The following is a 112962-nucleotide window of genomic DNA, read 5'->3' on the forward strand; positions in this document are numbered from 1 at the left end:
CCGATTACCCGGAGCTGGTCCTGAACGCGCAGGAGCTGCGCCAGTGGGTCCTCGACGGCGGCATCGATCGTCTCGCGAGCAAGCGCGTGGCGCGCTTCTTCATCAACCGGCAGCGCCTGCAGATGCCGGCCTACCGGCCGGTCCTGTCGCCGGAGGACGCCGATGCGGTCGGCGACTATATCCGCTACTTGAGACGGGAGCGTTGAGCATCACGCGTCTCCACACGCCGCGGTAGACCGCGCACAATCAAGTTGCACCCGTGCCTCGCGCGTGGTAAATGGAAAGGACAGTCCGTCGTCGCCCAAGGGAGGAACCAACCATGCGTCAAGGCTTCAAGGTGGCGGCCGGCACGGCCGCTATCCTGATCGTTCTCAGTGTCGTCCCGATCGTGACCTCGACCCTGCAGAAAGGACGCTCGCCCTACCTGTCAGCGCTCTCCGATCTCGCCGCGGGGTCCGCTCTCGCGACGCCGACCTGCAATGACAAGACGTGCGCCAAGGAGCCCGGCCGCGGGCCCGCCTGCGTGAAGGCCGGTCCCGGGGTCACCTGTCTTGTCAAAAGCGGCTGCTTCTCTTCGACCTGCTAGGAGGAGGATCGAATGACACGTTCGCTTCGGTTCGCGTTGCATTTGACACTCGTCGTGGCCGTCGTCGCGGCGCTGCAGATCGTCGCCGGCACGCCGCCCGGCGGCGGCTCGCCGTACCTTTCGTCCCTGTCGACCCTCGGCCCGAGCACGGCCCTCGCCGCCCCCGGCTGCAACTCCAAGTACTGTGCCAAGGAGCCCGGTCGCAAGTCCCCGACCTGTCACCAGGCCCCCGTGAACTACAACTGCTCCGCCAGCGGGAACGTCTGCACGATCACCGCCTGCTGATCCTGTCATTCGGGCGGGCTGGGTTCGATCGCCGGAAGAACGGCGTTGCGCGGGTGCGCCGCTCGTGGTACATGGAGTCCGCCCGACCCTTTCCTGGCGCGCTCTCAACGTGGAGGAGATGATGACTCAACGAACTCGTCGCATCACGGCCCGCATCCTGTTCATCGTGGCGGTCCTGGCCACGGCCCAGATCGTCAGCGGCGTCTCGTCGCCGATCCGTTCACCATACCTGTCGGCGCTTTCCGGCATGGCGGTTCAATCGGCGCTCGCCGCTCCGGGATGCAACAACAAGACGTGCGAAAAGGATCCCCGCAAGGGCCCCACCTGCTTCAAGGCGACCGGATCCAACTGCTCGGTCAGCGGCGGCTGCACCTCTTCGGCCTGCTAGGTCTTCGTGGCGGGGCCGGGCGGTCTTCCGGCCCCGCCTCTTCTCCTCCACGCCCCCTTCCCGGCTCTTCCGATCCCTCCCCTGGCTCCTCCGGCGTTTTTTGGTAACGTACGACCCGGCGTGCCGAAGTGGCGGAATTGGCAGTCGCGCTAGATTCAGGGTAGCGCCACTCCCCCGCAACCCGTTGACAGTCAGAGATTCCAGCGAAGCTGGTATCACCAACCGCGAGGATGGGGATGTCCCGCTCTCCGTTGAAAGTCGACGGTGATCCTGGTTCACGTTTTACGCCACGCTGACTTTCTTGTCGAGAGCCTCGACGCCGACGGTGGCGTCCAGAGCCGCGAGCAGTTGCGGCATGTCCCGATAGCCCTTCACCCGACGGAACTTCTTCTCCGCTTCCATCAGGGCCGTCGCGACCCAGCGCAGCACCATCGACCCGTCCCGCCAGCGCTTCACGTTGCGGGTGACGCGCCGGATGGTTCCCTGCATGTTCTCGATCGGGTTGGTCGAGCGCAGAGTCTGATGCAGCGACCCGACGACTCCGAGAGCGATGACCGTGAGCGTCTCGTCGAGCCCTTCCTCGATGGAAGCCGAAGCGCCCGGATGATCCGCACGCAACTGCGTGGCCAGGGTCCGGAGCTGCTCCCGGGCTCGGCCCACCGTTGGCGCCGACCAGGCGCGGCGAATCCCGGCGCGCACCCATGCCTTCTGCCGCTCAGGCAGGTGTTCGAGCACGTTGCGCATCTTGTGGACCTGGCAGCGCTGGATCAGGGCCCAAGTTCCGAAGATGCTGCGGATCGCCTTGCGCACCCCCTTGCCACCATCGATCACGAACAGCCGGGCGCGTTCGACGACCAGACCGCGCCCGATGAGGTTCTGGAGCAGACTCTTGCCCACCTCCTCACTCTCGCTGCTGCCTTCAGCGACTCCCAGCACCTGCTTGCGCCCCGTCGCATCAATTCCCTGAGCGGTCAGCACCAGGTGCTTGTCGAGAACGACACCGTCGAGCTGCAGCACCGGGAAGTCGACACCTCCAAGAGACCGGCTGAGGAACGCTTCCACCGCCCGCGCCGTGCGGGCCACGAACCGTCGCGACACGCTGGAGCGGCGCGTGCCCCTCTCGGGCAGCTCGATCGGCAGCGCCTCCAGGCTGTCGGCGTAGCCTCGCGTGCTTACCCCGAGCAGGATCTGCCGCTGCGCCCTCTCATCCAGCGGGTCCTCCTGGCCGAAGTGGCGCCAGTGCGGCAGCTCCAGTTCGCATCCGTCGACACTGCGTGCTCGCGGCTTCGCGATGCGTACCTTGCGGCCCCCGAGCACGAGCTCGCCCACATCGTGGCCGTGCCGGTAAGCCCGCCGGTCGGTCTGGACCTTCCCCTTGGGGCCGCAGAGCAGCGTGCGGTCCGCCTCGAAAGCTTTCCGCAACTCCTGCAGCCCAGCGGCGAGCAGGAAGTCGCGCAAGGCAAGCCGTGTGTCCAGGACGGACCTCCGAAGCAGCAGTTGGCTGCTCGAGGCCGGGGTCAAAGAGGGAAAGATGGGATCCGCGACAGGTGCTTTCGTGCGATGCTTCTCCATGACGGTGGTTCCTCCTTTTGGCAACCCAATGATGTCATTGGGCTGAGGACCACCGTCAACTTTCAACGCTCAGAGGGACAACCCCGCGAGGATCGCGCTATCCGTAGATGTCTCCACCTGTTACCACTGAAACCCCACCTAACCCCGGAGCAATCCGTGGAGACTTGGTTGAGACCAATTGCGAGGGAAAGTCTTATTCCCGGGCCCGCCGCTCGACCACTTCAGCCAGCAGCGTCTCTATGGCGGTGCGCACGGCTGCGGAGCAGCCCTTGAACCGGAGCAGCGGCAGAATCTGCATGTCGGCGGTTGCGATCAGGGCCCCCAACAATTCGTCGGTGAAAGAGTCGGTCACGGACTCGATGCCAGAGAAATCGAGGATGATCGGCTGATCACCCGCCTGCACGGCGCGCAGAATCTCGTCGCGGTAGTGCTTCGCGGTGTATCTACTGCCGAGGTACTTGGTCCCGCTGGTGCTGAACCGCAACGTGGCCATCATCAGTCCTCGAACTGGGCGAGCCCCTCGGGGACAGGGCCCCGGAGGCTGCGCCTGATCTCTGAGATCACATCGCCAGCATTATCGAGCACGTTCGCAGACAGCCGGACCGTGAGAATGGTGCCGTTCCAGCGAGGCAGATTCTCGACCGTCTCGCCGCCCCGCTCGACGCGCAGGAGAGTGTCTCCGCTGAGGAGCATCAATTCTCCGCCGGTCCGGCGGCACACTTCCGAGATCATGTACAGACCCATTCCCGGGCGCGATCCACCGTACATCCCGACGTAAGGGGCGGTCGACGTCACGTTGCGCTGAATCGCCAGACGGAGCGCCTGCTCGTCCGAGGGCAGGTCAGCGTGCTCGGGGGATCGACGCAACGATCTAAGCACGCCGACCCCCATGTCGGCGATCGAAGCCTGACACCACCGGCGCGGGGTGTGCGGAAACAGTTGAGCAGCGGCCACAGCACCGACAGGCGACTCGGCGTGCTGAAATACGTTGTCCATGGCCTCTTGGAAGCAGTAGGCCAGCGCCGACGTAGTCCCGGGCACGTGATCTCCGAACGTCGTGGCCAATTCAGACGCGAGGTTCTCCACGACCCCAACCCCCGGCTCCCGAAGATGGTGGACGGGAAAGTAGATCCCGCTGCTCCCCCAACTGATCTGGCTGCCGGTATTCTGGGGCGTCGGATTGAAAAAATCCATTACGTCCAAGTACTTCTGCACGTCGGCGCTGCGGGGTCTCGTCAGCGTGAACCCTCGGCATGTGGCCTGTACCCGGTTCTTCCACGCCCACAAAGACACCAGGCCGACTGGATCGATAAAGGCAAGGTCCGTTAGGTCCAGGGTCACCTCCTCGGCCGGTGGCGGGACCGTCAGATCCATTTGCCGAAGGCAGCCCGCAAGGCTGGTCCTGCACGAGAACTGTGCCGGGGGGCGGATGGTGATCACGGTCCGGGATCGTATCACGTCACGACGAGCCCGAGAGGTGACCCGCTGGGTCTTGACGGACGTTCTCCGGCACCTGTAACCTGCTCGAACAGTCACACGCCCCGAGTGAACTCGTCCGTCCCGGGAGGTGCCAGTCAATGCCCCTTGATGAGAGAAACGTGGTCTCCGAGCACGTACTGGAGATCCGATACCGCGCTTTCGGCGCGCTGCTCGATATTCGGGGGCGGATCGCGGATGCGGTTGCAGCCAAAGGACAGATGTCTGTCTGGAGCATCACCGACAGCCGGGTCGACTTCAAGCCGACCGATGAGGACGAGCGGGAGATCGGATTCGTCAGCCACCGAAATATCGGGTACGTGGTCCGGACACCCGACACACGGCAGTACATGCACGACCGCGCCATGCGCTTCATCCGCGACGTTTTCGCCGTGGACGGCTACAAGTTGCCCGATGTGGTCCGATTCGGGTTCCGATCCCAGATCCTGTTCCCGACTCGTGACTCGTTCGCGGGGCTGCTGAAGAAAACGAGCGAGAGGATGCCGCAGCCAAAGCAACTGACCGAGGTGTTCGACGCGCAGATCGAGGACTACGGTCAAATCGTCGTCCTCAAGCGGGGGGAAACTCACATCAGGGTCCGAGGTGGTCCCATGCAGAGCGCACAGGCGAAGACGGAAACCTCGCTCGGGGCCCAGAAGGATCGGATTCCCGAGGTTGGATTCTTCCTGGATCTGGACCACTGGCGCACGAATCCGGGTCCGATGGATGAGCGGAAGATCAGCGCGCTGCTCCAGCAGTCGAACGACTCCGCGTGGAAGGCGGCGTCCGCCTATCACGACATCCTGATCTGACAATGGCCCGCCGCAACCGTCAGAAAGGGGCCATCCTCTCAACGACACCGTCCGCAGGCGAGACCGACCTTCAAGAGGCTCCGGAGACTACTGCGCTTGCGGTGCGCAGCAGCGCCGGCCCGCTGGACGCTGGAACCCAATTCACGCCAGCCACCGAGACGGCTGTTACAAACGCCGGGAAGGAATCGGTCGGGCGAACCGCCTATGATCTGTTGTATCCCTTCACCTCGAACCCCCGGTACCTCTACCTACTGATCCCTCTCGTCGTGGGCCTCGGCTTCGGCACGACGGGTCACCTGACGACGTGGATCGATGGTGCAGCCGCAGGCGGCGTAACCCTCCTTTGCTGGATCGTGCTGTTCTTGGTACAGTGGAAGAGGTAGGGCGGGCCCGGTTGCGCATACCGGAGCCGCCCTGATCGGTTGCGCGGACCGGCACGGCCAACTGTTCGACGCGGGATACAACGTGCCCCGGCACTCGCGGGAGCGCATCTCTCTCGACCGGAATCCGCCCGTGGAGACTTGGTGGAGACTTCTGGGTTGGTACTGGCGTGCCGCCGCCCGTAAGTGGTAGAGTTTTCAGCGTGCCGAAGTGGCGGAATTGGCAGACGCGCTAGATTCAGGGTCTAGTGGCCTCCGGGCCGTGCAGGTTCAAGTCCTGTCTTCGGCACCAATAATTTTCGCTTTGCGGGCGGGCATTCCCGGAAGGAGGTTCGTCTCATGAGGATCAGCATCAAGTATGCCCTACGCTGTCTCGTCGTGGTCGTGGCGGTGGGACTGATCCTGTCTTTCCTCGGCACGCCGGCGCCGACGCGCACGCCGTATCTCTCCGCCTTGTCGAGTGTCGCCGTCGGTCAGGTGTACGCCGCCGCCTACTGCAACAACAAGGCCTGCGTCGGCGGGTCGCGCTACAACATCTCCTGCGGCAACGTCGACAACTATCACTGCGCGAAGTACGGCCGCGGTCTCTGCTCGAACAATCCCTGCTGAGGTGACGCAGATGCGAAGCAGCTCCCGTTTCGTCCTGAGAGTCGCCGCTCTCGCGGTCGTCGTCGCATTCGTGGCGGTCGCGTCGCAGTCGGTGCCGGCGAACGATCGCTCCCCTTACGCTTCAGCTCTCGCGAGCCTGACCGCGGGACAGGTCGCCCTGGCCGCGTCGAGGTGCAGCAACAGGACCTGCGACGCGACCGGTACCCGCTGCGTCCATCTGAACGGCTCGCGCACGGACTGCGGGGTCGGGGACTTCTGCCGTACGCGCGCCTGCCTGTAGTCTGCCGGGGCTTTGGGGGATTTGCCCTCCCCTGATTCAGCACCTCACGGATTGCCGTCCGATCCGCTCCGGGGCATGCTGCTTCCGAAGGAGGTCGTCATGACTCTGGCCTACGACGTGACAGTGGCCGATCATGTTCACCGGATTCGCATCGAAGTGCCTCACGGGTACGACCGGCGGCAGCTCGTGCATTTCCAGAAGTTCGCAATCTCGACGGCTCTTCTGGAGCACCTCGGCTATCTCCCGCGGGATGTCGTCAACGGGATCGCCTGACCGTCTAACGCGGGACTCTGCCGCCCCCGATGAGGCGCAGGAGCCGTTCACGCACGCGCGGGCCAGGGGCAAGACGGCGTCGCTGGCGACGCACGTGGTTCTCGAGCGGCGCCGACAGGAACCGGAGATAGTCCGAGACCGCCCGTGCCTCCGAAGCGGGTGGTTCGGGCGCGCCGTCCCGGTACTCTTCCAGGATCTCCCGGTAGAGCTCGAGGATCTCGTCCATGAGATCCTCGTGTCCGGCCTTCGCGCGAACGCGGCGCGACACCTCGGCGGCATCGGCGGCGTCGTAGGCCCCAACGCGCTCCGCGAGGATGTCCGGATCGATCCGGTCCCGCAGCGCCCTCACGCCGAAATTCAGAGGGCGGAGGTGCTCGAGATTCCGGGTCGTCACCAGAGGCCCGGCGCCTACCGCGTCGCACAGGATGACCGCCGCCCCGACCGACAGGGCCTCGATCGCCGACCGTCCCTTGGCGAACACGATGTCGGCCCGGCGGATCGCCGCTTCGGGCCGGTCGCTCTCCGATCCCGCCGCCCGGCCGACGATCTGGAGTTCGAGTCCTGTTCGCGCGCAGGCCTCGCGCACCGCGCCGAGGTAGGTGCGCTCCGAGGCGTTGTTGCTCAGGACCAGCGCCCGTCGCGGTCGATCGGGGAGCGGGCCGCGCGCCGCGAAGCGCTCGAGATCGACCGCATTGAGCAGAACGCGGATCGTCTCCTCCGGAATGCCGTGCTCGAACAGCAGACGGTCGCGGCAGGTCCAGTCGACCGCGACGTATCGCAGGATGCGCGGGAAGCGTGGCGGCGCCTCCTCCCAGGGGAGCCAGCCGTGGCAGACGAACACCGCCGGGACGCGCGGGAAGCGCAGCAGCGCGGTCATCGCCTCCAGGTGATGCTGGCCGTGGATCAGGTCGGGCGGAGCGCCGAGCAGGCCCAGATCGTCGATCACCGGCACCGTCGCGGCGCGCAGCTCGGCGGCCATGTCCCCCAGACGCGTGCTGTAGGCGATAGGCGTGTGGCCGCGCCGCACGAGCCCCACCGCCAGGTCGCGCACGTACGTCTCCGACCCGCCGCGGGCGGCCAGGCTATGATTCGTGATGAGGATTCGCAGGCCCGCCATCACCCTTCCGCTGCGATCCGGGCGCGCAGGGCCGCTGCGATCGGGACGATGTGCTGACGGTACCTCAGGACGCGGTCGTAGTGCCCGGCGGCGACCTGCCTCTCTCCGTGGGTCTCGTAGAACGGCGGATCGTCGATCAGGCCGTCGAGATCGAGGGCGTACTCCACCGGGCGCAGGCACTCGACGCGAAACGCCTCCTGCGGGTGATCCCGCAACGCGGCGTCCACTTCCCCCGTGAGCGCGGTGTAGGCGCGGGCGGCCCGCATCTTGCGCGCCAAGGCATCATCGTCGAGCCGGAGCGTCAGCGCCCGCGGGAGCAGCGACTCGCCACAGGGCCCCGGAGGTCCATCGAGCGGAAAATCGAAATTGCGCGGTGCGGCACCGGTGCGGCGGCGAACCAGCTCGACGGCGGCGTTGATCAGGAGCCGACACAGGTCGTGGGTGGGATTGAATCCTTCGACGGCGTCGCCGGCCACGCAGTCGATCCTGTCCTCCTCCAGCGCCGCCGCCAGCTCCTCGACCAGGGCGATCCAGCGATGGAACTCTCCCTCCAGGATGGCCGCGTAGGCCTGCGCGTCGGTGAGACGTCCGTAGATCGGACCCGCGACGCCGCCCGCCGCTTCGAGAAGCGCGGTCGTGAAGGCGAGGCGCGAGGCTCCCGAGCGTCCCGAGCCATCGGTGAGGACGAACAGCCGGGGCCGCGCGGCGCACAGGAGGCCGTGCACGCGCAGCTCGTGACCCGGATGGGCGACGACAATCGCCGTGCGCGACGATGGAAAATGCATCCGGATAGTGCCCCCACCCAGGAGGATCCAGCGGGCGGCAGAATAGCACAGGCGTCCTAGGACGCGCCTTGAAGGGTCTTCCTCACCTCTCCCGAGATCGTCGCGTCCCGGTCCACGAAGGCCTTGATCCTCTCCAGGTCGTCGAGGCGCGTGGCCCCCACGATGCGGTCGATCGCGGCGTGGCCGCGCCACTCGCAGTCGTCGATGATGTGCTTCCCCTGGGACTCGCAGTTGCGGCACTTCCGGGAGCCCCATTGCGGGTCCCAGCACGGACAGGTGGCGTGGGCGATATCGAGCTCGCGTTGCACGGTCATGCGCACCTCCACTCGGAATGGATGACAGCCCGCCTATTGTGTCTCATCGGGGTTCCCCGCGGGCCGAGATTCGATCCCGCCGCTCCTCCTGCCTTGCGCCGGCTCTCCGTTCGATGATAGAGATGGGCGCGCGTTCGCCGAGGCGTTTCGCCTGCGGCGACGCCACCCTCCCCGGCGCGCCCCCGGCCCGCGGCGGGGGAGGTCCCGGGGCCGGCTTGGAGAATGCGCATGAAACGTCCGATGAGGTTCGTCCTGTGTTTCGCCGCCGCCGTGACGGTCGTCGCCCTGCTGCACATCCTGGTCCCGTCGTCTATGCCCGCGGACTCGCCCTACCTATCGGCGCTCTCCAGTCTGCAGTCGTCGACGCAGGCCGCCACCCACTGCGCCGACAAGACGTGCGCCTCGGTGGGAGGCGGATGCGTTCGGTCGGCGGGCAGCTTCTGCGCCAAGTCCGGTGGTCAGTGCTTCACGCGGGGCTGCTGATCGGCGCGCTCACGATACCGGAAGGAACTGAGGTTCACGGCTGATGGCCCAGGTCCGGATCATGTACTGGAAGGACATTCCGTACGGCGTGCGAGCCTCGGACGAGACGGGGACCCGGGTGAGCCGACAGCTCCCTCCCGAGTTCCAGGAGGCGGTGGACGAGGCCGCGATGTCCGAGGGGGCGACGTCGGCGGAGGACTACCAGGCCGGCTTCACCTGGGGCAATCCCGACGAGCGACCCGGCGCCGCCGCGGTTGCCGCCGACGCGGTGGTCGCCGAGATCGTAGCGGCCTATCCGAAGGAGCGGCTGTCGAAGATGGCGGGTCGCAAGGCGACGTGAGGCCTACCGCGCGTGATCGTTGAGAAAGCGCAGGACGCCGCGGACCGACACGAAACGCGGCGGAAGGCCCGGAGTCAGGATCGGGATGTGGCGGTAGTTGCCGACGGCCATGTAGTGCATCGCGGCGGCGACCGTGTCCTCGTCCCTGAGGGCCTTGGGATCCTTGGTCATCACTTCGCGCACGGGAAGCGTTTTCAGGTCGAACGTCTGTCCGGTGAGGCGGGTCAGGGCGTCACGCTCGGTGAAGATGCCGACCAGCTGGCCGCCGTCCATCACCAGCACGCTTCCCAGCCGGCGCTCGCGCATCTTCCGCACCACGTCGGCGACCGGCTCGGGCGGCGAAACGATGAGCGCCTGCGCCGGTGAGAGGTCTCGAAGCGGCGTCTTCAGGATGGTGCCCTGCAGTCCTCCCTGGGGCGTGGGGATGTCGATCGAGCTCAGGTCCTGACCGCAGTGGTCGCAGGCGTCCACGCCGTCGATGTTCTCGTGGCCGCAGTCGGGGCAGGTCATGGTCTCCTCTCGTTCGCGTAGAATCCACCGCGGGCCGCCGCGCGCGGAGGGCCGCTAGGTCACCGTCCAGGTCGCGCCCGACTTGAGCAGTCGTTCGATGCTTCCCGCCCCGAGCCGCGCGGTCGCCTGGATGCTCTGCTGCTCGAGGATCTCCTCCAGACGCGGCCGGTCGGCCCGGTAGAAAACCCCGACCGGGACCGGGTAATCGGGATAGGTCATCCGGGACAGCAGGTACGCCAGGGTCGGCTCCTGGGCCGCCTCGTCGTGGACCAGGAGATCCTTCTCCGTGACTCCGTTCTCGCCTATCGTCACGACCTCGGGATGCACGCCGCGCAGGCGGATCCCTTTGCGCCGATCCTTCCCGAAGATGACCGGCTTGCCGTGCTCGAGCTGCACCATCCGCTCGGTGCGCACCTCGCGGGCGACGAAATCGTCGAAGGCGCCGTCGTTGAAGATGTTGCAGTTCTGGTAGATCTCGATGAAGGCGGTCCCCTTGTGCCGTGCCGCCCGCTCCACGATCGACGACAGGTGGTGCGTGTCGATGTCCACCGAGCGCGCCACGAAGGTGCACTCGGAGGCCAGGGCCACACCCAGCGGGTTGATCGGCTGCTCGGCGGTGCCGAACGGGCTCGACTTGGTCTTCTTGCCGAACTCGCTCGTCGGCGAGTACTGCCCCTTGGTCAGGCCGTAGATCCGGTTGTTGAACAGCAGGATCTTGATGTCGAGGTTGCGCCGCATGGCGTGGATCAGGTGGTTGCCGCCGATCGACAATCCGTCGCCGTCGCCCGTCACCACCCAGACCGACAGGTCGGGGCGCGAGACCTTGATGCCCGTGGCGATCGTGGGGGCGCGGCCGTGGATGCTGTGGAAGCCGTACGTGTTCATGTAATAAGGAAACCGGCTGCTGCAGCCGATCCCGGACACGAACACGATGTTCTCGCGCGCTATGCCCAACTCGGGCATTACCTTCTGAACCTGCGCCAGTATGGAGTAATCGCCGCAGCCGGGGCACCAGCGGACGGTCTGATCCGTCGCGAAATCGGCCCGTGTCGGCTTCGGCTCTTTGACGTCTATGCCCATGGACTCTTATCCTCGCAGGATCCCTTCGATCGCCTTCGTGATCTCCGAGACCCTGAACGGCTTTCCCTGGACCTTGTTGAGACCGATCGCGTCCACCAGGTATCGGGCGCGGATCAGCATGCGCAGCTGCCCCAGGTTGAGCTCGGGGACCAGCACCTTGTCGAATCGCTTCAGGACGTCCCCCAGGTTCGCGGGGAACGGGTTGAGGTAGCGCAGGTGGATCGACGAGACCGGCTGCCCCTTCGCCTGCAGCTCCTCGACCGCCGAGGCGATCGCCCCGAACGTGCTCCCCCATCCGACCACGAGCAGCCTGCCGGTGTCTTTGCCCATCACGCGCACCGGCGGGATGTCGTCGGCGATGCGGGCGATCTTCTCGGCGCGCAGACGGACCATCTTCTCGTGGTTCTCCGGATCGTAGGACACGTTGCCGGTGACGTCCTCCTTCTCCAGTCCCCCGATGCGATGCTCGAGACCGGGCGTCCCGGGGACGGCCCACGGGCGCGCCAGCGTCTTCGGGTCGCGCAGGTACGGCTGGAAGCCTTCCTTCTCGGTGCGGAACTTCACTTCGAACTTCGGCAGGTCCTGGGGGCCCGGGATCTTCCACGGCTCGGCGCCGTTTCCGAGATACCCGTCGGACAGGAAGAAGACGGGGGTCATGTGCTTGGTGGCGATGCGGAACGCCTCGATCGCCATGGTGTAGCAGTCGGCCGGCGTGGCCGGGGCGACGACCGCCACCGGACACTCGCCGTTGCGCCCGAGGATCGCCTGCATCAGGTCGGCCTGCTCGGTCTTGGTCGGCAGACCGGTCGACGGCCCGCCGCGCTGGATGTTCGCGATGACCAGCGGCAGCTCGGTCATCACCGCCAGCCCGATCGCCTCGCTCTTCAGCGCCACGCCCGGGCCGCTCGTCCCGGTCAGTCCGAGGGCGCCGCCGTAGGCGGAACCGATCGCCGCCCCGATGGCGCTGATCTCGTCTTCTGCCTGGAAGGTGGTGACCGGGTAGTTCTTGTAACGCGACAGCTCGTGCAGGATGTCGCTCGCCGGCGTGATCGGATAGGAGCCGTAGAACAGCGGGCGGCCCGAGATGAGCGCCGCGCTGATGAACCCCATCGCCGTCGCCTCGTTCCCCGTGATCTTGCGGTAGGTGCCGGGCTCGAGATTCGCCTTGCGCACGCGGAAGTGCGTGGTGAACACCTCCGTCGTGTCCGCGTAGTTGTAACCGGCCTGGAGGGCGAGCGTGTTGGCCTTGGCCATCTGCTCGCTGTTCTTGAACTTCTTCTCGATCCAATCGCGCGTGTAATCGACGGGGCGCTCGTACAGCCAGAACACCAGCCCCAGGGCGAAGAAGTTCTTGCAACGCGTCGCCTGCCGTCCGCTCAGTCCGGCCTCCGAGACCGCCTTCAGGGTCAGGGCCGTGAGCGGGATGTCGAAGACCCGGAAGCCGGCGAGACCGCCGTCCTTGAGCGGGTTCGTCTTGTACCCAGCCTTCGAAAGGTTCCCCTCGGTGAAGGCGTCGATGTCGACGATCAGGATGCCCCCTTCCTCGAGGTCGCCGATGTTGGTCTTCAGGGCCGCGGGGTTCATGGCCACCAGTACGTTCGGCTGGTCGCCCGGCGTCTTGATGTCGTGGGACGAGAACGAGATCTGGTAGCCGGAGACTCCGGCGAGCGTGCCGGCGGGGGCGCGGATCTCGGCCGGGAAGTCGGGCAGGGTGGCCAGATCGTTGCCGACCATGGCCGTCGTGTCGGCGAACTGCGTCCCGGTCAGCTGCATGCCGTCGCCGGAATCGCCGGCGAAACGTATCACGACAGTGTCGAGCTCGGTGACCTTGGCTTTGGAGGGGACGACCTCGGTCTGTGTACTCACTCAGGCTCCTTCCGGGGTGTTGAAGACTTGATTCAGTCGGGGAGGCAGGTTGACCACCTCCGCCGGAAAATGCTCCGCGATGTAGTGCACGATGTCGCGCGCCGCCACCAGGCCGGCCCGGCGGCCGCGCTCGTCCAGGAGCGGGATGTGCCGGTAACCGTGCTCCGTCATCAGCCGGACGGCGTCCCCGAGCGTGTGCCGGGGTGTCAGCGACGCGGGATGCGGGGTCATGAAGCGGTCGACGGTTTCCGTCTCGCTCACGCCGCTCCCGATCAGCTTGTTGAGGACGTCTCTCTCGGTGAAGATCCCGACCAGGCGATCCCCCTCGCACACCAGCACGCAGCCGTGCCCCTGCTCGCGCATCAGCCGCAGGGTCGCTTCGAGGCTCGTGCCGGGCGGGACGGTCGCCGGCTTGGAGAGAGGCAGGTTCCCCAGGTGCTCGTGCCTGAGGGCCTGTTCAATCGTCATCTCGCCATTCTCCCCACGCAACATAACGAATATACCCCGTTTCTGCCACCCGCGGGAAGATCGGCACAGGTCCGAGGCGCGCGACTTTTTCCCGGCGCTTGTGATATAGATCGCCGGCCATGGCGAAGCCGAACCGCAGACCCGGCGGGGCGACCCCTCCGGGACAGCAGGCCCAGACAGGCCGCCCCAGCCTCGTGCCCGCCGACCCGCTCCCCGGCTGGAAGGCGGCGGTCCAGGCCCTCCTTCTACTGGGGATCCCGCTCACTCTGCTGTTCGCTGCCAAGCTGGTCCTGAAGAGGTTCTTCCCGGAACTCGGCTACTGACTCAAGCGGGGAATCGATATTAGCCCCAACCTCGAGACAGGGCAAGAAGCGGTCCGGCCCTCTGCCAGGGGGACGGTCGCCATCGGCGGCAACTCCAAGCTCGTCGCCCACTTCAAGGACGGCCGGGTGACCAAGGGGTTCTCGCGCGATTTCGACCCCACCCGCGACTCGTTCCATCTCGTGCGCCGCGAGGGCCAGGTCGCCGCGTCCCAGGAGATCCGCCTGCAGGACCTCAAGGCCCTGTTCCACGTCAAGACCTGGGGCCGGAAGGACAAGCACACCGGGATGGTGGCGGGGTTCCCGACGGCGAAGCGGGCCTCCAAGGGGGCCAGTGGCCCGCTGGTCAAGACGGTGATCGAGTTCTACGACGGCGAGAAGATCTTCGGATACAGCCTCGACTACGACCCGAATCGCCAGGGATTCTATGTGGTGCCGGCCGACCCGGCCGACAACAACCGCACCATCTACGTCGTGCACTCGGCCCTGGTGAACATCCAGTTCGTCCGCGAGTGATCTCCTTCCCAGAGCACCGGCTGTCCGTCCTCCTTCTCCTGTGCACCGCATCCGTGTTCTGCCTGGAGGCCTCCGGTGCGACCCGCGAGCCGAAGACTCCGACCGGCAACCCGACGCTCGTCCTCGAGTCGCCGGGGGGCGAGCGGACGATCCCGGCCAGGGATCTGAGATTCGTGTTCTTCGAGCGCATCTACTACAGCCGGCATGCACCCCGCTCGGAAGAGGCGAGGGGCGAGCGCGTGGACATCGAGGATCGTCGGCGCGAGTGCCGCTGTGTGCGGCTCGCTGACTGGTCGAAGTTCAAGTTCTCCAAGGTGCGCCAGATCGAGATCGCCTACCCGCCGGACGGCGCGGTCGCCCTGCTGCGCGTCACCGAGATGGACGGCGCGATGCACGAGCTGCGCGCCGATTCCCTCTATGGTGCCATGGACTCGTTCGCCCCGCGCTTCGCGGCGCGCGTCGACGGGGAGGTGCGCGAGTTTCCGCTCATCCTCTCCGAAAGCGGCTCCGCCTGGCCGGAGGAGAAGCTGGTGCGCCTGCTCCTGAAGCGCCCGCCGAAGCGCACTCTCCGACATTGATGCGGCTCCTTCCCGGCGGCGACCGGTGACGCGAGCCGCAGGATCATTGCGCGCCCTCGCGCTCATCTTCCTCCTCTCGGGATGCGCCGGGCTCATGCACGAAGTCGCCTGGGCGCGCGCGCTCGGTCAGAGCCTGGGCAACTCGCTTGTGGCCCTGACCGCGGTCCTCGCCGCCTTTCTTGGCGGCCTGGGCCTGGGCTCGATGCTCGCCGCGCGCGGCGCCGGCCGGCCGCGCGACCCGCTGCGCGTGTACGCGGCGCTCGAAGGCCTTCTGGCGATCTGCGGCCTCCTGGCCCCCGTGATCGTGTGGACGCTCCCCCGGGTCCTGGTGTTCGCCGGCCCTTTCTGCGGATCCGATCGGCTCCTCGCCCTCCTGCGCTTCCTCATGGCGGTAGCGGCGCTGACCCCTTCGACCCTTCTGATGGGGGCGACGCTTCCCTGGGTCGTGCGCGAGGCCGCCTCGCGTGGCGCGCCCGCGGGCTCGACCCTGGCGTTGCTCTACGGAGCGAACACTCTGGGGGCCGCGCTCGGAGCGATCCTCGGTTCGTTCGCGAGTCTTCCTCTGCTTGGAACGCGCGCCACCTTTTTCGCCGCCGGGTCGATCAACGCCGTCGCGGCCGTCACAGCACTCCTCCTCCGACGGTACCGGGCCGAGGCCCCATACGCCATGGCACCGGGGACTCGGCCGCCTCCGGCCGCGCCCGCGCCAGGCCGGTCGCATCCCCTCGCGGGGCGGCTCGTCCTCCCGCTCGCCGCCCTTCTCTCCGGAGCCATCGGGGCGATTCTGCAGATCGGCTGGACGCGCGTCGCGGCGCTGGCCTTCGGGTCGACCGTGTACGCTCTGGGCGCCACGCTCGGCGCCTATATCTTCGGCCTGGGCGCCGGCCCGCTCCTCGTGCGCCGGCGTCTGGCGCGCGGCCCCTCGCCCTGGCTGGCGGGCGCGGCCCTCGGGGCGGCGGGGCTGTTCTCTCTTCTTCTGGTTCCTATCCTGGGACGGCTGCCGGTGGTCGCCGCCCTCGTCTCGGGATCGATCGAAACGACATCCGCGGCGCTTCTCGTCCTGCAGTTCGCGGTCGTGGCCGCGCTCCTCATCCTCCCGACCATGGCCCAGGGGACGGTCTTCCCCGCCCTCGCGGCCCTGGCTCCGGGCGCGCCCGGGGACGCGCACCGGACTGCAGGACGACTGTACGCCGCCTCGACCTGGGGCTCGGTCCTCGGTGTCCTGATCGCGGGCTTCGCGGCGCTGCCGCTCCTCGGGACGCGCCGCTCCCTGCTCCTGGCGTCCTGCGCGTCGATGGCGATGGCCGTTTGGCCGTTGACGCTCCTGCCGCTGCGCAGACGATCCCTCGCGCTCGGGGGCCTGGGATTCGTCCTGCTGGCGCTCGGGCTCTGCATCGTTCTGCCCGGCTGGGATCCCGACCTGATGTCGGGCGGGGGCTTTCTGTACGGGCCGATCTACCGCTCCGCGTCCCAAGGGCGGGGTCATCTGCGCGACCTGATGCATCGACGCGGCGAGATCCTGTTCTCTCGCGAAGACGGCGTCGGGCTGGTCACGGTGCGCCGCAGCCCCGCCGGTGTCCAGTCGCTGCAGATCAACGGCAAGACCGAGGCCTCGACGGGGGGGGACATGACGACCCAGCTCCTGTCGGCCCACCTGCCTCTCCTGCTGCACCCCGGACCCAGGAACGCCCTGGTGATCGGCCTCGCGAGCGGCATCACTCTCGGGGCCGCCGAGCGTCATCCGCTGCGCTCGATCGAGGTGATCGAGATCGCCCCGGTCGTCATCGAGGCGGCGCGCCTGTTCGATCCGTGGAACGGCCGGGCCCTCGACGATGCGAGGGCGCGGGTCGTCGTGGACGACGCGCGCGGACGGCTGCTCGCCAGGCCCGATCGGTACGACGTCATCACGTCGCAGCCGTCCAACCCCTGGGTCGTCGGCGTGTCCAACCTGTTCACGGTCGAGTTCTACCGTCTGGTGCGCGCGCGCTTGAACCCGGGCGGACTGTTCTGCCAGTGGGTGCAGGCCTACCGTCTTTCCCCCGAGGACTTCCGGGGCGTCGTCGCCTCGTTCGTGCAGGTCTTTCCGGACGCGACGCTCTGGGAGGAGTCGCCGGGCGGGGGGGATTATTTTCTTCTGGGCGGCGATGCTCCCCTGCGGCCCGACCCCGCACGTCTCGAGCGGGAGGACCGGCGCGAGGCCTGGAGCGACTTGAAACGGGGCGGTCTCGAAGGGGTCGCCGACCTGCTCGCCCGCTTCGTCAGCGGACCCGACGGCCTGCGCCTGCTGGCGCGGGACGCCCGGCCGCACACCGACGACGACCTCTACCTGGAGGCCCGGGCCCCCCTGACGATGTTCCGCGATACGTTGCGCGAGCAGGTGGCCCTGCTGCGCCGCATCCGCCGGCCGGTGTTCTCGATCCTGCCCGAGGGGATCGCGGCGCGGGAGCCGGAGCTCGCGGCACAATTGCGGGAGCTGGCGCGGCGGCGCGACCTCAGGCTGGACATCGTTTCGGGATTGAAGGACGCCGACCTCTGGAGTCTCGGCGACCCCTACCTGGCGGCCGGGATCGCCGGGCTGCGCGCCGGACTCCTGGCCGAGTCGGTGGCGGCCCTGTCGCAGGCGGCCGCCACCAACCCGGAGAGCGGCACGGCCCACTACCTTCTCGGGGAGGCCTATCGCGCGTCGGGACTCGCCGATGCCGCGACGGTGGCCTACGCCGAGGCGGTCAGACGGGATCCCGATCTCGCCCCCGCCTGGAATGCCCTCGGACGATCGCTGCTGCTGCGCGGCGAGATCGAAAAGGCCTCGGCGGCCTTCCAGAGGGCCCTGACGATCGATCCGGGCCTGGCGGAGGCGCGCAACAACCTGGGTGCGCTCCACCTGCGTGCGGGAGATCTGGAGGAGGCGGAGCGCTCGTTCAGGCGCGCCCTGGAAGACAATCCCGGCCTGGCGGCGGCGCAGGCGAACCTCGGCCTGCTGTTCAAGAGACGGGGCGACCGGGCCGGGGCCGAGGCGGCCTATCGAGCGGCGCTGGAGATCGATCCGCTGAACAGCGACGCCCGATACAACCTCGCGGTCCTCCTCGCGGACGGCGGACGTCTCGATGCGGCGCGGCTGGAACTGCGGAATCTCCTGGACGCCGACCCCGGCGACACCGACGCGGCCGGGTTGCTGCGCGCGATTGATCGGCCGCGGGGAAGCGGTGCGGTGCCGAGACGTGTGAACTGAGGCGCCGGCCGGGGTCGGACCGGGCCCTCAGCCCGCGAGAAGAAGCGGAATGTCCTGACCGGCGCCTCGGCGGGTGTGCTTTCCCGGCAGCCCGCCGCGCTCGAACACGTCCAGGAGCGAGCTCTGCGCCAGCATGGAGCGGACCGGGGCACTGCCGCGGGTCACCCTCAGGGTGGCGCCGTTGCGCTCGGCGTCCTGGAGACAGACCAGGAGCGCCCCAATGCCGCCGCAGTCGATGGCGGACAGTCCGGCCAGGTCGATCGTCAGTTCCCGCATGCCCCGTCTGCACGCCGCGCGCACGCGCGACAGAAGTCTTCCCGCCGTCGCCCCCGACAGGATTCGCCCGGACAGGCGCACGACAGCCCTGTTCCCCATCCACTTCTCGCTGATCTGAATCGCCTGGCTCATCATGGCGTCACCTCACTTTCCGAAACCGCCCCTTGATACGCGCAGACGCGCATCCGGGTTCCGGACGTTACGAATCTTTTACAGGCGGGAAGGCGTGCTACCGGGGCACCGCTCCGGGCGACGTCGCGGGGGAAGGGGATGCCGCAGGGCTCGCCTCCGGCTTCGGCGCCTCGGAGGCCTCCTTGACGAGAGCGTCGACCTGGGCGTCGATCTTCTTCAGGACGTCCGCCGCCGCGACTGCGACCGGGTGCCAGGCCATGTCCCGCACCAGGATATGTCCCGCCCTGTCCGGCTCGGAGATCACGAGGTGCTGCGACTTCTGCTTTCCGGAGGCGGTGTCGGTCTCCTCCTGGAGGGTCAGGTCGAGCGCGGGACGCTTGAGGATGCCGGAGCGCACCGACTCCTTGGGAGAATCGTCGAACGCCACGGCCTTCAGGTCGCTGATCATCCTGAGGAGCGTGTCGACCGAATCGGACTTGAGCTTTCCGACCGAGGCCCCGGTCAGCGTCCACGACTGCTCCTTGTCGCGCGTCAGCGTGAGGGCGGGCTGCCCCTTGCGCGCCAGGGTGATCGATTCGACGCGGTACTGCTGCACACCGAGCAGGTCGCGGCGTCTCAGGTCGAAGAATCTCGTCGTGACCTTGGGCCAGAAGTCGGCTGGAACCGTGAGGACCGGGTCGCGGCCGCTGGTGCGGGCGTAGCGGCCGCCGCCCGCCGCCTCCTTGCCGAACAGAACGGATTTCTCGACGTCCCACCCCTCCTGCAGCAGGGTCAGGCGCGCCTGGGGCGGCGACAGGCCGAACCGCCTCAGGTCCGGGGCCGCCGGTTTTTCCGAATCGAACCGGGTGGCGCGCAGGGTCTGCAGGGCGTTCAGGAGGTCCGTGATCGTCGGGCCGTCCGCCGGCGCCTCGACGGGCTGCCGCACCACCCAGCCGTCGTCCGGTTTCTCGAGCCGGATCGTCTCCCGTCCCCTCTCGAGCGTGAGCGTCTTCACCTTCCACGGGTCGAGAGAGAGGAGGGACTTGTCGCGCAGCGAAATCGTCTCCTTGCGGGTGACGTCGCCGATCGTGGAGCTCACCACCGCCACGTCGTTCGTCCCGGGCAGGAGGGCGTAATAGGAGCCCCCGATCGGACTGCTCTCGCCGATCTGGAGCGTACGCGGCCCTTCCGGCGCGGAGGTCTCGATCGTGACGCTCGCCTTGGGCGGATCGAGTCCGTACTGCTTCCTGTCCTCGGACTTCGCGAGGCGTCTTTCGATCTTCGCGAACTCGAGAGAGTTGAGCAGCCCCTCGACCGCGTCCTTGTCGGCGTCGGCCTGCAGCGGCTCGGTGAGCTTCCACGCGTCCCCCTCCTTCTGCAGCCGCAGCGCGCCGCTGTCATTGGTGAGACGGATCGCCTTGAGTCTGGCGCGCTCGAACGGGATCGCCTTGTCCTTCGCGGTGTCGACCTTGTCCTCCCCCGCCCGGCCGCGGATCTCGTAGACGTAGACGTAGGCGAAGAGGCCGGCGAGGAGGAGGAGCGAGACGAGGGGGCCGAGACGGCGCTTCACTGAAGGGCGCCTCAGAGCTTCTTGCGCCGCCACCAGATCGCGACGCCCACGACGGTGATGGCGATCGGGGCGACGGCCACGATGGTGAAGAAATAGTAAAGGACCTGCTGCCGCGACAGGACCACGATCCGGGGCTGGGAGCTCTTCGGGCGGATCGACACGAGCTCCTCCTGCTCGGAGAGCCAGGCGATGCTGCTCAGGGCGAGGTCTCCGTCGCCCGAGGCGTTGAAAAATCCGTTGGTCAGGAAATCCGAGTCTCCGAAGACGACGAGGCGGGTCTCGGCGGTGCTCTTCGCTTCCCCCACAGCGCTCTTCGCCGGCTCGGTTGCGGGCTTCGGGATATCCGGGAGCTTCCTGCTGACCGCGGCGGCGATCGTGACCGGCCCCTTCGTGCCGCTCCCCTCGCGCAGCGTGATCTTGCCGGTCTTCAGCTCCCCGTTGTCCGGCTGGGCCCACGACAGCGGGGAGGTCTGCGCCAGCTTCGTGGCGGTGACCCCTTCCGGCAGCGAGCCCTTGATCTCCACCGAGGAGGCGAGCGGGAAGATCGTCTGGTAGCGGAACGTCTTCGTGATGGGGTGAACCTCGTCGTATCCGTCCGCGGGCACGAGCGGCAGGAGGTAGTCGCCTCCGAAGAGCCTCGACACCTTGTCCACGATCACGTCGTTGCGCACCGCCACGCCGTATTCGGAGAGGACAGCGGCGAGACCCGGGTCGCTCCCGGGATCCTGCAGGTACAGGAGGTGCCCCCCCTTCTTCAGAGAGTCTCCGATCATCCTGACCTCGGCGTCGAGGAAGGCCTTCTGCGGACCGGCGACGACCACGACACTGGCGTCGTCCGGCACGCCCTGGCTCAGCACCAGCGGCTTGACCGTGTAGTGCTGCTTCTCGAGCTCGGCCTTCAGGAGGCTCAGCCCGGTCTTCTCGCTGACGCCCAGGTCGCGCTCGCCGTGACCGGTGGTGAAGTAGATGACCTTCTCGCGGTCCTTCGTGACCTTGATGATGGCGTTGGTGAGCGATTCCTCGTCGGCGGTGGTGACGCGGCTCTCGTTCTTGCCGCTCTCCACCACGATCGTGCTGGCCTCGGTGATGCCGTAGCGCTTGGCGTCGCCGGGGTGCGTGAACGGGTCGATCGTCTGCACGGTCAGCCTGCGGGTGTGATACTGGTACTCCCCGATCAGGTCGTCGAATTTCGATCGGGTCGGCTCGGCGTCCGCGTAAAAGGCTGTGACACGCACCTCGCGGGGCAGGGATTCCAGCACCTTCACGGTCTGTTCGCTCAGGGAAAATTCCTTGCTCTCGGTCAGATCGAAGCGCCTGTGATGCCGCGCCGCCAGGAAATTCACCAGGAGGAGCACCGCCAGCACGGTCAGGGCGTAGCCGGCGCTGGCGCCGGCGGCGCGCGCTCTCTTGCCCCGGAGCAGGGCCATGACCCGATCGTGGTTGAGGAGCAGCCCGGCGGCGAGCAGGACGGTCCCGAAGACGCCGACGCTCCAGACGTACAAGCGGCGTTCCGGAACCAGCGACGACAGGATGATCGCCAGCGCCAGGAGCAGCGCGCCGAACCCCGTCGCGTAACCCTTCAGGAATCTCACGCTAGCCCCGCCAGCGCTGCGAGTCGACCACCCGCTGCGTCAGGAACAGGGAAAAGAACACCACGCTCAGGTAGAACACGATGTGCTCCGTGTCGAGCAGGCCCTTCCGGAAGTCGTCCAGGTGATTGACGAACGACAGCTTGGTGAGAAAATCGCCGAGAGTCGGCCCTCCGAGCCCGAGATGCACCTTCTCCCACAGGCCGAACGTCAGGGAGTTCATCAGGCTCGCGAGCGTGACGGTCGCCGACTCGGCGATCCACGGGAGGATCCAGAACGCCAGGGAGGCCCCGAACGCCCCGACCGCGGCGACGATCTGGTTCTCGGTCATCGACGAGATCAGGAGCCCCACGCTCAGGAACGACAGACCCATCAGCAGCACGCCCAGGTAGCCGACGAGCGTCGGCTTCATGTCCGGGCTCGTGTTGCTCGCCAGGATCAGCACCGGGTAGCTGAGCGTCACCCCGATCATCACCACGAGAAGGAAGGCGGCGCCCAGGAACTTTCCGAGGATGACCTGTCCCGTCGTCACCGGGCAGGTGAACAGGAGCTCCGCGGTCCCGCTCTTCTTCTCCTCCGCGAACAGACGCATGGAGACGACCGGGATCATCAGAAGGAAGATCACGCCCATGCTGCCGAACAGCGGCCGGATCACCATGTCGTTGACGTTCAGCTGGTTCAGGAAATACGGATTGCTCCCGAAGCGCAGGCACAGCTCCGAGAAGCGGACCAGGTGGGCCCAGAAGATGTAGCCGCTCAGCGCCAGGAAGACGCCGATGACCACGTACGCGAGCGGCGACGTGAAGTAGGTCCGGATTTCCCGCCAGGCGATCGCCAGGACGTTCTTCACGCCGCCCCCTCCGTCTCACCCCTGATGATCCCGATGAAGATGTCCTCGAGGCTCCGCGTGACCGGCCGCATCTCCAGGAGCCCCCAGCCCTGGCTGACCGCCCGCTCGGCGATCTGCTCCCGGACATCGCGCGCCCCTTCGGTCTCGACGACGTAGGACTCATCCTGCCCGTCCTCCCGCCGCACGTTCAGCACGCCCGGGATGGCGCGGATCTGGCCCTCTGTGGCGTCCGCCGCGCGCGCCAGCCGCACCACGACGCGACGCGTGCCCCCGCCGCGCGCCGCCATCGTTTCCATCGTCTCGTCGGCGGCGATCCTCCCCTCGTTGATGATCAGCACACGATTGCAGGTCATGGTGACCTCCGCCAGGATGTGCGTCGAGAGGATGACCGTGTGCTCGCCGGCGAAGCTCTTGATGAGCTGGCGGATCTCGCGGATCTGCGACGGGTCGAGACCGACCGTGGGCTCGTCGAGGATCAGCACGTCCGGCTCGTGCAGGATGGCCTGCGCCAGGCCCACTCGCTGCTGGTATCCCTTCGACAGATTGCCGATGAGCCTTCCCGCCACCGGACCCAGACCGCACCGCTCGACGGCGCGATCCACGCGGCCGTCCATCTCTTTGCGGGGCACGCCGCGCACGGCCGCCACGAAGCGCAGGAAGGGCCGGACGATCATCTCCCGGTAGAGCGGAGGATGCTCCGGGAGATAGCCGATGCGCCGCTTGGCCTCGATGGGGGCGTCCTGGACGTCGAACCCGGCCACCCGCGCCGTCCCCGACGTGGGCGTCACATAGCCGGTCAGCATGCGCATCGTCGTGGTCTTGCCCGCACCGTTCGGGCCGAGGAACCCGGCGATCTCCCCCTTGCTGACGGAGAAGCTGATTCCGCCCACCGCTGCACGCTGACCGTACATCTTGGTCAATCCTGCCACTTCGATCATGACGCCTCTTGGGGTCGACCCCGTGCCGCTCGAACGACCGATTACACTAGCAGAGGTCCAAAAAAAAGCCCAATCGATCGATGCGCTCGAAGGGGCGATACCGTACAGTGACGCACCCCGACTGTCAAGACGACGCAGGCTGCCCGGCCGAACCCGCCGCCGCGGCGGCCCGTCTCACGGGTGTTCCCCCGAGGGTCAGGGACGGGCGGGGTTGGACGGGGACTTTTCGGATTCCGAGGCGACTTCGGCGAGGTAGCCCGGTCCGATCGCGTAGAGAATCATGACCTGCCTGTCGGTCACGGGAAACCAGGACGAGGATTCGCTCCGGATCTCGAGAAAGGGTATGAAGCGCGCCACGGAGAACAATCTCGCGGCGGCGCGCGGGAGCGGATCGAGGAGCGCGCGCTCGATGCGATCGGAGCGCGTCATGCCGGTCGTGTCGCTCGCCCCTATCAGGTAGCGCACCCGGTGACCGTCCCGGAAGCCGAGCCACCTCAGGCTGCGGTCCCAGGTGATGAAGTCCCCCACCACCGCCCAGCGCGCCCCGGCGATCTCCTGCTCCATCACCCGGCCCGACGGGTAGAGCGGGTCGGGGATCAAGCGGACCGAGACCTTCGCCCACCCGGACCGGTGCGCCTCGATCTGCCCGACCCTCACGGTCGATGCGTTCGGCTGGAAGTCGGCCTGGCCGAGGGCCAGGAACCCCAGGACGGCCCCGAGGAGGAGGACCACGATTTCGAGCAGGAGTCCGAGAAGACGGTCCTGGATCGTGCCGCTGCGGTAGGGCGCCCCGTAGGTGAAGCGGGAGCGGATCGACAGGGCGAGCCGGTACGAGCCGCGCGCGCACAGGACGACTCCTGCGATCGAAACGAGCGCCGCGATGATCTCCAGCCGGTCGATCCAGCCCATGGCGCGCGCATCGTATGTCTCCGCCCGGCGCACGTCAACGACGTGCGCCGCCCGCTTGACCTCGAGCCGGGGTGTCCGGGATACTTCGCCGGGGAGGTGAGGGGATGGAGTGGTGCCGATTCACGACGAGCTGGGGCGGGGTGGAGCGTTGCTCCGAGCCTGTCTACCGTCTCGGCTTCTGCCGCTTTCACTTCGACTGCTACCGCCGCGGCGAGATCGACATCCGCGGCATCATCTCCGAGAGAGTCACGGACCAGGAACGGCGCCGGCAGATCAATTTCCACGGACTCCGGAGACCGAGCGCGACGCTTTCCGCAGCTTGAACGGCCGGACCTGGTACTCCCACACCGCGCGGTTGTGCTCGCTGAGGGTCTTCGAGAAGAAGTGCCGGCCGGTGTTCATGGAGACGAAATAGAGGAAGCTCGTGTCGGCGGGCGCGACGGCCGCCTGGAGCGCGGCCGCCCCGGGATTGCCGATCGGACCGGGCGGCAGGCCGGAGTAGCGATAGGTGTTGTAGCGCGAATCGATCTTCAAGTCCTCCTTCCGGATGTTCCCGTCGAAGGCGTTCCTCATGGCCAGCGCGTAGATGACGGTCGGATCGCACTGCAGCCGCATCCCGAGACGCAGGCGGTTGTAGAAGACCGAGGCCACCAGGCCGTTCTCGTCGGCCTGCGCCGTTTCCCACTCCACCATCGAGGCGAGAGTCGTGGCCTCCCGGACCGTCAGACCCCGCTCCGTCACACGCGCGACCCAGGAGGTCTGGAACACTTCGCGGAAGCGCGCCACCATCATGGCGACGATCGCCTTCGGCGTCGTTCCCTTCTGCAGGCTGTAGGTGTCCGGGAACAGGTATCCCTCGAGATCGGTCGCCTCCGCGTCGAGATCGGCGATCGGCGAGGTGTCCCGGAACAGCAGGCGATAGTCCTCCTCGGTGCCGAATCCCGCCCGCACGAACTGCGCGAACACCTCGTCGGAGCGGACACCCTCGGGAATGGTCACACGGTGGTAGTACACGTCCCCCGATATCATCTTGTCGAACACCTCCCCGGGCGTCATCGGGCGCGTGAACGAGTACTCCCCCGCCTTCAGACCGTGGGTCCGCCCGGTCAGGCGCAGGTAGACGAGCGCGAGGGGAGATCTCTGGATGACCCCGTGCTCCTCGAGAATCTCGATGGCGCGCGCGGCAGCGGTCCCTTCGGGGATGTCGATCATGGCGTACGAAGCGCCGTAGCCGCGGTACGGGATCGACGCCCACAGGAAGATCTGCGCGGAGACGGTGAGGAGGAGGACCAGCAGGACGATCCCGATCATCCCCAGGAACCAATGGTCGCGGAGCCACGCGGGCCAGCGCTTCATCCCGGCGTCCCCCCCGCATGCTGCGCGTCCAGCCAGGCCTGCAGGAGAATGACCGCCGCGACCTGGTCGATCACCTGGCGGCGTCGCGCGCGGCTCACATCACCCGAGATGAGGAGTCTCTCGGCCTGGACCGTGGTGAGCCGCTCGTCCCACTCGATGACAGGCAGGCCGGTGGCGCCGCGGATCTTTTCGATGATCGTCCCGGTCAGGCGGGCGCGTCCTCCCCGCCGGCCGTCCATGTCCAGGGGAAGACCGACCACGATGCGGCGCACGTCATGATCGCGGATGAGACCTCTGAGGCGATCGAGATCCGCGGGCCAGGAGGTGCGCGTCAGGGTCATGAGTGGCCGGGCCGTGAGACCCAGTTCGTCGCTGAGGGCGATACCGATCCTCCGGTCCCCGTAATCGAGGGCCAGCGTGCGCCCCGCACCGCCGCCTCGTTCCGCCTTTCCGGCCGTGGAGTCGCTCATGGCCGTAAGGTATACGCCGCGCCGGGGGAGGTCAAGGATAGGGGTTCGCGCCTCCGTCAGCGACCGGCGGTGGCGCCGTCCCAGTGGATGACCTTGGGGACGTACTCGGCCGGAACGTAGTCGGGGGAGTTTTCCCGGGTGTGGCAGGTGACGCAGAAGGTGACGTCGACCTTGCCGTACCCCGACTGCATCGCTTCGGGGTGCCGGCTCGAGGGGCCGTGGCAGGACTCGCAGCCCACGTTCTCGAACAGCGGCGTCGCGTGGGGGTTCACGTAGCCGCCCTTCTGGTTGTAGCCGATGGTGTGACAGGGGAGGCATTTCGGGTTGAAGTCCTGCTTCGCGCGCACCAGCGTCTCGAAGGCGCGCGCGTGGCCGCTCTTCGCCCACACGGCGAATGCCTGTTCGTGGCAGGTCGCGCAGCGATCGGATCCGGTGTAGGCCGGCTCCTGCGGCACGGCGGCGACGGCCGGGGCCGCGAACGGGCTATCCGCCATCGTCTTCTTCTTGTTGTACTCGTTGACGCCCACTTTGACCCGGTCCATGACTTCCGCGAGCCTGGGATCGTCGGGCCATTCGCGGCTCAGCTGGATGATGGCCCGCTGCGTCGAGGTGACCGATCTCTTCGCATCGAAGAAGAGGCGCACATCGCCCAGGACCTTACCCTGGTCACCGGCGAACAGCAGTCGCGTGCGGCCGAACTGCGTGTCCTCCGGGAAATCGTCGGAGCGCGTGATCATCCCGGTCTTCCCGGGGGTGGGATCGGCGCCGACGACGAGATCGATGTTCTTCACTCTCTTCGGCAGCTGCCGCGCCTCTTCGAGGCCGAGGGCGACGAGCGCGACGACGATGTCCGCCTTCTGCTTGAGCGCCGGCACCTGCTTTTCCGCGGCCGCGTAGGCGTCCACGGTGACGATGCGCCGGCCCGCGGGCCCCTCCTTCTGGAACGCGGGGTCGTTGCGGGTCAGGCCAATGAAGCCGACGCGCACGTCCTTCACCTTGGCGCCGTCGCGCAGCGGCACCCGGACGACGGTCGTCGCGGACACGACCGGCTCGCCCGTGTCCTGCCACACGACGTTGGCGGAGACGAACTCGAAGCGGGCCTTCTTCCGGCGCTCGAGGAAGACATCGTAGCCGTGCGACAACTCCCGCTGCGACAGGTTGGAGACCTTGTAGCCGAGGACGTTCATCCCGTCGATCAGCGCGTCCGTCTGCATCTTCCCCGGTTCGGTCGGATCGCCGGTGAAGTCGCCGGTGTCGGCCCAGAGGATCGGCGTAGCCGGGTAGTTCTTGTTGAAGATGTTGCGGTAACCGGCCCTCCGGGCCAGCCCTCCTCGAGGGTTGTGCGGTCAGCCACAGGGTTCGACGTAGCCGGCCACCTCGGCGGTGAACACGAAATCCAGATCGGGCGCGGGGCCCGCCGGCAGCGGCGGCGGCAGGGTGATCGGCGACGGCTCGGCCGGGACGGCCTGCTCCTGGGGCGCGGCCACGGAAGCGGCCACCGTCCCGACCAGGATCAGAAACAAGGCGGCCGGAAGATTCGAGCGCATCAAGGCAACTCCGTCCGAACGGCCGGAACACGCGCGCCGCAGGGTCCGGGAATTATAGAGTCGACCCCGGGCCCGGTCAAACGCCGCGTTGCGCGCCGCGCCATCGATCCGCTAGAGTGGATGCCGGCCCGGATGTCCCGGGTGCTGCGCCCGTCCAGGAGGGACCGCCGGATGAAGAACCAGCCACGGCCGGAGATTCAGCTGCGCCTCCGCATCGACGTCGACGCCTGGCGCGCGGGGTCCTGAGTGCCGCGCTCCGGTCTGCAGTTCTGGCACCTGGTGGTCATCGTCCTGCTGGCCGCAATGGCCGGCACCGCCCTGGGCGACCTTCTGGGCAAGGCGTTCCCCGACACGGCGGCCGGGCGGTTCCTGTCGGCAGGGGTCACCGTCGGCAGTACCACCCCCCTGGAGCTCGAGTTCCGGGTGGTGAGCCTGACGATGGGTGTCGTCCTGCGACTGACCGTGCTCGGCGCCCTCGCGGCCCTCGCGGCGCTGGTCATTTTCTTCCGCCGCCTCTGAGGCTGCCGGAACGATGCCGTCCCGATCGATCGTCCTGGTCTCCGCTTCCCCCCGAAGGGCCGATCTCCTGCGCCGCGCCGGACTCGAGTTCACCATCCGTCCGTCCGAGGTCGACGAGACGCCGTTTCCGGGCGAGGCCCCGGGGGTTCTGGCGGAGCGTCTGGCGCGCGCCAAGGTCCTGGCGCTGCCCGCGCTGTCCTTCCCGGCGCTGGCGATCGGGGCCGACACGGTGGTCGCCGTTGCGGACGCGGTCCTGGGCAAGCCCAAGGACCGTGCGGAGGCCAGACAGATGCTCCGGCAACTCTCCGGCCGCGTGCACGAAGTGACGACGGCGATGGCGCTGCGCACGCTGCCGGAGGAGACGATCCAATGCGAGCGGGCGGTGTCGCGCGTCACCTTCGCCCCGCTCTCGGACCGGGAGATCGACTGGTACGCGGGGACCGGCGAGGGCATGGACAAGGCGGGGGCCTACGCCCTGCAGGGCATCGGCGCGCTGTTCATCGAGTCGATCGCCGGCAGTTACACGAACGTCATCGGTCTGCCTCTCGACCGGCTGTACCCGCATCTTCGCCTGCACGGCGTGCTTCCCGCGCTCTCCTGAGCGTCTCCCGGGACCGTCCCTCCCCTCCCCGTTCGCAGGCGTCCTTGCTCCTGCGCCCCCGCAGCCCTAAATTTTCAGCGGCCACTGCCGACAACGGAGAGAGCGCGCGTCATGGAATCCGCGGTCCTCGAAGCCTACGAGAAGCTGATCACGGTCACCATCAACGGCCGGAGCTACGAGGTGCCCGAGAACAACACGCTCCTGCGCGTCCTGCAGTTCATGAACCTCGAGCTGGCCTACAGCAAGTACTGCTGGAACGGCGACTGCCGCAACTGCGCCTTCCGCTACGTCTCCCGCAAGTCGGGCAACGAGGTCGAAGCCCTCGGCTGCCAGATGCGTCTCTTCCAGAACATGGTCATCAAGTGCCTTCCCGAGGGCGTCCAGCTGAATTGAGGCGGAGGCCCGCGCGGAGAGGCTTCCTAGCGCGCGCTCGTGTCGGGGGTCCAGCGGATGACCGGATTGCGGGCGGCGCCGACTTCGTCGAGCCGCCGCACCGGCGTCGTATGGGGGGCCGTTCGGACGAGATCGGGATTCGAGCGCGCCTCCTGGTCGATGCGCAGCATCGCGTCGATGAACGCGTCGAGCTCCTCACGGCTCTCGCTCTCGGTCGGCTCGATCATCAGGGCCCCCTTGACGATCAGCGGGAAATAGATCGTCGGGGGGTGGAAGCCGTAGTCCATGAGACGCTTGGCGATGTCGAGTGTGTGCACGCCGGTGTCTTCGAGGTTGCGATCGGAGAACACGACCTCGTGCAGGGACGGCGCGTCGTACGGCAGGTGGTAGGCGGCCTCGAGCTTGCGACGGAGATAGTTGGCGTTGAGCACGGCGGTCTCCGCCATCCGCCTGAGCCCGTCGGGTCCCAGCGCCAGGATGTACGCGAAGGCGCGCACGAACATCCCGAAGTTGCCGAAGAAGGAGCGGACCTTGCCGATGCTCTTCGGCCGGTCGTGGTGCAGGACGAAGGTCTCCCCCTCCTTCTCGACGGTCGGCACCGGCAGGAACGGCTCGAGATGACGCTTCACGCCGACCGGGCCCGCTCCCGGCCCTCCCCCGCCGTGCGGTGTCGAGAACGTCTTGTGGAGGTTGAGATGGTGCAGGTCGACCCCCATGTCGCCGGGACGCGCGACGCCGACGAAGGCGTTGAGATTGGCTCCGTCCATGTAGAGCAGGGCCCCGCCGGCGTGGACGGCGGAGGCGATTTCCTGGATCTCCCCTTCGAAGACGCCCAGCGTGTTCGGATTGGTCAGCATGAGGAGGGCCACGTCCGGGGACATGCGGCGCCGGAGCGCGGCCAGGTCGACACAACCGCGCTCGTTGGAGGGGAGCTGCTCGACGCGGTATCCGGCGATGTGCGCGCTCGCGGGGTTCGTGCCGTGCGCCGAATCCGGGATCAGGACCACCTGGCGCGGGTTGCCGCGCTCGCGATGGTACGCCCGCGCCATCATGATCCCGGTCAGCTCTCCCTGCGCCCCGGCGGCGGGCTGCAGCGTGAACCGGTCCATGCCGCAGATGGCGCACAGGGCCCGTTCGAGATCGTGCATGAGCCTCAGGCAGCCCTGGGCGGCGGCCGCCGGGAGCTGCGGGTGCGAGTCCGCGAACCCGGGCAGGCGCGCCACCGTCTCGTGGACCTTGGGGTTGTATTTCATCGTGCACGAGCCGAGGGGATACAGGCCGAGATCGATCGCGTAGTTCAGGCGCGACAGGCGGGTGTAGTGCCGCACGATCTCGACCTCGCTGAGCTCGGGGAACCCCTCGATCGCGTCGCGCGTGTAGCGCGGATCGAGCCCGGCGCCGTCGCCGGTCGGGACGTCCAGGGGGGGCAGCGCGAAGCCGCGCCGTCCCGGTCTCGACAATTCGAACAGGAGCTTTTCCGGCGCGCGCAGGGTGCGCGTGTCGGTCACGACAGTCTCCCCAGCTCATCGGCAAGCCGGTCGATCTCGGCGCGGGGATTGGTCTCGGTGACACAGACCAGCAGGTCCCGCTCCATCCCGGAAAAGTAGCGGGACAGGGGGATACCGGGGACCAGGCCGCGGTCCAGCAGGTGACGCACCGCCTGCTCCGCCGGAACCGGCAGGCGGACGGTGAACTCGTTGAACACGGGGGCGGCGTACGGGGCACTGCACCCCCGTGCGGCGGCGAGGGTCCTTCTGGCGTAGGCCGCCTTGGCGTGATTGTGCAGCGCCAGATCCCGCAGACCGGCCCGCCCGGCGACCGCCATGAAGATCGAGGCGATCAGGGCGCACAGCCCTTCGTTGGTGCAGATGTTCGAGGTCGCCTTCTCACGCCGGATGTGCTGCTCGCGTGTCGACAGCGTCAGCACGTAACCGCGCCGCCCGTCCACGTCCCGCGTCTCCCCGACGATCCGTCCCGGCATGCTGCGCAGGAAGGCCTGCCGCGCCGCCAGGAAACCGAGATACGGTCCGCCGTACGACAGCGGTACGCCGAACGAATGCCCTTCCCCCGCGACGATGTCCGCCCCCTGCCGTCCGGGCCCCTTGAGGAGGCCCAGGGCGACAGGCTCGGTGACGACGACGATCAGATGGGCGCCCGCCTCGTGCGCCGCCGCCGCAAATGTCTCGATCTCCTCCAGGCAGCCGAAGAAGTTCGGGTGCTGGACGACCACGGCCCCCGCCTTTCCTTCCCGCAGCGCCCGCCGGGCCGCCTCCGGGTCGGCGCTGCCGTCCGGTCGCGAGCCGAACGGCGCGAGATCGATGTCGAGACTGGCGAGATAGGTCCGGCACACCTGAAGGTACTCCGGGTGCAGCCGGTCGGAGACCGCCACGCGCCCGCGGTGCGTCACCCTCTCGGCCATCAGGATCGCCTCGGCCAGTGCCGACGCCCCGTCGTACATCGACGCGTTGGAGATGTCGAGCTCGGTGAGCTGGCAGACGAGAGTCTGGAACTCGAAGATCGCCTGCAGCGTCCCTTGGCTTATCTCCGGCTGGTACGGGGTGTACGAGGAGTAGAACTCGGTCCGTGAGATCAGGTGATCGACGAGAACCGGACTGTGGTGCCGGTAGGCCCCGCCCCCCAGGAACTGCGCGCCCGGAGCGGGCTGACGGCTGTCGCGCGCCCTCCGGGACATCTCCTGGAGGAGCTCCTGCTCCGACAGGGCCGCGGCGAGCGGCAGCGGCTCCTTCAGGCGGAGCGCGGGCGGGATCGTGGCAAAGAGCTCGTCGATGCTCTTCGCCCCGATTTCCCGGAGCATCGACTCCCTGTCGGCGTCGGAGGCCGGAATGTAGCGGTGGACGTCCCCCATCTCAGTTGGCTTCTTCCTCGATGTACTTGCGGTACTCCGCCGGCGTCATCAGCGAATCGAGGTCCTTCGTATCGGCGAGCTTGATCTTGAGGAGCCACCCTTCGCCGTACGGGTCCTTGTTGATCGTCTCGGGGCTCGTGGCGAGCGTCGCGTTGACCTGCAGGACCTCGCCCGACACGGGCGCGAAGATCTCCGACACCGCCTTGACCGATTCGACCGTGCCGAACTCCTCTCCGGCGACGACCTGTGACCCGGCCGCCGGCAGCTCGACGTAGACGATGTCGCCGAGCTCGGACTGGGCGTAGTGCGTGATGCCGACCGTGCCGACGGAGCCGTTCACCGCCAGCCATTCGTGCTCCTTCGTATATTTCAGGTCGTCGGGATAGATGCCGTTCCCTTTGCTCAAGAGGAGCCTCCTCAGTGCGGTCGTCTGTAGAACGGCGTGGGCACGATCACCGCACGCGCATCGCGGCCGCGGATGCCGACGTGGAAGCGTGTCCCCGCCCGGGCCGCGCGGGCGGGGAAGTACGCCAGGCCGATGCTCTTCTTCACGGTCGGACCGAACGTCCCGGAGGTCACCGCGCCCGCCGCGACACCCTCGATCGAGATCGGATGTCCGTGGCGCGGGATTCCCGGGTCGATCATCTCGAACCCCATCAGACTGCGGGACGGCCCTCTCTCCTTTTCGCGGCGCAGCGCCTCGGCGCCGACGAACGGTCCCTTGTCCAGCTTGACGATGGACTCGAGCCCCGCCTCGAGGGCCGTCGTGGTCTCGTCGACGTCGTTGCCGTAGAGGAGCATGCGCGCTTCCAGGCGAAGGGTGTCGCGCGCCCCCAGCCCGCAGGGCAGAAGACCGTGCGGCGCACCCGCACGCAAGAGAGCGCGAAAGAGATCGGGAGCGGCCTCGGGGGGTCCGTAGATCTCGAACCCGTCCTCCCCGGTGTAGCCGGTGCGCGCCACCAGGCAGTTCGAACCGGCCACCCGGGTCTCGACGAAGTGGAAGGGGCGGATCGGAGCGAGGGGAACCGTCGCCTGGGTTTGCAGGATGTCCTGCGCCCGCGGACCCTGGAGCGCCAGCTGGGCGTAGCGTGCCGAGGCGTTGATCACTTCGACCCGGCCGCGCGCGTGCGAGGCGACCCAGGCGAAATCCTTCTCCGTGTTCGAGGCGTTCACGACCAGCAGGAAGTCATCCCCGCCCCGCCGGTAGACGATGATGTCGTCGACGAATGTTCCCGCCTCCGTCGTCAGGACGGTGTACTGGGCCCGGCCCGGGGCGAGGCGCGCGGCGTCGTTGCAGGTGACCGTCTGGACCAGATCGAGGGCCGCGCCGCCCCGCACTTCCACCTCTCCCATGTGGGAAACGTCGAACAGACCGGCGGCCGTGCGCACGGCGTGGTGCTCCTCCAGGACGGAGGAGAACTGCACCGGCAGCTCCCAGCCGGCGAAGTCCACCATGCGGGCTCCCATCTCGCGAAACAGGGGGGCGAGCGGGGTCGCTTTCAGGGGGCCGGCCGCGGGGGGCATGACGACACCTCAAGAAGAACGCTAACCGTAGCATAGGGACAGGGGGCAGTCAAGAAGACGTTTGTTCCCAAGTCCTTGCGTTTCTTGCAAATACGCACCACGGACCCTATATTCGCCCCGCCGGAATGCGACCCTCGCGTGCCCTCGTGGGGCTGCTCAGGGTCGCCCGTCGGAGCAGTCGGTGCCGCGAGAGTATCCGACTCAGTGCTGGTCCTGCCTCGGCGAGTTCGACGCCGTGTCGGCAATCTGGTGCGCCTGCAGCGCCCGGAGCGCCACCAAGCTCTGTCCGTTCTGCTTTCACTGCTTCTGCCAGGCTGACGCCGAATACCAGGAAGCCTTCTGGAGGAACGCTCCCCGCGAGCTCCAGGAGGAGCGCGATCTCCTGAAGGAGGCGGCCGGGTCTTCGGGTGAGGCGCTCATCCGGTCCAATCTGCTGAGCACCGATCAGCTCGTGTCGGCGCTGCGCTGGCAGCAGAACCGCGGCGCGAGCCTCGAGGATGCCCTCCTGGACCTGGGCTTCGTCTCGAAGGACAACCTCGAGCTCGTCGTGAAGCGTCAGCCCCCCGCGCCGGGCACGACCCTCGATCTCTCCAAGGGACTGGTGGACGCCTCGCTCGTGAAGGCGATCACGGTCGAGCTGTGCTACCGGAAGAAGATCCTGCCGATCAGCAGGGAGGAGATCGGAGAGAAGGCCATCCTGACGCTCGCCATGGCGGGCCCGACCGATGTGGAGACGATCGATCAGGTGCAGAGCCTGACGAACTGCCGGGTCATTCCGATGAACGCCTCGGAGAAGGACATTTTCGATCGCCTCGCCGATCTCTTCCCCGAGGAGTACAAAGCACTCGTGGCCGGCGAGGATCCGCCGGGAGCGGACGCCTCCGGGAAGGGCTCCGGTCGGACGCCGGGACCGATCTCCCGGCCGGAGGCGCCTTCCCCCAGGGCCACGCGACCCGCTACGACTCCGGCCGCGGCGGGCGGCAGGGGGAGCTCCCGGGCCAGGTCGGTGGCACGCCAGGCGGCGAGGCCTGTGGAAGAAGAAGAGGTCGAGGAGATCAACGAGCAGGGGGAGGCGGACACCGCCCCTCCGTCGCCGGCGGTCGATCCTCTGGCGCTCGACCCGGCGGCCGGCCCACCGTCCGCGAAGGCGCCCTCCCCTGCCCGAGCCGCGCCCGCACCGGTCGCCGGCGACGATGCGCAGGCCCTGCAGACGATCCTGTCCGAGGCGATCTCGAAGAGAACGTCGCTCGTGCAGTTCGAGATCCGTGGCACCGCGGTCTCTTTGTTCTTCCGGATCGACGGAAACCTGTTCCGGGCCAAGCTCTCCTCGAAGGCCACCGCGGCGGGTCTCCTGCGCGCCCTGAACACAGTCGCGGCGCTGCCGTCCGACGATCGGCCGGCGGCCGGCCGGCTGAGCGTGAAGGTGGGCGGGCGCAAGATCGAGGTGGTCGTGCGTCGCTTCCATTCGGCGGGGGGCACGAGTCTGCTCCTGAAAATCATCGAGCGCTCCGACTTCCTGCGGGCCCTCGAAGACCTCGGGCCGAGCGCCCTGGATCTCGAGCGGATCCGGCAGGCCATGACGCTGCCGAAGGGACTTGTCGTCCTCAGCGCCCCGCCGCACAACGGGCTCGAGACGACGCGCTACTCGCTGATGGCGCACGTCGCCTCCGAGCGCCGCCGGGCCCTGTCGATCGACTCGCCCCAGCTCTTCACCGTCCCGGGGATCCGCCAGGAGGAGGTCCTGTTCCCCGCCGACGCCGCCAAATGCGCCGCCGCTCTCGCCGGAGTCCCCGGCAGCGAGGTGGTGTTCCTCCCGGAAATCCAGGGCCCCGGGATGGCGAAGCTGGCCCTCGAGACCGCCGGCTCCTGCCTGGTCGTCGCGGCCATCCAGGCCCGCCGGGCCTCGCAGACACCGGCGGCGATCCTCTGGCACCAGGTCGATGCCGCCCTGCTGGCGTCGCGGCTGAAGCTGATCGTCAACCAGCGTCTGGTGCGGCGGATCTGCGCGACCTGCCTCAAGGCGACGCCGGTCACCGACCGTATCTTGAAGATGATGGGGCTGACACCCGACGAGGCGCTCGATCTCAAGGCCTCCCAGGGAGCCGGCTGCGACACGTGCGGACCCTTGAGCCCGGGCTATGCCGGTCGGCTGGCCCTCGTCGAGGTGCTGCAGGGGACGCCGGAGATCGCGGTCCACGTCGCGGCCGGCGGATCGCCCGGCGAGATCGAGCGCGAGGCGCGCCGGGCCGGCATGAGCCCGCTGCGCGCCGGCTGCCTGTCCATGGTCGGACAGGGCGTCACGACGCTCGAGGAGTTCCAGAAGGGGAATTTTTGAAGTAACGCAGCACCGCCCTGGACAGGTCGGGGACGGTGGAGACGCGCGGAACGACCGCCACCCTGAACCGCTCGCGCCGCGCGGTGGCCGCCGTGATCGGGCCGATGGCCGCCACCGGGACTCTGCGGATCAGACGCGCCTCGATCCTGCCGCGGAACAGGCGCGCGAACGAGGCGACCGCGGAGGACGATGTGAAGGTGATCAGGTCCAGCCGCCCTTGCCGCAGCGCGGCACGCACCTGCTCCGCACCGGCGCGCGTCGGGACCGTGCGGTACACCGGCACGACGTCGACCACCGCTCCTCTCCGCCGCAGCTCCGTGATCAGGAGGTCGCGCGCCACCGCCGCGCGCGGCACCAGGACGCGTGCCCCCCGCAGGGGGCGCTTCCTCATCAAGGAGACCAGGCCCTCGGCGCGGTAGTCCTCCGGGAGCGCCTCGACCCGCAGGCCGCGCGCCTCTACGGCCGCGGCGGTCGCCGGACCGATCGCCAGCACGGTGATCCCTTTGAGATCGCGGACGTCCCGCCTCATCTCGAGAAGCCGCGCGAAGAAGGGCGTCACGCCGTTCACGCTCGTGAAGATGATGGAGTCGTACGAGGTCAGTCTCCGCATCGCGCGATCGAGCGGGGCCCTGTTCCGCGGCGGTCGGAGCTCGATGGAGGGGGCCAGAAGGACGCGCGCCCCGCGCGCGCGGAGATCCTCGACGAACGGACCCGCCTGTTCGCGCGGTCGCGTCACGACGATCGTGCGGCCGTGGAGCGGCAGGCGGGAGACCCAGTCGAGGCCACGGCGCAGACGCACGACGCGCCCCGCGATCAGGAGGGCCGGCGGCCGCACGCCGGCGGCGCGGGCACGCGCCACGATGTCGCCGAGCCTGCCCGAGACGACCTCCTGTTCCGGGAGCGTCGCGCAGCGGACGAGCGCCACGCTCGTCGCCGGGCTCATGCCGGCGCGCAGGAGCCGCCCGACGAGCCCCGCGAGCCGCCGCACTCCCATGTAGAGAACCAGGGTGTCGGCGCGCGCCAGGAGCTCCCAGTCCGGTCCGCCGGTGCTTCGGGCCGGGCCGGGATGCCCCGTGGCGAAGACCACGGTCGAGGCGTGCCGCCTGTCGGTGAGCGGAATCCCGGCCCAGGCCGCGGCGCCGAGGGCCGCGGTGACGCCGGGGACCACGGTGAAAGGGATCCGGGCGCGCCGGAGGGCCTCGGCCTCCTCTCCGCCCCGCCCGAACAGGCTCGGGTCCCCCCCCTTGAGACGCACGACGAGCAGGCCGCGACGCGCCCGGTCGATCAGCAGGCGGTTGACGGTCTCCTGACGGACGCTCTGTCTGCCGCCGCGCTTGCCGGCGTTGATCCGTTCCGCCGACTTGGGAGCCAGGTCCAGGAGCTCGGGGGACGCGAGAGCGTCGGCCACGACCACGTCGGCCCGCGACAGAAGGTCCTGCCCTCGTCTCGTGATCAGACCCGGATCGCCCGGTCCGGCGCCGACCAGGTGGACCGTGCCCGGCCGGTGCCGGCGACCGCTCACGGCGCGTCGGGCAGGGGCGCGGACGTCCCCTGGACCAGCGCGGAAGCCCCGCGCGCCAGAAGGACCCGGGCCGCGTCGAGCCCGATCGCCTCGGCGTCCCGCGCATCCCCTTCGCGACGTTCCTTCAGGAGCGGCTCGCCGCCGGGACCGGCGACGAGAGCCCGCAGGGAGAGCCGCTCTCCGGCGACCTCGCCGAAGGCGGCGATGGGGGCCTGGCATCCTCCCCCCAGCCCGCGCAGCAGGGCGCGCTCCGCCGCCACCGCGATCGCCGTCGGGGCGTGATCGTAGGGACGCAGGATCTCCGCCAGACCGCGGTCGTCGGTGCGGATCTCGATCGCCAGGGCCCCTTGCCCGACGGCGGGGATCATCTGATCGTAGTCGAGCACGGTTCCCTCGACTTCGAGTGCCAGACGGCGCACACCTGCGCTGGCGAGCAGGATGGCGTCGTAGTCTCCTGTCCGCAGTCTCCTGAGCCGGGTGTCGAGGTTGCCGCGCAGGTCCTTGATCACGACGTCGGGACGCAGGGCCCGCATCTGGCAGGAGCGTCTCGGACTCCCCGTGCCGACGACCGCTCCCGGCCTGAGCCCCGCGGGGCCCGGGGCGCCGGGGGCAAGCAGGATGTCGCGCGGGTCCTCGCGCTCCGGCACGCAGGCGATCGTCAGGCCGTCGGGCTGTGAGGTCGGCAGGTCCTTGAGGCTGTGCACCGAGACATCGACGTTCCCCGCGAGCAACGCCTCCTCGATCTCCTTGACGAAGACACCCTTCCCGCCCATCGACGCGAGCGAACGATCCGGGAATCGGTCCCCGGAGGTCCGGATGATCTCGACCCGCGAGTTCCGTCCTGCCTCGAGGAGCCGGAGCCTCAGCCACTCCGCCTGCCACAGCGCCAGGCGGCTACCGCGGCTGCCGATCACGAGGGTCCTCACGCGCGGGTCACCGGGTCTCCCGGCGGGTGGGAGCCCCGGTGGTCCCCTCGGGGGATTCCTCTTCCCGGGGCGTGTCTTCCGTCGGCGCCTCCTCAGGACGGTCGATCCCGAAGATCTCGCGGATCAGCATCACGCCCTTCCCCGCTCCGTTCTGCGTGGCGAGGCGCTTCAGCGCCAGGGTCGGGGCGTGCAGGAGCTTGTTGACGAGGGAGGCCGCCATCTGCCGGACCGCCTCCTCCTGCCCGGGGGTCAGTCCGGACACCTTGCCCCGGAAGCGCTCCACCTCCTGGTCGGCGATCCCGTGCAGGTGCCGGCGCAGGTCGACGATCGTGGGGGTCACCTCCAGGGACTTCATCCACGCCAGGAACGCCTCGGTCTCACGCTCGACGATCGCCTCGGCGACCGTCATCTCCTTCCGACGCTCGTCCAGACCTGCCTGCACGACCCCCTGCAGATCATCGATGTCATACAGGTAGACATTGTCCACCTCGTTGACCTTCGGATCCACGTCGCGCGGGACGGCGATGTCGATGAAGAAGATCGGACGCCCGCGCCGGGCGCGGCTCAGCTGCTGGGCGTGCTCCCGGAGGATCAGCAGATGCGGAGCCGCCGTGGAGGCGATCACGATGTCGGCGTGCTCCATTTCCTGGAACAGGCGGTCGAACGGCACGGCCCGGCCCCCCAGCTGCCGTGCCAGCTCGTCGGCGCGCTGGTAGGAGCGGTTCGCCACCAGGATCGATCGCACGCCGCTGCCGGCGAGGTGCTGGGCGGCCAGGCGGGCCATCTTGCCCGCCCCCACGATCATCGCGGTGCGCTCTTCGAGGTCCCCGAAGATATCGCGCGCCAGGCCGACGGCGGCGTAGGCGATCGACACCGGGTGCCGGGCGATGCCGGTCTCAGTGCGCACCCTCTTGGCCACCGTGAACGCGCGCCGCAGCAGGGCGTCGAGGACCGGTCCGAGCGAGCCGACCTGGCCGGCGAGAGCGTACGCCTCCTTCACCTGCCCGAGGATCTGCGCCTCCCCGACCACCATCGAGTCGAGCGAGGCCGCCGTCCGGAACACGTGCCGCACCGCCTCCCGCTCTCTGTAGAGATAGCAGTGTCTTTCGAGCTCCTCCCCGCTCACCGGGCGCTCGCGCGCCAGGAATCCCGAGAGAGCGCCCGCGCCGGTGCCGTGCCGCATGTGGACGATGATCTCGGTGCGGTTGCAGGTGGAGAGGATGAACGCCTCTTCCACACCGTCCGCCTGCCTGAGGCGGGCCACGGCGTTCTTCAGCTCCTGCTCCGGGAACGCCACTTTCTCGCGCACCGGTAGAGGGGCGCTCGCGTGGTTCATTCCGTAGACGATGGGCATGGCTCAGTAAAATCCCAGGATGCGCACCAGCACGACGCTGAACGCAACCATGGTGAGAAGGGCGGCGTTGCGCCCTCTCCAGCCCCATCCCAGCCGCGCCACCACGACGACGGCCAGGATGACCCACGCGATGACCGCGAGCGTCTCCTGCGGCTGCCAGGCCCAGTAGGTGCGCTTGATGCTGGCGCTGTACATGGCGCCTGTCACGATACCCAGCGTCATCAGAGGAAAGGCCCAGAGGAGAGAGACCTGGCCCACCTTGTCGCAGCTCTCGAGCGAGGGCAGCTTGACGAAAAAACGCCCGGGGCGTTTGCTCTTGAGTGCCCGGTCGAGGAGGACGTACGCCACGCTCGCGGCGAACGTGATCGACAGCGCGGCCATCGCGAAGATGATCACGGTGACGTGGAGGCGCCGGAGCGACGGTCTGAGCGTCGCGGTCAAGGGGATCACGTCCTGCGGCAGGAGGTCCGAGACGAACAGCAGCACCAGGACCAGGGGCAGGATGACCACGTGCAGGACCTCGATCCGGTGACGCCAGAAGACGACGAGATAGACCAGGACGGTGCTCCACGCAAGCGCCGACAGCACCTCCGGAACCGTGCCGAGCGGACAGCGCTTGAGCGCGGCCCCCAGCGCCACGAGGGCCAGCGTGTGCGCGACCCAGCCGGCGCCGGCGAGCCAGGGCGTGAAGCGCTGGGTCCTGACACGCCCCAGGATCGGCAGGAATGAATTGATGAATCCGAGGCAGTAGAACGCCAGGGCGATTCGAAGGAGGGTTAGACTCCAGTCCATGGAGACTCCGGGCACGGTGGCGGGCGCGACGTCGGGATTCTAGCATGCGAGTCGCGGAAAGTCTTTGAGAGACCTCCATTTGCCGGAACGAGGTCCGGCTTGATCCGGCGCCGGATGGGATGCTAGGATGGGCCCTACTTGGGGAACCTGCAGTTGATTCGCGGCATAATCTTCGACTTCGACGGCACGCTCATCGATTCGTACGAGGCGATTGCCGAGAGCCTGAATCACGTCCGGTCGTCGTTCTCACTCCCTAACTACACGGTCGAGGAAGTCCGACCCATGGTCGGTCACGGTCTCGAGCACCTGATCGCGGAGGCCATAGGTCCCGGGCGCGTCGTGGAGGGGGTGAAGCTGTTCCGGCAGTCCTACGCCAGCCTGTGCGAGCGCAAGACCACCATCCTGCCCCAGGTCAAGCAGACCCTCGACGCGCTGGACGGCCGCGGTTATCAGATGGCCATCGCCAGCAACAAGCCGTCCTACTTCGCGCGCGACATCATGAGGGCCCTCGAGTTCGATCATCTGTTCGCCGAGGTCCTGGGACCGAACGACGTGGAGCGGCCGAAGCCCGACCCCGAGATGCTCGAGATCATCATCATGCGCATCGGTCTCTCCCCCGAGGAGGTCGTGTACGTCGGGGACATGCCGCTGGACGTGGAGGTCGGCCGGCGGGCCGGCGTGGCGGTCTTCGCGGTTCCCACCGGATCGGCGACGCGCGACGCGCTTCTCGAGGCGCGTCCCGACCGCCTGCTGCATCGCTTCTCGGACCTCCTGACCTTCCTCCCGTCGCTCTCCGGCGCGCGCTAGGAGCCTGTCCGAGGCTCCTACCGGCTCCAGAGCCAGCGATCCCTGTCGAAGCGCCAGATCCGGATACGGCCGGTGCCGCCGTACAGGACGACCGCGGCCACGGTTCCGTCGCCGTCGCTGACGTACAGGGTGCCGCTGCTGGACGTGCCCCGAGGCGTGAACGTGATGATGTCGGAGCGGCCGAAGCGCACGGGATCGCCCCCGGGCATCAGGACGCCGGAACCGGGGGGAGTCTCCGGGATCGACACATCCGGCAGGCTGAAATCGATCCCCTCGTAACGTGACGGGAGGTCGCGACCGGCGCCGAGGACCGTATCACGGCCCGAGGCGATGTCGTCCGAGCGGACGCCGTCGCCGTCCCCGTCGGCATAGAACGCGTAGACGTAGCGGCCTCCCGACCAGGTGAGGCGCATCGCCACGTCGCGCCGCGAGGCGATCGCCTCCGAACGGAGGCGGGCCATCTCCTGCCCGAGCTCGCGCGCCGCCGCCGTCACCCGTCCGCGCGACAGGGCGGCGAACAGCGCCGGCGTCGCCGCCGCGGCAAGAAGACCGAGAAGGAAGAGGGCGAGAACGGTCTCCGGCAGGGAGAAGCCGCCCTCGCCCCGCAGGCGCGTCCTCAGCTCTTGCCGATGGTCAGCCTGTCCCGGATCCGCTCGAAGGTCTTCTCGCCGATCCCGCGGACGTTCAGGATGTCCTCGACCTTCTTGAACGGGCCGTTCTTCTGGCGGTATTCGACGATCCTCTCCGCGTAGGCCCGCCCGATCCCCGGGAGCGCCACCAGCTCGTCCACGCCGGCCGTGTTGATGTTCACCTTCTCTCCGGGGGCCGCGGCCGGCGGGGCCGCTCCCCGGGCGGTGCCGGGCGCGAAGGCCAGGACCGCAAGCGCGAACACCAGGACCGCTCCCACGAACAGGAGACTCTGCCGTCTCATGGAACCTCCTTGGGTGAAGGAAAAATCTTGGGGGAGGGGGGATCATCGGATCCCCCACCCGCGTCGTGGAATGGGATGAATCTCCGGGATGGAGAGCCGATCGGTTGTTGTGACTCATCCCATGTCTCCCCCAAGCTCATGATTCCGCTCCACGCGCGATCTGACGTCACGCACAGATGCAGGTGCACGCGGTGTGCCAGGCCGCGCGCCCCGCCGCTCTCCCCGCTCCCCGCCCCTCTGCACGCCTTCTCCGCCGCGACTTTCGGGCCGGTCCGGGCGGCGCCAGGACCTCGCCGCCAGCGAGCGTCATCGTCCCGCGCCTGTCCTCCCGCGGCCGCGGCCCGAGTCGGCCTGTCCTCCATCGGACAGTTCGAGACGCCGACCCTCCGGGCTCATCGACGCGCTTGCGACGTCGACGGCGAGGGAATGATTTCCGGGGGACGCCCGGGCTCTTCTGGCGGGGATCGGTGCGCTCTTCGAGCTCTAGAGGGTGACGCGCTCCGCCCAGAGAACGCCGCCGATCGCCGCGATGTCCCGCAGCAGGTCGTCGGGGACGGACGAGTCGAGGTTGAACACGGCGATGGCCCGGCCGCCGGAGCGATCGCGGCCGAGGGAGAGGTAGGCGATGTTCACGGACGCGGCGCCGATCGCCGAGCCGATGCGACCGACCATGCCCGGACGGTCGTCGTTGCTGACGATCAGCATGTCCCCCTTGGGAAGGGCGTCGAGGTGGAACTCGTCGAGGCGGACCAGGCGCGGCTCGCGCTTGCCGAACAGGGCTCCCGCCGCCGAGCGCTCGCCGTCGCGGCCGCGCAGGGTGGCGGTGATCAGCGCCGTGAAGTCCTGCGGCTCGGCGGCGCGGACCTCCAGGACCCTGATCCCCGCCTCCCTCGCGAGGATCTGGGCGTTGACCACGTTGACCGGGTCCGAGAGCTTGGACTGCAGGAAGCCCTTGAGGAACGACGCGGTCAGCGGGCGCATGGGATAGTCCTGCACGCTCCCCGAGTACTCCAGGGCCACCTCGCCGACCGGCCCGCGCGCCAGGGACGACAGAAGCTTCCCGAGCCGCTCGCAGAGGTCGCGGTACGGCTGCAGCGCCGGCAGCAGGCGGGGATCGATCCCCTCCATGTTGACGGCGTTGGTCACGAGATTGTCCTTCAGGTAGGCCGCGATCTGCTCGGCGATACGCACCGCGACCTTCTCCTGCGCCTCCTGCGTGGACGCGCCCAGGTGGGGCGTCAGGATCACCGAGTCGAACGACAGCAGCGGGCTGCCGGTGGGCGGCTCGTTCTCGAAGACGTCGAGGGCGGCTCCCGCCACGTGACCGTCCCGCAGGGCCCCGCAGAGGGCCGCCTCGTCGATGATCCCGCCGCGCGCGACGTTCAGGATGCGCAGGCCCTTCCGGCAGCGCGCCAGCTCCTCCCTGCCGATGAGATGCCGCGTCCCGTCCGTCAGCGGCAGGTGCAGCGTGATGAAGTCCGAGCGCTCGTAGACCGTCTCGATCGGGACCAGGGCCACCCCGAGGCGCGCGGCCACCTCCTCCGACAGGACCGGGTCGAATCCGATCACCTCCATGCCGAAGGCGCGCGCCCGCGCCGCCACCTCGCGGCCGACCTTTCCGAGACCGAGGACACCGAGGGTCTTGCCGGACAGCTCCACACCCAGGATCCGGCCGCGGTCCCAGCGTCCGGCCTTCATGGAGCGGTCCGCCAGCGGGATCTGCCGCGCCAGGGCGAGCATGAGCGACAGCGTGTGCTCGGCCGCCGAGATGGTGTTCTCGCCCGGCGCGTTCATCACGACGATGCCGCGCTTGGTGGCGGCCGCGACGTCGATGTTGTCCACCCCCGCGCCCGCCCGGCCGACGACGCGCAGCCTGGGGGCCCTGCGCATCACCTCCTCGGTGATGCGGGTGTCGGAGCGCACCACGATCCCCTCGACATCGGCGACCGCCGCCAGCAGGTCGCTTCCGGTGATCCCCGGGCGATGATCGGCCTCGATCCCCGCCCGCTTCAGGACCTCCGAGCACACCGGCAGGATGGTGTCGGCTATCAGGACTTTCACGCCGCGACCTCCTTGAGGACGTCGTCCATCGCGGCCTGCAGCTCCTCGATCCCCGCGACGGTGTGGTCCCCCATGTGTCCGATGCGGAAGGTCAGCTCCTTGAGCTTCCCGTAGCCGTTGCCGATACCGAAGCCGCGCGCGGCCAGGGCCGCGACGAACCGCGCCAGGTCCATCCTCCGGGTGTTGGCCACGCAGGTGATGGTGTTGGAGCGCGCCTTCTCCTCGGCGAACAGACCGAAGCGCCTCGCCGCCCAGGCTCGCGTCGTGTCGGCCATGGCGCGGTGGCGCTGGTAGCGCGCCTCCAGGCCCTCCGCTTCGATGCGCTTCATCTGCGCGCGCAGGGCGAACATGTGGCTCACGGAGGGCGTGGCCATCGGCGTGCCCTTGTCGAAGCAGCTCTTCAGCCGCAGGAAATCGAAGTAGTACCCCTTCCCCGAGCGCCGGGCCGAGCGCTCCAGCGCCCGGGGCGACACGGCGCAGACGGAGAACCCCGGCGGCAGGGCCAGACATTTCTGCACCGAGGCCAGGCAGACGTCGATGCCGTTCCTGTCCACGTCCACCGGCATGCCCCCGAGGGAAGACACCGCATCCACCAGCAGGAGCACGTCCGCCTGACGGCGCACCGCCTCGGCGATGTCCGGCAGCGGATTCACCACGCCGGTCGCGGTCTCGTTGTGGACCAGCGCCAGGGCGTCATAGCGCCCGGTGGCGAGGTGGTCGGCGACGGCCTGCGCCGGGATCGCCCTGCCCGGCTCGACGTGCAGCGGGTCGGCGTCGAGTCCGCAGGCCAGGGCCACCTCGTAGAAGCGTTCCGAGAACGCCCCGCACACGGGAACGAGAACGCGGCGCGCCACGCAGTTCCGCAGGGCCGCCTCCCACAGCCCGGTCGCCGAGCAGGCGGTCAGGAAGACGTCGTGGGCGCGCGTCCCGAACACCGTCCGCAGGCGAGGGAGCAGGTCGCGGATCATCTCCTGCATCAGGGCGCCGCGGTGACCGATGACCGGGCGGGCCATCTCGCGCAGGATCTCGGGCGAGACCTCGGTGGGGCCGGGTGTGAAGAGGATCGTGTGGTCCCGTTTCGCGGCGGGCACGGAGTCCGTCTCCTTCAGCGCGGGAACAGCTTGCTGATGTCGAGGTAGATGACGGTGGCCATGAACAGGAGGAGGAGAACGAGCCCGGCCTGCATGACGCGCTCCTTGAGCTGGACCGAGAGGTCGCGCCTGATCGTCCCCTCGATCAGAAGCGTGAACACGTGTCCGCCGTCCAGGGGAGGGATCGGGAACAGATTGATGATCCCGAGCTGCAGGCTCACGAACGCGATGAATTCGAGGAAATGGGTCAGACCCTCCTGGGCGGACACGCCGGACGCGAGATAGAGGCCGATCGGCCCCGAGAAGGAGCGCAGCGACAGCTCTCCCAGGAACAGCTTCTTGAGCGTCAGGAACATCAGCGAGGCGCCGTCGAGGTTCCGGCGCAGCGCGCCGCCCAGGGCGTCGAACAGGCCATACGTCCGGGTAATCGTGGGGACCGACGGGAGGAACCCGATGACCCCCTTGCCGTTGTCGCGCACCGGGGTGATGACCTTCTCGATCCTCTGGCCGCCGCGCTCGATGACGAAATGGAGCGGCTTGCCGGGGGAGCCCTGGATGGTCTTGATCACCTTCGAAATGGTCGTCATCGGCTCACCGTCGATCGAAACGATCCGGTCGCCGTTGCGCAGATCGGCCTTCTCGGCCGGTCGTCCGGGCTGGGGCTCGCTGACCAGGACATCCGTGGCGGGGGCTATCGGAGGGATGCCGATGCTGTTGCGCGTGTCGGCCTTGATCGTCAGCTGCACCGTCAGCCTCTGGCCCGCGCGTTCGAGCACGACCTCCTTGGTCTGTCCGGGGCTCAGGAGGATGGCCCACTCGAGATCCTTCCAGGTCGCCACGGACTGCCCCCCGAAACTGAGGATCCGGTCGCCCGGCTGAATGCCGGCCTGGACCGCCGGGGAGTCCGGATCGACCTCGCCGACCAGCGGGGGCTGGTACGGATAGATCGGCTCCTGGATGCCCATCAGGAGAATCGCCACCGTCAGGACGTAAGCCGTGATCAGGTTGAACACCGCGCCCATGACGAACACGAGAAACCGCTGAAAGCGCGAGCGGGACATGAGGTCGCCGGGATCGTGCGGCCCGCCGCTCTCGTCGGGGGTCTCCCCCTTCAGCTTCACATAGCCGCCCAGCGGCACCCAGGACACGCGGTAGTCGGTCCCGCCGCGGGTCCAGCCGAAGATGCGCGGACCGAACCCGATCGAAAAGACCTCCACCGTGACGCCGAGCCACTTGGCGACGACGTAGTGCCCGAACTCGTGGAACAGGACCACGACCCCCAGGACGACCACGAACGGCAGCGCGAACTGCCAGATCCAGCTGATGTGCTCAAAGATGAAGCTCAACGCGCACCTCCCCGCAAAAGGATTTCCTCGGCGACGCCTCGCGCCCAGGCGTCGGCTTGAAGAACGGTCGAGAGCGAAGTGACGGGCGACGGGCGATGACGCTCGAGGACCTCTCCGACCAGCCGCGAAATGCCCGGGAACGACAGCCGGCCGGACAGGAAATTCTGGACCGCGATTTCGTTGGCGGCGTTCAGGACGGACGGAGCCGTCCCGCCGGCGCGCAAGGCGCCGTAGGCGAGATCGAGACTCGGGAATCGCCGCCCGTCGACCGGAAAGAATTCCAGCGGAGGACGCTCCGCCAGGTCGGGCGCCTTCACCGGTCCCTGGAAGCGCTCCGGGTAGCCGAGCGCGTACTGGATCGGCCCCCGCATGTCGGGCAGACCGACCTGGCAGAGGACGGAGCCGTCCACCATCTCGACCAGCGAGTGCACCAGGCCCTGCGGGTGGAGCACGACCCCGACCCTCTCGGCCGCGAGGTCGAACAGCCAGCGCGCCTCGATCACCTCGAGCCCCTTGTTCATGAGCGTGGCGCTGTCGATGCTGATCTTCTTCCCCATGGCCCACACCGGATGACGCAGCGCCTGCTCGGGGGTCACGCGCGGCAGGTCCTCCAGGGGGGTGGTGCGAAACGGACCTCCGGAGGCCGTCAGGACCACCCGTGCCACGTCCTCCGGGCGCGCGCCGCGCAGGCACTGGTGCACCGCCGAGTGCTCGCTGTCCACGGGGAGGAGCACGGCGCCCGTCTCGCGGGCGACCGCCTGCAGGAGCTCCCCGGCCATCACCAGGCTCTCCTTGTTGGCCAGCGCCACCGTCTTGCCGGCCTTGAGCGCCGCGTGCGTCGCCGGCAGGCCGGCGGCCCCCACCACGGCAGCCACGACGATGTCGGCCGCCGGGAAGACCGCGGCCGCAAGCAGGCCCTCCTGCCCCGTCAGGATCTCGCAGCGCGCCTGCCGTGCCGCGTCCTCGAGCAACCCGGCGCTCCCGGCGTCGGCGATCGCCGCCAGGCGCGGACGGTGCGTCTCGATCTGCCGGGCGAGCAGCCCGGCGTTACGGCCGGCCGCGAGCGCGACGACCTCGAAGCGCTCCGGGAGGGAGGAGATCAGGTCGAGCGTCTGCACCCCGACCGAGCCGGTCGACCCCAGCACGGCCACCGCGCGGCGCGCGTTCCCGGCCATCAGTGTGCCCTCATCGCAAAGAGGTAATAGTAGTAGAGGACCGGACCGGCGTACAGGAGGGAATCGACACGATCCAGGATTCCCCCATGGCCGGGGACGAGCGAGGCGCTGTCCTTCATCCCCGCCCCGCGCTTGAGCATGGATTCGACGAGGTCCCCCAGAAGCCCGATGGTCCCGAGCGCCAGGCCCAGCACGACGCAGTCCAGGACGCTCAGTCGCCTGTAGAACCAGACGCTGGCCACGAAGGCCGCGAGGAGCGCTCCCATCACGCCGCCCACAGCTCCTTCCACCGTCTTCTTGGGACTGACCCGAGGCGCCAGAGGTCGGCGGCCGAAGGTCGTTCCGATGTAGTAGGCGGCTGTGTCGCTGGTCCACACCACGAAGAACAGCAGCAGGACCAGGTCGGAGCCGGCCTCGTCCCCCTTGGGCGGATCGTGGACGGTTCTCAGGTCAATCAGGTAGCCGAACAGCACGCCGGTGAACAGCGCGATGAAGAGCGTGGTGCCGATATCGGCGAGCGCCGGTCCCCACTCCCCGCCGCGCCAGAGAGAGGCGATCGGCAGGACGATCAGCGCGAAGGCCAGGGCGTAGCGGATATCGAACCCGGTGAATGCGAACGATGCGATCACCAGGAGGGTCACGAGCGTCCCGAGGAGACGATGGCAGCGCTGGCCGCTCGCCGAGGCGAGACGGAACAGCTCGCGCAAGGCGAGGAGCGCCGCCACGGCGACCAGGATCTCGTACGTCTCCGGGCGGAACTTCACGATGACCCAGAACACAGGAAGAAAGACGGCGGCGGAGAGGACGCGTTTCATCGGGGATCCGGGGCGGCTTTCACTCGGGCCGGCTCAGACGCCGGCCTTGCCGGGCGACAGGCTGATCGCCTCGGGCTCGGCGCCCACGACCCGGCCGTAGCGCCGCTCGCGCTTCTGATAGTCCACGATGGCCTGCAGAAGCTCTCGCTTGCGGAAGTCGGGCCACAGGGTCTCGGTCACCCAGATCTCGGCGTAGGCGATCTGCCACAGCAGGAAGTTGCTGATGCGCAGCTCTCCCGAAGTGCGGATGAGGAGGTCCGGGTCGGGCTGGCCGGCGGTATAAAGGTAGCGCGAGAACGCGGCCTCGTCGACCGCCGCTGCCGGGGCGCCGGCCACGCGGCGGTCGGCCAGGATCCGGTTGACCGCATCCACGATTTCGGCCCTGCCGCCGTAGGACAGGGCGATGTTGAACAGCAGCCCCGTGTTCTCCCGCGTCGCCAGCATCCCTTCCTGGAGCTCCTTCTGGATCGCCGGGCCGAGCTCGTCCATCCGCCCGATGACGTTGAAGGCGATGTTGTTGCTCTGCAACGTGTCGATTTCCTTCTTCAGATATTCGCGCAGGAGACCCATCAACGTGTCGATCTCGCGCCGCGGCCGCTTCCAGTTCTCGACGGAGAACGCGTAGAGCGTCAGCACCTGGCAGCCCAGGCGCGCCGAGGTCTCGACCACGTCGCGCACGGCCGCGATGCCGGCCCGGTGGCCGGCGACGCGCGGCAGGCTCCGCATCCGGGCCCATCGCCCGTTCCCGTCCATGATGATGGCGATGTGACGCGGCAGACGCGCGAAATCGATCTGCGCGAGGAGCTGCTCCTCGGGCGATCCTTTCGTGATGAGTCCTGCCAAGTCTCGTGCCGGATGGGACATGGAGGGGGTCGTCGCTCCCACGCGGAGTGCGCTCGAATCGTAACACACGCTCGACTGAGGGAGCAAGGAATGCCGCCGGCTCACGTTCTCTCCTCGTAGAGGACCCTCTCGAGGCAGAGTCCGCGCGCCGGGGCGACCGGCCCCGCGCGCCCGCGGTCCCTGGCCGCAAGGATCTGTGGAACGGCGCCTGCGTCCAGCTGTCCCCGTCCGGCGAGGAGCAGGGTGCCGGCGAGGGTGCGCACCATGTGACGCAGGAACCCGTTTCCCACGACGCGGTAATGCACTTCCGGACCGTGCTCCGTGACTTCCGACAGCGTCAGGGTGCGGACCTTGTCCTCGATCTCGGATTTCGCGGGACAGAACGAGGTGAAGTCGTGCGTCCCCACGAAGTGCGCGGCGGCCCTGCGCATCGCCTCGACATCGAGCCGCCCCCGCACGTGCGCGACGAAGGGGGCGTCGAAGGGAGACACGACCTCCGCCCGCGAGACCCGGTAGAGATACTCCTTGCCGCGCGCGTCGGCCCGCGCGTGGAAGGACTCCGGCACTTCCTCGACGCGAATCACGGCGATGTCCACGGGGAGCCGGGCGTTCAATCCGCGCCGCAGTCCCTCCACCGGGATGCGCCCGCCGGTCACGAAATTGCCTACCTGGCCGCGGGCGTGCACGCCGGCGTCGGTGCGGCCCGCCCCGGCTATTCGCACAGGCTCCTGCAGCATCCGGCCGATGCGCTCCTCGAGGATCCCCTGCACCGTCGGACATCCCGGCTGGACCTGCCAGCCGGCGAAGCGCGTGCCGACGTACGACACGACGATCTTGAGGTTACGCACGTCCGGCCACCCGCACCCGGCGCATTATAGCCGCCCTCCGCTCCGGACCCCGGACCGTTTGACCGCCCCGAAGACGGCCGGTATAATCTCGCACCTCCCGGGAAGCAGGATCGAGACACTCACGAGGTGATGATGACGATCTTCCGCCGTTTCGAGACCCTGTTCCTGCTGCTCGCCGCCGTCCTTGTGCTTGCCGCCGGCCCCCCCGACTACAAGACGCCGGGGAAGGACTGGGCGAAGGGCCCGGTGAAGTGGATCATGACCGAGGACGAGGAGAAGGAGTGGAAGAAGCTGCGCACCGACGATGAGCGCGCCGCCTTCGTGAAGGCGTTCTGGGACAAGCGCGATCCCACGCCGGGGACGCCGGAAAACGAATATCAGGCGGTTTTCTGGAAAAAGGTCGAGGAGGCGGACAAGAGATTCAAATCGATCACCGGCCCGGGCTGCCTCACGGACATGGGACGCACCTACCTCCTGCTGGGATCCCCCACCAAGGCGGACAAGGACACGCGCGGTCGGAACATCTGGACCTACGACCCGAACGAAGTCACCGGGATCAAGGCGCACCTCGATCTGATGTTCGCGGGCGGCGGGGCGGCGCCGCTCCTCCTGGACCGCAAGAAGCTCGAGGAGTATGTCGCGACCCACCCCGAGACGCGCGGTATCGGCTGGAAAATCCCCGCGGCGCAGACGGCGGAGGCCCTGCCGGACGTCCCGACCGCGACGACCCGGAAGCCGGAGGAGGACCTGACGCCCGAGAGCAAGCGGCAGATCCCGATCCTCCAGGATCTCCTCGCCAAGGGGGGCGGCCGGACCGACGTGCCGTTCCAGATCGGCATCGACTCGTACGCCGCCGCGGACGGCACGACGCTGAGCGTCATCACCATCGAGACCCCGCGCGAGGCGGCCCACGGGAGCGGCGACGCAGCCCTGCACCCGTTCGCACGCATCGAGCCGGCGGGCGAGGGAAAGCCGGTCAACCTCACCGGCGACCTCCCCTTCGTCCCGTCGTCCCCCGGCGAGGCGCCGCCGGCGTCCTTCGTCTACCAGGCGCGTCACAATCTGGCGCCGGGCAGCTACCGGCTCGCCGTCGTGGTCGAGGACAAGGTCGTCCCCGGGCAGATGGGAACGCTGGTCAAGACGATCGACGTGCCGGATTTCCGAGAGAAGGACCTGCGCATGAGCAGCGTGGCGCTGCTCGCCGGATTCAAGCACCTCGATCCCGGCCAGGACCCCGACGAGAAGTCGCACGCAGGACCCTACGTCCTGGGGTCGTTCCGTCTCGTGCCCCGCGCCTCAGCCGTCCTGACGAAGAACGAAGCGGTGACCTTCTACTACCAGGTCTATAACCCCGCGAGCGATCCGGCCGCCGGCCACCCCAGCCTGGAATCGATCGTCACGTTCTTCCTGAAGGACGGAGCCGGCTGGAAGCGCTACCGGCCGCCGGTGGTCCGCCCGCTCGCCGGCCAGGTCGATCTCTATTCGATCGACCTGAAGGATCTCCTGGCGCCGAACCAGCCGCTGCCGGTCGACTTCAAGATGGAGATGAAGCTCCTGGACAAGATCGGCGGGAAGGAGCTGGACCGCGATGTCTTCTTCACGGTCCGCTGACGGCGAGACGGAGTGACGCGGTATCGAGCCTCACTGTTCGTCCGAGGGGTAGCGTGGTCTTACCGGCGCAGTGACCCGCCGGGAAGTCGATGACCACCGGGAATCGCGTGCCCTCGAGGTGCCTGTCCAGGATGTCGCGCAGCGGCATGTCGTTTTCAGGATCCTGGGCCGCGCAATCGACCAGGCGGCCGACCACCATCCCGCGCAGGTTCTTCAACCGTCCGGACAGCCGGAGGTGGCCTAGCATCCGATCGATCCGGTACGGCTCCTCGTGGACCTCCTCCCAGAACAGGATCGCGCCGTCCAGCGGCGGCTCGTAGGGCGTCCCCACCAGGCCGACCAGGAGCGACAGGCAGCCTCCGACGAGAGTCCCCTCCCCGTCGCCGCCCGCGTGGATCGACGATGCCGGGAGCGGCCAGGACAGGTCGCTCCCGCCCCCCGACAGGGCCTTCCAGAGAAACGCCTCGTCGAACAGGGCGGGGTCTCCCAGCTCGGAGACCAAAGGCCCGTGCCAGGTGGCCAGTCGCGCCGTTCTCAGGACCGCCGCGTGCAGGATCGTGATGTCGCTGTATCCGATCAACGCCTTCGGGTGCCGCCGCAGGGGATCCAGATCCAGCCCGGCGACGAGGCGGGCGCTGCCGTACCCGCCGCGCGCGCACCAGATGCCCCTGATCGTCGGGTCCTCCACGAAGGCGGCGAGATCCTCGAGTCTCTCGCGATCGGTCCCAGCCAGGTAGGCCTTGCGCCGATGCAGGTTCCTCCCGAGGACCGGCAGGAATCCGCGCGCCTCGAGGTAGGACAGGCCGCGCCCGAGCGCCTCCGCCCGGATCGGCCCGCCCGGAGCGGCGACACCGATCCGGTCGCCCGGTTGCAGGGGCGGCGGCAGGAGCGGCTTCAACGCTTCCTCCGCCGGACGCTCCGGAGGAAGATCTGGAACTCGTGCCGGGCCCGCCGCAGCGTGTCGTGATCCGCCATCACCACGAATCCGACCCTCGCCAGGGCCCGCATCGCCACGCGCAGACCGGAGCGGCCGCGTGGTCCGCCCGCGAGCCGCGCGAAACCGCGCGAGTGCAGCGGGACCGAGCGCGGCGCGATGGCGACGTAGGGATGGATCGAGGGCACGACCTGGCTGACGTTGCCCATGTCGAGCGAGCCCATCTTCTTGCGCGGGGCATCGACGGTCCTCCGGCCCAGCCTCCGCAGCTCCCTCTTGAAGAGGTCGGCCAGCACCCGGTTGGTGATCATCTCCGCGTAGGGGTGGTCGAGCGACTGGATCGAATAGCGGGCGCCCGTGAGCCGCGCCGCGTCGCTCACCGCGCCGCGGAAACGCTCCTCCACCCGCGCCAGGGTGGCCAGGTCCCGCGCCCGCAGGGTGAACCGGCCCACGGCCCGGTCCGGAACGATGTTGGCCCGTTTCCCGCCCTCGATGATCACGCCCGGCATGCGCACCTCGCGCGGCAGGCGGTGCCGCAGCCGGTGCACTTCAATGAACAGACGGATCAGGGCGTCGAGGGCGTTGATCCCCTTCTCGGGCGACGAGACGGCGTGCGACGAGCGTCCATGGAACGTCACCTGGAGAGAATGGCAGGCGAGCGAGGTGGTGTAGACGCGGTTCTCCGTCGAAGGATGAAACATGAGGGCGCAGTCGACGCCGCGGAACACCCCCTTCTCGGTCATCAGCACCTTGCCGCCGATGGTCTCTTCCGCGGGCGTGCCGACCACGAGGATCTCGCCCGGCGATCCCGAGAGGGCGCGCGCCAGCGCCGCGCCCGCGCCCGCGGCCGCGGCGCCGATGAGATTGTGACCGCAGGCGTGTCCGAGCCCCGGCAGCGCATCGTACTCCGCCAGGAATGCGACCCGCGGTCCGCCGCGCCCCAGCCTCCGGCGCGCCAGAAACGCCGTCGGCAGCCCGGCGACTCCGCGGCGCACCGTGAAGCCCTCGCGCTCGAGGAAGCGCGCCACCAGACGGGACGATTCGAATTCTTCCAGGCTGAGCTCGGCGCGACGGTGCAGCGACCGGCTGAGCGCCTCCACCGAAGGACGCAGGCGGGCGACCGCGCGATCGAGCCGGGCTCTCAGCGGGTCAGACGCGGGCATGGCGGACTCTCACCTGGGAAAAACGGTACGTGCGCCTGCCGCTTCGAGATTGGGCCGGAGTGATTCGTAAGCCGAATCCTGTTGCCGCCGTTTTCGGCGGCCGATGGTCATTCCTCTACCCGCGCGGTCACCCGCGCGGGCGGCGTCCCGGACCCGCGAGACCTGCGACATCTGCGGTCCCCGGCCCGGGGGCCAAGCGACCTACCCGGGAGCTTGCGGGCGGGCCACCCGTGAGCGCTCCCCTATTTGGCCTTGCTCCTTGCGGGGTTTGCCGAGCCGCCCCGGTCACCCGGGGCGCTGGTGGGCTCTTACCCCACCGTTTCACCCTTACCGCGACGGAAGGACTGGCCTCCCGTCCCGGCGGTCTGTTTTCTGTGGCACTTTCCTTCCCGTCACCGGGACTGGGCGTTACCCAGCGCAATGCCCTGTGGAGTTCGGACTTTCCTCTCCCCGGGGTTTCCCCCGGGCAGCGACCATCCGAACCACTCCGACCCGCCGTGATCTTAACAAAGCCGCGGATCGCCGCGCAACAACGCGTGCTACGATACAGCCCCGCGCGGTTCGGAGACCGGATGCCCGGCGACATCACTCTCGAGAAAGACATTCCCTGCAGCGTCGAGGCCGAGCGCTCCGTCCTCGGCGCCATCCTCATCGAAAACACCGCCATCAACCGCGCCCAGGAGATCCTCAAGGAGGAGGATTTCTACCGGGAGCCGCACCGGAAGATCTTCAAGGTGATGTCCGATCTCTCGGAGAAGACGACCGCGATCGATCCGGTCACCGTCAAGGAGGAGCTGTCGCGTGCCGGCGTCCTGGAGGCGGTGGGCGGTCCGGCCTATATCGCGTCCCTTCTGGACGGGGTGCCGCGCTCGGCGAACGTGGAGTACTACGCCCGGATCGTCAAGGAGAAGTCGATCCTGCGCAATCTCATCGTGGCGGGCGGCCGGATCGTCTCGACCGCTTACGAAGCCAGCCAGGATCCCGACGACATCCTCGATCAGTCGGAGCGCATGATCTTCCAGATCGCCCAGGACCGGCTGCGCGAAGGGTTCGTCCCGATGAAGACGATCGCCGACCAGAGCCTGAAGGCGATCGAGGAGCTCGCCGAGAGGCGCGAGCTGATCACCGGTCTCGCCACCGGGTACCGGCTGCTGGACGAGTACACCTCCGGCCTGCAGGCGGCCGATCTGATCGTGCTGGCGGCCCGTCCCGGCATGGGCAAGACTTCGTTCGCCCTCAACATCGCTCAGCACGTCGGGCTGCGTGAAGGGAAGCGCGTCGGCATCTTCTCGCTGGAGATGACGCGCGAGCAGCTCTTTCTGCGGATGCTGACCGGCCTGGCCAGGGTCGACAGCCACCGCCTGCGCACCGGACGACTGACCAAGGAGGAATGGAAGCAGCTCACCCGGGCGTTCGGCGAGCTGGCCGGGGCCCGCGCGTTCATCGACGACAAGGCCGGGATCTCCGTTCTCGAGATGCGCGCGCAGAGCCGTCGACTGAAGATGGAGCAGGGGCTCGATCTGGTGGTCATCGACTACATGCAGCTCATCCGGAGCCGGGGACGCTTCGAGAACCGGCAGCAGGAGATGGCGGAGATCTCCCGCTCGCTGAAGGAGCTCGCCAAGGAGCTCAACGTGCCGGTCATCGCCGTCTCGCAGCTGTCGCGCGCCCCCGAGCAGCGCGGCGAGAAAGGCCGGCCGCAGCTCTCGGACCTGCGCGAATCGGGGGCGATCGAGCAGGACGCCGACGTCGTCCTCCTCCTGTACCGCGAGGAGATGTACAAGCCGACGGAGGAAAACCGCGGCATCGCCACGGTGATCATCGCCAAGCAGAGGAACGGTCCGACGGCCGAGTTCGACATGGCGTTCATCCGCGAGTACACGCGCTTCGAGGATCTGGAGCGTCAGCCCGGGTGATGGCGAGCCTCGACGCGCACCGGCCCACCTGGGCGGAGATCGACCTCGGCATCCTGGCGGCCAACCTCGGGGCGGTGCGCCGGCGCGTCGGCGGCCGGCCCGTCCTGGCCGTGGTCAAGGCCGACGCGTACGGGCACGGCGCCGTCGAGGTGGCGCGCGCCCTGCAGGAGGACGGAGTCGAACGGTTCGGTGTGGCGATCCCCGAAGAAGGGATCGAGCTGCGCCGGGCGGGGATCCGATCTCCGATCCTGGTGCTGGGCGGGTTCGCCCCGGCGCAGGCCGACCTCCTGCTGCAGCACGACCTGATCCCGGCAATCTACCGGCGCGACCAGGTGGAATCGCTGTCGTCGACGGCGGCTCGGCGGGGAGTGGTCGCGGCGGCGCATCTGAAAATTGACAGCGGGATGGGCCGTCTCGGTGTTCCCGCCGGGGACGTCCCGGCGTTCCTGGACATCCTCGGCAAGGCCTCCTCGATCCGGCTGACGGGGGCCTTCTCCCACTTCGCCGTGGCCGACGACCCCGCCGACCCGTTCACCCGCGAGCAGACCCGCCTGTTCCAGGAGGCGACCGCGGCCATCTGGGCCGCGGGGCTGAGGGCGGACGAGATCCACCTCGCCAACAGCGCCGCCATCATGGACCATCCCCCGGCCTGGATGACTCTCGTCCGTCCGGGCCTGATCCTTTACGGGTATCCCCCGTCGTCCCGGATGACGCCGCTTCCGGTCCGCCCGGTCCTGGCTCTCAGGACCCGCATCATCTATATAAAGGATATCCGCCCGGGGACCACCCTGGGTTACGGGCGCACGTATAAGGCGCTCCGCCCCACCCGGGTGGCCTCTCTGGCGCTCGGCTACGACGACGGGCTTCCGCGCCTGGTGTCCAACCGCGGCCACGTCCTGGTTCGCGGCCGTCGGGCCCCCATCGTCGGTCGAGTCAGCATGGACCTGACGACCGTCGATGTGACGGACGTCCCCGCGGCCGCGCTGGGAGACGAGGTCACGGTGATCGGCGCCTCCGGAGAGGAGACGCTCGGCGCCGACCAGATCGCCGAGTGGGCCGAGACGATCTCCTGGGAGGTTCTGTGCGGGATCGGCTCCCGTGTGCCACGTCTCTACGTCCGCGGAACCGAGCGGCGGATCGTCTCACGATTCGGAGAACTCTAGGAGCCTGTTCTAGTCTGGGCCGCGCCGAGACGCTATCATGATCCTGATGTCATAATGTCATAGGTCCGTCTGAACGGCCCGTTCCGGGCCGCAACGAGGTGAACGCTGTGGGAACATACGTGCTCCGGACGCTTCTCGTCGTCCTGTCCATCATCCTGGGCGCCCAGATCCGGCCCATCACGCTCGAACCGCTCGACCTGACCGGTCTCGCCATCGGCGTCGTGTGCGCCGGGCTCATCCTCGGTCTCGAATACGTGCTGCGCGGTCTCGAGATGAACGCCCTTCTCGGCGGTCTCGCCGGTCTCCTGGTCGGGGGCGCGGCGGCCGGCGTCGTGGTGGCGCTCCTGCCCCTCGACATGTTCTCCTTCGCGCCGGCGATCGCCATCCAGGGGTTCATCGTCCTGCTGTTCGGATACACCGGAATGGCGATCGGCGCCGTGCGCGGCGAACGCTTCTCGCTCTCGAGCCTTCGCGCGGCCTGGTCCGAGGGCGGGCAGAGTCAGAACTTCAAGATCCTCGACACGAGCGTGATCATCGACGGGCGCATCGCCGACGTCTGCGAGACCGGATTCCTCGACGGGACGCTGATCGTTCCGCAGTTCGTGCTGCGCGAGCTGCAGTACATCGCCGATTCGCAGGATTCCCTGAAGAGGAACCGAGGGCGCAAGGGACTGGACATCCTGCAACGCATCAAGAAGGGCCCCGACATCAAGGTCGTGATCTCCGAGGCCGAGTTCCCCGAGATCAAGGACGTCGACATGAAGCTCATCGAGCTGGCCAAGCAGCTCGGGGGCAAGATCATCACCAACGACTTCAATCTCAACAAGGTGGCCGAGCTGCGGGGCGTCCAGGTCCTCAACATCAACTCACTCGCCAACTCCCTCAAGCCGGTCGTGCTCCCGGGCGAGTCGATGAAGGTGTTCATCCTGAAGGAGGGCAAGGAGGCCAATCAGGGGGTCGGGTACCTGGACGACGGCACCATGGTCGTGGTCGACAACGCCAAGCGGCACTTAGGCCGCAACATCGACATCACCGTGACGTCCGTCCTCCAGACCACGGCCGGCAAGATGTTCTTCGGCAAGTCCGACACGGCCGAGGAGGCCACCCCCATCGATCGGCCGCGCAGGACAGGCGCTTGAAGCGGTCGCTGTCCCTTCTCCTGCTCGCCACGGCAGCGGCGGGCGCGCCGCTTCTCGCCGCCGACACGACGGCGCCCGCGCACGCCTACCTCGTCCTGCCTTTCGAGAACACGGCGGAGGACCGATCCCTCGACTGGCTGTCCACCGGCCTGGCCCATGCGCTGGAGGAATACATGCTGGGTTTCGGCCAGCAGGTGATGGACGACGAGGAGCGCTCGGTCCTCCTCGAGGGGAGCGGCATCCCGTCCGGAGCGCCCCTCGCCCTGGCAAGCGCCCTGGAGCTCGGACGCAAGACTCTGCAGCGACCGGGCGGCCCGCGATCCGACCGCCTGGTCCTCGGGCGCTTCAACCTGGACAAAGGGGACATCACGGTCGCCGCCCGGGTCATCGACATCAAGCAGGAGAAGGCCCGGCCCTGGGTGCAGCGCACCGGGCGTCTCAAGGACCTCCTGGAGGTGAACCGCAACCTGGCGGTGGCGCTGGCGCGTGATGAGAAGATCGCCCTGCCGGACAGCCGCTCGGATCTCCTCCGCCAGCAGTCGGAGGACGCGCCGCTCCTGGCGTTCGAGACCTACTGCCGCGCCATGGCCGAGAGCGATTCGAAGAAGCGGCTGCAGCTCCTGCGCAAGGCCCTGCAGCAGTATCCGGGCTATCCGAAGGCGGCGTATCAGGCCGGCTCGCTCCTGACTCGCGAGGAGCGCTGGGAGGACGCGGCGGCGGTCCTGGGAAAGGCGTCGTCCGACCCCTTTCCCTACGAGTCCGACTTTCACCTGCTCAACGCCCTCGTCGCGTTGCGTCGCAAGGACCCGCAGGGGGCGATGTCCGAGGCGCGCCACGCACTGTCGATCGCCGACACCGCGCGCGGCCACCTGCTGCTGGGCCGGGCCCTGCAGGCCACGGGCGACCGTGCCGCGGCGCTGGCCGAGCTGGAGAAGGCCAAGACCGCCGATCCCACCGATGCCGAGATCGACGATCTGCGCCGGGCCCTCAACGAGGGGAAGAGCGAACGGAGGACCCCGTGAGCCTGTCCGATCTCGAGATCGCCCGCCGGGCGAAACTCGTGCGCATCGAATCCCTCGGGGAGTCGCTCGGCCTCCTGCCCGACGAGCTGGAGCCGTACGGCCGCTACAAGGCGAAGATCTCGCTGCAGGCGATCGAACGCCTGAAGGACCGGCCGCCGGGCCGCTATGTCTGCGTGACGGGGATCAACCCCACGCCCCTGGGCGAGGGGAAGACCGTGGTCACGATCGGGCTGGCCCAGGCGCTCCGGAAGCTCGGGAAGCGCGCCCTCTCGACCCTGCGCCAGCCGTCCATGGGCCCGGTGTTCGGCATCAAGGGGGGCGCCACCGGCGGCGGGTATTCCCAGGTCGTGCCCATGGAAGAGATCAACCTGCACTTCACCGGCGACTTCCACGCGGTCGCCGCGGCGCACAACCTGCTGGCGGCCCTCATCGACAACCACCTGCACCACGGCAACCGACTCGGTCTCGATCCGGAACGAATCCTGTGGCGCCGGAGCCTCGACCTGAACGACCGGGCGCTGCGCCGCGTCCGCGTCGCGCTCGGAGGCGGGTCGAACGGCGTCGAGCGGGAGAGCGGCTACGACATCACGGCCGCCTCCGAGGTGATGGCAATCCTGTCCCTGTCCCGCAGTCCGCGCGATCTCAAGGAGCGGCTCGGACGGATCCTCGTGGGGGTGGACCGCGAAGGACGCGGGGTCGTGGCCTCGGCGCTTTCGGCCCAGGGGGCGATGGCGGCGATCCTGAAGGACGCGATCAAGCCGAACCTGGTGCAGAACCTCGAGGGCGGAGCCGCGCTGATCCATTGCGGTCCGTTCGCCAACGTGGCGCACGGCAATAATTCCATCCTGGCGGATCTTCTGGCGCTGAAGCTGGCCGATTACGTGGTCACCGAGAGCGGCTTCGGGTCGGAGATGGGGGCCGAGAAGCTGTTCGACATCAAGTGCCCCGTCGCCGGCCTGGTCCCTTCGGCGGCCGTCATCGTCTGCTCCGTGCGCGCCTTGAAGCTGCACGGCGGCATTGCGATCACCGGCAGGGACACGTCGGCCCTCAGGAGGCCGGACCCCGCCGCGGTCGGGCGCGGGTGCGAGAACCTGCGCAAGCACATCGAGAACGTGCGCACCTTCGGCCTGCCGGCCGTGGTCGCCGTGAACCGTTTCGACGGCGATACGCAGGCGGAGATCGACGAAGTGATCGGCAGGGCGGGCGCCGCCGGCGCGACCGCGACGGTCGCCGCCGACGTGTGGGCGCGCGGCGGCGAGGGAGGTCTCGAGCTCGCCCGGGCGGTCGTGCGCGCCGCCGAGTCCGGCGCCCAGTTCCGGAGCCTGTATTCCCCCGACCTGTCGATCGAGGAAAAAATCGAGACCATCGCCCGGACGATCTATGGAGCCGCGGGCGTGACCTACACCGACAAGGCCAGGGAGAGGATCGAGTTCTGCCGGCGCCAGGGGCTCGGACGCCTGCCGATCTGCATGGCGAAGACCCCCCTGTCCCTGTCGCACGACCCTGCCCTCAAGGGGCGTCCGGAGGGGTTCGTCCTGCCGGTGACCGACATCCGCGCCGCCGCGGGCGCCGGGTACGTCTATCCGCTGGTGGGGAGCATCATGACGATGCCCGGCCTGCCTTCGGTACCGGCGGCCGAGCATTTCGACCTCGACGACGAGGGACGGATCAGCGGGCTGTCATGAGGGCGTGGCGGCCGGACGGCGAATCGTCTCAGCCCCTTCGTCCCTTCGTGTAACGCGCCACGACGAAGGCGTCGTAGGTGCTGAGCAGCCAGGACAGCGCCGTCACGAAAAGGATCCCCATCCCGACCTTGATGGCCTTGTCCAGGATGAGTCTCTGCGGCTCGATGTCGACCAGGATGCGGAACAGCGGCGACATCATGTACATCGTCATCAGATAGCCCTGAAGCAGGAACGAGAACAGGAAGAAGACCGCCTTGCCGAGCTGGCCGTTGAGCAGCTGCCCCCATCCGGGAACGCACAGCGACGCGAGCCCCGAGACGAACGGCTGGTGCAGTCCGTCGAATCGCCCGCCACGGCTCTCGGCCCCGCGGTACGCCTGCGCCACGTTGTAGATCAGGAAAAAGATGACGCAGAAGTCGATCGACGAAGCGTAGAGCATCAGCTCCCACTCGCTCACGAAGAACAGGTGCGCGAAGGTCCTGATCCGATCCCAGGTCATGTACATGAAATAGTGGAACGCCAGGATGAGCACCTCGCTCAGGAAGAACAGCGCCGCGAGCCTGCCGTCGCCGTTGTAGAGCTGGCCCAGTCCGCAGATGAACAGGGACAGGGTGGACGCGGCGGCGGGGCTCCGTCGCCCCCGGCCACGAGTCGCGGCCGGTCTGTCGACCACCGTCTCCCCGGCCTCGGCCTGTCGCTCGGCCGCCCTGGCAGCCTTGGTCGCGGGGACGGCGCGCGGTCCACCGCCCTTCCCCTTGCCCTTGTCGGAGGGCTTGAGGATGTCGTCCTCCGTGATCACGAAGACCTCGTCCTGGTTGATCATCTCCCGCCCTCCATCACCGACCGGAACGATGTCCTGCCCGTATCCAAGTTGCTCCCTCCGGCCGACGCGCGCAACCTCGGTGAGAAGAGCAAGGGGCGTACCAGAACGTGTCCAATCCAGCGAATCGGGCTAAACCCCGCTCCTCGCAAGGCTTCGCAGCGGGGGCCGGGGCGCTGGAGCGAAAGACGGTCGCCCTCGCAGGCTGCTATGCGGCAAAAATGGTAAGGGGGATCACGGAACGGTAACCAACGCCGACGGGTCCCGCGAAGATCTAATCGTGTGTGCGGCCCAGGAGACCGGCCAGGGCGCGGAGGTCGTGCACCAGGCTGGCGAACTCCTCCGGGAGGATGGCCTGCGGACCGTCGGAGAGGGCCCGGGCCGGATCGTTGTGGACTTCGATCATGACGCCGTCGGCCCCGGCGGCGATCGCGGCCCGGGCCAGGGGGGCGACCTTGTCCCGCCGGCCGGTGCCATGGCTCGGATCGACCAGGATCGGCAGGTGGCTGAGGTGCTTGACGGCCGGAACGATCGCCAGGTCCAGCGTATTGCGTGTGTGATCGGCGAAGGTCCGCACGCCGCGCTCGCAGAGGAACACCTGGTAGTTCCCTTCCGACACGACATACTCCGCGGCCATGAGGAACTCGTCGAGAGTCGCCGACATGCCCCGTTTCAGGAACACCGGGATCTTCGATTTGCCGGCGCGCTTCAGCAGGGAGAAGTTCTGCATGTTGCGCGCTCCTATCTGGACCGCGTCGGCGTGCTCTTCCACCATCGCCAGAGATTCCTCGTCGACCGCTTCGCTGACGATCGGCAGGCCGGTCTCCTCCCGCGCACGCGCCAGGATTCGCAGCCCCTCGAGCCCGAGCCCCTGGAAGGAGTACGGCGACGTGCGCGGCTTGAAGGCCCCGCCCCGCAGCAGATCGGCGCCGGCCTCGCGCACCTTGTGCGCGATGGCCAGCGTCTGGGCCTCCGACTCCACGGCACAGGGGCCGGCGATGATCGTCAGACGCGGCCCACCGACCGGTCGTCCCCCCACCTGGATGACGCTGTCGGCCGTCTTCACCTCGCGGCTCACCAGCTTGTACGGCTTGGTGACCCGGATCGCCTGCTGCACCCCCGGCAGGATCTCGAACTCCGCCGGATCGAGGGGCCCGTGGTTGCCGGTGATGCCGATGGCCGTGCGCTCGGCCCCGGGGATCGGGTGCGGCCGCAGGCCCAGGGCGAGGATCCTGTCCGTGACCGCCCTGATCTGCTCTTCGCTCGCGCCTTTCTCCATCACGATGAGCACGTTCGCCGATTCTCCCGGAACTCCCGGATGATACGCCTCGGGGCCCTTCTCCGCAACGGGAAGTTGCCTGTTCGGTTGACAATAGCGCGGATCGCCCCGTATACTCTCGCGTTCGCAAGGCAAAGCCATGAGGCGCTTGAAGCGGCGCCAGTCCGGGCTTTCAAGTGAAGGCGCGTAGCTCAGGGGGAGAGCGCTACCTTGACACGGTAGAAGTCAGCGGTTCAAATCCGCTCGCGCCTACCACTCCCGCCTTTCACTGCACATGACCCCGGCCCGGGCGAAACCAGGGACAGGATGGGGCGCCACGATTGAAAGGACAGAGCGCCGTGGAGACCGTCGAAGTGATCCTGCCCGGCGGGGCAGTCCGCGCGTTCACGCGCGGCACCCCCCTGAGCCAGATCGCCGCGTCCCTGGACGCCGATCTCGCGAAGCGCGCCATCGCCGCGGTCGTGGACGGGATCGCCAGAGACATCTACCTGCCGCTGGATCGGAGCGCCCGGGTGGAGTTTCTCACGCCCGATTCGCCCGGGGCTCTGGAGATCTTCCGGCACACCACCTCGCACCTTCTGGCGAACGCGGTCAAGGACCTGTTCCCCGAGGTGAAAATCGGCATCGGCCCCGCGACAGAGGAGGGCTTCTTCTACGATTTCGAGCGCGCGGAGCCGTTCACACCCGCGGATCTCGAGCGCATCGAGGCGCGCATGCGCGACATCAAGTCGAAGGACTTCCCGATCAGGCGCATCGAGCAGCCGAAGCAGGAGGCCCTCGCCTACTTCCGGTCGCTGGGCGACAACCTGAAGGTGGAGCTCGTCGACGAGAAGGGCGGCGCGGTGGTCTCGTGCTACAGGCAGGACAAGTTCATGGATTTCTGCACCGGCCCGCATCTGCCCTCGACCGGCCGGATCGGCGCGTTCAAGCTGCTGTCGATAGCCGGCGCCTACTGGAAGGGTTCCGAGAAGAACCAGCAGCTGCAGAGGATCTACGGCACGGCCTTCGCGACCGAGGAGCAGCTCCAAGAGCACCTGCGACTGCTCGAAGAGGCCAAAAAGCGCGACCATCGCAGGCTCGGGCCGGCGCTCGATCTGTTCAGCGTCGAGGAATCCGCCGGGCCGGGGCTCATCTTCTGGCACCCGCACGGCACCCTCGTGCGGCAGGTCCTGGAGGATTTCTGGAAGGACGAGCACAGGCAGAGGGGCTATCAGCTCGTCACCACGCCTCACATCGCACGCGACGAGCTGTGGCGGATGTCCGGTCATCTCGATTACTACAAAGAGAACATGTACACCTTCGAGATCGAGGAGTCCGGCTACGTCATCAAGCCGATGAACTGCCCGGGCCACTCCCTGATCTACAAGTCGCGATTGCGCTCGTACCGCGAGCTGCCGATCCGCTACGCCGAGCTGGGAACGGTGTACCGCTACGAGCGATCGGGGGTCCTGCACGGCATGATGCGGGTGCGGGGATTCACGCAGGACGACGCCCACATCTACTGCACGCGCGATCAGATCCTGGACGAGATCAAGGGGGTGCTCGATCTGGTCATCTTCTTTCTGAAGACCTTCGGGTACGAGCGCTACGAGGTCGATCTGTCGGTCCGCGACCCCTCCCATCCCGAGAAATACGCCGGGGACGATGCCGGATGGACGATGGCGGAGGACGCGCTGACGCAGGCCCTCGGGTCGCGCGGCCTGCAGTACATCCGGCGCGAAGGCGAAGCGGTCTTCTATGGTCCGAAGATCGACGTGCGGATGTTCGACGCCATCGGCCGCCCCTGGCAGGGGCCGACCGTCCAGTTCGACTTCAATCTGCCGCAGCGCCTGGGAATCCACTACGTCGCCCCGGACGGATCGCAGACACCGGTCGTGATGGTGCACCGCGCCATCTACGGGTCGCTCGAGCGCTTCATGGGCGGGCTGGTGGAGCACTACGCCGGCGCCTTCCCGCTGTGGCTTGCCCCCGTGCAGGCGGTGGTCCTGCCGATCACCGATCGGACGCGCGGGTACGGCGGCCGGATCCTGGACGTCCTGCGCGCCGCGGGTCTGCGCTGCGCCCTCGACGATCGCAACGAGAAGATCGGCGCCAAGATCCGCGAGGCGCAGATCAAGAAGATCCCCTACATGCTGGTCGCGGGCGATCGCGAGGAGCGGGACGCGACCGTGGCGCTGCGCAGCCGCAGGGAGGGGGACCTGGGTCCGATGGGCGTCGAGGCGGTCCGTGACCGACTGGTCAGGATGAACGCCGGGCGCGAACTCGGGCCCTGAACGGTTTACCCGGTCAACCGAACGCTGGGCCCCTGGTGGACGGGGGCGGGAGGAAGAACACCATCGAGAAAAAACTAAGGGTCAACGAAAAAATCCGGGCCCGGGAAGTGCGTGTCATCGGGCCGGACGGGGCGCAGCTCGGGATCATGTCCCCCGATCAGGCCCTGCGGATAGCCACGGAGGGCGGGCTGGACCTGGTCGAAGTCTCCCCCGACGCGGTCCCGCCGGTCTGCCGCATCCTGGACTACGGGAAGTACCGGTATCAGCTCAACAAGAAGGCCCAGGAGGCCAAGAAGAAGCAGAAGACCATCCAGGTCAAGGAGGTGAAGTTCCGCCCCAAGACCGACGAGCACGACTACGAGTTCAAGAAGAACAACATCATCCGCTTCCTCACCAAGGGAAAGAAGGTGAAGGCGACGGTCATTTTCAGGGGCCGCGAGAACATGCACCGCGATATCGGGTACAGGATCCTCACCCGCCTGCGACAGGAGGTGGGCGATTTCGGAATCGTCGAGAACGAGCCGCGCCAGGAAGGTCCGTTCCTCGACATGATCCTGGCGCCGAAGAAGTGGTCCGAGAAGGCGCCCGTCCCGGCGCCCCCCGGCAACCCGGCGGAGAAGATCTCGCCGGGCCGGCGCGGTCCCTAGGAGAGGCACGCATGCCCAAGATGAAGACCAAGAGGGGCGCGGCCAAGCGCTTCCGGTTGTCCTCGACCGGCAAGGTCAAGCGAAGCCGCGCCTACAAGCGTCACATTCTCAGCAGCAAGACGACGAAGAGAAAGCGCCACCTGGACATGGAGGCCCTGGTCAGCAAGTCGGACAGGCGCCGGGTGCGCGAGATGCTTCCGTACGGCCGACCCTAGGAGAGAGCCCACGTGCCGAGAGTCAAGAGAGGAACAAAGAGACGTCATCGACGCAAGAAGATGCTCAAGCTGGCGAAGGGGTATTACACCGGCAAGAGCAAGCTGTACCGCGCGGCCAAGGAGGCAATCGAGAAATCGCTCGGCTACGCCTACCGCGACCGACGGGCCCGCAAGCGCGAGTTCAGGAGCCTGTGGATCGTGCGCATCAACGCGGCGGCGCGCCAGAACAGCCTGTCTTACAGCCGCCTCATGTCCGGGCTGGCGAAGGCCGGAGTGGCGATCGATCGCAAGATCCTGGCCGACCTCGCCGTGACCGATCCCAAGAGCTTCGCCGCGCTGGCAGAGACCGCCAAGAGCGCCCTCGGCGTCGCCTAGGGACGTGGGGCGCCGCCCGCGGCGGCGCCGGGAGCCTCCGTGAAAGGCCGCGTCCAGGAGATTCGCCGACAGTTCGATCACGATGTGGCGGCGGCGCGCGACGCCGCCGCTCTCGAGCAGGTGCGCACACGGTACGTCGGCCGCAAGGCCGGGCTCCTGACCCTCCTGCTCCGGGATCTGCGCGACGTCCCGGCCGGCGAGCGCGCCATCCCGGGCAAGGCCGTGAACGAGCTCAAGGCCCACGTCGAGACGGCGCTCGAGGCGGCGCGCAGCCGGGTCGCCCGCGGCGAAGGGAAAGACGGGGCGATCGACCTGACCCTGCCCGGCCGGTCGCAGCAGCCCGGAACCTCGCATCCCGTCACCCAGGTGCGCGCTCTCATCGAGGAGATTTTCCTCGAGATGGGATACACCCTCGAGACCGGGCCGGAGGTCGAGACCGACTTCTACAACTTCGAGGCCCTCAACATACCGCCGCACCATCCGGCGCGCGACATGCAGGACACGTTCTACGTGGAGGGCGGCCTGCTGCTGCGGACCCACACCTCCCCGGTGCAGATCCGCACGATGCAGGAGCGCCGGCCGCCGGTCAGGATGGTGGCTCTCGGCAAAGTGTTCCGCCGAGACTCGGACGTGACCCATTCCCCCGTCTTCCACCAGGTCGAGGGGCTGGTCGTCGACGCGGGGATCACGTTCGCGCACCTGAAGGGGACCCTGGCGCACTTCTGCCGCCGGGTGTTCGGGCCCTCCGTCAAGATCCGGCTGCGCCCATCCTACTTCCCGTTCGTGGAGCCCGGCGCGGAATACGACATCTCCTGCATCTTCTGCGCGGGCGCGGGCTGCAACCGCTGCAAGGGAACCGGCTATATCGAGATGGGGGGAGCCGGCATGGTCCACCCCGCCGTCTTCGAGAAGGTGGGGTACGACCCGGAGCGCTACACCGGGTTCGCGTTCGGCCTGGGGATCGATCGCATCGCCATGCTCAAGCACGGCATCGACGACATCCGCCTGTTCTTCGAGAACGATCTGAGGTTCCTGTCGCAGTTCCCCGGGTGATGCCGGAAACGGTCGCAGGATCGCGCGCATGAAGTTCAGTCACGAATGGCTGCAGACATACGTCGGCATCGCGGAGGAGCCGGAGCGCGTGGGCGAGCGCCTGACCGCGGCCGGCCTGCCCCTGGACGGGATCGAGACGCGCGACGGCGACACTCTGTACGACTTCGACATCTTCACCAACCGGCCCGACTGCATGAACCATCTGGGCGTGGCGCGGGAGTATGCTGCGCTGACGGCGGCGCAGCTGCGGCCGCCGGACGTCTCGGTCCAGGCCACGGGACCGCCGACGGAGGAGCGCGCCTCGGTCATCGTCGAGGCGCCGGACCTGTGCGCGCGCTACGCCGCGCGTTGCGTCCTCGGCGCGAGGGTGGGCCCCTCTCCCGACTGGCTGCGCCGCCGCCTGGAGTCGATCGGGCAGCGTGCCATCAACAACGTCGTGGACGCGACCAACTTCGTGCTGTGGGAGATGGGCCACCCGCTGCACCCCTTCGACCTGGACCGGCTGGAGGGCCGGCGGATCATCGTCCGGCGCGCGCGACCCGGCGAGCGCCTCACGACCCTGGACGGCGCCGCGAGGGAGCTGACATCGGACGTGCTGGTGATCGCCGACGCCAGGAAGGCCGTCGCCCTGGCCGGCATCATGGGCGGAGAGGCGAGCGGGATCGGTCAGGGGACGTCGAACGTGCTCCTGGAAAGCGCCTGGTTCGAGCCCGTGCCGGTGCGGCGCGCCGCGCGCGCCCTCGGTCTGCGCACCGACGCGTCACACCGTTTCGAGCGGGGCGCCGATCCGGAGGCGGTCCTGCCGGCCCTCGACCGGGCGGCGCAGATCATCGCCTCCATCACGGGCGGCGTGGTGACGTCGCGGCCGATCGATGTCCATCCGCGGCCGCAGCCGAAACGAGTCATCACGTTCCGCCCGGCGCGGGCGCGGGACCTGCTCGGCACGCCGTTCGAAGAGCGCGACATGCGCGATCCCCTCGAACGGCTCGGATTCGCCGTCGCACCGGGGCCCGACGGCGTCTGGTCCGTGTCGGTGCCGTCCTTCCGTCGCGACGTCGAGCGCGAGGTGGATGTGATCGAGGAGGTGGCGCGCCAACGCGGCTACGGCGTCATCCCGGAGAGCCTTCCGATCGTGGCCTCCGAGGGGGAAGGCCGGACGCCCCTGGACGCGACCCTGGTCGCCGCGCGAGGGGCGATGCAGGCCGCCGGTCTCTCCGAGGCGATCAACTACGTCATGGTGGATGGGGAGGACGCCGGACAATTCGCCCCCGGCGCGGCGGCGCCCCTGGCTCTGACCAACCCGCTGCAGGCGAACGCGGCGTTCCTGCGCACCAGCCTGCTTCCCGGTCTCCTGCGCAACCTGGCGCACAACCTGAATCACGGACTCGCGGCGGTCCGCCTGTTCGAAATCGGCACGGCGTTTCTGCCGGGCTCCCCGCTCCCCCGGGAGAAGCCGACGCTGGCATTCGTGCTGGCCGGCCGGGGCGTCCCCACCCACTGGAGCCTGCCGGGGCGCGACACCGACGTGTTCGACGCCAAGGGCGCGGTCGAGCTCCTCGCGAAGCTCGTCGGAGTCCCCACCGTGACCTTTTCTTCGGATAGAATTCCGTTCCTGGAGGAGGGACGTGCTCTGACCGTCTCGAGCGGGGACCGCGTGCTGGGCGTCGTCGGCGAGATCAAGAGGTCGCAGCGGGAGCGCTTCGGCATCGATCGGCCGGCGTTCGGAGGCGAGCTCGATCTGTCCGGGATCGAGGCGGTCCGGGAACCCACGCGTCGGTACCATCCTCTCGCCCGCTACCCGGCGGTGCGTCGAGATCTGGCGATCGTCACGGGCCCGGCGACCACGTTCGAGGCGATCGAGCGGACCATCCGCAGGCACAGCCTCCTGCCGGTGGTCGAAGTGCTGGCGTTCGATCTGTACACCGGTCCCGGGGTGCCGCCCGGGTGCAGGAGCCTCGCGGTGCAGATCGTCCTCCAGCACCCGGAGAAGACTCTCCTGGCGCAGGAGGTGCAGGAGAGCGTGGACGCCATCACCGGTGCCCTGCGGCGCGAGCTGAACGTCGAACTGCGCGGTGCGGTGCCGGAATGAACGAGAACCGAACCCGACGGGCGGAGGTGAGGATGGAGCCGAAGAGAGTCGTGGTCGATCTGCAGCAGCTCGATCTCCTGGAGCAGAAGATCGTCAAGGCGACCGAGCTCATTCGCTCCCTGCGCAGGGAGAAGGACGCGGCCCTGGCCAGGACCCGGGACCTCGAGAAGTCCCTGGCTTCGGCGCAGGCGCAGGTCACCGCCTCGGAGCGGGGCAGGGACGAGGTGCGGGAGCTGTCCCAGCAGCTCGACCTCCTGCGTGAAGAGCGCCAGACGATCCGCGGACGCGTGAGCCAGATGCTCGAACTGATGGCCGGCCTGGAGGAAGGCGGCGGCGAGGCGAGGCGGGAGCACTGACCCCGCGGCGGGAGGGACGCACGATGGAACGCACAGAGGGCCGTCTCGTGCAGGTGGAGATCTACGGGCAGTCCTACAACCTCCGCGGGGAGGGCGAGACCGGCTACATCCAGGACCTGGCCTCGTACGTGGACCGCAAGATGCGCGAGGTCAGCGAAGCCACCGCCACCGTCGATTCGCTGAAGGTGGCGATCCTTGCCGCCCTCAACATCGCCGACGAGTCGCGCCGGGGCGTGCGCCCCGATCCGGGGATCATGAAGGGCGGTCCCGATCGCGTGGCGCGACTCATCGACATGCTCGAGCGCTGTTTCGCGGACGCGTGACCGGAAGGGGGCTGGGACCCTGCGTTGCGCGGGTCTTGACGAGAAGGGGGCGGGGCGGTACCATCGGCTCCGACCCTGCGAGGTGCGTGTTGGAGCGGTACTTTTGAGCCAACACTATTTGAACGGGTGCCTGAGTCCATTCGTCGTGAGCGTCCCCGTCCGCGGGGATGCCTGAAGCGAAGGCAAGGGTCCCATACTGGTAGTCCAGGTTCAAATAGTTCTTCTCCTCACGGCTGAGCGGGGTTTCAGCATGTTCTGAGCCCTCCTCCGGCCCGGTACCCCGCCGATCGATCGCCGGTCATCTTCAGCGCGACTGCCCGCGAGGAACATCGTGACCTACGTCCTCATCATCCTGGGAGCAGCGCTCGCGGCCGCCGCCGCGGTGCTGGGGCTGCGCCTGCTGCGCGATCGCCTGCGGGCGCAAGCGGAGCGGCGCGCCTCGGGGATCGTCAGCGACGCGGAAAGCCGGGCCCAGACGCGCCTCAAGGAGGCCGAGCTGGAGGCCGAGGAACTGCGCGCGACGGCCGAGGGCCGGTTCGAGAGCCAGACCCGCAAGAAGCGCGAGGAGCTGCAGAGCGCCGAGGCGCGCCTGCGCGAGCAGGAGCTCAACGTGACCCGCAAGCTCCAGCTCCTGGGCCAGAAACAGCAGGAGATCGACGAGCGCGTGGCGCAGCTGAAAGAGCGCGAGGAGCGCGCCGCGTCGCTCGAGAAGGAGGCGCAGGCGCTCGTCCTGGAGCGGCGGCAGCGCCTGGAGAGGATCGCCGGCACCAGCGCGCGCGACGCCCACCGCGAGCTCATCCGGGAGATCGAGACAGAGGCGCGGCAGGAGGCGGCCAGCCTCATCCGCCGCATCGAGGACGAGGCGCTGGCCGAGGCGGGGGGGCGGGCGCGGCGCATCGTCGCCGAGGCGATCCAGCGGCTGCCGGCCTCGGACCTCATGGACGGCGTCGTCACGGCGGTGAAGCTGCCGAACGACGACATGAAGGGCCGGATCATCGGCCGCGAGGGACGCAACATCCGCGCGCTCGAGATGGCCACCGGGGTCGACGTCATCGTGGACGAGACTCCCCAGTCGATCGTCCTGTCGAGCTTCGACCCGTTCCGTCGGGCCGTGGCGAAGCACGCGATCGAGCGTCTGATCGAGGACGGACGGATCCACCCCGCGCGCATCGAGGAGATGGTCGTGCGGGCGCGCGCCGAGATGGAGGAGAGTCTCGACTCCCTCGGCGAGAGCGCCGCGTTCGAGCTCGGCATCACGGGGCTGCCGCAGCGCCTGCAGCACCTGCTCGGCAAGCTCAAGTACCGTGTGGTGCTCGGGTACAACCTGCTCGATCATTCGGTGGAGGTGGCGCGGCTGGCGACGCAGATCGCCATGCTCCTGGGCCTTCACCCCGAGGTGGTCAAGCGGGCCGGTCTCCTGCACGAGATCGGCCAGGTCGAAGAATCGCGCGCCGACACGCACCCGATCCTCGTGAGCGCCGATCTGGCCGCGAGGCTCGACGAGGACGCTCGCGTGGTGCAGGCGATCCGGGCGCTGCACGGGAGCGGGAGCGATCCGTCGGTCGACGCGGCGATCCTGAAGGTGGCCGAGAAGGCGATCGTCGCCCGCCCCGGCGAAAAGGACACCACCCTGCAGGGATTCATGGAGAGGATGCGCAGCCTGGAGGCGATCGCCTCCTCCTTCAACGGCGTCAGCCGCGCCTTCGTCATGCGCTCCGGAAAAGAGGTGCGGGTCCTCGTCGAGGCGGGTGCGGTGAACGACGCCGACGTCGTGACCCTGTCGAAAGAGATCACCAGCCGCATCCAGAAGGAAGTCGAGTATCCCGGCGCCGTGCGCATCAGCGTGATCCGCGAGACCCGCGCCGTGGACTACGCGACCTAGAGACGAGGGTTCGACGCATGCGCATCGCTTTCCTGGGAGACGTCAACGGCCGCGCCGGGCGGCACGTCCTGGCGTCGCAGCTGCCGCGGCTCGTCGCGGCGCGCTCGATCGATTTCGTCGTGGCGAACGTCGAGAATGCCGCCGACGGGTTCGGCATCACCCCCGAGCTCAGCGAGGAGCTCCTCGCCTGCGGCATCGATTGCATGACCTCGGGGAACCACATCTGGGACAAGGTCGAGATCGTCGATTACCTGCCGGGCCAGCCCCGTCTTCTCCGCCCGCTCAATTACCCGGACCGGGCCCCGGGCCACGGCCTCTACGTCGGTGAGACGGCGGCGGGCGTGCCGGTGGCGGTGATCAACCTGATGGGACGTGTGTTCATGCCGCCGTGCGAGAACCCCTTCCCGATCGTCGACCAGGCCCTCAAGCGTCTCGAGGGGAAGGCCGCCGTGATCCTGGTCGACGTCCACGCCGAGGCGACCTCCGAAAAGACGGCGATGGGGCGCTACCTCGACGGACGCGTCACCGCGGTGGTCGGCACGCACACGCACGTGCAGACCGCGGACGAGATCATCCTGCCGCGAGGCACGGGTTACATCACCGACCTGGGGATGACCGGGGCGTACGATTCGGTCATCGGGATCGAGACGGAGCTCGCGCTCAAGAAGTTCCTGACCGGCATGCCGGTCCGCTTCACGACAGCGAAGCGCGATCCGAGGATGTGCGGCGTCATTCTCGAGGCGGACGACACGAGCGGGCGCGCCCTTTCGATCGAGAGGATCCAGGTGCGCCCCGATGGCGGGACGCCGGGAGCGGGGGATGCGCGGACTGTTTGACGAGCCGCTCCCGGACGCACCGGGAGGGGGCGCTTCAGGACCGGCGCCGCGCGAGACGCGGCGCGTCTACACCGTCAGCGAGCTCAACGCCCTGGCGCAGGAGATCCTGGAGGAGTCCTTCCCATCGATCTGGGTGGAGGGGGAGATCAGCAACCTGCGCAAGTATCCTTCGGGACACACCTACTTCACGCTCAAGGACGAGGCGGCGCAGATCGCCGCCGTGCTGTTCCGGGGCGCCTCCCAGTCGCTCCCCTTCCGTCCGGAGGACGGCCTCAAGGTCCTGGCGCGCGGGCGGATCACCCTGTACGAAGCGCGTGGCACCTTTCAGATCATCGTGGATGCGCTCGAGCCCGCCGGGCTCGGGGCCCTGCAACTCGCGTTCGAGCAGCTCAAGGCCCGCCTCCTGGCCGAGGGTCTCTTCGACCCCGCCCGCAAGCGGCCCCTGCCCCTCCTGCCGCGGCGCATCGGCATCGTCGCGTCCCCCCGGGGCGCCGCCCTGCGCGACATCCTGAAGGTCCTCGCCCGGCGCTTCGCGAACCTCGAGATCGTCCTCGCACCGTCCCGCGTCCAGGGGGAGGGCGCCTCGCTCGAGATCGTCGAGTCGATTCGCATGCTGAACCGTCTCGGTGGCATCGACGTTCTGATCCTGGCGCGCGGGGGCGGCTCGATCGAAGACCTCTGGCCGTTCAACGAGGAGCGCGTGGCGCGCGCCATCGCGGCCTCCACCGTCCCCGTCGTCTCCGCCGTGGGACACGAGGTGGACACGACCATCGCCGATCTCGTCGCCGATCTGCGGGCACCCACGCCGTCGGCCGCGGCCGAGATGGTGGTCCGATCGAAGGAGGAGCTGGGGGATCGGATCGCGGCCCTGCGCGGGCGCCTGATCGCCGCGGCCCGCCTGCGGCTGTCCGCGGCGGGCGTCGCGCTCGAGGACGCGGGCTCGGCGCGGGCGCGCGAGGCGGTGCGCGACCGGCTCCGCGACCTGGCCCTGCGGGTCGACGATCTGACCTTCCGCCTCGGGGCGCACCTGGAGCGGACGACGACGGACGCGCGGCATCGCCTCGAGATCCTGAAGGAGCGCATGACACCGGAGAGACTCGCGGGACGCCTGCGGCACCGCAGGGCCAGGGCCGACGGCCTCGACAGGCTTCTCCATGCTTCGATGACGACCCGGCTGCAGCGCGCGCGGGATCAGTGCTCCGCCTACGCCGAGAGACTCCTGGCCCTGTCCCCTCTCGCGGTCCTGGGGCGCGGCTACGCGATCTGCAGGCTGCAGAGCACGGGGGCGATCCTGAAGGACAGCACCGCCGCGCGCGCCGGCGACGCCGTCAGTATCAGGCTACACCGCGGCAGTCTCGACTGCGCGGTCACGGAGGTCCGAGCCCATGGCGAGCGCGAAGAAGGGGTCTAGGCAGCCGGGTTTCGAGGAGGCGCTCGAGCGACTGGAGGCGATCGTCAAGAGCCTCGAGGAGGGGGACCGTCCGCTGGAGGACTCGCTGCGGCTTTTCGAGGAAGGCGTATCGCTCACGAGGCTCTGCGCCGCGAAACTCGAGGAGGCCCAGCGCCGCATCGACGTTCTGACGCGCGGCGAGCAGGGCGACCTGAAGCTCGCGCCGTTCGAGGACGAGGGTGAGGGCGGGGAACCCGGGCGCTCATGAGGCTTCCCGCGCGGATGCAACGCGATCGACGGCTCGTCGATGCCGCCCTGCGCAGGTTCCTGCCGAGCCGCGTCGAGGTCCCGCTGACCGTGCGCCGCGCCATGGTGTACTCGCTGTTCCCCGGGGGCAAGCGTCTGCGGCCGATCCTGGCGATCACCGCCTGCCGGGCGCTGGGGGGGCGCGTGTCCGACGTCCTTCCTGTGGCGGCCGCGATCGAGATGATCCACACTTACTCGCTGATCCACGACGATCTTCCGGCCCTCGACAACGACGACCTGCGCCGAGGACGGGCCACCAGCCACCGCGTCTTCGGAGAGGCGATGGCGATCCTGGCCGGGGACGCGCTCCTCAACCACGCCTTCGAGATCGCCGCCACGCACCCGGGTGGCCCGGGTCTCGCGGCGCGCAAGATGCGGTCGATAGGTCTCCTGGCGCGCGCGGCGGGGGTCACCGGCATGATCGGCGGGCAGGTGATGGATCTCGAGGCGGAGGGCCGCCCCTATTCCTACGGGACGCTCCTCAAGATCCACCGGGGCAAGACCGGGGCGCTGATCTCCGCGGCGGCGCAGATCGGCGGGATCATCGCGGGGGTCGGCCGACGGGAGCTCCGGGCGCTACGCGCCTACGGCGATGCCGTGGGACTGGCCTTCCAGATCGTCGATGACATCCTGGACCGGGAAGGGGATCCCGAACGACTGGGCAAGACCCTCGGCAAGGACGCGCGGTCCCGCAAGGCGACGTTCCCTGCCCTGCTGGGCGTCGAGGGTTCTCGTCGCCGCGCGGAGGAGGCGATCGGGCGCGCCGAGCGCGCTCTTCTGCGTTTCGGGACCCGCGGACGGGCGCTCGGAGTCCTCGCGCGCTTCATCGTCCACCGCGCGAATTGAGCCGCGTGCGCCGGGAGAAGCCGGGGCTCGAACGCGCGGAGGGGCACGCCGGGGCGGGGACGGCCAGACGGCCGAAGGAACGCCTCGACCGGCTGCTGGTCGAGCGCGGTCTGGCCAGGAGCCGGGAACGCGCGCAGGCCCTGGTTCTCGCGGGGGTCGTGCGCGTCGACGGCAAGGCGGGGCAGAAACCGGGGACGCTCCTGTCTCCCGATGCCGTGATCGAGGTGCGGGCACCCGACCACCCGTTCGTCGGGCGGGGCGGTGTCAAGCTGGAAGGGGCGCTCGCGAGCCTGCGTGTCGCGGTCTCCGGGCGCCTGGCCCTGGACATCGGCGCCTCGACCGGAGGGTTCACCGACTGCCTCCTCAGGCGCGGGGCGGCGCGCGTGTACGCGCTCGACGTCGGCCGGGGTCTTCTCGACTGGTCGCTGCGCAGCGACCCCCGGGTGGTGGTCCTCGAAGGGCGGAACGCCCGGTATCTCTCCCGGGATGATCTGCCGGAGCAGGTGGATCTGGCGGTGATCGACGTGAGCTTCATCTCCCTGAGGCTGATCTTCCCGCCGCTGCCGCCCCTCCTTCTGAAGGACGCCGACGTCGTGGCGCTGGTGAAGCCGCAGTTCGAAGTGGGCAAGGGGGAGATCGGCAAGGGAGGGATCGTGCGCGAGCCGGAGAAGCACCTGAAGTCGGTCCTGTCGGCGGCCGCGGCCGCGGACAAGGCCGGGTTCTCGGTGCGCGGCGCCTGCGTCTCGCCGCTTCCGGGAGCCGAAGGGAACCGCGAGTTCTTCCTGCACCTGTCCCTCGACGCGGCGGGGGCGCTGCGCGGCGAGACCCTGGACCGTCTTCTGGGAGGCATCGTTCATGGCGGATGAGACCCGGCGGAAAACGATCTCGACCGTGACCATCGTCGCCAAGCGGCAGGCGGCCGAGGCCCGTCTCGCCGCGCGCCATTGCGCGCGGTTCCTGGAGGCGCGCCGCGTCGCGGTCACCTTCGATCCGTTCACCGCGCGGGCCCTGGGTCGCCGCCGGGACGGCCGCGTCCCCGGCGGCGCCGCCCGGCCTTCCGACCTGTACATCGTGATCGGCGGTGACGGCACGCTCCTGATGGTGGCCCGGGACCTCGCCGCCCGTCCCCGCCCGATCCTCGGCATCAATCTCGGCGGGCTCGGCTTCCTGACCGAGACCGGCCCCGGCGAGATGGAGGAGATCCTGATCGAAATCCTGGACGGGCGCTACGCCCTCGACCGCCGCATCGGTCTCGAGGTCAGCATCGTGCGCGGCGGAAAGACCGTGATGCGCCAGGTGACGCTCAATGATGCGGTCATCAACAAGGGGGCCCTGGCGCGCATCATCGAGCTCCGGCTGTCGATCGATCGTGATCCCGTCACCACCTACAAGTCGGACGGCCTGATCATCTCCACGCCGACCGGCTCGACCGCCTACTCGCTGTCGGCCGGAGGGCCGATCATCCACCCCAGCCTGAAGGCCTTCCTGATCACGCCGATCTGCCCGCACACCCTGAGCATGCGTCCCCTCGTGCTGCCCGACGATTCGACGGCCGAAGTCAGCCTGCACACCGGTGATTCGGAGGTCTACCTGACCCTGGACGGCCAGGTCGGCCACGCGCTCAGGACCAAGGACCGGGTCCGGGTGCGGCGCAGCCGCCAGCCGATCCTGATGGTCCGGTCGCCGCGCAAATCGTACTTCGAGGTCCTAAGGCACAAGCTGCACTGGGGGGAGCGCTGAAGGAATCCTACCGCGTGCGCTTCTTCCTGGCGCGTGTGGGCGAGGGTGAGGGGGTGGGCGTGGGCGTGGCGGTGGCGACGAGGACGCCGGATCCGTAGCGGCCCACCATGGCCGCGTCGATCTCCTGGCCGGTCTTTTTCGCGTTGACCAGCTCCTGCACATACAGACGCATGTCACGCGATCCCGGAGTCTTGCTGCAGGTGCAGACATTCAGGAGATCGTTGCAGGAGCAGACGCAGCGGTAGCGCTCCGCGATGATGCTGGCTTCCGGCGACAGTCGCACGGGAAGGGGGGCCGAGATGGGCGTACCCTGCGCCGGGTTCTCCGTGCCCGCCTGGGCCGGGGTGGCCGACGGCTCGGGCGCCGCGCCGGGAGCACCCGTGTGGCTCTTGCGGTACAGGGCGAACGCCACGAGACCGATCAGGACGACGGCACCGGCCACCACGACCAGGTTGGCGAGGCGCGGCTGCGCCGGCGGCCGTCCGGCCCCCTGCGTCCCGCTCTGTTCCCCACCCCGCGGCTCGTCCACGCCCCGACCTCGAAGACCCAGCCTTCGCCCGCTTCACCCCGGGCGAAAGCGCGGCATTATAGTGTAGCCACGCAGCCGAAGGCCAGCGCACCCAGTCGTCTGAACACACGCGGCGCGGGGCCCTTCCCCCGCGCGGTCGTCTGAGACCGCGCGCCGGGGCCCCGCCGCGCGCTCCCCAGCGCGGTGGGCGGCGCGTGGCGAAGCGAGGGGAGGTTCGCGCAGCGAACCGGACCCGTGCCGCGCGCGCGAACAGCCCCGCGCCGCGCCCCCTCTGGACGGGACACCCGTGACCACTTATGATGCGGACGGCAAGGAGGGGCGGATGATCGAGACCTTCAAGGCTGACCTGACGCAGGCGATGCGGCGTCAGGACGCGATCACCATGGCAACGCTGCGCATGCTGATCTCCCAGGTGCAGTACGCGCGGATCGACGCGAAGCGCGACCTGACCCAGGACGACTACCTGACCCTTCTGCAGCGGGCGGTGAAGACGCGCCGCGAGGCGATCGAGCACTACGATAAGGGAGGCCGCAAGGACCTGGCCGACAAGGAGCGCGCGGAGATCGCCGTCATCGAGCGTTATCTGCCGGCCGCGATGAGCGCCGAGGACATGGCCGCGGCCGTCGATGCCCTCCTGAAGGATCTGGCGATCAGCGAGAAGAAGGACCTCGGCCGTGCCATGAAGGAGTTCATGGCCCGTCACCGCGGCCGCGCCGACGGCAAGGCGGCGAACGCCCTCATCGCCTCCCGGCTGAAATAGGGCTCCGCGTGACGCCCGGCCCGATCAGCCGCGGCGAGGCGGCCGCCCTCCTGGCCCTCCTCCTCCTGCTGCTGGCCCTCACCCTCACTCCGATCACGAACAACGATCTCTTCATCCACTTGAAGACCGGCGAGACGATCCTGAAGACAGGAAGCGTTCCGCGCGTCGACGACTACTCGGCCCTGGCGCGCGGACGCCCGTACATCGCCCACGAGTGGCTCGCCGGCGTCGTGTTCAAACTGGTGCAGGCCGCGGCCGGCTGGAACGGCCTGATCCTGCTCAAGGCGCTGGTCGGGATCGCGGTGGCCGCCCTGCTCTATGCCGCGGCCCGCCAGACCGGCGTTCCTCCGGACACGGGGCTCCCGGCGCTGGCGTTCGTCCTGATCCTCGCCGCCTCGCGATTCATGGAGAGACCGCACATCTTCACGTCTCTCATGATCGCCGCCTTCCTGCTGCTGCTGACGCGGCGGCGCCGGGGCTTGCGCGCGCCGGTGTGGGCTTTCCTCCTGCTTCAGACGATCTGGGCGAATCTGCACGGCGGCTTCGTCCTCGGCCCGGTGATCGTCGCGCTGGCCGCGGCGGCCACAGCGCTCGATCGGTTCCTCGAGCGTCGCGCCGGTCTCGGGACGACCCGCGGCGCATCGCCGTCCTCCGTCGCGCCGGTACCGGCGCGTGAGGCCGCCTCGCTCGGCCTGCTGGCCATCGGACTGGTGCTGGTCTCGCTCGTGAACCCCTACGGGCCGAGGCTCCTGAAATTCCCGTTCGCGCTCACAGGAACCTCCTTCATGGGCGAGATCTACGAGTGGCTCCCCCCTCTCGTCGCGTTCGACTTCAGGAACGGCACGTTGACGCCCAGTCCCTACGCCTCCACCTACATGGCCCTGTACTACCTGGCGTGGATCGGTTTCGGGATCCTCTCCTTCGGCCTCGTCGCCGCGCGCTGGCGGCGCGGGCACCCGCTGCCGCAGGGCGCGACCTTCGCCGTTCTGGTGTTCGCCCTGTTCCTGATCCTGTCTCTGCGGATGAACCGGAACGTCGCAGACTTCGCCCTGGCCACCTTTCCGGGGGTCATGACCGCCTTCACGGCGGCGCGCGGAGACGGCAGGCGGCCTTCGCTCCTTCCCTGGATCGCGACGGCGCTCCTCCTTGTCGCGGCGTGGTTCGCCGTCATGGGCTACCCGTACTCCCCCGCCATGCGCCGCAGCCCCGGCCTGGGGATCGGCCGGAACATCCCGGTGGCCGCCGCGGACTATCTCGCCGGCATCGGGGTGCGGGGCAACGTCTTCAACACCTACGCTTCGGGGGGCTACCTCATCGACCGCCTGTATCCCGCGGTGCGCGTCGCGATGGACTCCAGGAACGACGTCTACGGAGAGGATCTGTACCGCCAGTACAGCCGCGCGCTGAGCGACGCCGATGCGCTCGACGCCCTGCTCGATCGCCTGGACGCGGCAGCCATTCTGCTCGAGTGGCCCAACCAGGGGATGATGACCGCCGCGGCCGCGGTGCATCGGCTGAAGGGCTGGACGCCGGTCTTCTTCGACGACGTGGCGGTGATCTACCTGCGCGCCGACGGTCCGTGGGCCGGGGTGGCGGAGCGGGACGGCTACACGCTGCTCGACCCGGCTCTCTACAGGGGGGGCGCCATCCGTCACGAGAACGCGGCGCGCGCCCTGGCCGAGGCGGAGAGGGCGCTGGCGCAGGGGGGCTCGTACATCGCGCGGGTCATCCGGATCGACGCGCTGTACGGGCTGAAGAGGGACAGCGAGGCGCTGCAGGACGAGGACCGCCTCCTGAAGGAGGACCCGCCCCTGTTCCACATCTACACGCACCTCGGCTGGATCCGCCTGGCGCGCGGCGATCGGGCGGAGGCGGCGGCTCGTTTCCGCCGCGCCCTTCACTACCAGCCCGACTCGCAGCTGGCGATGCAGGGACTGTCGCTGGCGCAGGGCGCCGCGTCCCCGTGAGACGGCCGGTCCTCGGCCGCTCCTCCTTTCAGCGCGCCGGGGTTTCCGCCGGGGGGTTCGCCTCGAGGGCGGACTGCAGGGAACGGACGGTGACCGGGCCGAGCGTCTCGAGATCCTTCTTGAGGACCTGCGCCGGGCCGACCACGACCAGGGCGAGGTCGTCGACCGGCAGCCGGCGCGCGGCGACTCGTTTCACCGCATCGGACGTGACGGCCCGCACACGTTTCTGGTACCCGTTGATGAAGTCGGGTTCGAGCCCGAAGAGCTCGACGTTCAGGATCTCCGCCGCCAGATTGTCCGGGCTCTCGATGCCGAGAGGATACGACCCGGCGAGGTAGCTGCGGGCCTTGTCCAGGTCCTGGTCCGGCAGCTCACCCCCCCGCAGGCGGCGCATCTGATCGAGGGAGAGATTGATCGCCTCGATCACGCTCGCGTTCTTCGAGGCGGTCGAGACGCAGAAGCTCCCTCCCGCGCGCAGGGCGTCCAGCCGGCTGCCGATCGAGTAGGTCAGGCCGCGCTTCACGCGAACCTCGTTCACCAGCCACGAGGTGAATCCCCCCCCGAGGACCGTGTTCCCCACCAGCATCGGGAAGTAATCGGGATCGGCGCGCCTGATCCCGGTGTTCCCGAAGCGCACCTGGCTCTGCGTGGCGTCCGGCTTGTCCACCAGCAGGACCCTGCGGCCGCGCACGGCGGTCACCTCGGGAATCTTCGTCTCCGGGAGGGCGCGCCGCTTCCACGCCGAGAAGTAGCGCTCCGCCCTCAGTACCGCCTGCGCCGCGTCGATGTCCCCGACGATGGCGAGCACGGCGTTGTTGGGCGCGTAACGCGTCTCGTAGAATCCCGCCACGTCGTCGCGGGTGATCGCCTGCACGGAACGCTCCGTCCCGTCCACCGGCCGGCCGTACGGATGGGCCCCGTACAGCCAGGAGGCGAACGCCAGCCGGGCGACGACCCCGGGGTCGTCGAGTCGTCCGACGATGTCCGCCAGAGCGAGTCGTTTATCCTTCTCGAACTCCTCCTGGCGGAAGACCGGATTCTGGACGAGGTCGGCGATCAGGTTGAATCCGATCTCGAGGTCGCGGGTGGCGAACTCTCCGTGCACGAACGAGGCGTCGATCCCCGCCGCGGTATCGATCGAGCCCCCCACGAACTCGACCTCCTCGAAGAACTGGCCGGCCGGGCGGCTCTTCGTGCCCCGCTTCAGGAGACGGGCCGTCAGGGCGGCCGTCCCTTCCTTGCCGGCCGGGTCGGCGGCCGAGCCCGATTTCACCATGAGCCTCAGCTGGACCAGCGGGATGGAATGCCGTTCCAGGACCAGGACCGTCAGGCCGTTCTTGAGAACCATCCTGACGGGGGCCGGCACGCGGAAGCCGGTCGCGCCGCCGGCGGCCGGAGCGGGCGCGGGGGCGGCCGCCAGGAGCATGCATGCGCCGGGGAGGAGGAGGACGAAGGCGGCCCGCGCGAAACGCCGGCGGCCCGTCATGGCCGTGTCTCCCCGTCGGCCTCGGCCGGCACGAGCGTCACGACCGTGCGATTGTCGGGACGCAGGTAGCGGGCCGCCGCCTTCTGGAGGTCGGCCTTGGTCATCGCCTCGTAGCTCTTCAGGACCGTGAACAACCGGGTGTACGCTCCAAAGTACGTCTCGAACATGCCGAGCCGCTCGGCCTTGCCGGCGTTGGTCTTGAGCGCCTTGACCTCCGTCGTGGTGCGGATGTTCCTGGCCTTCTGCAGCGCCGTGTCGGCCACCTCCTGGCGCCCCAGCGACTCCACCTCCGCCGCGAGCGCGCCCTCGAGAGTCCCTATCGCAACCCCCGGCTTGGCCTCGGCGTAGACCACGAACAGCGACGGGTCGATGCGCCAGATGTTCTCCACCTCGACGCGCGTCGCCAGCTCCTTCTCGTACACGAGTTTCCGGGTGAGCACCGACGACTCCCCTTCCCCGAGGACGATCTGCAGGAGGTCGAGCGCGAACACGTCGTCGGCCGAGGTCGCCGGCACGTGGTACGCCAGGGCGACGGCCGGCAGCTGCGCCGCGCGCTTCAGCACGGCCCGGCGTTCACCCTGCTGCTCGGGCTCGTCGCGGATCACGGCGGGCGGCGCGGGCTGCGCTGTGATCGAGCCGTACGCCTTGCTGATGAGGGCGATCGCGCGGTCCGGCTTGAAGTCTCCGACCAGGATGAGGGTGGCGTTGTTGGGCGTGTAATGGACGCGGAAGTACTCGTCGCAGTCCTTCACGGTGATCGCGTCGAGATCGGCCGGCCAGCCGATCACCGGCCACCGGTACGGGTGGGCCAGATACGCCGCCCCCCCCAGAAGCTCGAACATCGATCCTGCGATGTCGTTGTCGGTCGTCAGGCGGCGCTCTTCCTTCACGACCTCCCTCTCCCGCTTGAGACTCTCGTCGGTGAGCGCGAGGCCGGCCATCCGGTCCGCTTCCAGATCGACCACCGTGTCGAGCGACTCGGACGGGAAGTTCTCGTAATACACGGTGATGTCCTCGGTGGTGTAGGCGTTGCTGGCCCCCCCCTTCGACTCGAGGGTGCGGTCGAACACCTCGGGGCCGTATTTCTTCGTTCCGTTGAACATCATGTGCTCGAACAAGTGGGAGATGCCGGTCCGGCCCGGACGCTCGTCGCGCGAGCCGACGCGGAAGAACGTGTAATAGCTCATCGCCGGAACGGAGTGGTCCTCGAGGGTCAGAACCTTGAGCCCGTTGTCGAGGCGGTACGGCACGACGTTGAACCGGATCTCCTGCGCGAAACCGGGCGCCGCCGAGGCAGCCAGGATCCCTGCCAGTGCAGTGGAACGAAAGAGAGGCGTCATCGGGACCTCGGGGAGCCCGCCGCACACCCGGGACCGCGCGGTGGAGTCGAAGGAGCCCGGCCGTGTGACGCGCCGCCGGGTTCCCGGGCGGCGGATTATAGCAAAGTGCGAGGACGCGCTGCCTCTTCACCGCGCCCGGGCGCCCGTGGCCGCGGAGTTTCCTTGCCGGAGGCCCGGCGCCCCGGTATACTCCCGGGATTGCAGGGCATGGGAGGCCCGATCGCGGAATGTTTCAAACTTGGACACGCCGGAGGACGACCTCGACGCCTCCCCTCTCCGGCCCGCCGTTCACACGGCTCTGCGCCGCAACCCTCTTCGTCGCGCTCCTCATGCCCGCCTGCGGCGGCCACAACAAGACCGAGAACCGCATCCGGCCGGTCGAAGCGAGGCTCACGATCGTCCCGTTCCCCGGAACGCCCGACCCGGCGGTCTTCCTCGAGGGAACATCGGCGATGGGCGACCTGGTCACGATGGACGTCAAGATGCACAACGGCACCGGCACTCCGATCGATTTCGACGCGTACACGCTCGAGTTCCACTTCGATCCGCTCCTCGTGAACGTGAGCGACGTCTTCGCCGTCAACCCGTCCGTCCTCGGCCAGTGCTGCTTCCCGAACTCTCCGACCTGCTCCAGCTGTGATCCGCTGTGCTCGGTCAATGCCGACGCCGACACGACCGGCGTCCTGCTCCTCGGGGTCGCCGCCCTTCCCAACTGCCCCACCGCCAGCGTCAACAGCGACACGACGCTCCTGACTCTCGGGTTCACCGCCGCCACCACGATCCCGGGCCCGCCGGTCCCCCCGAACGATCCCAACGCCGCCCCGGGCCGCATCAGCCTCATCTCGGGCGCCGGATCCGGAGATTGTGAGATACTTCAGAACGTGATGGAAGTCTTGGTCAGCGGTCAGCCGATCCGGTGCGTGGACGGGAGCGCATACATCACGGCATCCCGCTAATCCGGATCACGGAATCGTCATCGTCGCACCGCTTCTGACCTTCGCAGCGGAGGCTCGGATGGAAGACAAGGTCGTGGCCCATTTCAAGGACGGCAAGACCCAGCGTGGCTACACGCAGGATTTCCGACCGGACGGCGAATTGTTCCACCTCCTGCCCAGCGAGGGGGGTGGCATCCCGACGACCATCCGGCTCGATGACCTGAAGGCGCTGTTCTACGTGAGGGATTACGGCTCCGCGCGCCGTCAGGTCGACCGGGCCAAGCGCTTCGGCGTCCAGGCGCCGCAGGGGCAGAAGACGATCGTCGAGTTCAAGGATGGCGAGAGGCTCTGGGGGTTCACGGAGGAGTACTCCGCCAACCACCGGGGTTTCTACTTCATCCCGGCGGATCCCCAGGAGAATAACACACGCATCTTCATCGTCAACTCGTCCGTGAAGCAGATCCAGTTCCAGGACTGAGAGGAGACCCATGCGCCACATGAATCTCCGGCTCGCCGGCGCCGTGCTCGTGCTGGCCGCCTTCGTTCCGGCCGCCCTGGCGGACACCAACTCCGGCCGCTACAAGTTCGAGGGCAACAAGTGGCTGTCGCTCGACCTCGCGGTCGGCGACGTGCGCGTGGAGACCATCCGCTTCGAGTGGCCGGCCACGCTTCTGCGCGTCAAGACCGGTTACAAGGCCACCGTCAAGGTGGCCAATGGCTCGTCCCGGCAGGCCGGTGTCGGTCTGGCGGTCGCGATCTACGACAAGGACGCCAAGCTGATCGGCGTCGGATCGGCCGGCACGACGCTCGGCACGATCGATCCCGGCAGCAACGCGCAGTTCACCATCGACTTCAAGGATGTCACGGCCCGTCTGGAGCAGGCGGACCAGTTCCATATCGCGCTCGAGACCCGGTAGCTCGATCCACCCGGAAGAGGAGGCTGTCCATGAGCGAGTGTCGAATCGCACGACCACGACCCCTGACCGCCGCTCGTTTCGTGGCCGCGCTCGCGGTCGCTCTCGCCGCGTCGGTCGTTTCCGCCCGCGCCGGCGTGTTCTACGACGCGACGCTGGACCTGGGGTTGCGCGACGACGCCCGCATCTTTCTCAACGTCACGAACGACTACTTTGCCCCGCCCCCGGCGATCGCGGTGGACGTGCTGCAGCGCTGCCCCGACCCCGTCAACGACTACCCTGTCATCCAGCTGCTGGCGCGGACCTCGAGGAGATCTCCCCAGGACATCCTGAGACTGCGGCTCGACCGCGAATCCTGGTCGGACATCATGTTCCGCCTGAACATTTCCCCGGCGGTCCTGTTCGCCGGTCTCGACCGGGACCCCGGTCCCCCGTACGGCAAGGCGTGGGGTTACTGGCGCAAGCACCCGCGCGGCGAGAGGTTCGAGATACGCGACCGGGACGTTTACGAGCTGGCGAAGCTGCAGGTCGCGGCCGGCTACCACCACGTCAGACCGTACACGATCATCACCGAGCGCAACCGGGGGATCACCGTCGAGCAGTACGTCGCGGAAAGGAATCGCGGCAGGTACCACTCCCGCGACCGGGGCCCGGAGAAGTCGAAGGGACACGACAAGCCCAAGGGACACGGTCACCCGCACGACAACAACTGAGACTCACTGACTCCCCGTGTCCAGGCTGCAAGTCTGCGAATCGGCCCTCGACCTCATCGGTGAAACGCCGATCCTGCACCTGCGCTCGTTCGACCGGCCGGGGGCCGCTTCCCTGTTCGCGAAGCTCGAGCTCCTGAACCCGGGGAGCAGCGTCAAGGACCGGGCGGCCCTGGGGATGATCCTCGACGCCGAGAAGCGCGGCCGTCTGCGGCCGGGCGCGACGATCGTCGAGCCGACCGCCGGGAACACCGGGATCGGCCTGGCGCTGGTCGGCGCTCTGCGGGGCTACCCGGTCGTGCTCGTCGTGCCGCAGAAATACAGCCGCGAGAAGAAGCAGCTGATGCAGGCCCTGGGCGCGAAGCTCGTCGAGATCCCCACCGAGGACGGCATGCCGGGGGCGGTCAAGCGCGCCCAGGAGATCGTGGCGGCAACGCCCGGCGCCTTCCTGCCGCAGCAGTTCGAGAACCCCGCGAACCCCGAGATCCATTACCGCACGACGGGCCGGGAGATCTGGCAGCAGATGCAGGGCAAGATCGACGCCCTCGTCCTCGGTGCGGGGACCGGCGGGACGTTCACCGGGGTGACGCGCTACGTCAAGGAGCGCAACCCCGGCGTGCGCGCCGTCCTGGTCGAATCGGAGGGGTCGGTTCTGGGGGGAGGAACGGCCGCCCCGCACAAGGTCGAGGGGATCGGCAACTCGTTCTTCCCGAAAATCCTCGAGCGCGATCTGATCGACGAAGTGGTGGCGGTCACCGACCGCGATGCCTTCGCCACGGTGCGTCTCCTGGCGCGGCGCGAGGGTCTTCTGGTCGGAGGCTCCTCCGGGGCCGCGGCGTTCGCCGCGGCGCGCGTCGCCGAGCAGATCGGCCCGGGACGCAAGATCGTGACACTCTTCTCCGACGGCTCGGAGCGCTACCTGAGCCAGGGGATCTACGACGAGGTGACCTGATGGGATTCGCCACGGACGCCATCCACGCGGGTGTCGTGCCCGACCCCTCGACGGGCTCGGTCATGACTCCGATCTACCAGACCTCCACGTACGTCTACGAATCGCCCGGCCGGAGCACCGGATACGACTACGCGCGGACGATCAACCCGACCCGCTCGGCCCTGGAAGCCAACCTGCAGACCCTGGAGGGAGGCCGGGCAGCCTACGCGTTCGCCTCCGGCATGGCGGCGATCAGCGCGGTGATGACCCTGGTGAAGTCCGGCGACCACGTCGTGGTGAGCCAGAACGTCTACGGAGGCACCTACCGGCTGTTCGCCCGCGTCCTCGAGGACTACGGTCTCACCTTCTCCTACGTGGACACCTCCAGGACGGACGCCGTCGAGGGCGCGATCCGGAAGAACACCCGCATGGTGTACGTGGAGACCCCGACCAACCCGATGATGATCCTCACCGACATCGCGCAGATCGCGGCGATGTGCCGCGCGCGCGGGCTCGTGAGCGTGGTGGACAACACCTTCCTGACGCCCTGCCTGCAGCGGCCGATCGATCTCGGAGCCGACATCGTCGTTCACAGCACGACGAAGTACATCAACGGCCACTCGGACAGCGTCGGGGGCGCCGTGATCCTGGCGCGGGACGAGCACGCCGAGCGCATCAAGTTCGTGCAGAACTCGGTGGGCGCCATCCTCTCCCCCTTCGACTCCTGGCTGGTGCTGCGCGGCATCAAGACGCTTCCCCTGCGCATGCGCGCGCACGACGAGAACGGCCAGAAGGTGGCCCGCTTCCTCGAGTCCCACGCGAAGGTCGAGCGCGTCCTCTACCCCGGGCTGCCCTCCCACCCGCAGCACGATCTGGCGCGCCGGCAGACGCGCGGATTCGGCGGCATGATCTCCTTCTACCTGAAATCGGACCAGGCCGCGGCGCGCTTCTTCACGCCTCTCCGCCTCTGCGCCCTGGCCGAGAGTCTCGGAGGGATCGAGACGCTGATCTGCCAGCCGAGCACCATGACGCACGCCTCCGTCCCGGCGGAGGACCGGCGCCGTCTCGGGCTGACCGACTCCCTCGTGCGCATCTCCGTCGGCTGCGAGGACGTCGACGACATCCTCGCCGACCTCGATCGCGGTCTCGCCGCCGCATAGGGCCACCCGGTTGCCCCGCCTCGGAGAGGCACTTGCTGCGGGGGGCGGCGGCCGCTAGAATGTCGAGCCGGCACGCGCCTTCATGGCGCGCCCCGCCCGGACGTTCCGGAGGAGATCGACGATGAGACGAACCATTCTGTTATTCGCCCTGATCCTCGCGGCGTTCAGTGGGCCGCTTCTCGCACAGGAAGAGCCTCCGCTCTTCGAGAATCCGCCCCCCTCGAAGCAGCCCGCACCATCACCCACGCCGCCGTGCCCCCCGTCCGGGGCTGCCCTGGGGCTGAAGCCGCCCCGACCGGACGTCACGCTCTGGCAGGCGATGGTCCCGCGTGAACGGGAAACCTACGTGGAAATCGGTGTCGGCATCATGAGCGCTCTTGCTGAGAGTCTGCGGAAAGAGGTCACCAACGCCAAGAGCATGCCGCGTGAAGACGTGACCGCGCTGATTCGCTTCGCGAACCTCTTCGCACCGCGGCGCGCGCCGGGGATGTATCTGAAGGAGATGGAAAAGATCTACATGACCGAGGAAGGACAGAAGCTCTTGATGGCGGAGTGCTTCTACAAGGCGTTCGAGCGTGCGAATGTCCCGGCGGCGCTGTCGACGCCCCCGCAGGCCGCGAAGACACCCGAGCAAAAGCCGCCGGATCAGTAGTTTTCGCGGCCGCCCTTGACCACGCTGGCGATCCAGTTCAACGCGTTCTTGTCGCCGTCGTCGACCGACACGGCGAGGATCTCGGGGAGCTCGTAGGAATGCAGTTCCTTCACCGTCTTTTTCACGTCCTCGAGGAGCGGCTGCGTCGTCTTGACGATCATCAGGTGCTCGTTCTCCGAGGCGATCTTTCCCTTCCAGCGGTAGACGGAGCGGATCATCGGCACGACGTTCACGCAGGCCGCTTCCTCGCGCTCCACCAGCGCCTGGGCGATCTCGACGGCTTCCTTTTCGGTTGAGGCTGTGCAGAAAACCAGGATGACGGAGGGCTCGCTCACGCCATCGATTATAGTGGCCGCCTGCAGGGGGAGTCAAGGTTGGGAGCGCTGATCCGCTTCGGCACGTCGGGCTGGCGGGCGGTGATCGCCGAGGAATTCACCGTCGCCAACGTGCGGCGCGTGGCCTCCGCGATCGCCACCGGCCTGCTTGCGGATGGCGCGGCCGGGAGGGGCGTCTTCGTCGGCTTCGACACGCGCTTCCTGTCCGACCGGTTCGCGAAAGAAGCGGCCGACGTCCTGGCGGCGCGCGGCATCGCGGTCCTCCTCTCCCCTGCCCCGGTGCCGACCCCCGCGATCGCCCTCGCCATCGTCGGCGGCCGGCGCGCCGGCGGGATCAACATCACCGCGAGCCACAATCCTCCCGAATACAACGGCCTGAAATTCTCCACCGCCGACGGCGCTCCCGCCCGGCCCGAGGTGACGCGGGAGATCGAGGCGCGGGTCAATTCGGAGGACGCTGGCGCAGGCGGCCGGGCGCCGGCCGCCGCCCGGATCCGCGAGCTCGACATGCGCCCCGCCTACTTCCGCCAGATCGGCCGGCTGGTGCGACTCGACGCGGTCCGCCGGGGGCGCCTCACGCTGGGTCTCGATCCCCGGCATGGCGCGTCGATCGCCTACCTCGGCGGCCTGGCCCGAACCGCGGCGCGGACCGTCGCCGCGATCCACGACACCGCCGATCCCCGCTTCGGCGGCACGGGACCGGACTGCGGCGAGGAACAGCTCAGACCGCTCGCCCGCCTGGTGCGCTCGCGACGGTTGCACCTAGGCCTCGCGACCGACGGCGACGGCGACCGCTTCGGCATCATCGATCGGGGCGGTGTGTTCGTCCCTCCCAACCTGTTCCTGGCGGTCCTGGCCGACTATCTGCTGACGGAGAGACGGATGCCGGGCGGAATCGGCCGGTCCGTCGCCACCACGCACCTGCTCGACGCCATCTGCGCCCACCACGGGAGGAAGCTCTACGAGACGCCGGTCGGGTTCAAGTACCTCGGCGAGTACCTGACGTCGCGCCGCGCCTTCCTGGTGTGCGAGGAGAGCGCCGGTCTCAGCGTGCGCGGCCACGTCCCCGAGAAGGACGGTATTCTGGCGGGGCTCCTCGCCGCCGAGATGGTTGCGGCGCGCCGCCGGTCGATCCGGGACCAGGTGCGCGACCTGTTCAAGAAGGTCGGGCCGCTCCACAGCCGCCGCATCGACTATCATATCGACGCCGCGGCACGGGAGCGCCTGGCGCGGAGGCTCGAGGACGTACCGTCCTCATTCGCCGGACGCCGCGTCGCGAGTCTGAACACCAGCGACGGCCGCAAGATGATCTTCACCGACGGATCCTGGATCCTGTTCAGGCCCTCGGGCACCGAGCCGCTGGTGCGGTGCTACGCCGAAGCGCGCACGCCGAAGGCGCTGGGATCGTTGCTGGCGGCGGGGCGGGCTCTTCTCACCTGAGGCCAGCCGGATGGCGTACATCAGCGACGTGAAGGCGCGCGAGATCCTCGACTCCCGGGGCAACCCGACGGTCGAGGTGGACGTCCATCTCGACGACGGCACCTTCGGCCGGGCCGCGGTCCCGTCGGGCGCCTCCACCGGCTCGCGCGAGGCCCTGGAGCTGCGCGACGGCGACGCCGCGCGCTTCCGCGGCAAGGGTGTGCTGCGCGCCGTCGACAACGTCGTCAAGATCCTCGCCCCCGCCGTGCGCGATCTCGATCCCGTGGCGCAGGAGGCGGTCGACGCCCGCCTGCGCGAGACCGACGGCACCAAAGACTCCTCGCGGCTCGGCGCCAACGCCCTCCTGGGCGTCTCGCTGGCGGCCGCGCGCGCCGCCGCCGCCGCGCGCCGGCTGCCGCTGTACCGTCACCTCGGCGGCGACGGGGCCCGCGACCTGCCGGTGCCGCTCTTCAACATCCTCAACGGCGGCGCGCACGCGGACAACAATGTCGACATCCAGGAATTCATGGTCGTCCCGGTCGGGGCGCACACGTTCCGGGAGGCGCTGCGCATGGGCGCGGAGATCTTCCACGCCCTGCGGGACATCCTGCGCAAGCGGGGCCTGCGCACGGGGGGCGGCGACGAAGGGGGCTGGGCCCCGGACCTGAAGAGCAACGCCGACGCGGTCGACGCCGTCGTCGCCGCCATCGAGGCCGCCGGCTACAAGCCCGGCGAGCAGGTCGGTATCGCCCTCGACGTCGCGGCGACTGAGCTGCGCAAGGACGGGGCGTATCGGCTCCCCGGCGAGAGCCCCCAGCAGCGCACCGCCGAGCAGCTCGTGGCGTTCTACGCCGACCTGGTCCGCCGACAGCCGGTCCTGTCGATCGAGGACGGCATGGCCGAGGACGACTGGGAGGGCTGGGGGCTCCTCACCCGCTCTCTGGGAGACGCGGTGCAGCTCGTGGGCGACGACATCTTCGTGACGAACGTGGCGATCATCCGGGAGGGGATCGAGAAGAAGGTGGCCAACTCCGTGCTGATCAAGCCGAACCAGATCGGCACGCTCACCGAGACCCTGCGCGCCATCGCCACGGCCCGCTCCGCCGGCTACAGCACGGTCCTGTCGCACCGCTCCGGCGAGACCGAGGACACCTTCATCGCCGACCTGGCCGTGGCGCTCAACCTCGGTCAGATCAAGACCGGAGCGCCGGCGCGCGGCGAGCGCGTGGCCAAGTACAACCAGCTCCTGCGCATCGAGGAGGATCTCGGGAGTCGCGCGCGCTATCCCGGACGCGCCGCCCTGGCGCGCGGCGGTCATCGATGAAAAGCGCGACCCAGGCCCCACCGGTCGACCTGCGCCGCAAGGCCCTCCTCGTCCTGTTCTGGTTCATCGCCCTGTCCCTCGCGTTCAACTCCCTGTTCGGGGACATGGGGCTCATCCAGGGACACCGGCAGCGGGTCCTCCTTGCACGGTTGCGTGAGGAGGTGAAGACGCTCCACCAGACGAACGACCATCTCGCCGCCGACATCGGGGATCTCCGGCACGACCCATACCGAATCGAGCAGATCGCCCGCGAGGAGTTCGGTCTCACGCGCCCCGGCGAAATCCTGTTCCTGTTCCAGGAGCCGGAGGCAGGGGCGACGCCTTCCCCGCCGCGCTGATCTTCCGGTCGCTGCGTCTCAGAAACCCGCCGTCCCCTGCTTCGATTGACAGCGCCGGAGACGGCCGCCTATAATGCGGTCTCCTGACGCGGGGTGGAGCAGCCTGGTAGCTCGTTGGGCTCATAACCCAAAGGTCGCGAGTTCAAATCTCGCCCCCGCCACCAATCAAACAAGATGTTTCCGAAGGGAGTGGCTGCGGCCACTCCCTTTTTAATGTCCGGGCCGCTGCGGCCGGTTCCTGAGCCGTTCGCGCCTCCCTTGACAGGAGCGTCCCGGAAGCGTAGATAACGAGCCCCGTAGCCGAATCCTCCCTCCCGGGAGGAGCGGGGGACCCAGGATAGAGGGGCGGAGCGCGCGAGCGCCGGGGACCTTCACCCTCGAGCCCGTCAGCTAACCTCGCAGGCTTGGTGAGGGAGGCGCCAGCGGACCGCGCCCCCCGCGGAGGCCTGGATGGCCAAGGAACCTCGGATACCGATCGATCCGTTCGAGCAGCCCTCCCCGGTCGGGCGCCTGTGGCGCAGGCTGTTCGGTGCGCCCCGCGACGTCCAGGACCCGAGCATCTTCCACAAGATCTCCCTGATGGCCTTCCTGGCCTGGATCGGCCTGGGGGCGGACGGCCTGTCCTCCTCCGCCTACGGTCCCGCGGAGGCGTTCAAGAACCTGCTGGTGAGAAACCCCTCGACCGGAGCGCTGGAAGGCCAGTGGTACCTGGCGATCTTCCTGGCGCTGGCGACGGTCATCACCGTGTTCGTGATCTCGTACGCCTACAGCCGCGTCATCGAGCAGTTCCCGCACGGCGGGGGCGGTTACGTGGTGGCCACCAAGCTGCTCGGTCCGCGGGCCGGTGTGGTGTCGGGGTGCGCCCTCCTGGTCGATTACGTCCTGACGATCACCGTGTCGGTCGCGGCCGGCGGGGACGCGATCTTCGACCTGCTCCCGCGCGCGCTGCGCGCCAATTTCGATCTGAAGATCGTCTGCGAGCTCGTCGTGCTGGCGGCGCTCCTGATCATGAACCTGCGCGGCGTGAAGGAATCGGTCGAAGCGGTGATGCCGGTCTTTCTGGTGTTCGTGGTCACCCACCTGATCCTGATCCTCCTGGGGATCGGCAGCCACCTCGGACGGGTCCCGGAGGTCGTGGGGCAGGTGTCCGATGGGCTGGGCGCGGGCTGGCGCACGTTCGGGATCTGGGGTCTCCTGGCGATCTTCATCCGGGCCTTCGCGCTCGGCGGCGGCACCTTCACGGGGATCGAGGCGGTGTCGAACGGAATCGCCATCATGCGCGAGCCGAAGGTGGCGACCGGGCGCCGGACGATGCTCTACATGGCGACCTCGCTGGCCTTCACCGCCGGCGGCATCCTGGTCTGCTACCTGCTGTTCGACGTGCAGGGCTTCTTCTCCCTGCCGGCGGCCGAGCAGGTCGGCAAGACGCTCAACGGTGTCCTGGCGGAGCGGTTCGCGGCCGGATGGATGCCCGGCGGCCTTCCCCTCGGCTGGATCTTCGTCAAGCTGACCATCGCGTCGGAGGCCGCCCTGCTGTTCGTCGCGGCCCAGACCGGCTTCATCGACGGGCCGCGCGTCATGTCCAACATGGCCGTCGACTCCTGGCTCCCCCACCGCTTCGCCTCGTTGTCGGACCGGCTGACGACCAAGGACGGTGTTCTCCTGATGGGCTTTTCGGCGATGGCGCTCCTGCTCCTGACGCGCGGGAGCGTCGATGTCCTCGTCGTGATGTACTCGGTCAACGTCTTCGCGACCTTCTCGCTCACCGAGATGGGGATGTGCCGTTTCTGGTTCAGCGGGCGGCGCGAGCAGGAGAACTGGGTCCGTCACATCTCGGTCCACGTTCTCGGCCTCGTGCTCTGCCTGACGATCCTCTCCATCATGGTCGTCGAGAAATTCGGGGAGGGGGCGTGGAAGACGCTTGTGATCACCTGCGTCCTTGTCGTGGGGTGCGTCTGGGTCCGGGCGCACTACCGGTCGGTCGAGGGCCAGGTCCGCCTGCTCGATCGCGATCTGCTCGATCTCCCGCCCGCCGACCGCCCCGGCGGCGAGCCCGATCCGTCCAAGCCGACGGCCGTCCTCCTGGTGAGGGATTTCGGCGGCGTCGGGATCCACCTGCTCCTGCTGGTTCAGAAGATGTTCCCGGGCTTTTTCAAGAACGTCATCTTCGTGTCGGTCGCCGTGATCGATTCGGGTCATTTCAAGGGGAAGGAGGAGATCAGCGCGCTGCGCGACCAGGTAGAGGAGTCGCTCGCGAAATATGTCGAGCTGGCGCGCCGGATCGGCTGGAACGCCGCCTCGGCCACCACCGTGACGACCGACCCGGTCGACGGCATCTATCGCGTCTGCGTCAACCTGGCGAAGAAGTACCGGCGGGTCATGTTCTTCGGCGGCAAGCTGATCTGGAAGCGGGAGAGCTGGTGGCAGCGCATCCTGCACAACGAGACGGCCTACCAGGTCCAGAGGCGCCTGCAGTGGAAGGGGCTGGCGATGACGGTCCTGCCGCTGCGCACGGGAGACGAGGCGCCGGGCGCCGAGGTCCCGTCCTAGGAAAAAGGCCGCGGCTCAGCGTCCGCCGATCACCCCGGAGATGGACTTGGCCGGGAGCATCAGAAAGTCCTCGGTGATGGTGATGCCGATCCGCGCGGCGTCGAGGAGCGCGTGCAGCGGCTTCTGGCTCTCGAGCGACCAGTCCCCGTAGCCGGGGGCGTAACGTTTGGTGGCCGTGAGCCCTTCCTCGGCCAGGAGGCTTGCGGCCACGGTCTCCACCTCGAGGCCGAGCGCGATGGCGGCGCTGCTGGCGAACGCGTCGGCCAGGAGACCGCGGGTCATCTGCCCTTCCTGCATGAGACCCTGGCACCAGGTCTCGACCTCGGCGCCGATGGTGGCCGCGAACAGGACCGCCCTGCGGCAGCCGCGCAGGCGCTCGTGCAGCGACCGGCTGGCCGCGCGCAATGCTCCGCCGACGAGGCTGACGTCCGGCTCCCGGGTTTCCGTGTCGAACACGCCGTAGATGGCCCGCGGCCTGAGGAGGGCGCGCCCCGCCTCCATGATTTCGTCGATGAGGCGCGCCGTCCGCTCCGGGACCTGCGCCGGCCGGCGGTAGCCGAGACGCAGAAGGACCATCGGGCGGGAGACTTCCACGGGCAGCGGATCGGACACGCGGATCTGGGACATGGCCGAGGGTCTCGCGGGGGGCCGGTGATGGTCAGCCGGCCAGGGCCGGCAGCGTCTCCATGCCGAACTCCCGCGCCTCGCGCAGGACCACCGCGTCGAGCGCGCGCACCGTCTCCTCCGGCAGGCGGAACGGCTCTTTCGCGAGCAGGTCCTTCACGACGGCGCCGGCGCGCTCGTAGTCGGTAGGCCCGCCGCCCCCCTGCCGGGCCGAGGCGCGGTCGACGACCTTGCCGGGCATGTAGCACTCCTCGCGGAACAGCTTCAGCGTCGTCGGATGGCCGAGGAAGTGCCCCTGCTTCACCGCCTCCGGGAGAAAGTCGAGGGCCATCTTCTCGTGACGATGACGGATCCCGTCGATCATCCGGTAGGCCATGCCGCACAGCTCGTTGTCGATCACGAGCTTCTCGAGGCTCTGGCAGGTGATGAAGTCGAGGATGCCGACGCCCGAGACGATGTTCACTCCGGCGAGGGCGGCCAGGATGACGCCCGTGCCGGTCTCGTACCCCGCCTGCGCGTCCACCCGCTTCGAGTCGGACAGACCCATGTAGGAATGGATCGGGAACCCGAACCGCTTGCCGATCTGCGCGTAGGCGCAGTCGATCATGTAGGTCTCGAGACATCCGAACGGCGTCTGCCCGGCGCGCATGTCCATGAGGCACGGCGCCCCGCCGTACACCACCGGCGCCCCCGCGCGCACCGCCTGCGCCAGCGCGATGCCGGCGAGGTTCTCGGCCGTGTGCACGACCAGCGTCCCGGACAGGGTGACCGGGCCGGTCGCCCCGGTCAGCGGCACGGAGATGATCTCGGACGGCAGGTTGTAACGGGCGCACTGCATGATGCTCTCGGAGGTCAGGACGCTCCAGCGCAGCGGGGAGGACGGGCAGGCGTCGAAGATCGCCATCGGCTTCTCGCTCGCCGCCTTTTCGGAGCCGCGCACGATCGTCATGAGCTCGAGCATGGCCGGGAACGACTCTTCGCGGAACAGGCCGGTGATCAGGGGCTTGTTGCAGTTCTGCACCAGCAGATAGAGGCGGAAGAAGTCGGACACCTCGTTCGGCACGTCGTGCGGGACCAGGGACGTCGAGGCGGCGCGGATGTTGCCGAGCTGGTGCACGAGACGCGCCAGCCGCACGAAGTCGGACGAGGTGGAGGCGTGCGTCGTCCCGTCGGCCTCCAGCATCTTGATGGCCGCGGAGCCCGGGTCGTAGGTGACGTTGTCGCCACCGACCTCGATCGACGCGTCCCCGGTGATGTTCCAGATCCTGAAGCTCTTCGGCGCCGTCTTGATCGCCTTCTCGATGAAGTCGCGGCTCAGGTAGGCGCGCTCGTTCGCAGCGTCGATGCGCTGACCGTGCTCCCCGAGCAGGGCCAGCGCCTTCGGGTGCTCGAACTGCAGACCGATCTCGCTCAGGACCTCGAACGCCTCGTCGATGATGCGGTCGATGAACTCCTCGGATAGCATCTGGACCCGTGGCCGGAAGGTGGACAGGAGACTCACGGCGCCCCCTCTCCGCTGACGGCGCCCCGGGCGGGCGGCTCGAGCGCCCGCCGCACGCCGGCGATGAACTCCGGCGTCGTGCCGCAGCAGCCCCCGAAGATGTTCACCCCCAGCCCGGCGATCGTCCTGGCATCGGTCACGAACTCCTCGACCGTCTGCTTGTAGACCATGGTCTCCTTCTCGAGCATCGGCTTGCCCCGGTTCGGCTGCACGATCACCGGGAGATCGGTGTTGTCCCGCAGGATGCGGGCCAGCTCGATGAACACCGGGCTGCCGTGCGAACAGTTGCTGCCGACGATGTCGGCGCCGTTGTCCTTGAGGACCGCAAGACAGTGGGGCACGGTCTCCCCCATCAGCGTGTAGAAGCCGCGCGGGTTCTTGTCGAACGTCATGCAGACCGACACCGGCAGGTCGGAGATCTTGCGGCTCGCCCGCAGGGCGCACAGCGCCTCCTCGAGCGAGTACATCGTCTCGATCGAGATGAGATCGACGCCCCCCTCCACGAGCCCCTGGATCTGCGCCTCGAAGGAGGCGTCGAACTCCTCTCTCGTGTACTCCCCCATCGGCTTCATGAACTTGCCGATCGGTCCGACGTCGCCGGCGGCGTAGCACCCCTCGGGGCAGACCGCCCGCAGCCTCTTCGCCGCCAGGGAGTTGGCCTCGTAGGTGCGGTCCTGCAGGTCGCGCTCCGACAGCTTGATCGGGGTGCCGCCGAAGGTGTTGGTCTGCACCACGTCCGACCCCGCGTCGTAGTAGGCGCGGTACACCGATTCGACCGTCTCCGGTTTCTCCCAGTTCCACACCTCCGGTGACTCGCCGTCGAGAAGCCCCGCCGCGAACAGCATCGTCCCCATGCCGCCGTCGTAAAGCACCAGGCGTTCCTTCACCCGCTTGCGGAAATCCGGCTTCATCCTCTCCATCCCGACATGTGAAACATCGTGGGCGCCGAGCGGATATTGTAGCGCAGCCCGCGCCGCGCCGTGAAGCGCTCTGTCCGTCACCGCTTACTCCACGGCCGCTTCCGGCTGGGACGGAAGGGGCGCGTCCACCGGTCCGACGCGCTCGAACTCCTCCGACGTCGAGGCCAGGACGAACGCCGCTCCGATGATGAGCGCGGCGCCGGCCCACTGCGCCCCGCGCAGCCTCTCGCCGAGGACGATCGCCGCCAGGAGGATCGTGCCGATCGGCTCGAAGGTGCTGAGGACGGAGGCGGCCTGCGGCCCGACCCTCTTCAGCCCGGCCACGAACAGGACGAAGCCGAAGACGGTCGCCGACAGGACGATTCCGAGCACGCTACCCCAGGCCGCGGCACCGCGCGGCACCAGAAAACCGCCGCCCCGGATCAGGGTCGCGGCGGTGAACGCGAGGGCCGCGCCCGTGATGATGTACGCCCCCGAGACCGCTCCGGGAATTCCGGGTGTCAGGCGATGCATCCAGATCAGGAAGGCGGCGTACCAGAACCCCGAGAGGGTCGCGAGGAGGGCGCCGCGCGCGTCCACCGCTGCGTCGATCGGCCCCGCGCACAGCCAGGTTCCGAGAAGCGCCAGCGCGATGGCCAGAAGACGCGAGCTCCTCGGGCGGCGGCGCGTGATCCCCCACAGCATCAGGGCCAGGAAGGCCGGGCAGGTGTAGAGGAGCACTTCCGTCAGGCTCGCAGGGATGCGCTGCAGGGCCATGAAGAAGAGCACAGATTGTCCCGAGAAGCCCAGGACGCCCCAGGCGATCAATCCCGCCACCCGCGTCCGCGGCACCCGTACGAGCGCCCGCCGGCACGAAGCCGTCAGCAGGACCCAGACCCACAGAATGACCGCCCCCAGCGCGAATCGCGTGGCGAGGAGCGGCAGCAGCGGCAGACCCAGCGCGAGGGCGAGCTTGCCGAAGATGGAGAGCATCGAGTAGCAGAACGCCGAGGCGATCACCAGAGCCATACCGTAGAGTCCCGGTGGCCGGGAGCGGCTCTCATCGATGGAGGTCACGGCCGCATTATACCGGCCGGGCGTGATAGATTTTGGCGGTGGCGATCGACGCGGGCGTGGGACTGTCGACCGAAGTGCACTCCGCCGGGGCGGCGCGCGCCGCCGCCCGCCAGGCGCTCGAGCGCAGCGGCGCCCCGTCCGCCGACTGGGCGGTGGTGTTCATCACGTCGGCGCACCGGCCGCACTTCGCGGCGATGCTGGCGGAAACCCAGAAAACGCTCGGGACCGATTTCGTGGCCGGCTGCAGCGCCTGGGGGGTGCTGACAGGAACGGAGGAGGTGGAAGGACGCCCGGCGGTCGCCGTCCTGGCGGTGCGATCCGACGGTCTCACGGCCTCGACCTTTCTCGCCACGCTCGGCGAGGATGAGCCGGAGGGTGCCGCCCGCGAAATCGCCCGGCAGGTGAAGGCTCCACGCGACGGCCTCCTCGTCCTTCTGCCCGACACGTCCGCGACGCGGCCCGACCACCTGCTGCACGAGATCGGCCGCCTCCTCCCGGGGTGCGAAGCCGTCGGAGCCGCATCCTCCGGCGACCCGGCGGTCGCCGGCACGTTTCAGTTCTACGGTCGAAACGTGGCCAGCAAGGCGCTGACGGGGCTGTACCTCGCGGGCGACCTGCGCCGCAGCATCGGGATCACGCAGGGATGCCAGCCGCTCGGCCCGCCCGCACGGATCACCGCCGGCGACGGCAACGTCATTCTCGAGTTGGACGGACGTCCGGCGCTCGAGGTGCTGCGCTCGCGCCTGCCGGGACCTCTGGCGGATTCCCTGGACCGGCTCGGGGGGCACCTGTCCGTGGGCCTGCCACCCGATCCCCTGCAGGAGGAGATCCTGCCCGGCGAGTACCTGGTGCGGCAGCTGCTGGGGATCGACGAAGGGCGCGGAGCCCTTGTCGTGGCGGCCACTGTACGCTCCGGCGAGCCGCTCTTTATCGTCCTGCGCGAGGGACAGGCCGCGCGGCAGGACCTGAAGGAGATGCTGCAGAGGATCGCCCCCTCCACCCGTGGCGCGGCGCGCTTCGGCTTCTACTTCAACTGCGCGGCGCGCGGCTCGTCGCTCTACGGCATGCCCGGGATCGACACGGCCTTCATCTCGTCCGCCCTCGGCGACCTGCCGATCATCGGCTTCTTCGGGAACGCCGAGATCGCACCGCTGCGCGGCCTGAACCGGCTGTTCACGTACACCGGCGTCCTGGCGCTCATCGGCGAGGGGGCCGCGGGATGAAGATTCCCGCAATCCAGAATGACATCGTCACGCACCTCAGGACCCTGGGGCGCCCGGAGACGAGCCGGGCGCTTGCAACCCGCTTCCTGCGCATCCAGCACACCGACGAAGAGACCTGCCGGCGGCTGCTCGCCCCGTTCCTCGCGACCGTGCCCGGAGTCGTGCACCGGCCGGAGGAGGGGTGGTCCCTGACACAGGAGGCTCCGCGCTCGGTCCCTCCGGGAGGCGAAGCCGGCGACGCCGCCGTCCTGAACGAGCCGGCGCGGGACGGCGGACGATCGCTTCTGGATTTCGTGGCGTTCGCGTCCGAGGGGATGGGCCCCGCCGGGAGCGGAGCCCTCGCCGTCGTCAGCCTCCTGCCGGTCGTGGCGGGCGAGGAGTGCCAGGAGGAGATGTTCCCCGACTGGGGACTCGACGACGATGCGTCTCCGCCGGACGCGCGGGTCGCGGGCGGGCTCAGCCCCGCCGTGCTGGAAGAACTGATCCAGACGATCGGCGACCTGCCGGTCGTCTGTCATCGCCTGACGCGCGAGGTCGAGCCGCTGCGGCGACTCTGCGCCGAGGCGGGACTCGCGTTCCATGCGCCGGTCATCTCCGCCGCGAAACTCGGACACCTGCTGCTGGGGTTGAAGGCCAATCACGCCGCAGCGGACCTGGCGCAGGCCCTCGGTGTCGAAACGAGGGGGCCGGACGACTGCCGGGGCCGGGCGCGGATCGTGGCGGCGTCCTTCCTGCGCCTGGCGCCCCTTCTCGAGGAGCGCGGCATCGACTCCCCTGCCGCCGTCCTGGAGTACCAGGACATGCCGGCGGCACCGCTCGATCTGTCCGGCTACTCCTTCACCGCCGAGGACCTGAAGGGATTGCCGGCCGGCCCCGGCGCCTACCGCTTCCTCGACCGCGAGGGGCGCGTGCTGTACGTGGGCAAGGCCAAGAACCTGCGTGTCCGTGTCGGCTCGTACTTCACCCCTTCGGCGCGGGGGACCGCCAAGGGACGCGCCATCCTGGACCAGGTACACGCTCTGCGGATCGACGCGGTCGCATCGGAGCTGGAGGCGAACCTCCTGGAGGCGGCGCTGATCGCCGAACACCGTCCCGCCCTCAACCGCCAGTTCGACGTGCACGAGCGGCCGGCGCCGTACGGCCCACGACTCAACCTGATCGTCGTTCTGAGGGACGCCGCCGGCGCGGCCCCGGGAGGTCCGACCTGCACCTTCCACGTGCTGCGCGGCGGCCGCTACGTCGCGCGAATCGGGGGCGTCCTGCCCGACGCCGCTCCCTCCGCGGCCACCTGGACCAGGGCGCGGGCGCTCATCGCCTCTCTCTACTTCCCGGAATCGTCGGAGGGCGGACGGGAGACGACGGCGGCGTCTGCGAAAGCGGCGGGTCACGACGACGGAGTGGACATCGACTGGCAGCTCGTCGCGTCGTTCCTGAGAAAGTACCACGACGCGATCAACTTCCTCGACGTGGACGAGTGCGCCTCCCCCGGCGAGGCCGAAGCACGTCTGCGTGTTCTGGCGGTGTCCGCGCTCGAGTCTCCCGGCCGCACTCTGGCGCGCTGATCGCCCCGGACGGGCTCTCAGTTGACGCGGTAGACCGGACTCTCGGGGGAGACTCCCCCGTCCCGCACCTCGGTGACCGCCGCGCCCGGATTCAGCCTCCTGATCAGGTCGACGATCCGGTCGTCCCTCTGGATGAAAGCCACCAGGGCCGGTCTGCCGTTGAGCACGAGACGCGGCGTGTCCTTCGATCCGAGTACGGCGGGTGGACTGTCGCGCATCTCGAACAGATAGACCTGCGCCTCCACCGGATGGCCGTACGCGGGGAAGCCGCTGCCGTTGGCGACGAGGAGGAGGTCCGTTCCCGCTGGGGACGCGATCAGGACGCGCGCCGCCTGGCGGTACGCCGCGTCGTGGTCGAGGGCGACTCGGGGGTCGTTCCCCCAGACCACGAAATAGCGGTAACCGGTCCAGCAGCCGATCAGAGCGACGGCGAGGACTGCGGTCGCCGCAGGGAGGCGGGGGCCCGAGCGCCGCAGCATCAGGCTGTAAAGGGAATCCAGCGCGATCCCCCCCAGGAGGGCCACGGCCGGCAGGACGCCGCAGCTCCGCAGTCCGTGCGGGACCCCCTCGACCGACAGGAGGTTCGGCAGGAGCATCACCGGCACCCAGGCGAGAAGCAGGAAGGCGATCGGTCTCGATTTCCCGCGAGCGACCAGGACGATACCGGCGAGAAACAACAGACCGGTGATCGGGTCGAGCATCGGCGCGCCGCTCAGGTTGTGCCGGCGGTTGTCGTCGCCGTGAACGTGGAACATCAGGAGCGTGGCCTCGAGATTGCGCTCCAGATAGGCCGGTACGTCGCTGCCCGGAACCTTGGAGCTGAAGACCGACAGGACGCGTCGCGGGTAGGTGAAATGCTCGGGATGATGCAGGTAGTGCAGCAGCATCGGCCCGGCCACGACGATCGCCGCCGCGACGAACAGGCCGAACTTCCGGAGCATGACGCCCCAGGCGCCTGAGGCCCGGGCCTGGGCGATGACATACGGAGGCAGGACGAACGGGGCGAAGCGGATCGATGGATAGACGTGCGCGCCGAGACCGAACAGAGCCCCCCCGAGAAGAAGTCGCCGGAGGCTGTGACCGGATCGGAGCCCCTCGACCAGGAAGGCGGCGGCATGGACCATGAGGCACGGCAGGAGGACCGCCCGGAATCCGCTGCGACTCAGGAGGACGTGCCAGAACGACACCGCGAGCAGCGCCGCGCCGAACAGACCGGCGCGCTCCCGATCGAAGGCGCGCCCCAGCCTGAGCACACCCCAGCAGGTCAAAACACCGAACAGCGCGCCGGGGGCGCGCACTGCCCAATCGGACGCCCCCAGCAAGAGAAACACCAGGCCCATCAGGTCGGCGTAGAGCCCTTCGTCATAGGTGAAATGGAGGCGGGGATGCCCCGCGGCGGCGCGCAAGGCGTCCGTGGCAGTGAGCGCCACGTCCCGGTAGTGCGCGGGGGGCAGGTCCGAAAGAGCGTGGAATCGGAGGAACGCCGCCGCGGACAGGACCAGGATGAGCGGAGCGTGGCGTCTCAGGAAAGCCATCCCGGCGATTATAGCGTCCGGAATGCCAAAGCCTTGACGCGGCATGGAGCGCCGCCGACCTTGCGTTCCGCCTTGCTCTTCCTATATTTAGCTCAGTCGGCCAGTCGAGGCCCTGGAGAGACATGCCACCCTCAGCGAAAATCCTTCTCGTGGACGACGACGCCACCGTCCTAGACCTCGTACGCGAGACCCTCGAAGGGTGCGGCTACACGATCGACACCGTCACGAACAGCCAGGACGCCATCTCCCGGGTCAAGGACGGCGGGTATTCGATGATCATTCTCGATCTCCTGCTGCCCGACATGAACGGATTCATCCTGGCGCAGGAGATCAAGCGGATCGACCCGAGTCTCTCCGACCGAATCCTGTTCATCTCCGGCATCCTGTTCGGCCAGAGCACGGTCGACCACCTCGGCTCGGTCGGCGCAGGCTTTCTCAGCAAGCCCTTCCAGCTCGAATCCCTGATCGACGCCGTCGACAAGATCGCCAAGCGGCGCGTCGCCTGACGCGGAGAGGCCTCGAAACGGACAACGCCACGGGCGGTGTCGCGTCCGCCCGTGGCGTCTTCCCGTGGAGGAGGGAGCTCCCCGTTCAGCCCCAGATGACCATCGACTTCACCTTGTCTCGATCTCGACGCCGGCTCGGAGCGCGTCGTGCACCAGCGTCTCCATCTGGTGATCGAGAATTGCGATCCTCTTCTCGAGTTCCAGGATGAGGGGCGCCACCCTGGTGCGGTACCCGAGACGCGGCTCGAACGATCGCGTGTCTCCGGCGAAGGCCGATTCGGAGAAGTCCACGCGCTTCAGCTCCAGATCCAGCTCGAAGGCGAGCGAATCGCGGCCCTGTCTCAGGCTGCGGTAGTCGTCTTCGTACCGCGCGATCGTATAGTCCGACGGTGCTATGGCTACGAAGCGCGGCAGCGTCGCGGCCGGCTCCTTCTGCATGGCCAGGGGGGGAAGCCGTCTGAGGTCTTGGTTCGTGTAGGCCCCCGGAACGTCGATCTTGGAGAGATCCGCGTTCGTGTAGAGCTGCTGACCGAACGCGAGGACGGGCCAGACGAGGCCCGCCAGAACAACGGACACTTTCATCACGTCCTCCCGATGCGCCCGGCCGGGACGACGGAACGCGAGGCGCGTCCGTTGGCTCTTCCCGGCCGGCCGGACCCAACCCGAATGGGGCCGGCTTTGAGCTGCGGCGCTGAGTGCCGGTCATATACGGCGAGACCGGGGCTCCGGCAACGGGATTTTTCATCGAACGATCTGCATGAACACCGCACCCCGCCTTACTTCCACGGCAGCGTCAATTATCCGCCGCGGACGCAAGGGGACGCGGCGGACCGCACTCGCTCATTGAAAGCACGGCGATCGGCCGCTATAATGCCCGCCTCTTCGGAGCCGCCCGACCCATGAAGCGAAGCGCGAATGGACTCCTCCCCGGAATGCTCGCGGCCGTCGTCGCGACGTCCGTGTCCGTCGTCGCCCTCCTCGCCGCTCCGGGGGTGCCCGAGACGAAGAGACTCGCCAACGGCATGCCGGTGATCGTCCTCGAGGACCACACGCTCCCCCTGGTCTCGGTGAGCCTGTGGGTGCACGCCGGCAGCAAGGACGAGATCGAGACCTCCGCGGGGTACGCGCACTTCCTCGAGCACCTCGTGCAGCGCGGCACTGACACCGCCGGTCCGTCCGAGTACCAGAGACTGGCGCACCGCTGGGGCGGAGCCGTCTCGGTCCGGGCCAACTATGACCGCACCTCCATCACAGCCACAGGCGTCTCCTCGGCCCTGGACCCGATGGTGGACGCCGTCGCCGCGATGGCGCTGCGGGCGAAACTCGGTGACAAGGAGATCGATCAGGAGCTCGGAATGCTGTCGCAGGAGGTCCACAATTATTACGACGAGCCGTCCTCCGTGGCGTTTCTCGAGAGCATGCGGGCGGCCTTCCCGAATCATCCGTACCGCTTCCCCCCGCTCGGCAGCCTCAAGACGATCGGCACCCTGAAGCACGATCCCCTGGCCGCCTTTTACAAGAACCTCTACGTGCCGAACAACATGGCCCTGGTCCTGGCGGGGGATCTGGACCCCGTGCGGGCGCGGGAGCTGGCCGAGCGGGCCTTCGGCAAGGCCCCCGCGAGCGCCACGCTGCCCGGCAAGCCGCGTCCTCTCACGGGATTCGCGGGGCACGACGACAAGGAGAAGCCCCTCGAGGTGAACGAGCCGTGGACCACGCTGACCTTCGTGGGTCCCGGTTACAGGCACCCGGATCGCCCGGCGTTCGAAATCCTGGCCAGGTTTCTGGGGGAGGCCGGCGGCTCGCCGATCGCGCACGCCCTGGTACGAGACAGGACCGGTTCATCGGCTCAGGTCACTTTCTACCGGCTGGAGGACGCGGGCGTCCTCTACGTGGGAACGATCCCCGCGTCACCCGAGACCTCCTACGCCGCCGCCACCACCGCGCTCGGTGAAATCACCGCCCTCAAGAAGAGCGGCCTGAAGGATGACGAGGTCAAGGCCCAGATCCAGCGGTTCCTGAAGGAGGAGCGGCAGAAGGCGGAGCGCCTGGACGGTCTGTCGGAGTCGATGGGCGAGGCGGCGCTCTTCGGCGGCGTACGTTACTACTGGGACCTTCCCGACGTGTACGGGCGCCTCACCGCGGCCGATGTGAACCGCGTCGCCGCGAAATACCTGGTGGCCGAGAACCTGCGTATCGTCGTGATCGTCCCCAAGAAGAGCGGCCCCCTCGCCGAGGCGGAAAAGACGCGCTTCCACGCGGCGCTCGACACGCTCGGCGGCATGGCCAAGGATGCGCCACCCCCTGGTTTCGAGGCCCGGTTGTACGTCGGGGATGACGCCGCGCGCGTCCACGACACAGCGTGGGGAGACCCGCGCGACGCCCGCGCTCCGAGGCCACCCGTCAAATTCCCGATCGACGGCGGTCCCACCCTCGTCGTGCAGGAGGACCACCGGCGTTCCCTGGCGGCGGTGTCGCTGCAGCTCCCCGCCGGATCGGCCGACGACCCGCCGGGGAAGGAAGGTCTGGCGTACCTGGCCGGGCGCGTGCTGTCCCCCGCGCCGACGCTCCCGGCGCAGGGGGAGGCCGTGCGCTCCGGCGGAAGGCTCGTGCTCCTGCCGGACATCCAGGTGTCGCGTGACCTCACCGAGGTGCGCTTCCTTGCGTCGCCCGCCGATCTGCGACCGGCGTTGTCCGCCCTCGCCGTCTCGATCCTGAAGCCGGTGGTCTCCGACGCCGAATTCGATGCGCTGCGGACGGGGACGAGGGAGGCGCTGGAACGGGCCGGGAACGATCCCTCGTTCGTGAGCCTGGACCTGTTCCGGGAGAAGGTGTACGCGGGCCACCCTTACGCGCACGCCTCCGTCGGCACGGCGTCGGGCCTGGCGGCCGTGACCCGGGCCGACATCGAGACCTTTCTGAAGACGTCTCTCCGTCCGGACGGGGCGGTCCTGGCGGTCGCGGGGGATGTGGATCCCGAAGAGATCCGGAGAATGTTTGCGGATCTGTTCGGGTCGTGGAGGAACCCGGACCCGGGGCCGTCCCGCAAGGAGAAGCGGCCGGCACCCTCCGCTGCTCCGACGGATGCGGCCGCTTCGCCGGCCTCGGAAGCGCCGGCCGCGGGGGAACCGAAGCGAGCCGCCGGAATCCGTTCCACCGCCGGCGAATTCACCCGCCTCCTGACCTCGTCCCAGAGCAGTGTTCTGATCGGCGTGCCGGGTGTGGCGATCTCCGACCCCGATTTCGACGATTTGCGCCTCCTGGGGGCGGGTCTCACCATCCTGGCGTTCGAGGACATCGTGTTCAAGAGACGCGCCGCGTTCTCGGCCACCGCGATCCCGGAAGCGCTGCGCCGGGGAGGCTCGTTCGCGCTCGCGGTGGTCGCACAGACCTCCCGGCGGGACGAGGCGATGTTCGATCTGCAGCGCCTCATGCGCAGTCTGGCGGTGAGCACCCTGGAGCAGAAGGACGTGGACGATTTCGCCCGGGTCGAGACGGGGCGCGAGGCGACGGGGCTTCAGGGAGTCCTCGCCCTGGCCAGCGCGCTCTCCTACCGCTCGGTCAACGGGCTCGGAGCCCTCTCCGCCCAGAACGGTCTCTGGTCGCGGTCCGCGCCTCCGCCCGATCACGTGAAGGATCTGGCCGCCCGCTACCTGAAGCCGGAGTCGTGGATCGTGATCCAGGTCGGGCCGCTCTCACCCTGAGACGTGTCCCGACCCTGACGTACTCCCCGCTGCGGCCTCCGACCTTGCGCAGGAGGCGGATCGCCCCCAGCGTCATCCCCCGGTCGATCGCCTTGCCCATGTCGTAGAGCGTCAGGAGCGACGCCGTCACCGCCACCAGGGCCTCCATCTCGACGCCGGTGCTGAAGCGCGCCCGGACCCGCGACTCCACCTCGATCGTGCGCCCGTCGCCGCCGAAGCGCACTCCCACCTCGACGTGCTCGAGGGGGATGGCATGGCAGAGCGGGATCAGCTCCGAAGTCCTCTTGGCGGCGCTGATTCCTGCGACCCGCGCAAGGGCGACGGCGTCCCCTTTCGCCGCTCTCCGCCTGCGGATCGCGCGGTACGCCTCCCGGCTCATGCGGATCGATCCGGCCGCCACCGCCTCCCGGAGGGTGGGAGGCTTGGCGCTGACGTCCACCATGCGCGCCCGGCCGCGCGCGTCGACATGACTGAGGCGGGGGGTCCGGCTTCGGTCGGTTCGCTTCATGCCGGACTGGCCATCAACATTTTTTCAGCCTTCGCCAGATCCGCGGGGGAATTGACGTTCAGGAAGATCTCCTCCCCGCCGAAGGGAAGCAGCTCGTCCCCCTCGATGATCCGCGCTCCGACCTCCCGCAGGACACCGTGCACCGAGCGCTCCCCCTCGGCGAGCCGCCGCTCGATGCTCTCGAGGCACGAGACGGCATAGGCCGCCGCCAGGACCTGCATCTCCCCCGCCGCCCGCGGCACAACCGCCGCGTGGCGCTCGCACTCCCCTGCCAGATATCGCAGGAAAGCGGGGGGGACGAGCGGCAGGTCGCAGGCGAGCGCCACGACCACCGGCGTACCGCCGATGAACAGACCGTGCCGCAGGGCGTTGAGCGGCCCGAGCCGGCCATGACCGGCGGCCCCCTCGTCCTCGAAGCGCACACCTGCGAGCCCGGCCGCCTCCCGCGTCGCCCCGAGGATCAGCGGAACGCCCCCCGCGTCGCGCACAGTACCGACGGCGCGCTCCAGGAGCGTGCGCCCCGCGACCAGGACCAGCGCTTTGTCGCGTCCCATGCGCTCGCTCCGACCACCGGCAAACACGAGACCGGTCCACACGAGAGGCAGAATAGCACGAGGCTCGTGAAGCCCACGCGAACGCGCGGGGGCGGGAGTAGAATACCTCCCCGTGGCCACACCTCAGAGCCCGGCGCAGGCCTCCTCCGCGCCGCGCGGTGGACGAACCTTCACACACGTCATGCGGCGCTTCGTGCGTCTCGGAGCGCTCGACGACGTGCGCCGTCTCCTCGACCGGATGCACCCGGCGGACATGGTCCAGATCCTGCGCACGCTGGCGCCGGCCGAGCGCAAGGCGTTCACCGACGTCCTCCTGGCGCACGAGCGCGCCGGAGAGGTCCTGGCCGACCTTCCCGAGCCCCAGGTCGAGGAGATCCTGGTGCAGGTCAGCAACGAGCGCATCGCCTCCCTGGTGTCCCGCCTGGCGCCCGACAAGGCGGCGGATCTGCTCCGTCTCCTGTTCGAGGATCGGGTGGTCGCCATTCTCAAGCTGCTGGACGAGAAGACGGCCGCGATCCTGGACCGGCTGATGACCTACGGCCCGGAGACGGCCGGCGGCATGATGACCACGCGCTTCCTGGCCCTGGATCGGCACACCCGCGTCGGCGAGGCGGTCTCCCGCATCCGCTCGGAGCCTGAAGCGGAGATGGTCTTCTACCTCTATGTCGTGGACGAGACGCAGCGCCTCGAGGGGGTCGTCTCCCTGCGCCAGCTGGTCCTCGCGGGACAGGACCAGGAGCTGCGGGAGATCATGAACCCCAAGGCGATCCGGGTCCGCGTCGACACGCCGCGCGCCGAGGTGGCCGACGTGATCTCGCGCTACAACCTGCTGGCGGTGCCGGTCGTGGACGCCTCGAATGTCCTGTGCGGCATCGTCACCGTGGACGACGCCATCGACGCCATCACCGACGAGACCACCCGCGAGGTGTATCGCATGGCCGGCCTGAACACGGAGGACCGCATCGCCACCCCTCCGTATGAATCGGTCCGCCGGCGCCTGCCCTGGATGATCCTCAACCTCGCCACCGCGATTCTCGCCTCCTGGGTGATCTCGTTCTTCGAGGCTTCGATCGCCCAGGTCGTCGCCCTCGCCACCCTGATGCCGATCGTCGCCAGCATGGGCGGCATCGGGGCCACACAGGCGTCCACGGTCATCGTTCGCGGCATCGCGCTCGGCGAGATCGATTTCTCCTCGGCGCGCCGCGCCCTGCTCAAGGAGATCCTGGTCGGGATGACGATCGGAGTGGCGACCGGTCTCGTCATGGCCCTCACGGCCTTCGTCTGGAAGGGGAATCCCTGGCTCGGTCTGATCATCTGCCTGGCCATGATCCTCAACCTCCTGGTGGCGGGGGCCTCGGGGGCCGCGATTCCTCTCCTGCTCAAGTGGCTGAAGCTGGATCCGGCGCTCGGTTCGAGCGTCATCGTGACCACGTTCACCGACTGCTTCGGCTTCATGTCCTTCCTCGGGCTCGGCACACTCCTCCTCAGCCACCTGAAATGACCCCGGCCTATAATCGAGCGTGATGAACGAGAAGACGGGCGAGCCGACTCCCGATCTCAGGTCCGATCGGGATGTCCCTTCTGGAATCCACTACGACCCGGACCTGGCGGTGCACGAGCCGGCGGAGGTGCCGGTGGAGATCCCGCCGCCGTCCCGCCGCCGTTCCCCGCTCCTGCTGTTCCCGCTCGGTCTCGCCGGGCTTGCCGTCGTCGTCTACATCGTGTTCGGCCTGATTGCGAGCGAGGGGAAATCCCCCTCCGATTATCTGGACGAGATCCGACTGCGCCGCGCGGACGCCTGGGAGCCCGCGTTCCGGCTCTCACGCCTGCTCGCCGGAAACGACCCGGTGAGCCTCGACCCGCGTTTCGTGCCGGACCTGATCACCGTGTTCCAGTCGGCGGGCGACGACGACCCGCGTCTGCGGCGCTACCTGGCGTTGTCGCTCGGCGAGGTCCGCGACCCCCGCGCGGTCGAGCCGCTCGTACAATCCCTCCGGGACCCCGACGTGCAGACGGCGATCTACGCCGCCTGGGCCCTCGGGGCGATCGGCGACGCGCGCGCCTCGCCCGCCCTCATCCCCCTTCTGGACCACGAAGACGCGGGCCTCCGCAAGATCGCGGCCTACGCCCTCGGGACCCTCGATGACCCCGGGTCGATAGCGCCCCTGCGCGGACTCCTGCATGACCCGGTCGAGGACGTCGCATGGAATGCCGCCCTGTCCCTGGCCCGTCGCGGCGATCGCGCAGGGCTTCCGCTCCTCCTGCGCATGCTCGACCGTGCCTACCTCGACAGCGTGCGGCGGGAGGATGAGTCGGGGCGGCCCAGGGCGCTGACGGAGGAGCAGAAGGAGGACGCGATCCGGAACGCGCTGCGCTCTCTCGTCCTGCTGCGCGACACCGATCACCTGGACCTTGTGCGGGCGATCCGTGAGAGCGACCCCAGCCTCCAGGTCCGCCAGGCCGCCTTCGAGTCGCTGGCCCTGTTGCAGCCGTCCGGACGCTGATCCCCCGCGGTTCGGTATTGACAGTGCGGGCGATTCGGTCGAAGATAGCCCTCCTTTTGGGACGCCCCGCATTGATCGACCGGCTCGACGAGGCGTTGGATGGCGCGTCCCTGGTTGTGATTTTTTTCACGAACAGGGTCGGGGCTTGACCGACGACTCAAACAACACGACTCCAGGACAACCGGCGCCCCGGGCTGCCAGCCCGGCGCCACCCGCAGCCCCGGCGGCAAAGCCGTCCCCGGCCGCCCCGGCAAAGGCGCCGGCCGCGGCCGCAGTGACACGGCGCGGCTTCCTTTCGGTTCTCGGTGTTGCCTGGACCTCCTTCGCCGCGGCCTGCGCGGCCGGCACCATCGCCACCACGCGATTCATGTTCCCCAACGTCCTGTTCGAGCCCCCGCAGCAGTTCAAGGCCGGGCTCCCTTCCGATTTCCAGGTGGGCACGGTCGATCAGCGCTTCAAGGAGAGCTTCGGGGTGTTCATCATCCGCGACGAAAAGGGGATCTACATTCTGCGGGCGGTCTGCACGCACCTCGGCTGCACGCCGAACTGGCTCGAGGCGGAGAACAAGTTCAAGTGTCCGTGTCACGGAAGCGGGTTCTACCGCTCGGGGATCAACTACGAGGGTCCGGCACCGCGCCCGCTCGAGCGGTACCGGGTGGTCCTCGCCGACGACGGGCAGATCCTGGTCGACAAGACCAAGATCTACGCCCAGGAGAAGGGCGAGTGGAGCAGTCCCGAATCGTTCATGACCGTGTGAAAGCCGGCGGGCGCCCGCCGGTTCGGCGCGGCGCCTCGGGGGGATGGAGCCGATGGCGGGCCTGAAGAAGCTCTGGGACTACACGCGCAATACCCAGCTCTGGAACTCGATCTTCCGTCACGGTCCGATGGACACAGCCCGCAACCGCGGCCTGGTCGTCCTGACGAACGTTTTCCTGCACCTGCATCCCGTGAAGGTGCGCAAGAGCGGGATTCGACTGCGCTTCACATGGTGCATGGGGGGGATCACCTTCTTCCTGTTCCTCGTGGAGGTGGCGACCGGTCTCCTCCTGATGTTCTACTACCACCCGACCGTCGAGTACGCCTACGTCGATATCGTCGACCTGCGCGAGCAGGTGCCGCTCGGCGTGATGCGGGAGCTGCACCGCTGGGGCGCGCACGCGATGGTGATCACGGTGTGGCTGCACATGCTGCGCGTCTTCATGACCGGTTCGTACAAGCCGCCCCGCGAATTCAATTGGAACGTGGGCGTGCTCCTCCTGGTGTTGACGCTTCTTTTGTCCTTCACGGGCTACCTGCTGCCCTGGGACCAGCTCGCCATGTGGGCGGTCACGGTCGGCTCGAACATGGCCCGCGCCACGCCGCTCCTCGGGCACGAGGGACCCGGCGCGAGCCTTCTCAAGCTTGGCGACATCAGCCTCATCAATGCCGGAAACGACATGCGCTTCGCGCTCCTGGCGGGACGGTTCGTCGGGGCCGGGGCGCTCCTGCGCTTCTACGTCCTGCACTGCGTCGGGATCCCTGTCGTCGCCATCATCCTGATGGCCGTGCATTTCTGGCGCGTCCGCAAGGATGGCGGCATCTCGGGACCTGTTTGAGGACGACGAAGCGATGATCGAATCGCTCAAAATCGCCATCAACTGGCTGTCGGCGCCGCCGCGCTTCTTCACTCTCACGGTCGGAGCCTTCCTGGTCCTCATTTTTCCCGGCGAGCTGGGGCCGG

General features: G+C 68.6%; 115 protein-coding genes, 3 tRNA genes, 2 other RNA genes, 1 pseudogene and 1 riboswitch (1 of these 122 only partly in view). Of the genes and pseudogenes, 67 read left to right on the forward strand and 54 right to left on the reverse strand.

All coding sequences use genetic code 11. From position 1 onward, the window contains the following. From VEW47_00675 to VEW47_00690, 4 genes are all read left to right on the forward strand, one after another. Nucleotides 1-206 (forward strand): cytochrome c (locus VEW47_00675; GenBank protein HYS03683.1); only part of this gene is annotated, 206 nt, incomplete at its 5' end. 113 nt (nt 207-319) lie between these two features. Continuing rightward, nucleotides 320-586 (forward strand): hypothetical protein, encoded by a 267-nt coding sequence (locus VEW47_00680; GenBank protein ID HYS03684.1) that lies wholly within the window; start codon nt 320-322, stop codon nt 584-586. A gap of 12 nt (nt 587-598) precedes the next feature. Beyond that, nucleotides 599-871 (forward strand): hypothetical protein, encoded by a 273-nt coding sequence (locus tag VEW47_00685; GenBank protein HYS03685.1) that lies wholly within the window; start codon nt 599-601, stop codon nt 869-871. Nucleotides 872-992: 121 nt separating this feature from the next. Beyond that, complete coding sequence (locus tag VEW47_00690) at nt 993-1259, forward strand: hypothetical protein (GenBank protein HYS03686.1); 267 nt, start codon at nt 993-995, stop codon at nt 1257-1259. Between the two features lie 282 nt (nt 1260-1541). Here the strand turns inward: VEW47_00690 and VEW47_00695 are convergent, their stop codons facing one another. The 3 genes from VEW47_00695 to VEW47_00705 all read right to left on the reverse strand — a co-directional run bounded on the left by VEW47_00695 (nt 1542) and on the right by VEW47_00705 (nt 4205). Continuing rightward, entirely contained in the window at nt 1542-2831 is a 1290-nt protein-coding gene (locus tag VEW47_00695) for an IS256 family transposase (GenBank protein HYS03687.1), read from the reverse strand. A gap of 193 nt (nt 2832-3024) precedes the next feature. Continuing rightward, nucleotides 3025-3327 (reverse strand): STAS-like domain-containing protein, encoded by a 303-nt coding sequence (locus VEW47_00700; GenBank protein ID HYS03688.1) that lies wholly within the window; start codon nt 3325-3327, stop codon nt 3025-3027. After that, nucleotides 3327-4205 (reverse strand): hypothetical protein, encoded by an 879-nt coding sequence (locus tag VEW47_00705; protein HYS03689.1) that lies wholly within the window; start codon nt 4203-4205, stop codon nt 3327-3329. The genes VEW47_00700 and VEW47_00705 overlap by 1 nt, the downstream gene beginning before the upstream one ends. Before the next feature lie 203 nt (nt 4206-4408). Between VEW47_00705 and VEW47_00710 the strand changes: the two genes are divergently transcribed. The 6 genes from VEW47_00710 (at nt 4409) to VEW47_00735 (ending at nt 6661) form a co-directional block, all read left to right on the forward strand. Next, nucleotides 4409-5119, forward strand: a complete 711-nt coding sequence (locus VEW47_00710; protein HYS03690.1) for a hypothetical protein — start codon at nt 4409-4411, stop codon at nt 5117-5119. Between the two features lie 2 nt (nt 5120-5121). Next, on the forward strand, nt 5122-5502 hold the full coding sequence (locus tag VEW47_00715) for a hypothetical protein (protein ID HYS03691.1): 381 nt from the start codon (nt 5122-5124) through the stop codon (nt 5500-5502). Nucleotides 5503-5704: 202 nt separating this feature from the next. Then, nucleotides 5705-5791 (forward strand) — tRNA-Leu (locus tag VEW47_00720). 47 nt (nt 5792-5838) lie between these two features. Then, nucleotides 5839-6108 (forward strand): hypothetical protein, encoded by a 270-nt coding sequence (locus VEW47_00725; GenBank protein ID HYS03692.1) that lies wholly within the window; start codon nt 5839-5841, stop codon nt 6106-6108. Nucleotides 6109-6118: 10 nt separating this feature from the next. Next, nucleotides 6119-6388, forward strand: a complete 270-nt coding sequence (locus VEW47_00730) for a hypothetical protein (protein ID HYS03693.1) — start codon at nt 6119-6121, stop codon at nt 6386-6388. Between the two features lie 75 nt (nt 6389-6463). Beyond that, nucleotides 6464-6661, forward strand: coding sequence for a hypothetical protein (locus VEW47_00735; GenBank protein ID HYS03694.1), 198 nt, complete (start codon nt 6464-6466; stop codon nt 6659-6661). A gap of 4 nt (nt 6662-6665) precedes the next feature. Here VEW47_00735 and VEW47_00740 read toward each other — a convergent pair whose 3' ends face one another. Genes VEW47_00740 through VEW47_00750 form a run of 3 tightly spaced genes read right to left on the reverse strand, consistent with a single transcriptional unit; the run spans nt 6666 to nt 8877 of the window. Then, on the reverse strand, nt 6666-7778 hold the full coding sequence (locus tag VEW47_00740; protein ID HYS03695.1) for a glycosyltransferase: 1113 nt from the start codon (nt 7776-7778) through the stop codon (nt 6666-6668). Next, complete coding sequence (locus VEW47_00745) at nt 7778-8563, reverse strand: hypothetical protein (GenBank protein HYS03696.1); 786 nt, start codon at nt 8561-8563, stop codon at nt 7778-7780. Before VEW47_00745 ends, VEW47_00740 begins: the two co-directional genes overlap by 1 nt. Nucleotides 8564-8619: 56 nt before the next feature. Then, entirely contained in the window at nt 8620-8877 is a 258-nt protein-coding gene (locus VEW47_00750; GenBank protein ID HYS03697.1) for a hypothetical protein, read from the reverse strand. A 228-nt stretch (nt 8878-9105) separates the two neighbouring features. Here VEW47_00750 and VEW47_00755 point away from each other — a divergent pair, with 228 nt between their 5' ends. Further along, a complete protein-coding gene (locus VEW47_00755; GenBank protein HYS03698.1) occupies nt 9106-9360 on the forward strand; it encodes a hypothetical protein in 255 nt (84 codons plus the stop codon). Nucleotides 9361-9403: 43 nt separating this feature from the next. Next, nucleotides 9404-9700 (forward strand): virulence factor, encoded by a 297-nt coding sequence (locus tag VEW47_00760; GenBank protein ID HYS03699.1) that lies wholly within the window; start codon nt 9404-9406, stop codon nt 9698-9700. Between the two features lie 3 nt (nt 9701-9703). On the opposite strand, the gene VEW47_00765 is transcribed toward VEW47_00760, so the two are convergent. From VEW47_00765 to VEW47_00780, 4 genes are read right to left on the reverse strand one after another with little or no spacing between them, the layout of a single operon-like run. Next, the gene (locus VEW47_00765; protein ID HYS03700.1) at nt 9704-10210 is read right to left on the reverse strand and encodes a CBS domain-containing protein; all 507 of its coding nucleotides are present in this window, start codon (nt 10208-10210) and stop codon (nt 9704-9706) included. Between the two features lie 54 nt (nt 10211-10264). Beyond that, complete coding sequence (locus VEW47_00770) at nt 10265-11290, reverse strand: 2-oxoacid:ferredoxin oxidoreductase subunit beta (protein ID HYS03701.1); 1026 nt, start codon at nt 11288-11290, stop codon at nt 10265-10267. 6 nt (nt 11291-11296) lie between these two features. Next, complete coding sequence (locus VEW47_00775) at nt 11297-13156, reverse strand: 2-oxoacid:acceptor oxidoreductase subunit alpha (protein HYS03702.1); 1860 nt, start codon at nt 13154-13156, stop codon at nt 11297-11299. Next, a complete protein-coding gene (locus VEW47_00780) occupies nt 13157-13624 on the reverse strand; it encodes a CBS domain-containing protein (GenBank protein HYS03703.1) in 468 nt (155 codons plus the stop codon). Nucleotides 13625-13743: 119 nt separating this feature from the next. Here VEW47_00780 and VEW47_00785 point away from each other — a divergent pair, with 119 nt between their 5' ends. The 4 genes from VEW47_00785 to VEW47_00800 all read left to right on the forward strand — a co-directional run bounded on the left by VEW47_00785 (nt 13744) and on the right by VEW47_00800 (nt 18267). Then, nucleotides 13744-13947, forward strand: a complete 204-nt coding sequence (locus VEW47_00785) for a hypothetical protein (protein HYS03704.1) — start codon at nt 13744-13746, stop codon at nt 13945-13947. Between the two features lie 126 nt (nt 13948-14073). Then, on the forward strand, nt 14074-14460 hold the full coding sequence (locus VEW47_00790; protein HYS03705.1) for a hypothetical protein: 387 nt from the start codon (nt 14074-14076) through the stop codon (nt 14458-14460). Then, nucleotides 14457-15038: a hypothetical protein gene (locus VEW47_00795; protein ID HYS03706.1), complete on the forward strand. Its 582-nt coding sequence runs from the start codon at nt 14457-14459 to the stop codon at nt 15036-15038. The genes VEW47_00790 and VEW47_00795 overlap by 4 nt, the downstream gene beginning before the upstream one ends. 25 nt (nt 15039-15063) lie before the next feature. Beyond that, nucleotides 15064-18267 (forward strand): fused MFS/spermidine synthase, encoded by a 3204-nt coding sequence (locus VEW47_00800; protein HYS03707.1) that lies wholly within the window; start codon nt 15064-15066, stop codon nt 18265-18267. Between the two features lie 27 nt (nt 18268-18294). Here VEW47_00800 and VEW47_00805 read toward each other — a convergent pair whose 3' ends face one another. From VEW47_00805 to VEW47_00850, 10 genes are all read right to left on the reverse strand, one after another. Continuing rightward, nucleotides 18295-18675 carry an STAS domain-containing protein gene (locus tag VEW47_00805; GenBank protein ID HYS03708.1) on the reverse strand — a complete coding sequence of 127 codons (381 nt, stop codon included), beginning with the start codon at nt 18673-18675 and terminating at the stop codon, nt 18295-18297. Nucleotides 18676-18772: 97 nt separating this feature from the next. Continuing rightward, a complete protein-coding gene (locus tag VEW47_00810) occupies nt 18773-20224 on the reverse strand; it encodes a DUF4340 domain-containing protein (protein HYS03709.1) in 1452 nt (483 codons plus the stop codon). An 11-nt stretch (nt 20225-20235) separates the two neighbouring features. Next, nucleotides 20236-21816, reverse strand: a complete 1581-nt coding sequence (locus VEW47_00815; GenBank protein HYS03710.1) for a Gldg family protein — start codon at nt 21814-21816, stop codon at nt 20236-20238. 1 nt (nt 21817) lies between these two features. Beyond that, entirely contained in the window at nt 21818-22663 is an 846-nt protein-coding gene (locus tag VEW47_00820; protein ID HYS03711.1) for an ABC transporter permease, read from the reverse strand. Next, nucleotides 22660-23601: an ATP-binding cassette domain-containing protein gene (locus VEW47_00825; GenBank protein HYS03712.1), complete on the reverse strand. Its 942-nt coding sequence runs from the start codon at nt 23599-23601 to the stop codon at nt 22660-22662. The genes VEW47_00820 and VEW47_00825 overlap by 4 nt, the downstream gene beginning before the upstream one ends. A gap of 195 nt (nt 23602-23796) precedes the next feature. Continuing rightward, the gene (locus VEW47_00830) at nt 23797-24510 is read right to left on the reverse strand and encodes a hypothetical protein (GenBank protein ID HYS03713.1); all 714 of its coding nucleotides are present in this window, start codon (nt 24508-24510) and stop codon (nt 23797-23799) included. A 273-nt stretch (nt 24511-24783) separates the two neighbouring features. Continuing rightward, a complete protein-coding gene (gene mltG, locus VEW47_00835; protein HYS03714.1) occupies nt 24784-25866 on the reverse strand; it encodes an endolytic transglycosylase MltG in 1083 nt (360 codons plus the stop codon). Further along, nucleotides 25863-26336: a Holliday junction resolvase RuvX gene (gene ruvX / locus VEW47_00840; protein ID HYS03715.1), complete on the reverse strand. Its 474-nt coding sequence runs from the start codon at nt 26334-26336 to the stop codon at nt 25863-25865. The genes mltG and ruvX overlap by 4 nt, the downstream gene beginning before the upstream one ends. A 56-nt stretch (nt 26337-26392) precedes the next feature. Then, complete coding sequence (locus tag VEW47_00845; protein HYS03716.1) at nt 26393-27550, reverse strand: multiheme c-type cytochrome; 1158 nt, start codon at nt 27548-27550, stop codon at nt 26393-26395. A gap of 132 nt (nt 27551-27682) precedes the next feature. Continuing rightward, nucleotides 27683-27883: a hypothetical protein gene (locus tag VEW47_00850; GenBank protein ID HYS03717.1), complete on the reverse strand. Its 201-nt coding sequence runs from the start codon at nt 27881-27883 to the stop codon at nt 27683-27685. A gap of 246 nt (nt 27884-28129) precedes the next feature. On the opposite strand from VEW47_00850, the gene VEW47_00855 reads away from it, so the two are divergent. From VEW47_00855 to VEW47_00865, 3 genes are all read left to right on the forward strand, one after another. Further along, nucleotides 28130-28402 (forward strand): DUF4321 domain-containing protein, encoded by a 273-nt coding sequence (locus VEW47_00855; protein HYS03718.1) that lies wholly within the window; start codon nt 28130-28132, stop codon nt 28400-28402. 13 nt (nt 28403-28415) lie between these two features. Then, a complete protein-coding gene (locus VEW47_00860) occupies nt 28416-29003 on the forward strand; it encodes a Maf family protein (protein HYS03719.1) in 588 nt (195 codons plus the stop codon). Nucleotides 29004-29114: 111 nt separating this feature from the next. After that, nucleotides 29115-29396 carry a 2Fe-2S iron-sulfur cluster-binding protein gene (locus VEW47_00865; protein ID HYS03720.1) on the forward strand — a complete coding sequence of 94 codons (282 nt, stop codon included), beginning with the start codon at nt 29115-29117 and terminating at the stop codon, nt 29394-29396. Nucleotides 29397-29422: 26 nt separating this feature from the next. Here the strand turns inward: VEW47_00865 and gcvPB are convergent, their stop codons facing one another. The 4 genes from gcvPB to gcvT are packed head-to-tail and all read right to left on the reverse strand — an operon-like array spanning nt 29423 to nt 33786. Then, on the reverse strand, nt 29423-30904 hold the full coding sequence (gene gcvPB / locus VEW47_00870) for an aminomethyl-transferring glycine dehydrogenase subunit GcvPB (GenBank protein ID HYS03721.1): 1482 nt from the start codon (nt 30902-30904) through the stop codon (nt 29423-29425). Continuing rightward, nucleotides 30901-32262 (reverse strand): aminomethyl-transferring glycine dehydrogenase subunit GcvPA, encoded by a 1362-nt coding sequence (gene gcvPA, locus VEW47_00875; protein ID HYS03722.1) that lies wholly within the window; start codon nt 32260-32262, stop codon nt 30901-30903. Before gcvPA ends, gcvPB begins: the two co-directional genes overlap by 4 nt. A gap of 1 nt (nt 32263) precedes the next feature. Continuing rightward, nucleotides 32264-32668, reverse strand: a complete 405-nt coding sequence (gcvH, locus tag VEW47_00880; GenBank protein ID HYS03723.1) for a glycine cleavage system protein GcvH — start codon at nt 32666-32668, stop codon at nt 32264-32266. 11 nt (nt 32669-32679) lie between these two features. Further along, nucleotides 32680-33786, reverse strand: a complete 1107-nt coding sequence (gene gcvT / locus VEW47_00885; GenBank protein ID HYS03724.1) for a glycine cleavage system aminomethyltransferase GcvT — start codon at nt 33784-33786, stop codon at nt 32680-32682. Between the two features lie 181 nt (nt 33787-33967). Here gcvT and VEW47_00890 point away from each other — a divergent pair, with 181 nt between their 5' ends. Continuing rightward, complete coding sequence (locus tag VEW47_00890; protein ID HYS03725.1) at nt 33968-36121, forward strand: ATPase, T2SS/T4P/T4SS family; 2154 nt, start codon at nt 33968-33970, stop codon at nt 36119-36121. Here the strand turns inward: VEW47_00890 and cobA are convergent. From cobA to ccsA, 4 genes are read right to left on the reverse strand one after another with little or no spacing between them, the layout of a single operon-like run. Next, nucleotides 36084-37643 carry a uroporphyrinogen-III C-methyltransferase gene (cobA, locus tag VEW47_00895; GenBank protein ID HYS03726.1) on the reverse strand — a complete coding sequence of 520 codons (1560 nt, stop codon included), beginning with the start codon at nt 37641-37643 and terminating at the stop codon, nt 36084-36086. The two genes, VEW47_00890 and cobA, sit on opposite strands and share 38 nt — an antisense overlap. Beyond that, nucleotides 37640-38569: a hydroxymethylbilane synthase gene (gene hemC, locus VEW47_00900; GenBank protein HYS03727.1), complete on the reverse strand. Its 930-nt coding sequence runs from the start codon at nt 38567-38569 to the stop codon at nt 37640-37642. Before hemC ends, cobA begins: the two co-directional genes overlap by 4 nt. Before the next feature lie 7 nt (nt 38570-38576). Further along, nucleotides 38577-39923 carry a glutamyl-tRNA reductase gene (gene hemA / locus VEW47_00905; GenBank protein HYS03728.1) on the reverse strand — a complete coding sequence of 449 codons (1347 nt, stop codon included), beginning with the start codon at nt 39921-39923 and terminating at the stop codon, nt 38577-38579. A gap of 3 nt (nt 39924-39926) precedes the next feature. Further along, nucleotides 39927-40715, reverse strand: coding sequence for a cytochrome c biogenesis protein CcsA (gene ccsA, locus VEW47_00910; GenBank protein ID HYS03729.1), 789 nt, complete (start codon nt 40713-40715; stop codon nt 39927-39929). A gap of 138 nt (nt 40716-40853) precedes the next feature. Between ccsA and VEW47_00915 the strand changes: the two genes are divergently transcribed. Further along, nucleotides 40854-41522 carry an HAD family hydrolase gene (locus VEW47_00915; GenBank protein HYS03730.1) on the forward strand — a complete coding sequence of 223 codons (669 nt, stop codon included), beginning with the start codon at nt 40854-40856 and terminating at the stop codon, nt 41520-41522. Between the two features lie 17 nt (nt 41523-41539). Here the strand turns inward: VEW47_00915 and VEW47_00920 are convergent, their stop codons facing one another. The 9 genes from VEW47_00920 to truA form a co-directional block, all read right to left on the reverse strand. Then, nucleotides 41540-42016 carry a GspH/FimT family protein gene (locus tag VEW47_00920; GenBank protein ID HYS03731.1) on the reverse strand — a complete coding sequence of 159 codons (477 nt, stop codon included), beginning with the start codon at nt 42014-42016 and terminating at the stop codon, nt 41540-41542. 122 nt (nt 42017-42138) lie between these two features. Next, nucleotides 42139-42453 carry a helix-hairpin-helix domain-containing protein gene (locus tag VEW47_00925; GenBank protein HYS03732.1) on the reverse strand — a complete coding sequence of 105 codons (315 nt, stop codon included), beginning with the start codon at nt 42451-42453 and terminating at the stop codon, nt 42139-42141. A gap of 483 nt (nt 42454-42936) precedes the next feature. After that, nucleotides 42937-44514, reverse strand: coding sequence for a phosphoglycerate dehydrogenase (gene serA / locus VEW47_00930; GenBank protein HYS03733.1), 1578 nt, complete (start codon nt 44512-44514; stop codon nt 42937-42939). After that, nucleotides 44511-45605, reverse strand: a complete 1095-nt coding sequence (locus tag VEW47_00935) for an alanine--glyoxylate aminotransferase family protein (GenBank protein HYS03734.1) — start codon at nt 45603-45605, stop codon at nt 44511-44513. The genes serA and VEW47_00935 overlap by 4 nt, the downstream gene beginning before the upstream one ends. A 14-nt stretch (nt 45606-45619) precedes the next feature. Continuing rightward, the gene (gene rseP / locus VEW47_00940; GenBank protein ID HYS03735.1) at nt 45620-46951 is read right to left on the reverse strand and encodes an RIP metalloprotease RseP; all 1332 of its coding nucleotides are present in this window, start codon (nt 46949-46951) and stop codon (nt 45620-45622) included. Next, nucleotides 46948-48126: a 1-deoxy-D-xylulose-5-phosphate reductoisomerase gene (locus VEW47_00945; protein HYS03736.1), complete on the reverse strand. Its 1179-nt coding sequence runs from the start codon at nt 48124-48126 to the stop codon at nt 46948-46950. The genes rseP and VEW47_00945 overlap by 4 nt, the downstream gene beginning before the upstream one ends. Beyond that, nucleotides 48126-48941: a phosphatidate cytidylyltransferase gene (locus tag VEW47_00950; protein ID HYS03737.1), complete on the reverse strand. Its 816-nt coding sequence runs from the start codon at nt 48939-48941 to the stop codon at nt 48126-48128. The genes VEW47_00945 and VEW47_00950 overlap by 1 nt, the downstream gene beginning before the upstream one ends. Nucleotides 48942-48974: 33 nt before the next feature. After that, entirely contained in the window at nt 48975-49784 is an 810-nt protein-coding gene (locus tag VEW47_00955) for an isoprenyl transferase (GenBank protein HYS03738.1), read from the reverse strand. 101 nt (nt 49785-49885) lie between these two features. Beyond that, nucleotides 49886-50632: a tRNA pseudouridine(38-40) synthase TruA gene (truA, locus tag VEW47_00960; protein HYS03739.1), complete on the reverse strand. Its 747-nt coding sequence runs from the start codon at nt 50630-50632 to the stop codon at nt 49886-49888. A gap of 132 nt (nt 50633-50764) precedes the next feature. Between truA and VEW47_00965 the strand changes: the two genes are divergently transcribed. Continuing rightward, nucleotides 50765-52243 carry a GWxTD domain-containing protein gene (locus VEW47_00965; GenBank protein HYS03740.1) on the forward strand — a complete coding sequence of 493 codons (1479 nt, stop codon included), beginning with the start codon at nt 50765-50767 and terminating at the stop codon, nt 52241-52243. Here the strand turns inward: VEW47_00965 and VEW47_00970 are convergent. The 3 genes from VEW47_00970 to rnpB form a co-directional block, all read right to left on the reverse strand. Further along, nucleotides 52230-53141 carry an LD-carboxypeptidase gene (locus VEW47_00970; protein HYS03741.1) on the reverse strand — a complete coding sequence of 304 codons (912 nt, stop codon included), beginning with the start codon at nt 53139-53141 and terminating at the stop codon, nt 52230-52232. The genes VEW47_00965 and VEW47_00970 overlap by 14 nt on opposite strands. Next, nucleotides 53138-54340: a M20 family metallopeptidase gene (locus VEW47_00975; protein ID HYS03742.1), complete on the reverse strand. Its 1203-nt coding sequence runs from the start codon at nt 54338-54340 to the stop codon at nt 53138-53140. Before VEW47_00975 ends, VEW47_00970 begins: the two co-directional genes overlap by 4 nt. A gap of 52 nt (nt 54341-54392) precedes the next feature. Continuing rightward, an RNA gene (gene rnpB / locus VEW47_00980) (RNase P RNA component class A) lies at nt 54393-54829 on the reverse strand. An 83-nt stretch (nt 54830-54912) separates the two neighbouring features. Here rnpB and dnaB point away from each other — a divergent pair. The 5 genes from dnaB (at nt 54913) to VEW47_01005 (ending at nt 61265) form a co-directional block, all read left to right on the forward strand. Further along, nucleotides 54913-56256 (forward strand): replicative DNA helicase, encoded by a 1344-nt coding sequence (gene dnaB / locus VEW47_00985; GenBank protein HYS03743.1) that lies wholly within the window; start codon nt 54913-54915, stop codon nt 56254-56256. Beyond that, nucleotides 56256-57419: an alanine racemase gene (gene alr / locus VEW47_00990; protein HYS03744.1), complete on the forward strand. Its 1164-nt coding sequence runs from the start codon at nt 56256-56258 to the stop codon at nt 57417-57419. The genes dnaB and alr overlap by 1 nt, the downstream gene beginning before the upstream one ends. Before the next feature lie 107 nt (nt 57420-57526). Then, nucleotides 57527-58558, forward strand: a complete 1032-nt coding sequence (locus tag VEW47_00995) for a PIN domain-containing protein (protein HYS03745.1) — start codon at nt 57527-57529, stop codon at nt 58556-58558. Continuing rightward, on the forward strand, nt 58555-59580 hold the full coding sequence (locus VEW47_01000; GenBank protein ID HYS03746.1) for a hypothetical protein: 1026 nt from the start codon (nt 58555-58557) through the stop codon (nt 59578-59580). The genes VEW47_00995 and VEW47_01000 overlap by 4 nt, the downstream gene beginning before the upstream one ends. Beyond that, a complete protein-coding gene (locus tag VEW47_01005; GenBank protein HYS03747.1) occupies nt 59577-61265 on the forward strand; it encodes a formate--tetrahydrofolate ligase in 1689 nt (562 codons plus the stop codon). The genes VEW47_01000 and VEW47_01005 overlap by 4 nt, the downstream gene beginning before the upstream one ends. A gap of 28 nt (nt 61266-61293) precedes the next feature. Here VEW47_01005 and VEW47_01010 read toward each other — a convergent pair whose 3' ends face one another. Then, nucleotides 61294-62088, reverse strand: a complete 795-nt coding sequence (locus VEW47_01010) for a hypothetical protein (protein ID HYS03748.1) — start codon at nt 62086-62088, stop codon at nt 61294-61296. 271 nt (nt 62089-62359) lie between these two features. Then, nucleotides 62360-63376, reverse strand: coding sequence for a 3-deoxy-7-phosphoheptulonate synthase (aroF, locus tag VEW47_01015; protein ID HYS03749.1), 1017 nt, complete (start codon nt 63374-63376; stop codon nt 62360-62362). A gap of 168 nt (nt 63377-63544) precedes the next feature. On the opposite strand from aroF, the gene VEW47_01020 reads away from it, so the two are divergent. The 17 genes from VEW47_01020 (at nt 63545) to VEW47_01100 (ending at nt 77695) form a co-directional block, all read left to right on the forward strand. Then, nucleotides 63545-63619, forward strand: a tRNA-Val gene (locus tag VEW47_01020). 65 nt (nt 63620-63684) lie between these two features. Then, nucleotides 63685-65637 carry a threonine--tRNA ligase gene (thrS, locus tag VEW47_01025; GenBank protein ID HYS03750.1) on the forward strand — a complete coding sequence of 651 codons (1953 nt, stop codon included), beginning with the start codon at nt 63685-63687 and terminating at the stop codon, nt 65635-65637. Between the two features lie 35 nt (nt 65638-65672). Further along, the gene (infC, locus tag VEW47_01030; protein ID HYS03751.1) at nt 65673-66284 is read left to right on the forward strand and encodes a translation initiation factor IF-3; all 612 of its coding nucleotides are present in this window, start codon (nt 65673-65675) and stop codon (nt 66282-66284) included. A gap of 11 nt (nt 66285-66295) precedes the next feature. Further along, the gene (gene rpmI / locus VEW47_01035) at nt 66296-66499 is read left to right on the forward strand and encodes a 50S ribosomal protein L35 (protein ID HYS03752.1); all 204 of its coding nucleotides are present in this window, start codon (nt 66296-66298) and stop codon (nt 66497-66499) included. A 12-nt stretch (nt 66500-66511) separates the two neighbouring features. Continuing rightward, on the forward strand, nt 66512-66874 hold the full coding sequence (rplT, locus tag VEW47_01040) for a 50S ribosomal protein L20 (GenBank protein HYS03753.1): 363 nt from the start codon (nt 66512-66514) through the stop codon (nt 66872-66874). 39 nt (nt 66875-66913) lie between these two features. Next, nucleotides 66914-67927: a phenylalanine--tRNA ligase subunit alpha gene (gene pheS / locus VEW47_01045; protein HYS03754.1), complete on the forward strand. Its 1014-nt coding sequence runs from the start codon at nt 66914-66916 to the stop codon at nt 67925-67927. Nucleotides 67928-67955: 28 nt separating this feature from the next. Further along, complete coding sequence (pheT, locus tag VEW47_01050; protein HYS03755.1) at nt 67956-70016, forward strand: phenylalanine--tRNA ligase subunit beta; 2061 nt, start codon at nt 67956-67958, stop codon at nt 70014-70016. Nucleotides 70017-70048: 32 nt separating this feature from the next. Further along, nucleotides 70049-70372: a hypothetical protein gene (locus VEW47_01055; protein HYS03756.1), complete on the forward strand. Its 324-nt coding sequence runs from the start codon at nt 70049-70051 to the stop codon at nt 70370-70372. A 23-nt stretch (nt 70373-70395) separates the two neighbouring features. Further along, nucleotides 70396-70695: a cell division protein ZapA gene (locus VEW47_01060; GenBank protein ID HYS03757.1), complete on the forward strand. Its 300-nt coding sequence runs from the start codon at nt 70396-70398 to the stop codon at nt 70693-70695. A gap of 69 nt (nt 70696-70764) precedes the next feature. Continuing rightward, a non-coding RNA gene (gene ssrS, locus VEW47_01065) (6S RNA) lies at nt 70765-70943 on the forward strand. A gap of 83 nt (nt 70944-71026) precedes the next feature. Further along, nucleotides 71027-72577, forward strand: a complete 1551-nt coding sequence (rny, locus tag VEW47_01070) for a ribonuclease Y (GenBank protein HYS03758.1) — start codon at nt 71027-71029, stop codon at nt 72575-72577. Between the two features lie 17 nt (nt 72578-72594). Continuing rightward, nucleotides 72595-73413: a TIGR00282 family metallophosphoesterase gene (locus tag VEW47_01075; protein HYS03759.1), complete on the forward strand. Its 819-nt coding sequence runs from the start codon at nt 72595-72597 to the stop codon at nt 73411-73413. Then, nucleotides 73397-74824, forward strand: coding sequence for an exodeoxyribonuclease VII large subunit (gene xseA / locus VEW47_01080; protein HYS03760.1), 1428 nt, complete (start codon nt 73397-73399; stop codon nt 74822-74824). Before VEW47_01075 ends, xseA begins: the two co-directional genes overlap by 17 nt. Then, nucleotides 74799-75071, forward strand: a complete 273-nt coding sequence (locus VEW47_01085; protein HYS03761.1) for an exodeoxyribonuclease VII small subunit — start codon at nt 74799-74801, stop codon at nt 75069-75071. Before xseA ends, VEW47_01085 begins: the two co-directional genes overlap by 26 nt. Nucleotides 75072-75085: 14 nt before the next feature. Continuing rightward, nucleotides 75086-75955, forward strand: a complete 870-nt coding sequence (locus VEW47_01090; protein ID HYS03762.1) for a farnesyl diphosphate synthase — start codon at nt 75086-75088, stop codon at nt 75953-75955. Nucleotides 75956-75960: 5 nt separating this feature from the next. Then, nucleotides 75961-76821, forward strand: coding sequence for a TlyA family RNA methyltransferase (locus VEW47_01095; protein HYS03763.1), 861 nt, complete (start codon nt 75961-75963; stop codon nt 76819-76821). Further along, nucleotides 76811-77695, forward strand: coding sequence for an NAD(+)/NADH kinase (locus VEW47_01100; protein HYS03764.1), 885 nt, complete (start codon nt 76811-76813; stop codon nt 77693-77695). The genes VEW47_01095 and VEW47_01100 overlap by 11 nt, the downstream gene beginning before the upstream one ends. A 7-nt stretch (nt 77696-77702) precedes the next feature. Here the strand turns inward: VEW47_01100 and VEW47_01105 are convergent, their stop codons facing one another. Next, nucleotides 77703-78224 carry a cytochrome c-type biogenesis protein CcmH gene (locus tag VEW47_01105; GenBank protein ID HYS03765.1) on the reverse strand — a complete coding sequence of 174 codons (522 nt, stop codon included), beginning with the start codon at nt 78222-78224 and terminating at the stop codon, nt 77703-77705. 286 nt (nt 78225-78510) lie between these two features. Here VEW47_01105 and VEW47_01110 point away from each other — a divergent pair, with 286 nt between their 5' ends. Both VEW47_01110 and VEW47_01115 read left to right on the forward strand, forming a co-directional pair. Next, a complete protein-coding gene (locus tag VEW47_01110) occupies nt 78511-78984 on the forward strand; it encodes a GatB/YqeY domain-containing protein (protein HYS03766.1) in 474 nt (157 codons plus the stop codon). An 8-nt stretch (nt 78985-78992) separates the two neighbouring features. After that, the gene (locus VEW47_01115; GenBank protein ID HYS03767.1) at nt 78993-80951 is read left to right on the forward strand and encodes a hypothetical protein; all 1959 of its coding nucleotides are present in this window, start codon (nt 78993-78995) and stop codon (nt 80949-80951) included. Between the two features lie 28 nt (nt 80952-80979). On the opposite strand, the gene VEW47_01120 is transcribed toward VEW47_01115, so the two are convergent. Continuing rightward, a complete protein-coding gene (locus VEW47_01120; GenBank protein ID HYS03768.1) occupies nt 80980-82437 on the reverse strand; it encodes a pitrilysin family protein in 1458 nt (485 codons plus the stop codon). Beyond that, nucleotides 82434-83777: a pitrilysin family protein gene (locus VEW47_01125; protein HYS03769.1), complete on the reverse strand. Its 1344-nt coding sequence runs from the start codon at nt 83775-83777 to the stop codon at nt 82434-82436. Before VEW47_01125 ends, VEW47_01120 begins: the two co-directional genes overlap by 4 nt. Nucleotides 83778-84004: 227 nt before the next feature. On the opposite strand from VEW47_01125, the gene VEW47_01130 reads away from it, so the two are divergent. The 7 genes from VEW47_01130 (at nt 84005) to VEW47_01160 (ending at nt 89079) form a co-directional block, all read left to right on the forward strand. After that, nucleotides 84005-84733, forward strand: coding sequence for a hypothetical protein (locus tag VEW47_01130; protein ID HYS03770.1), 729 nt, complete (start codon nt 84005-84007; stop codon nt 84731-84733). A 58-nt stretch (nt 84734-84791) separates the two neighbouring features. Then, nucleotides 84792-85190, forward strand: a complete 399-nt coding sequence (locus tag VEW47_01135) for a hypothetical protein (protein HYS03771.1) — start codon at nt 84792-84794, stop codon at nt 85188-85190. Nucleotides 85191-85200: 10 nt separating this feature from the next. Next, nucleotides 85201-85629 carry a hypothetical protein gene (locus tag VEW47_01140; GenBank protein HYS03772.1) on the forward strand — a complete coding sequence of 143 codons (429 nt, stop codon included), beginning with the start codon at nt 85201-85203 and terminating at the stop codon, nt 85627-85629. A 29-nt stretch (nt 85630-85658) separates the two neighbouring features. Next, a complete protein-coding gene (locus VEW47_01145) occupies nt 85659-86339 on the forward strand; it encodes a hypothetical protein (GenBank protein ID HYS03773.1) in 681 nt (226 codons plus the stop codon). 25 nt (nt 86340-86364) lie between these two features. Beyond that, nucleotides 86365-87288, forward strand: a complete 924-nt coding sequence (cysK, locus tag VEW47_01150) for a cysteine synthase A (GenBank protein HYS03774.1) — start codon at nt 86365-86367, stop codon at nt 87286-87288. Beyond that, nucleotides 87288-88427 carry a PLP-dependent aspartate aminotransferase family protein gene (locus VEW47_01155; GenBank protein ID HYS03775.1) on the forward strand — a complete coding sequence of 380 codons (1140 nt, stop codon included), beginning with the start codon at nt 87288-87290 and terminating at the stop codon, nt 88425-88427. Before cysK ends, VEW47_01155 begins: the two co-directional genes overlap by 1 nt. 121 nt (nt 88428-88548) lie before the next feature. Beyond that, nucleotides 88549-89079: a hypothetical protein gene (locus VEW47_01160; protein ID HYS03776.1), complete on the forward strand. Its 531-nt coding sequence runs from the start codon at nt 88549-88551 to the stop codon at nt 89077-89079. Here the strand turns inward: VEW47_01160 and cutA are convergent. Next, nucleotides 89073-89414 (reverse strand): divalent-cation tolerance protein CutA, encoded by a 342-nt coding sequence (gene cutA, locus VEW47_01165; GenBank protein HYS03777.1) that lies wholly within the window; start codon nt 89412-89414, stop codon nt 89073-89075. The two genes, VEW47_01160 and cutA, sit on opposite strands and share 7 nt — an antisense overlap. 39 nt (nt 89415-89453) lie before the next feature. Between cutA and VEW47_01170 the strand changes: the two genes are divergently transcribed. The 5 genes from VEW47_01170 (at nt 89454) to VEW47_01190 (ending at nt 95045) form a co-directional block, all read left to right on the forward strand. Continuing rightward, a complete protein-coding gene (locus VEW47_01170) occupies nt 89454-90854 on the forward strand; it encodes a phosphoglucomutase/phosphomannomutase family protein (protein ID HYS03778.1) in 1401 nt (466 codons plus the stop codon). A 10-nt stretch (nt 90855-90864) separates the two neighbouring features. Then, complete coding sequence (gene eno / locus VEW47_01175) at nt 90865-92157, forward strand: phosphopyruvate hydratase (GenBank protein HYS03779.1); 1293 nt, start codon at nt 90865-90867, stop codon at nt 92155-92157. Then, complete coding sequence (locus VEW47_01180; GenBank protein ID HYS03780.1) at nt 92154-92495, forward strand: septum formation initiator family protein; 342 nt, start codon at nt 92154-92156, stop codon at nt 92493-92495. The genes eno and VEW47_01180 overlap by 4 nt, the downstream gene beginning before the upstream one ends. Nucleotides 92496-92582: 87 nt before the next feature. After that, nucleotides 92583-92659: transfer RNA gene (locus VEW47_01185), tRNA-Met, on the forward strand. Nucleotides 92660-92783: 124 nt separating this feature from the next. Then, nucleotides 92784-92914: riboswitch (cyclic di-AMP (ydaO/yuaA leader) on the forward strand. A 31-nt stretch (nt 92915-92945) separates the two neighbouring features. Beyond that, nucleotides 92946-95045: an APC family permease gene (locus VEW47_01190; GenBank protein HYS03781.1), complete on the forward strand. Its 2100-nt coding sequence runs from the start codon at nt 92946-92948 to the stop codon at nt 95043-95045. Between the two features lie 15 nt (nt 95046-95060). On the opposite strand, the gene VEW47_01195 is transcribed toward VEW47_01190, so the two are convergent. The 4 genes from VEW47_01195 to VEW47_01210 form a co-directional block, all read right to left on the reverse strand. Further along, on the reverse strand, nt 95061-95672 hold the full coding sequence (locus VEW47_01195; GenBank protein HYS03782.1) for a vitamin B12 dependent-methionine synthase activation domain-containing protein: 612 nt from the start codon (nt 95670-95672) through the stop codon (nt 95061-95063). 31 nt (nt 95673-95703) lie between these two features. After that, nucleotides 95704-97170 carry a trimethylamine methyltransferase family protein gene (locus tag VEW47_01200; GenBank protein HYS03783.1) on the reverse strand — a complete coding sequence of 489 codons (1467 nt, stop codon included), beginning with the start codon at nt 97168-97170 and terminating at the stop codon, nt 95704-95706. Then, nucleotides 97167-98081 carry a homocysteine S-methyltransferase family protein gene (locus VEW47_01205; protein HYS03784.1) on the reverse strand — a complete coding sequence of 305 codons (915 nt, stop codon included), beginning with the start codon at nt 98079-98081 and terminating at the stop codon, nt 97167-97169. Before VEW47_01205 ends, VEW47_01200 begins: the two co-directional genes overlap by 4 nt. Nucleotides 98082-98174: 93 nt before the next feature. Next, nucleotides 98175-99146, reverse strand: coding sequence for a DMT family transporter (locus VEW47_01210; GenBank protein HYS03785.1), 972 nt, complete (start codon nt 99144-99146; stop codon nt 98175-98177). A gap of 38 nt (nt 99147-99184) precedes the next feature. On the opposite strand from VEW47_01210, the gene VEW47_01215 reads away from it, so the two are divergent. Both VEW47_01215 and VEW47_01220 read left to right on the forward strand, forming a co-directional pair. Next, nucleotides 99185-100369, forward strand: a complete 1185-nt coding sequence (locus VEW47_01215; protein ID HYS03786.1) for an FIST N-terminal domain-containing protein — start codon at nt 99185-99187, stop codon at nt 100367-100369. Next, the gene (locus tag VEW47_01220; protein ID HYS03787.1) at nt 100366-101931 is read left to right on the forward strand and encodes a nucleotide excision repair endonuclease; all 1566 of its coding nucleotides are present in this window, start codon (nt 100366-100368) and stop codon (nt 101929-101931) included. The genes VEW47_01215 and VEW47_01220 overlap by 4 nt, the downstream gene beginning before the upstream one ends. A 17-nt stretch (nt 101932-101948) precedes the next feature. On the opposite strand, the gene VEW47_01225 is transcribed toward VEW47_01220, so the two are convergent. Next, a complete protein-coding gene (locus tag VEW47_01225; protein HYS03788.1) occupies nt 101949-103466 on the reverse strand; it encodes a glycosyltransferase family 39 protein in 1518 nt (505 codons plus the stop codon). A gap of 122 nt (nt 103467-103588) precedes the next feature. Between VEW47_01225 and VEW47_01230 the strand changes: the two genes are divergently transcribed. Continuing rightward, nucleotides 103589-103972, forward strand: a complete 384-nt coding sequence (locus VEW47_01230; GenBank protein ID HYS03789.1) for a response regulator — start codon at nt 103589-103591, stop codon at nt 103970-103972. A 108-nt stretch (nt 103973-104080) separates the two neighbouring features. Here VEW47_01230 and VEW47_01235 read toward each other — a convergent pair whose 3' ends face one another. Beyond that, nucleotides 104081-104554, reverse strand: a complete 474-nt coding sequence (locus VEW47_01235) for a hypothetical protein (protein HYS03790.1) — start codon at nt 104552-104554, stop codon at nt 104081-104083. A 317-nt stretch (nt 104555-104871) separates the two neighbouring features. Here VEW47_01235 and VEW47_01240 point away from each other — a divergent pair, with 317 nt between their 5' ends. Next, a complete protein-coding gene (locus tag VEW47_01240) occupies nt 104872-107676 on the forward strand; it encodes a pitrilysin family protein (protein ID HYS03791.1) in 2805 nt (934 codons plus the stop codon). Between the two features lie 25 nt (nt 107677-107701). Here VEW47_01240 and moaC read toward each other — a convergent pair. Both moaC and VEW47_01250 read right to left on the reverse strand, forming a co-directional pair. Continuing rightward, nucleotides 107702-108184 (reverse strand): annotated as a pseudogene (moaC, locus tag VEW47_01245) (cyclic pyranopterin monophosphate synthase MoaC). Next, on the reverse strand, nt 108181-108858 hold the full coding sequence (locus tag VEW47_01250; protein ID HYS03792.1) for a molybdenum cofactor guanylyltransferase: 678 nt from the start codon (nt 108856-108858) through the stop codon (nt 108181-108183). The pseudogene moaC and the gene VEW47_01250 overlap by 4 nt, the downstream one beginning before the upstream one ends. On the opposite strand from VEW47_01250, the gene mgtE reads away from it, so the two are divergent. The 5 genes from mgtE to VEW47_01275 form a co-directional block, all read left to right on the forward strand. Next, the gene (gene mgtE, locus VEW47_01255) at nt 108851-110239 is read left to right on the forward strand and encodes a magnesium transporter (GenBank protein HYS03793.1); all 1389 of its coding nucleotides are present in this window, start codon (nt 108851-108853) and stop codon (nt 110237-110239) included. The two genes, VEW47_01250 and mgtE, sit on opposite strands and share 8 nt — an antisense overlap. 22 nt (nt 110240-110261) lie before the next feature. Next, nucleotides 110262-111242, forward strand: coding sequence for a HEAT repeat domain-containing protein (locus tag VEW47_01260; protein ID HYS03794.1), 981 nt, complete (start codon nt 110262-110264; stop codon nt 111240-111242). Nucleotides 111243-111516: 274 nt separating this feature from the next. Then, nucleotides 111517-111999, forward strand: coding sequence for a Rieske 2Fe-2S domain-containing protein (locus VEW47_01265; protein HYS03795.1), 483 nt, complete (start codon nt 111517-111519; stop codon nt 111997-111999). A gap of 52 nt (nt 112000-112051) precedes the next feature. Then, entirely contained in the window at nt 112052-112837 is a 786-nt protein-coding gene (locus tag VEW47_01270; protein ID HYS03796.1) for a cytochrome b N-terminal domain-containing protein, read from the forward strand. Between the two features lie 13 nt (nt 112838-112850). Then, nucleotides 112851-112962, forward strand: the start of a protein-coding gene (locus VEW47_01275) for a hypothetical protein (protein HYS03797.1). Its footprint extends 1016 nt past the window's final position; only the first 112 of its 1128 coding nucleotides appear in the window; it begins with the start codon at nt 112851-112853; its stop codon lies off the right edge, out of view.

It is taken from the genome of Candidatus Dormiibacterota bacterium (assembly GCA_035635555.1).
GTDB lineage: Bacteria > Acidobacteriota > Polarisedimenticolia > Gp22-AA2 > Gp22-AA2 > Gp22-AA3.

Coding starts and splice junctions, on each gene's coding strand:
- VEW47_00680 (HYS03684.1), top strand. CDS start 320: ATGCGTCAAGGCTTCAAGGTGGCGGCCGGCACGGCCGCTATCCTGATC.
- VEW47_00685 (HYS03685.1), top strand. CDS start 599: ATGACACGTTCGCTTCGGTTCGCGTTGCATTTGACACTCGTCGTGGCC.
- VEW47_00690 (HYS03686.1), top strand. CDS start 993: ATGACTCAACGAACTCGTCGCATCACGGCCCGCATCCTGTTCATCGTG.
- VEW47_00695 (HYS03687.1), bottom strand. CDS start 2,831: ATGGAGAAGCATCGCACGAAAGCACCTGTCGCGGATCCCATCTTTCCC.
- VEW47_00700 (HYS03688.1), bottom strand. CDS start 3,327: ATGATGGCCACGTTGCGGTTCAGCACCAGCGGGACCAAGTACCTCGGC.
- VEW47_00705 (HYS03689.1), bottom strand. CDS start 4,205: ATGGATCTGACGGTCCCGCCACCGGCCGAGGAGGTGACCCTGGACCTA.
- VEW47_00710 (HYS03690.1), top strand. CDS start 4,409: ATGCCCCTTGATGAGAGAAACGTGGTCTCCGAGCACGTACTGGAGATC.
- VEW47_00715 (HYS03691.1), top strand. CDS start 5,122: ATGGCCCGCCGCAACCGTCAGAAAGGGGCCATCCTCTCAACGACACCG.
- VEW47_00725 (HYS03692.1), top strand. CDS start 5,839: ATGAGGATCAGCATCAAGTATGCCCTACGCTGTCTCGTCGTGGTCGTG.
- VEW47_00730 (HYS03693.1), top strand. CDS start 6,119: ATGCGAAGCAGCTCCCGTTTCGTCCTGAGAGTCGCCGCTCTCGCGGTC.
- VEW47_00735 (HYS03694.1), top strand. CDS start 6,464: ATGCTGCTTCCGAAGGAGGTCGTCATGACTCTGGCCTACGACGTGACA.
- VEW47_00740 (HYS03695.1), bottom strand. CDS start 7,778: ATGGCGGGCCTGCGAATCCTCATCACGAATCATAGCCTGGCCGCCCGC.
- VEW47_00745 (HYS03696.1), bottom strand. CDS start 8,563: ATGCATTTTCCATCGTCGCGCACGGCGATTGTCGTCGCCCATCCGGGT.
- VEW47_00750 (HYS03697.1), bottom strand. CDS start 8,877: ATGACCGTGCAACGCGAGCTCGATATCGCCCACGCCACCTGTCCGTGC.
- VEW47_00755 (HYS03698.1), top strand. CDS start 9,106: ATGAAACGTCCGATGAGGTTCGTCCTGTGTTTCGCCGCCGCCGTGACG.
- VEW47_00760 (HYS03699.1), top strand. CDS start 9,404: ATGGCCCAGGTCCGGATCATGTACTGGAAGGACATTCCGTACGGCGTG.
- VEW47_00765 (HYS03700.1), bottom strand. CDS start 10,210: ATGACCTGCCCCGACTGCGGCCACGAGAACATCGACGGCGTGGACGCC.
- VEW47_00770 (HYS03701.1), bottom strand. CDS start 11,290: ATGGGCATAGACGTCAAAGAGCCGAAGCCGACACGGGCCGATTTCGCG.
- VEW47_00780 (HYS03703.1), bottom strand. CDS start 13,624: ATGACGATTGAACAGGCCCTCAGGCACGAGCACCTGGGGAACCTGCCT.
- VEW47_00785 (HYS03704.1), top strand. CDS start 13,744: ATGGCGAAGCCGAACCGCAGACCCGGCGGGGCGACCCCTCCGGGACAG.
- VEW47_00805 (HYS03708.1), bottom strand. CDS start 18,675: ATGAGCCAGGCGATTCAGATCAGCGAGAAGTGGATGGGGAACAGGGCT.
- VEW47_00825 (HYS03712.1), bottom strand. CDS start 23,601: ATGATCGAAGTGGCAGGATTGACCAAGATGTACGGTCAGCGTGCAGCG.
- VEW47_00830 (HYS03713.1), bottom strand. CDS start 24,510: ATGGGCTGGATCGACCGGCTGGAGATCATCGCGGCGCTCGTTTCGATC.
- mltG (HYS03714.1), bottom strand. CDS start 25,866: ATGAAGCGCTGGCCCGCGTGGCTCCGCGACCATTGGTTCCTGGGGATG.
- ruvX (HYS03715.1), bottom strand. CDS start 26,336: ATGAGCGACTCCACGGCCGGAAAGGCGGAACGAGGCGGCGGTGCGGGG.
- VEW47_00845 (HYS03716.1), bottom strand. CDS start 27,550: ATGCAGACGGACGCGCTGATCGACGGGATGAACGTCCTCGGCTACAAG.
- VEW47_00850 (HYS03717.1), bottom strand. CDS start 27,883: ATGCGCTCGAATCTTCCGGCCGCCTTGTTTCTGATCCTGGTCGGGACG.
- VEW47_00860 (HYS03719.1), top strand. CDS start 28,416: ATGCCGTCCCGATCGATCGTCCTGGTCTCCGCTTCCCCCCGAAGGGCC.
- VEW47_00865 (HYS03720.1), top strand. CDS start 29,115: ATGGAATCCGCGGTCCTCGAAGCCTACGAGAAGCTGATCACGGTCACC.
- gcvPA (HYS03722.1), bottom strand. CDS start 32,262: ATGGGGGACGTCCACCGCTACATTCCGGCCTCCGACGCCGACAGGGAG.
- gcvT (HYS03724.1), bottom strand. CDS start 33,786: ATGCCCCCCGCGGCCGGCCCCCTGAAAGCGACCCCGCTCGCCCCCCTG.
- hemA (HYS03728.1), bottom strand. CDS start 39,923: ATGCCCATCGTCTACGGAATGAACCACGCGAGCGCCCCTCTACCGGTG.
- ccsA (HYS03729.1), bottom strand. CDS start 40,715: ATGGACTGGAGTCTAACCCTCCTTCGAATCGCCCTGGCGTTCTACTGC.
- VEW47_00925 (HYS03732.1), bottom strand. CDS start 42,453: ATGAGACGGCAGAGTCTCCTGTTCGTGGGAGCGGTCCTGGTGTTCGCG.
- VEW47_00945 (HYS03736.1), bottom strand. CDS start 48,126: ATGGCCGGGAACGCGCGCCGCGCGGTGGCCGTGCTGGGGTCGACCGGC.
- VEW47_00950 (HYS03737.1), bottom strand. CDS start 48,941: ATGAAACGCGTCCTCTCCGCCGCCGTCTTTCTTCCTGTGTTCTGGGTC.
- VEW47_00965 (HYS03740.1), top strand. CDS start 50,765: ATGACGATCTTCCGCCGTTTCGAGACCCTGTTCCTGCTGCTCGCCGCC.
- VEW47_00975 (HYS03742.1), bottom strand. CDS start 54,340: ATGCCCGCGTCTGACCCGCTGAGAGCCCGGCTCGATCGCGCGGTCGCC.
- dnaB (HYS03743.1), top strand. CDS start 54,913: ATGCCCGGCGACATCACTCTCGAGAAAGACATTCCCTGCAGCGTCGAG.
- alr (HYS03744.1), top strand. CDS start 56,256: ATGGCGAGCCTCGACGCGCACCGGCCCACCTGGGCGGAGATCGACCTC.
- VEW47_01010 (HYS03748.1), bottom strand. CDS start 62,088: ATGATCAACCAGGACGAGGTCTTCGTGATCACGGAGGACGACATCCTC.
- rpmI (HYS03752.1), top strand. CDS start 66,296: ATGCCCAAGATGAAGACCAAGAGGGGCGCGGCCAAGCGCTTCCGGTTG.
- pheT (HYS03755.1), top strand. CDS start 67,956: ATGAAGTTCAGTCACGAATGGCTGCAGACATACGTCGGCATCGCGGAG.
- VEW47_01055 (HYS03756.1), top strand. CDS start 70,049: ATGGAGCCGAAGAGAGTCGTGGTCGATCTGCAGCAGCTCGATCTCCTG.
- VEW47_01060 (HYS03757.1), top strand. CDS start 70,396: ATGGAACGCACAGAGGGCCGTCTCGTGCAGGTGGAGATCTACGGGCAG.
- VEW47_01075 (HYS03759.1), top strand. CDS start 72,595: ATGCGCATCGCTTTCCTGGGAGACGTCAACGGCCGCGCCGGGCGGCAC.
- xseA (HYS03760.1), top strand. CDS start 73,397: ATGCGCGGACTGTTTGACGAGCCGCTCCCGGACGCACCGGGAGGGGGC.
- VEW47_01085 (HYS03761.1), top strand. CDS start 74,799: ATGGCGAGCGCGAAGAAGGGGTCTAGGCAGCCGGGTTTCGAGGAGGCG.
- VEW47_01090 (HYS03762.1), top strand. CDS start 75,086: ATGCAACGCGATCGACGGCTCGTCGATGCCGCCCTGCGCAGGTTCCTG.
- VEW47_01100 (HYS03764.1), top strand. CDS start 76,811: ATGGCGGATGAGACCCGGCGGAAAACGATCTCGACCGTGACCATCGTC.
- VEW47_01120 (HYS03768.1), bottom strand. CDS start 82,437: ATGACGGGCCGCCGGCGTTTCGCGCGGGCCGCCTTCGTCCTCCTCCTC.
- VEW47_01125 (HYS03769.1), bottom strand. CDS start 83,777: ATGACGCCTCTCTTTCGTTCCACTGCACTGGCAGGGATCCTGGCTGCC.
- VEW47_01130 (HYS03770.1), top strand. CDS start 84,005: ATGTTTCAAACTTGGACACGCCGGAGGACGACCTCGACGCCTCCCCTC.
- VEW47_01135 (HYS03771.1), top strand. CDS start 84,792: ATGGAAGACAAGGTCGTGGCCCATTTCAAGGACGGCAAGACCCAGCGT.
- VEW47_01140 (HYS03772.1), top strand. CDS start 85,201: ATGCGCCACATGAATCTCCGGCTCGCCGGCGCCGTGCTCGTGCTGGCC.
- VEW47_01145 (HYS03773.1), top strand. CDS start 85,659: ATGAGCGAGTGTCGAATCGCACGACCACGACCCCTGACCGCCGCTCGT.
- VEW47_01155 (HYS03775.1), top strand. CDS start 87,288: ATGGGATTCGCCACGGACGCCATCCACGCGGGTGTCGTGCCCGACCCC.
- VEW47_01160 (HYS03776.1), top strand. CDS start 88,549: ATGAGACGAACCATTCTGTTATTCGCCCTGATCCTCGCGGCGTTCAGT.
- eno (HYS03779.1), top strand. CDS start 90,865: ATGGCGTACATCAGCGACGTGAAGGCGCGCGAGATCCTCGACTCCCGG.
- VEW47_01180 (HYS03780.1), top strand. CDS start 92,154: ATGAAAAGCGCGACCCAGGCCCCACCGGTCGACCTGCGCCGCAAGGCC.
- VEW47_01190 (HYS03781.1), top strand. CDS start 92,946: ATGGCCAAGGAACCTCGGATACCGATCGATCCGTTCGAGCAGCCCTCC.
- VEW47_01195 (HYS03782.1), bottom strand. CDS start 95,672: ATGTCCCAGATCCGCGTGTCCGATCCGCTGCCCGTGGAAGTCTCCCGC.
- VEW47_01205 (HYS03784.1), bottom strand. CDS start 98,081: ATGAAGCCGGATTTCCGCAAGCGGGTGAAGGAACGCCTGGTGCTTTAC.
- VEW47_01220 (HYS03787.1), top strand. CDS start 100,366: ATGAAGATTCCCGCAATCCAGAATGACATCGTCACGCACCTCAGGACC.
- VEW47_01225 (HYS03788.1), bottom strand. CDS start 103,466: ATGGCTTTCCTGAGACGCCACGCTCCGCTCATCCTGGTCCTGTCCGCG.
- VEW47_01230 (HYS03789.1), top strand. CDS start 103,589: ATGCCACCCTCAGCGAAAATCCTTCTCGTGGACGACGACGCCACCGTC.
- VEW47_01235 (HYS03790.1), bottom strand. CDS start 104,554: ATGAAAGTGTCCGTTGTTCTGGCGGGCCTCGTCTGGCCCGTCCTCGCG.
- VEW47_01240 (HYS03791.1), top strand. CDS start 104,872: ATGAAGCGAAGCGCGAATGGACTCCTCCCCGGAATGCTCGCGGCCGTC.
- VEW47_01260 (HYS03794.1), top strand. CDS start 110,262: ATGAACGAGAAGACGGGCGAGCCGACTCCCGATCTCAGGTCCGATCGG.
- VEW47_01270 (HYS03796.1), top strand. CDS start 112,052: ATGGCGGGCCTGAAGAAGCTCTGGGACTACACGCGCAATACCCAGCTC.